Annotated in this window: 92 protein-coding genes, 6 rRNA genes, 1 other RNA gene and 1 pseudogene (1 of these 100 running past the window's edge); 46 read left to right on the forward strand and 54 right to left on the reverse strand. The window is 54.7% G+C overall.

Features of this window, described 5'->3' with window-relative positions:
- The 4 genes from dnaA to gyrB all read left to right on the forward strand — a co-directional run bounded on the left by dnaA (position 1) and on the right by gyrB (position 6,333).
- Positions 1-1,467: a chromosomal replication initiator protein DnaA gene (dnaA, locus tag ACXUPB_RS00005; protein ID WP_008959106.1), complete on the forward strand. Its 1,467-nt coding sequence runs from the start codon at positions 1-3 to the stop codon at positions 1,465-1,467.
- A 60-nt stretch (positions 1,468-1,527) separates the two neighbouring features.
- On the forward strand, positions 1,528-2,631 hold the full coding sequence (dnaN, locus tag ACXUPB_RS00010; protein ID WP_101145074.1) for a DNA polymerase III subunit beta: 1,104 nt from the start codon (positions 1,528-1,530) through the stop codon (positions 2,629-2,631).
- Between the two features lie 126 nt (positions 2,632-2,757).
- The gene (recF, locus tag ACXUPB_RS00015) at positions 2,758-3,861 is read left to right on the forward strand and encodes a DNA replication/repair protein RecF (RefSeq protein WP_472954732.1); all 1,104 of its coding nucleotides are present in this window, start codon (positions 2,758-2,760) and stop codon (positions 3,859-3,861) included.
- A 51-nt stretch (positions 3,862-3,912) separates the two neighbouring features.
- Positions 3,913-6,333 carry a DNA topoisomerase (ATP-hydrolyzing) subunit B gene (gyrB, locus tag ACXUPB_RS00020; protein WP_101145072.1) on the forward strand — a complete coding sequence of 807 codons (2,421 nt, stop codon included), beginning with the start codon at positions 3,913-3,915 and terminating at the stop codon, positions 6,331-6,333.
- A gap of 108 nt (positions 6,334-6,441) precedes the next feature.
- Here the strand turns inward: gyrB and gmhB are convergent, their stop codons facing one another.
- The 3 genes from gmhB to glyQ all read right to left on the reverse strand — a co-directional run bounded on the left by gmhB (position 6,442) and on the right by glyQ (position 10,191).
- Positions 6,442-6,999, reverse strand: a complete 558-nt coding sequence (gene gmhB / locus ACXUPB_RS00025; RefSeq protein WP_336270256.1) for a D-glycero-beta-D-manno-heptose 1,7-bisphosphate 7-phosphatase — start codon at positions 6,997-6,999, stop codon at positions 6,442-6,444.
- A 166-nt stretch (positions 7,000-7,165) separates the two neighbouring features.
- The gene (gene glyS / locus ACXUPB_RS00030; protein WP_472954735.1) at positions 7,166-9,232 is read right to left on the reverse strand and encodes a glycine--tRNA ligase subunit beta; all 2,067 of its coding nucleotides are present in this window, start codon (positions 9,230-9,232) and stop codon (positions 7,166-7,168) included.
- Positions 9,232-10,191 (reverse strand): glycine--tRNA ligase subunit alpha, encoded by a 960-nt coding sequence (glyQ, locus tag ACXUPB_RS00035; protein ID WP_472954737.1) that lies wholly within the window; start codon positions 10,189-10,191, stop codon positions 9,232-9,234. The genes glyS and glyQ overlap by 1 nt, the downstream gene beginning before the upstream one ends.
- A gap of 109 nt (positions 10,192-10,300) precedes the next feature.
- On the opposite strand from glyQ, the gene rfaD reads away from it, so the two are divergent.
- A complete protein-coding gene (gene rfaD, locus ACXUPB_RS00040; protein WP_472954739.1) occupies positions 10,301-11,257 on the forward strand; it encodes an ADP-glyceromanno-heptose 6-epimerase in 957 nt (318 codons plus the stop codon).
- Positions 11,250-12,293 carry a lipopolysaccharide heptosyltransferase II gene (gene waaF / locus ACXUPB_RS00045; RefSeq protein WP_472954740.1) on the forward strand — a complete coding sequence of 348 codons (1,044 nt, stop codon included), beginning with the start codon at positions 11,250-11,252 and terminating at the stop codon, positions 12,291-12,293. Before rfaD ends, waaF begins: the two co-directional genes overlap by 8 nt.
- On the opposite strand, the gene ACXUPB_RS00050 is transcribed toward waaF, so the two are convergent.
- From ACXUPB_RS00050 to ACXUPB_RS00075, 6 genes are all read right to left on the reverse strand, one after another.
- Entirely contained in the window at positions 12,283-13,926 is a 1,644-nt protein-coding gene (locus tag ACXUPB_RS00050; RefSeq protein WP_472954741.1) for a sulfatase-like hydrolase/transferase, read from the reverse strand. The two genes, waaF and ACXUPB_RS00050, sit on opposite strands and share 11 nt — an antisense overlap.
- 30 nt (positions 13,927-13,956) lie before the next feature.
- The gene (locus tag ACXUPB_RS00055; protein ID WP_472954742.1) at positions 13,957-14,661 is read right to left on the reverse strand and encodes a YrbL family protein; all 705 of its coding nucleotides are present in this window, start codon (positions 14,659-14,661) and stop codon (positions 13,957-13,959) included.
- Between the two features lie 90 nt (positions 14,662-14,751).
- A complete protein-coding gene (locus ACXUPB_RS00060; protein ID WP_472954743.1) occupies positions 14,752-15,738 on the reverse strand; it encodes a glycosyl transferase family 90 in 987 nt (328 codons plus the stop codon).
- On the reverse strand, positions 15,738-16,640 hold the full coding sequence (locus ACXUPB_RS00065) for a glycosyltransferase family 4 protein (RefSeq protein ID WP_336270249.1): 903 nt from the start codon (positions 16,638-16,640) through the stop codon (positions 15,738-15,740). The genes ACXUPB_RS00060 and ACXUPB_RS00065 overlap by 1 nt, the downstream gene beginning before the upstream one ends.
- 138 nt (positions 16,641-16,778) lie before the next feature.
- Positions 16,779-17,561, reverse strand: coding sequence for a glycosyltransferase family 2 protein (locus ACXUPB_RS00070; RefSeq protein WP_336270248.1), 783 nt, complete (start codon positions 17,559-17,561; stop codon positions 16,779-16,781).
- Complete coding sequence (locus ACXUPB_RS00075) at positions 17,558-18,712, reverse strand: glycosyltransferase (protein ID WP_336270246.1); 1,155 nt, start codon at positions 18,710-18,712, stop codon at positions 17,558-17,560. Before ACXUPB_RS00075 ends, ACXUPB_RS00070 begins: the two co-directional genes overlap by 4 nt.
- Before the next feature lie 563 nt (positions 18,713-19,275).
- Here ACXUPB_RS00075 and ACXUPB_RS00080 point away from each other — a divergent pair.
- Both ACXUPB_RS00080 and ACXUPB_RS00085 read left to right on the forward strand, forming a co-directional pair.
- Positions 19,276-20,592 (forward strand): O-antigen ligase family protein, encoded by a 1,317-nt coding sequence (locus ACXUPB_RS00080; RefSeq protein WP_336270245.1) that lies wholly within the window; start codon positions 19,276-19,278, stop codon positions 20,590-20,592.
- On the forward strand, positions 20,589-21,494 hold the full coding sequence (locus tag ACXUPB_RS00085) for a glycosyltransferase family 8 protein (protein WP_336270244.1): 906 nt from the start codon (positions 20,589-20,591) through the stop codon (positions 21,492-21,494). The genes ACXUPB_RS00080 and ACXUPB_RS00085 overlap by 4 nt, the downstream gene beginning before the upstream one ends.
- Before the next feature lie 44 nt (positions 21,495-21,538).
- Here ACXUPB_RS00085 and ACXUPB_RS00090 read toward each other — a convergent pair whose 3' ends face one another.
- A complete protein-coding gene (locus ACXUPB_RS00090) occupies positions 21,539-22,252 on the reverse strand; it encodes a 3-deoxy-D-manno-octulosonic acid kinase (RefSeq protein ID WP_336270243.1) in 714 nt (237 codons plus the stop codon).
- Here ACXUPB_RS00090 and ACXUPB_RS00095 point away from each other — a divergent pair.
- The 3 genes from ACXUPB_RS00095 to waaA are packed head-to-tail and all read left to right on the forward strand — an operon-like array spanning position 22,251 to position 26,060.
- Positions 22,251-23,348 carry a glycosyltransferase family 9 protein gene (locus ACXUPB_RS00095; protein ID WP_336270241.1) on the forward strand — a complete coding sequence of 366 codons (1,098 nt, stop codon included), beginning with the start codon at positions 22,251-22,253 and terminating at the stop codon, positions 23,346-23,348. The genes ACXUPB_RS00090 and ACXUPB_RS00095 overlap by 2 nt on opposite strands.
- Complete coding sequence (gene hldE, locus ACXUPB_RS00100; RefSeq protein ID WP_336270238.1) at positions 23,338-24,768, forward strand: bifunctional D-glycero-beta-D-manno-heptose-7-phosphate kinase/D-glycero-beta-D-manno-heptose 1-phosphate adenylyltransferase HldE; 1,431 nt, start codon at positions 23,338-23,340, stop codon at positions 24,766-24,768. The genes ACXUPB_RS00095 and hldE overlap by 11 nt, the downstream gene beginning before the upstream one ends.
- On the forward strand, positions 24,768-26,060 hold the full coding sequence (gene waaA, locus ACXUPB_RS00105) for a lipid IV(A) 3-deoxy-D-manno-octulosonic acid transferase (protein ID WP_336270236.1): 1,293 nt from the start codon (positions 24,768-24,770) through the stop codon (positions 26,058-26,060). Before hldE ends, waaA begins: the two co-directional genes overlap by 1 nt.
- A gap of 27 nt (positions 26,061-26,087) precedes the next feature.
- On the opposite strand, the gene rpiA is transcribed toward waaA, so the two are convergent.
- A complete protein-coding gene (rpiA, locus tag ACXUPB_RS00110; protein ID WP_472954745.1) occupies positions 26,088-26,759 on the reverse strand; it encodes a ribose-5-phosphate isomerase RpiA in 672 nt (223 codons plus the stop codon).
- Positions 26,760-26,900: 141 nt separating this feature from the next.
- On the opposite strand from rpiA, the gene ilvA reads away from it, so the two are divergent.
- Positions 26,901-28,415 carry a threonine ammonia-lyase, biosynthetic gene (gene ilvA / locus ACXUPB_RS00115; RefSeq protein WP_101145055.1) on the forward strand — a complete coding sequence of 505 codons (1,515 nt, stop codon included), beginning with the start codon at positions 26,901-26,903 and terminating at the stop codon, positions 28,413-28,415.
- Positions 28,416-28,860: 445 nt separating this feature from the next.
- Here ilvA and ACXUPB_RS00120 read toward each other — a convergent pair whose 3' ends face one another.
- The 3 genes from ACXUPB_RS00120 to ACXUPB_RS00130 all read right to left on the reverse strand — a co-directional run bounded on the left by ACXUPB_RS00120 (position 28,861) and on the right by ACXUPB_RS00130 (position 30,119).
- A complete protein-coding gene (locus ACXUPB_RS00120) occupies positions 28,861-29,475 on the reverse strand; it encodes a 5-formyltetrahydrofolate cyclo-ligase (protein WP_101145054.1) in 615 nt (204 codons plus the stop codon).
- A gap of 22 nt (positions 29,476-29,497) precedes the next feature.
- A non-coding RNA gene (gene ssrS / locus ACXUPB_RS00125) (6S RNA) lies at positions 29,498-29,680 on the reverse strand.
- Positions 29,681-29,819: 139 nt separating this feature from the next.
- A complete protein-coding gene (locus tag ACXUPB_RS00130) occupies positions 29,820-30,119 on the reverse strand; it encodes a cell division protein ZapA (RefSeq protein WP_101145053.1) in 300 nt (99 codons plus the stop codon).
- A gap of 163 nt (positions 30,120-30,282) precedes the next feature.
- Here ACXUPB_RS00130 and ACXUPB_RS00135 point away from each other — a divergent pair, with 163 nt between their 5' ends.
- From ACXUPB_RS00135 to ACXUPB_RS00150, 4 genes are all read left to right on the forward strand, one after another.
- Positions 30,283-30,861 (forward strand): UPF0149 family protein, encoded by a 579-nt coding sequence (locus tag ACXUPB_RS00135; RefSeq protein ID WP_101145052.1) that lies wholly within the window; start codon positions 30,283-30,285, stop codon positions 30,859-30,861.
- Between the two features lie 35 nt (positions 30,862-30,896).
- Positions 30,897-32,234, forward strand: a complete 1,338-nt coding sequence (pepP, locus tag ACXUPB_RS00140; protein ID WP_472956639.1) for a Xaa-Pro aminopeptidase — start codon at positions 30,897-30,899, stop codon at positions 32,232-32,234.
- Positions 32,235-32,330: 96 nt separating this feature from the next.
- Complete coding sequence (ubiH, locus tag ACXUPB_RS00145; RefSeq protein WP_101145051.1) at positions 32,331-33,572, forward strand: 2-octaprenyl-6-methoxyphenyl hydroxylase; 1,242 nt, start codon at positions 32,331-32,333, stop codon at positions 33,570-33,572.
- Positions 33,573-33,623: 51 nt separating this feature from the next.
- Positions 33,624-34,907: a UbiH/UbiF/VisC/COQ6 family ubiquinone biosynthesis hydroxylase gene (locus ACXUPB_RS00150; RefSeq protein WP_472954747.1), complete on the forward strand. Its 1,284-nt coding sequence runs from the start codon at positions 33,624-33,626 to the stop codon at positions 34,905-34,907.
- A gap of 12 nt (positions 34,908-34,919) precedes the next feature.
- Here the strand turns inward: ACXUPB_RS00150 and ACXUPB_RS00155 are convergent, their stop codons facing one another.
- From ACXUPB_RS00155 to gpmI, 3 genes are all read right to left on the reverse strand, one after another.
- Positions 34,920-36,236 (reverse strand): S41 family peptidase, encoded by a 1,317-nt coding sequence (locus tag ACXUPB_RS00155; RefSeq protein WP_472954749.1) that lies wholly within the window; start codon positions 36,234-36,236, stop codon positions 34,920-34,922.
- A gap of 120 nt (positions 36,237-36,356) precedes the next feature.
- Positions 36,357-37,499: a murein hydrolase activator EnvC family protein gene (locus ACXUPB_RS00160; protein ID WP_472954750.1), complete on the reverse strand. Its 1,143-nt coding sequence runs from the start codon at positions 37,497-37,499 to the stop codon at positions 36,357-36,359.
- The gene (gene gpmI / locus ACXUPB_RS00165; RefSeq protein WP_472954751.1) at positions 37,499-39,076 is read right to left on the reverse strand and encodes a 2,3-bisphosphoglycerate-independent phosphoglycerate mutase; all 1,578 of its coding nucleotides are present in this window, start codon (positions 39,074-39,076) and stop codon (positions 37,499-37,501) included. Before gpmI ends, ACXUPB_RS00160 begins: the two co-directional genes overlap by 1 nt.
- Positions 39,077-39,442: 366 nt before the next feature.
- Between gpmI and ACXUPB_RS00170 the strand changes: the two genes are divergently transcribed.
- The 3 genes from ACXUPB_RS00170 to ACXUPB_RS00180 are packed head-to-tail and all read left to right on the forward strand — an operon-like array spanning position 39,443 to position 41,187.
- Entirely contained in the window at positions 39,443-39,865 is a 423-nt protein-coding gene (locus ACXUPB_RS00170; RefSeq protein WP_290694138.1) for a rhodanese-like domain-containing protein, read from the forward strand.
- Positions 39,866-39,906: 41 nt separating this feature from the next.
- Positions 39,907-40,407, forward strand: a complete 501-nt coding sequence (gene secB, locus ACXUPB_RS00175) for a protein-export chaperone SecB (RefSeq protein ID WP_035556433.1) — start codon at positions 39,907-39,909, stop codon at positions 40,405-40,407.
- Between the two features lie 3 nt (positions 40,408-40,410).
- Positions 40,411-41,187 (forward strand): 16S rRNA (uracil(1498)-N(3))-methyltransferase, encoded by a 777-nt coding sequence (locus ACXUPB_RS00180; RefSeq protein ID WP_472954754.1) that lies wholly within the window; start codon positions 40,411-40,413, stop codon positions 41,185-41,187.
- A gap of 24 nt (positions 41,188-41,211) precedes the next feature.
- Here the strand turns inward: ACXUPB_RS00180 and ACXUPB_RS00185 are convergent, their stop codons facing one another.
- Positions 41,212-41,745 carry a hypothetical protein gene (locus tag ACXUPB_RS00185; protein ID WP_472954756.1) on the reverse strand — a complete coding sequence of 178 codons (534 nt, stop codon included), beginning with the start codon at positions 41,743-41,745 and terminating at the stop codon, positions 41,212-41,214.
- Positions 41,738-43,381 carry a sodium:solute symporter family protein gene (locus ACXUPB_RS00190; protein WP_472954758.1) on the reverse strand — a complete coding sequence of 548 codons (1,644 nt, stop codon included), beginning with the start codon at positions 43,379-43,381 and terminating at the stop codon, positions 41,738-41,740. The genes ACXUPB_RS00185 and ACXUPB_RS00190 overlap by 8 nt, the downstream gene beginning before the upstream one ends.
- A 173-nt stretch (positions 43,382-43,554) precedes the next feature.
- Between ACXUPB_RS00190 and ACXUPB_RS00195 the strand changes: the two genes are divergently transcribed.
- The 4 genes from ACXUPB_RS00195 (at position 43,555) to ruvX (ending at position 46,366) form a co-directional block, all read left to right on the forward strand.
- A complete protein-coding gene (locus ACXUPB_RS00195) occupies positions 43,555-44,247 on the forward strand; it encodes a CvfB family protein (protein ID WP_336274216.1) in 693 nt (230 codons plus the stop codon).
- Between the two features lie 77 nt (positions 44,248-44,324).
- Positions 44,325-45,281 carry a glutathione synthase gene (gene gshB, locus ACXUPB_RS00200; RefSeq protein WP_008959144.1) on the forward strand — a complete coding sequence of 319 codons (957 nt, stop codon included), beginning with the start codon at positions 44,325-44,327 and terminating at the stop codon, positions 45,279-45,281.
- 72 nt (positions 45,282-45,353) lie between these two features.
- Positions 45,354-45,911, forward strand: a complete 558-nt coding sequence (locus ACXUPB_RS00205; protein ID WP_133733094.1) for a YqgE/AlgH family protein — start codon at positions 45,354-45,356, stop codon at positions 45,909-45,911.
- Positions 45,911-46,366: a Holliday junction resolvase RuvX gene (gene ruvX / locus ACXUPB_RS00210; RefSeq protein ID WP_472954760.1), complete on the forward strand. Its 456-nt coding sequence runs from the start codon at positions 45,911-45,913 to the stop codon at positions 46,364-46,366. Before ACXUPB_RS00205 ends, ruvX begins: the two co-directional genes overlap by 1 nt.
- A 19-nt stretch (positions 46,367-46,385) precedes the next feature.
- On the opposite strand, the gene ACXUPB_RS00215 is transcribed toward ruvX, so the two are convergent.
- Complete coding sequence (locus tag ACXUPB_RS00215) at positions 46,386-47,411, reverse strand: aspartate carbamoyltransferase (RefSeq protein WP_472954761.1); 1,026 nt, start codon at positions 47,409-47,411, stop codon at positions 46,386-46,388.
- Positions 47,412-47,979: 568 nt separating this feature from the next.
- Between ACXUPB_RS00215 and ACXUPB_RS00220 the strand changes: the two genes are divergently transcribed.
- From ACXUPB_RS00220 to ACXUPB_RS00235, 4 genes are all read left to right on the forward strand, one after another.
- A 16S ribosomal RNA gene (locus ACXUPB_RS00220) occupies positions 47,980-49,512 on the forward strand.
- 304 nt (positions 49,513-49,816) lie between these two features.
- Positions 49,817-52,726: ribosomal RNA gene (locus ACXUPB_RS00225) — 23S ribosomal RNA — on the forward strand.
- 180 nt (positions 52,727-52,906) lie between these two features.
- A 5S ribosomal RNA gene (gene rrf / locus ACXUPB_RS00230) occupies positions 52,907-53,022 on the forward strand.
- The 16S, 23S and 5S rRNA genes sit together here, the layout of an rRNA operon.
- 80 nt (positions 53,023-53,102) lie before the next feature.
- On the forward strand, positions 53,103-54,434 hold the full coding sequence (locus ACXUPB_RS00235) for a deoxyguanosinetriphosphate triphosphohydrolase (RefSeq protein WP_472954762.1): 1,332 nt from the start codon (positions 53,103-53,105) through the stop codon (positions 54,432-54,434).
- 10 nt (positions 54,435-54,444) lie between these two features.
- Here ACXUPB_RS00235 and ACXUPB_RS00240 read toward each other — a convergent pair whose 3' ends face one another.
- Genes ACXUPB_RS00240 through ACXUPB_RS00250 form a run of 3 tightly spaced genes read right to left on the reverse strand, consistent with a single transcriptional unit; the run spans position 54,445 to position 56,487 of the window.
- Positions 54,445-55,353, reverse strand: a complete 909-nt coding sequence (locus ACXUPB_RS00240; protein ID WP_335598132.1) for a nuclease-related domain-containing protein — start codon at positions 55,351-55,353, stop codon at positions 54,445-54,447.
- 58 nt (positions 55,354-55,411) lie between these two features.
- Complete coding sequence (locus ACXUPB_RS00245; protein ID WP_335598133.1) at positions 55,412-55,786, reverse strand: translation initiation factor Sui1; 375 nt, start codon at positions 55,784-55,786, stop codon at positions 55,412-55,414.
- A gap of 2 nt (positions 55,787-55,788) precedes the next feature.
- Complete coding sequence (locus ACXUPB_RS00250; protein WP_472954763.1) at positions 55,789-56,487, reverse strand: HAD family hydrolase; 699 nt, start codon at positions 56,485-56,487, stop codon at positions 55,789-55,791.
- A 286-nt stretch (positions 56,488-56,773) separates the two neighbouring features.
- On the opposite strand from ACXUPB_RS00250, the gene ACXUPB_RS00255 reads away from it, so the two are divergent.
- Positions 56,774-57,199 carry a hypothetical protein gene (locus ACXUPB_RS00255; protein WP_335598135.1) on the forward strand — a complete coding sequence of 142 codons (426 nt, stop codon included), beginning with the start codon at positions 56,774-56,776 and terminating at the stop codon, positions 57,197-57,199.
- Positions 57,200-57,216: 17 nt separating this feature from the next.
- Here the strand turns inward: ACXUPB_RS00255 and ACXUPB_RS00260 are convergent, their stop codons facing one another.
- From ACXUPB_RS00260 to tkt, 7 genes are all read right to left on the reverse strand, one after another.
- On the reverse strand, positions 57,217-57,492 hold the full coding sequence (locus tag ACXUPB_RS00260; RefSeq protein WP_472954766.1) for a hypothetical protein: 276 nt from the start codon (positions 57,490-57,492) through the stop codon (positions 57,217-57,219).
- A gap of 238 nt (positions 57,493-57,730) precedes the next feature.
- The gene (gene fba / locus ACXUPB_RS00265; protein WP_335598136.1) at positions 57,731-58,795 is read right to left on the reverse strand and encodes a class II fructose-bisphosphate aldolase; all 1,065 of its coding nucleotides are present in this window, start codon (positions 58,793-58,795) and stop codon (positions 57,731-57,733) included.
- Positions 58,796-58,891: 96 nt separating this feature from the next.
- A complete protein-coding gene (locus ACXUPB_RS00270; RefSeq protein ID WP_472954769.1) occupies positions 58,892-60,061 on the reverse strand; it encodes a phosphoglycerate kinase in 1,170 nt (389 codons plus the stop codon).
- 63 nt (positions 60,062-60,124) lie between these two features.
- Positions 60,125-61,162: a type I glyceraldehyde-3-phosphate dehydrogenase gene (locus tag ACXUPB_RS00275; RefSeq protein ID WP_472954771.1), complete on the reverse strand. Its 1,038-nt coding sequence runs from the start codon at positions 61,160-61,162 to the stop codon at positions 60,125-60,127.
- Positions 61,163-61,267: 105 nt separating this feature from the next.
- Complete coding sequence (locus ACXUPB_RS00280) at positions 61,268-61,993, reverse strand: LrgB family protein (protein WP_472954773.1); 726 nt, start codon at positions 61,991-61,993, stop codon at positions 61,268-61,270.
- On the reverse strand, positions 61,983-62,336 hold the full coding sequence (locus ACXUPB_RS00285) for a CidA/LrgA family protein (protein ID WP_035564894.1): 354 nt from the start codon (positions 62,334-62,336) through the stop codon (positions 61,983-61,985). Before ACXUPB_RS00285 ends, ACXUPB_RS00280 begins: the two co-directional genes overlap by 11 nt.
- A 3-nt stretch (positions 62,337-62,339) precedes the next feature.
- A complete protein-coding gene (tkt, locus tag ACXUPB_RS00290) occupies positions 62,340-64,331 on the reverse strand; it encodes a transketolase (protein ID WP_472954775.1) in 1,992 nt (663 codons plus the stop codon).
- Positions 64,332-64,584: 253 nt separating this feature from the next.
- On the opposite strand from tkt, the gene metK reads away from it, so the two are divergent.
- On the forward strand, positions 64,585-65,805 hold the full coding sequence (metK, locus tag ACXUPB_RS00295) for a methionine adenosyltransferase (RefSeq protein WP_472954778.1): 1,221 nt from the start codon (positions 64,585-64,587) through the stop codon (positions 65,803-65,805).
- Between the two features lie 136 nt (positions 65,806-65,941).
- Complete coding sequence (ligB, locus tag ACXUPB_RS00300) at positions 65,942-67,630, forward strand: NAD-dependent DNA ligase LigB (protein ID WP_472954780.1); 1,689 nt, start codon at positions 65,942-65,944, stop codon at positions 67,628-67,630.
- Here the strand turns inward: ligB and ACXUPB_RS00305 are convergent.
- Positions 67,614-68,549, reverse strand: a complete 936-nt coding sequence (locus ACXUPB_RS00305; RefSeq protein WP_472954783.1) for an AEC family transporter — start codon at positions 68,547-68,549, stop codon at positions 67,614-67,616. The two genes, ligB and ACXUPB_RS00305, sit on opposite strands and share 17 nt — an antisense overlap.
- A gap of 142 nt (positions 68,550-68,691) precedes the next feature.
- On the opposite strand from ACXUPB_RS00305, the gene metF reads away from it, so the two are divergent.
- Positions 68,692-69,534, forward strand: coding sequence for a methylenetetrahydrofolate reductase [NAD(P)H] (gene metF / locus ACXUPB_RS00310; protein WP_472954784.1), 843 nt, complete (start codon positions 68,692-68,694; stop codon positions 69,532-69,534).
- Positions 69,535-69,630: 96 nt separating this feature from the next.
- Here metF and ACXUPB_RS00315 read toward each other — a convergent pair whose 3' ends face one another.
- From ACXUPB_RS00315 to prlC, 4 genes are all read right to left on the reverse strand, one after another.
- Entirely contained in the window at positions 69,631-71,832 is a 2,202-nt protein-coding gene (locus ACXUPB_RS00315; RefSeq protein WP_035564887.1) for a TRAP transporter permease, read from the reverse strand.
- A 104-nt stretch (positions 71,833-71,936) separates the two neighbouring features.
- The gene (locus ACXUPB_RS00320) at positions 71,937-72,929 is read right to left on the reverse strand and encodes a TAXI family TRAP transporter solute-binding subunit (RefSeq protein WP_472954785.1); all 993 of its coding nucleotides are present in this window, start codon (positions 72,927-72,929) and stop codon (positions 71,937-71,939) included.
- Positions 72,930-73,212: 283 nt separating this feature from the next.
- Positions 73,213-73,464 (reverse strand): YheV family putative zinc ribbon protein, encoded by a 252-nt coding sequence (locus tag ACXUPB_RS00325; protein WP_035564884.1) that lies wholly within the window; start codon positions 73,462-73,464, stop codon positions 73,213-73,215.
- Between the two features lie 59 nt (positions 73,465-73,523).
- The gene (prlC, locus tag ACXUPB_RS00330; RefSeq protein WP_472954788.1) at positions 73,524-75,572 is read right to left on the reverse strand and encodes an oligopeptidase A; all 2,049 of its coding nucleotides are present in this window, start codon (positions 75,570-75,572) and stop codon (positions 73,524-73,526) included.
- Positions 75,573-75,801: 229 nt separating this feature from the next.
- On the opposite strand from prlC, the gene ACXUPB_RS00335 reads away from it, so the two are divergent.
- The 3 genes from ACXUPB_RS00335 to ACXUPB_RS00345 all read left to right on the forward strand — a co-directional run bounded on the left by ACXUPB_RS00335 (position 75,802) and on the right by ACXUPB_RS00345 (position 78,537).
- Entirely contained in the window at positions 75,802-77,142 is a 1,341-nt protein-coding gene (locus tag ACXUPB_RS00335) for a sodium-dependent transporter (protein ID WP_472954790.1), read from the forward strand.
- Between the two features lie 51 nt (positions 77,143-77,193).
- Positions 77,194-77,739: a gamma carbonic anhydrase family protein gene (locus ACXUPB_RS00340; RefSeq protein WP_472954791.1), complete on the forward strand. Its 546-nt coding sequence runs from the start codon at positions 77,194-77,196 to the stop codon at positions 77,737-77,739.
- A 126-nt stretch (positions 77,740-77,865) separates the two neighbouring features.
- On the forward strand, positions 77,866-78,537 hold the full coding sequence (locus ACXUPB_RS00345; RefSeq protein ID WP_335598143.1) for a metal-dependent hydrolase: 672 nt from the start codon (positions 77,866-77,868) through the stop codon (positions 78,535-78,537).
- Here the strand turns inward: ACXUPB_RS00345 and ACXUPB_RS00350 are convergent.
- From ACXUPB_RS00350 to ACXUPB_RS00360, 3 genes are read right to left on the reverse strand one after another with little or no spacing between them, the layout of a single operon-like run.
- Positions 78,513-79,895: a sigma-54-dependent transcriptional regulator gene (locus ACXUPB_RS00350; protein WP_035564873.1), complete on the reverse strand. Its 1,383-nt coding sequence runs from the start codon at positions 79,893-79,895 to the stop codon at positions 78,513-78,515. The genes ACXUPB_RS00345 and ACXUPB_RS00350 overlap by 25 nt on opposite strands.
- Complete coding sequence (locus ACXUPB_RS00355; RefSeq protein WP_335598144.1) at positions 79,888-81,807, reverse strand: sensor histidine kinase; 1,920 nt, start codon at positions 81,805-81,807, stop codon at positions 79,888-79,890. Before ACXUPB_RS00355 ends, ACXUPB_RS00350 begins: the two co-directional genes overlap by 8 nt.
- Positions 81,804-82,577, reverse strand: coding sequence for a GntR family transcriptional regulator (locus tag ACXUPB_RS00360; protein WP_035564869.1), 774 nt, complete (start codon positions 82,575-82,577; stop codon positions 81,804-81,806). The genes ACXUPB_RS00355 and ACXUPB_RS00360 overlap by 4 nt, the downstream gene beginning before the upstream one ends.
- Before the next feature lie 279 nt (positions 82,578-82,856).
- Here ACXUPB_RS00360 and lldD point away from each other — a divergent pair, with 279 nt between their 5' ends.
- From lldD to rrf (ACXUPB_RS00380), 4 genes are all read left to right on the forward strand, one after another.
- Positions 82,857-84,011, forward strand: a complete 1,155-nt coding sequence (gene lldD / locus ACXUPB_RS00365; protein WP_035564867.1) for an FMN-dependent L-lactate dehydrogenase LldD — start codon at positions 82,857-82,859, stop codon at positions 84,009-84,011.
- Between the two features lie 497 nt (positions 84,012-84,508).
- Positions 84,509-86,041 (forward strand): 16S ribosomal RNA (locus ACXUPB_RS00370).
- Positions 86,042-86,287: 246 nt separating this feature from the next.
- Positions 86,288-89,197: ribosomal RNA gene (locus tag ACXUPB_RS00375) — 23S ribosomal RNA — on the forward strand.
- A 180-nt stretch (positions 89,198-89,377) separates the two neighbouring features.
- Positions 89,378-89,493: ribosomal RNA gene (gene rrf / locus ACXUPB_RS00380) — 5S ribosomal RNA — on the forward strand.
- A 159-nt stretch (positions 89,494-89,652) separates the two neighbouring features.
- Here the strand turns inward: rrf (ACXUPB_RS00380) and ACXUPB_RS00385 are convergent.
- Entirely contained in the window at positions 89,653-90,393 is a 741-nt protein-coding gene (locus tag ACXUPB_RS00385; RefSeq protein ID WP_472954794.1) for an SDR family NAD(P)-dependent oxidoreductase, read from the reverse strand.
- Positions 90,394-90,616: 223 nt separating this feature from the next.
- Positions 90,617-91,237 (reverse strand): hypothetical protein, encoded by a 621-nt coding sequence (locus ACXUPB_RS00390; RefSeq protein ID WP_035563940.1) that lies wholly within the window; start codon positions 91,235-91,237, stop codon positions 90,617-90,619.
- Between the two features lie 215 nt (positions 91,238-91,452).
- Here ACXUPB_RS00390 and ACXUPB_RS00395 point away from each other — a divergent pair, with 215 nt between their 5' ends.
- Positions 91,453-93,564, forward strand: a complete 2,112-nt coding sequence (locus ACXUPB_RS00395) for an adenosylcobalamin-dependent ribonucleoside-diphosphate reductase (RefSeq protein ID WP_472954795.1) — start codon at positions 91,453-91,455, stop codon at positions 93,562-93,564.
- A gap of 75 nt (positions 93,565-93,639) precedes the next feature.
- Positions 93,640-94,425, forward strand: coding sequence for a hypothetical protein (locus ACXUPB_RS00400; RefSeq protein ID WP_035563946.1), 786 nt, complete (start codon positions 93,640-93,642; stop codon positions 94,423-94,425).
- Positions 94,426-94,509: 84 nt separating this feature from the next.
- Here ACXUPB_RS00400 and ACXUPB_RS00405 read toward each other — a convergent pair whose 3' ends face one another.
- Positions 94,510-95,253, reverse strand: coding sequence for a Crp/Fnr family transcriptional regulator (locus tag ACXUPB_RS00405; RefSeq protein ID WP_472954796.1), 744 nt, complete (start codon positions 95,251-95,253; stop codon positions 94,510-94,512).
- 161 nt (positions 95,254-95,414) lie between these two features.
- Positions 95,415-98,261 (reverse strand): excinuclease ABC subunit UvrA, encoded by a 2,847-nt coding sequence (uvrA, locus tag ACXUPB_RS00410; protein WP_472954798.1) that lies wholly within the window; start codon positions 98,259-98,261, stop codon positions 95,415-95,417.
- A gap of 204 nt (positions 98,262-98,465) precedes the next feature.
- Between uvrA and ACXUPB_RS00415 the strand changes: the two genes are divergently transcribed.
- From ACXUPB_RS00415 to ACXUPB_RS00430, 4 genes are all read left to right on the forward strand, one after another.
- Complete coding sequence (locus ACXUPB_RS00415) at positions 98,466-99,845, forward strand: MFS transporter (RefSeq protein ID WP_176303418.1); 1,380 nt, start codon at positions 98,466-98,468, stop codon at positions 99,843-99,845.
- 73 nt (positions 99,846-99,918) lie between these two features.
- Entirely contained in the window at positions 99,919-100,548 is a 630-nt protein-coding gene (locus ACXUPB_RS00420) for a single-stranded DNA-binding protein (protein ID WP_472954799.1), read from the forward strand.
- Between the two features lie 53 nt (positions 100,549-100,601).
- Positions 100,602-101,492 (forward strand): sugar nucleotide-binding protein, encoded by an 891-nt coding sequence (locus ACXUPB_RS00425; RefSeq protein WP_472954801.1) that lies wholly within the window; start codon positions 100,602-100,604, stop codon positions 101,490-101,492.
- Positions 101,489-102,229, forward strand: a complete 741-nt coding sequence (locus ACXUPB_RS00430; protein ID WP_035563964.1) for a lysophospholipid acyltransferase family protein — start codon at positions 101,489-101,491, stop codon at positions 102,227-102,229. Before ACXUPB_RS00425 ends, ACXUPB_RS00430 begins: the two co-directional genes overlap by 4 nt.
- 91 nt (positions 102,230-102,320) lie before the next feature.
- Here ACXUPB_RS00430 and fabB read toward each other — a convergent pair whose 3' ends face one another.
- Positions 102,321-103,538 (reverse strand): beta-ketoacyl-ACP synthase I, encoded by a 1,218-nt coding sequence (gene fabB, locus ACXUPB_RS00435; protein ID WP_035563967.1) that lies wholly within the window; start codon positions 103,536-103,538, stop codon positions 102,321-102,323.
- A 13-nt stretch (positions 103,539-103,551) separates the two neighbouring features.
- Positions 103,552-104,067: a 3-hydroxyacyl-[acyl-carrier-protein] dehydratase FabA gene (gene fabA / locus ACXUPB_RS00440; RefSeq protein WP_008959204.1), complete on the reverse strand. Its 516-nt coding sequence runs from the start codon at positions 104,065-104,067 to the stop codon at positions 103,552-103,554.
- Positions 104,068-104,265: 198 nt separating this feature from the next.
- On the opposite strand from fabA, the pseudogene ACXUPB_RS00445 reads away from it, so the two are divergent.
- Positions 104,266-104,999: pseudogene (locus ACXUPB_RS00445) on the forward strand (putative bifunctional diguanylate cyclase/phosphodiesterase); the annotation flags it as partial.
- Here the strand turns inward: ACXUPB_RS00445 and ACXUPB_RS00450 are convergent.
- The 9 genes from ACXUPB_RS00450 to ACXUPB_RS00490 all read right to left on the reverse strand — a co-directional run bounded on the left by ACXUPB_RS00450 (position 104,996) and on the right by ACXUPB_RS00490 (position 113,918).
- On the reverse strand, positions 104,996-105,490 hold the full coding sequence (locus ACXUPB_RS00450; protein WP_472954804.1) for a DUF2878 domain-containing protein: 495 nt from the start codon (positions 105,488-105,490) through the stop codon (positions 104,996-104,998). The pseudogene ACXUPB_RS00445 and the gene ACXUPB_RS00450 sit on opposite strands and share 4 nt — an antisense overlap.
- Positions 105,491-106,759, reverse strand: coding sequence for a class I SAM-dependent methyltransferase (locus ACXUPB_RS00455; protein WP_472954805.1), 1,269 nt, complete (start codon positions 106,757-106,759; stop codon positions 105,491-105,493).
- Positions 106,756-107,523 carry a DUF1365 domain-containing protein gene (locus tag ACXUPB_RS00460; protein ID WP_472954807.1) on the reverse strand — a complete coding sequence of 256 codons (768 nt, stop codon included), beginning with the start codon at positions 107,521-107,523 and terminating at the stop codon, positions 106,756-106,758. Before ACXUPB_RS00460 ends, ACXUPB_RS00455 begins: the two co-directional genes overlap by 4 nt.
- Positions 107,520-108,899 carry an NAD(P)/FAD-dependent oxidoreductase gene (locus ACXUPB_RS00465; RefSeq protein WP_035563978.1) on the reverse strand — a complete coding sequence of 460 codons (1,380 nt, stop codon included), beginning with the start codon at positions 108,897-108,899 and terminating at the stop codon, positions 107,520-107,522. Before ACXUPB_RS00465 ends, ACXUPB_RS00460 begins: the two co-directional genes overlap by 4 nt.
- Positions 108,896-109,681, reverse strand: a complete 786-nt coding sequence (locus ACXUPB_RS00470; protein ID WP_472954809.1) for an SDR family NAD(P)-dependent oxidoreductase — start codon at positions 109,679-109,681, stop codon at positions 108,896-108,898. The genes ACXUPB_RS00465 and ACXUPB_RS00470 overlap by 4 nt, the downstream gene beginning before the upstream one ends.
- 36 nt (positions 109,682-109,717) lie before the next feature.
- Positions 109,718-110,149 carry a nuclear transport factor 2 family protein gene (locus tag ACXUPB_RS00475; RefSeq protein ID WP_335597985.1) on the reverse strand — a complete coding sequence of 144 codons (432 nt, stop codon included), beginning with the start codon at positions 110,147-110,149 and terminating at the stop codon, positions 109,718-109,720.
- 60 nt (positions 110,150-110,209) lie between these two features.
- Positions 110,210-111,622, reverse strand: coding sequence for a deoxyribodipyrimidine photo-lyase (gene phrB / locus ACXUPB_RS00480; protein WP_472956641.1), 1,413 nt, complete (start codon positions 111,620-111,622; stop codon positions 110,210-110,212).
- An 84-nt stretch (positions 111,623-111,706) separates the two neighbouring features.
- Entirely contained in the window at positions 111,707-112,627 is a 921-nt protein-coding gene (locus ACXUPB_RS00485) for a MerR family transcriptional regulator (protein WP_008959195.1), read from the reverse strand.
- 241 nt (positions 112,628-112,868) lie between these two features.
- Complete coding sequence (locus tag ACXUPB_RS00490) at positions 112,869-113,918, reverse strand: NAD(P)/FAD-dependent oxidoreductase (protein WP_472954811.1); 1,050 nt, start codon at positions 113,916-113,918, stop codon at positions 112,869-112,871.
- A gap of 146 nt (positions 113,919-114,064) precedes the next feature.
- Here ACXUPB_RS00490 and ACXUPB_RS00495 point away from each other — a divergent pair, with 146 nt between their 5' ends.
- On the forward strand, positions 114,065-114,967 hold the full coding sequence (locus ACXUPB_RS00495; protein ID WP_472954812.1) for a TIGR01777 family oxidoreductase: 903 nt from the start codon (positions 114,065-114,067) through the stop codon (positions 114,965-114,967).
- Between the two features lie 18 nt (positions 114,968-114,985).
- Here ACXUPB_RS00495 and rapA read toward each other — a convergent pair whose 3' ends face one another.
- Positions 114,986-115,343: the final stretch of an RNA polymerase-associated protein RapA gene (gene rapA, locus ACXUPB_RS00500; RefSeq protein WP_472954814.1), read on the reverse strand. The gene runs 2,588 nt beyond the window's last position; the window shows 358 of its 2,946 coding nt (coding positions 2,589-2,946); its start codon lies beyond the right edge, outside the window — the gene reads right to left on this strand; the stop codon is at positions 114,986-114,988.

The raw sequence follows: 115,343 nt of genomic DNA on the forward strand, positions 1-115,343 counted from the left end.
GTGTCACTGACGCTTTGGCAACAGTGCCTGGACAACCTGCAGGATGAGCTGAATTCACAGCAGTTCAATACCTGGATACGCCCGCTGCAGGCAGAAGAAGGAGAGTCCAACGAGCTGCGCTTATTGGCGCCGAATCGCTTTGTGCGCGATTGGGTGAGCGATAAGTATGCCAAGCGGATTAGTGAACTAATGCGTGAGCTCGCGCCGGCCAAGCCGCCGAAAGTGAGTTTGACGGTAGGTAGCCGCCGCCCGGCCACGCAGGCTCCTCAGCATCGCGACTTGGGCAACCCCGTATCGGCTTCTCCATCGCGTCCTTCGGCACCGGCTGTTCATACGCCTCCGCGCGGCGATATTGCGGACGAGCGTGAAATAGACAGGCTACGTGATGAAGCTCCCAGTCGGCGTAATAATGAGCGCCAAGTACAAGTAGAGGGCAGCCTGAAACATGGTAGCGGACTAAATCCTAATTTTACTTTCGATACGTTTGTTGAAGGTAAATCGAACCAGCTGGCTCGCGCTGCCTCTCGCCAGGTGTCTGAAAACCCCGGCGGCGCTTATAACCCGCTGTTTTTATATGGCGGCGTGGGCCTCGGTAAAACCCACTTGATGCACGCCGTGGGTAATGCACTGGCAACGCGGCGCGAAAATGCCCGTGTGGTCTATCTGCACTCAGAGCGTTTTGTCGCCGATATGGTCAAGGCGTTACAGCTCAATGCGATTAACGATTTCAAGCGCTTTTATCGCAGTGTTGATGCATTACTTATTGATGATATTCAGTTTTTCGCTGGCAAAGAGCGTTCCCAGGAAGAGTTTTTTCATACCTTCAATGCGTTATTAGAAGGTGGTCAGCAAATGATCCTGACCTCTGACCGCTATCCTAAAGAGATCAGTGGGGTAGAGGAGCGCCTTAAATCACGCTTTGGTTGGGGGCTCACGGTCGCGATAGAGCCGCCAGAGCTTGAAACCCGCGTAGCCATCTTGATGAAAAAGGCCGACCAAGCTAAGGTCGATTTGCCTCACGATGCAGCTTTCTTTATTGCTCAGAAAATTCGTTCCAACGTGCGCGAATTAGAAGGTGCATTGAAAAAGGTCATCGCTGATTCGCACTTCATGGGTAAAACGATTACCCAAGACTTTATTCGCGAATCGCTGAAGGATTTGTTGGCCCTTCAAGACAAGCAGGTGGGCGTCGATAATATTCAGCGCACAGTCGCGGAGTATTACAAGATCAAGGTAGCGGACTTGCTCTCCAAGCGCCGTTCACGCTCGGTTGCCCGGCCTCGTCAGGTGGCGATGGCGCTTGCCAAGGAGTTAACCAATCATAGCTTGCCGGAGATTGGCGATGCCTTTGGTGGGCGTGACCACACAACGGTGTTACACGCTTGCCGAAAAGTGAAATCATTGCAGGAAGAGAGCGCGGATATTCGTGAGGATTACAAGAATCTGCTGCGCCTGTTGACCAGTTAACCACCCTATGGGACGGGCCTGTTACGCGCAGGTCTTTCAGGATATAGAACCGGAGTATTGATGAAATTTTCGATTTCCCGAGAGGCGCTGTTACGTCCGCTGACTCTGGTCGCAGGTGTTGTCGAGCGCCGCCAAACGCTACCTGTACTTTCGAATGTACTGATTCAGGTAGAGGGCGACCAGGTGTCGCTTACCGGTACTGACTTAGAGGTTGAGCTTGTTGGGCGCACGGTGGCCAGCCAGGTTGATCAGGCGGGTGCAGCAACGGTGCCTGCTCGCAAGCTGATGGATATTTGTAAATCACTGCCTGATCAATCCGATATTCAGCTAGCCGTTGAAGAGGGTCGTGCGGTCTTACGCAGTGGCCGTTCACGCTTTACCCTGTCGACGCTTCCGGTAGCCGAGTTCCCCAATATAGAAGATGCGGACGGCAGTCAGGAAATCAGCGTACCTCGCGGTACCTTAAAGCACCTGATTGAAGCCACCTCATTTGCGATGGCGCAGCAAGATGTACGTTATTACCTCAACGGTATGCTGCTGGAAATCCAAAGCAACCTGCTGCGTACGGTCGCGACTGACGGTCACCGCTTGGCGATGTGCTCACGCCCGATTGAAGTGTCTGTTAGTCAGTCACAAAAGCTGATTGTACCCCGCAAGGGTATCCTTGAGCTGTCGCGCTTGCTGGATGACAGTGATGAGCCTGTCAGCTTGACGCTGGGCTCCAGCCATGTACGTGCTCACACGGGCGATTTCACCTTCACCTCTAAGCTCATTGACGGCAAATTCCCTGACTATGAACGCGTAGTGCCGCGCAACGGCGATAAAGTGCTGATTGCAGAACGCGCCGCGCTGCGCCAAGTGCTTTCGCGTACCGCTATTCTCTCTAATGAGAAATACCGTGGCGTCCGGCTATACCTTGAGGAAAACAACCTTAAAGTAATGGCCAACAACCCGGAGCAGGAAGAAGCCGAGGAAAATATCGCTGTTGAGTATAACGGCGGCGCGATGGAGGTCGGTTTTAACGTGGGCTATCTAGTCGATGTGCTGACGGTGCTGAACGAAGAGCGCGTGCAGATTACCCTGGCCGACCCCAATAGCAGTGCACTGCTTGAAGAGCCAGGCGGTGGTGATGCACTCTATGTCGTTATGCCGATGCGCCTGTAAAAGGTCTTTGGATCATAGCATTGCATATGCAAGCTATATTAGCGGCGCTTCTGGTAGCAGAAGCGCCGCTTCCTCATTGGGTGCAATACTCTCTATTTGCGGACTATTTTAAGTGGTGATAATAGGATGAGCCTGACACTGCTTAATTTCCATGGATTGCGTAACCTCCAGCCAGTTGAAATGACGCCCTCATCACGTATTAACGTCATTAGTGGCGCCAATGGCAGTGGTAAAACCAGCCTTCTCGAAGGCGTGCATATTCTAGGTATGGGACGCTCGTTCCGTACGCGGCAGTTGAAACACGCCATTCAAGCCGATAAGCCGCATATGACACTGTACGGACGGTTAAGCGGTGAGCCTGAGATTACCCTTGGCGTGCGCCGTTTGCGTGCCCAGAGAGAGCTAGAGCTTCGTCTGAAGGGAGATAAAAACGCCCGCTTGGCAGAGCTAGTCGAAGCGATGCCGTTGCAGCTAATCAACCCTGACGCTTTTCGACTGCTTGAAGGTTCTCCTGCTGGTCGCCGTGAGTTTCTCGATTGGGGAGTGTTTCACGTGAAACATGACTTTTTGGGAATCTGGAAGCGTACCCGGCGTGCGTTGAAACATCGGAATGCACTGCTCAGGCGTGGTAGAATACACCCTCAGGAAATGGTGGTGTGGGAGCAGGAGCTCGCCATTTGGGGTGAACAGATGGATGCGTTGCGCCGTGCGTGGTTCAGTGACTTTTTGCCAGTCTTTGAAGAGACACTTAAAGTGCTACTTCCACTACCTGGGTTGTCGATTCATTACGCGAGGGGCTGGGACAAAGAGCGGTCTCTTTCAGCAGTGTTACACGATAGTCGGCCCACTGATCAACAAATGGGCTTCACGCAGCAAGGCCCGCAGCGCGCAGATTTGCGTATCAGAGTAAACAAACAGCCTGCTATCGAAGTGCTTTCCAGAGGCCAGCAAAAGTTAGTGGTGAGCGCCTTGAAACTCGCCCAAGGGCGGTTTCTGGAAAGAACAGCACAGCGGCACTGTATTTATCTCATCGACGATTTGCCAGCAGAACTTGATGAGCAAAATCGGCATCAGTTTTGTGGATTACTTGAAGACATGCAGTGCCAAGCATTTATTACCAGCGTCGAACCTTCTGCGTTAAGTAGTACCTGGCGGCCTGATACTTTGGTGAAGATGTTTCACGTGAAACATACTGAACAAGGGCTGAGCCAGTTAGTGCTGGCTAGCTAGCGCGAAGGGTAGACGATACGGAACGAGACAGACTTCACGACGGAGTGGTCAATGAGCGAGCAGGCTTACGATTCATCAAGCATTAAGGTGCTCAAGGGGCTGGACGCAGTGCGTAAGCGTCCAGGTATGTATATTGGTGACACCGACGACGGTACCGGTCTGCACCACATGGTCTTCGAGTTGGTGGATAACTCCATCGATGAGGCCTTGGCTGGGCATTGCAGCGAAATTCGCGTTGTCATTCACCCAGATGAGTCAGTCACCGTTAGTGATAACGGCCGCGGCGTACCCACTGAACTTCACGAAGGGGAGGGGGTGTCTGCTGCTGAAGTTATAATGACGGTGCTGCACGCAGGCGGCAAATTCGACGATAACTCCTATAAAGTTTCCGGTGGGTTACATGGCGTTGGTGTTTCTGTTGTAAACGCATTGTCTGCCGAGCTGCGCTTGACCATTTGGCGCCAGGGCGAAGTGTTTGAACAGATGTACCATCACGGTGTGCCTCAAGCACCATTGAGCGTTGTAGGCAAAACCGAAAAAAGTGGTACCCGCGTTCATTTCCGCCCCTCTCCAGAAACGTTTGGCAATATCGAGTTCCATTTCGATATTCTTGCCAAGCGGTTGCGTGAACTCTCTTTCTTGAATTCCGGTGTTGCTATCCGATTGTTGGATGAGCGTAGCGGTAAAGAAGAGCTATTCCATTACGAAGGCGGCTTAAAAGCCTTTGTTGATCACCTCAATACCAATAAAAGTGTCATTAACCCGGTATTCCACTTTAACGCTATTCGTGAAGATGGCGTTGAAGTTGAGGTGGCCATGCAGTGGAGCGAAGCCTTCACTGAAAATATTTTCTGTTACACCAATAATATTCCTCAGCGAGACGGTGGCGCGCACTTGGCGGGCTTCCGAGCGGGTCTTACCCGCACGCTCAATAACTATATTGAAGCTGAAAACCTGCTCAAAAAAGCCAAGGTAAATACCACGGGTGACGACGCCCGTGAAGGCTTGACTGCGATTATTTCGGTCAAAGTACCAGATCCTAAATTTTCGTCGCAAACGAAAGATAAGCTAGTCTCCAGCGAAGTTAAGACTGCCGTTGAGCAGGAGATGAGCCGCCTCTTTTCTGAGTATCTGGTTGAAAAGCCTAACGAAGCCAAAGCGATCGTTAATAAGATGCTGGATGCGGCGCGTGCTCGTGAAGCCGCCCGCAAGGCGCGTGACATGACCCGCCGTAAAGGCGCGCTGGATATTGCTGGCTTGCCCGGTAAACTGGCGGATTGTCAGGAAAAGGATCCAAGCCAGTCTGAACTCTACCTGGTGGAGGGTGACTCGGCAGGGGGTAGTGCCAAGCAGGGCCGTGACCGGCGTACCCAGGCTATTTTGCCGCTCAAGGGTAAAATCCTGAACGTCGAAAAAGCGCGCTTTGATAAAATGCTCTCTTCAGCTGAAGTAGGCACATTGATCACTGCTCTTGGCTGTGGCATTGGCCGTGAAGAGTTCAACCCCGATAAGCTGCGCTACCACTCCGTCATTATCATGACCGATGCGGACGTGGATGGCTCGCATATTCGTACGCTCCTGCTGACGTTCTTCTTCCGGCAGATGCCGGAATTGATCGAGCGCGGCCATATCTTCATCGCCCAGCCGCCGCTGTATAAAATCAAGCGCGGTAAGCAAGAGCTCTACCTGAAAGATGAGCAGGCGATGGTGGACTACTTGACTACCACAGCCCTGGATGGCGCTGGCCTGCACGTTAATGCCAATGCACCAGGCATCTCGGGTTCTCAGTTAGAAACGCTGGTAAACCAGTACCGTAACGTCATGAAACGGATTGATCGCTTGTCACGGGTTTACCCCAATGAAGTGCTCAAGCAGATCATTCATACGTCTGCGCTTAAAGGTGAAGAAAGCCTGAAAGATCGCGTAACCATGCAGAACTGGATTGATGAAATTCAGAAGACCATGGATGACATGGTTGCCTATGAAGGTGGTCCGCGTTATCACTTCCACCTTCAAGAAGATTCTGAACGTGGACTTTTCCTACCTACCGTATCGCTGGTGGCTCACGGTGTGACCACAGAGTACACGTGGGGACTCGACTTCTTTGAAAGCGCTGATTATCGGGGCATCGCTGAGTTGGGCGAAACGCTGGATGGCTTCCTTGAAGAGGGCGCATTTATTGCCCGGGGTGAGCGTCAGAAGCCTGTATCTCACTTCTCCGAAGTGCTGGCATGGCTGATGCAAGAGGGCCAGCGTGGTCTATCGGTGCAGCGTTATAAAGGTCTGGGTGAAATGAATCCGGATCAGCTGTGGGATACGACGATGGATCCTGATAGCCGCCGTATGCTGCGTGTGACGATCGAAGATGCCGTGGGTGCTGACATGATGTTCAACACGCTGATGGGTGATGACGTTGAACCACGTCGCGACTTCATCGAAACTAATGCGCTGGTGGCTAACCTGGACGTATAAGAGACGTTTGCTACTACCGTCATGTGTTTCACGTGAAACATATGACGATCATTAACGAAAAGCGCCGCTAATCTCTCCTAGCGGCGCTTTTTTATTGCAGATCGGTATCTACTGCTTCGTGGTGATCAGCCAGTCCACAAAGTGGGCTAAATCATCGAAAGCATGTGCTTTTTCAAGCCCAATACCCTTGGCTTCTGTTTTTGCTCCTTTTCCAGTTCTAACCAGTACGGTACGACAGCCAACTGCTTCGCCTGCTTGTAAATCTCGCAGACTGTCTCCTACCATCCAGCTCCCTGCCAAGCTTGCCAGCCCCAACTGCTGCTGAATCTGATGCAGCATTCCAGGCAATGGTTTACGGCATTGGCACTTGTCGTCAGGTCCATGGGGGCAGTAGACGATGTGAGTGATGCGTCCGCCTTCCTTTTCCACCAACGCTAACAAGCGATCATGCATACTCTGGAGCGTTGCTTCATCATAATAGCCGCGGGCGATGCCTGACTGATTGGTCGCTACCACTACCGTAAATCCCGCATGACTGAGGCGAGCAATGGCGGCAATTGAAGAGGGGTAGGGAACCCATTCATCAAGGGATTTTATATAGGCATCAGAATCATGATTGATGACGCCGTCACGATCCAGAATGACAAGTTTTTCGGCACTCAGCATAGAAATCCTATTGATACGGTTGTCGGCGATACTTTCTGTCCGCTATTGTTATCGACTATCTTACCTCGGACTCGCAGCAGTGTTTCACGTGAAACATATATTCCCAGTTAACAAAAAAGCCCAACCGTTTATACGGTTGGGCTTGTAGCGACTAATTAAGCGATGACTACTGGGGAAGAAGTGAGATATCGGCCACTTCTAGGAATAGCGCTTGAAGGCTAGCGAGTAGGGCCAAGCGGTTGCGTTGAATAGCTGGGTCATCCGCCATCACCATGACCTGGTCAAAGAAAGCATCCACCGGTTCACGCAGGGTAGCAAGAGTGTCCAATGCTTGCTGATAGTTGCCTGCAGCAAACAGCGGGGCCACTTGTGTCTGGCTTCGGCTCACCGCATCGAACAAAGCGCGTTCGGCATCTTCCTGTAAAAGGTTTTGATCGACCTGGGTACTACCATTGTGCTCTTGCTTAGCCAAGATGTTAGAAACACGCTTGTTAGCGGCTGCCAACGCGGCTGCTTCATCACGCTGGGCAAAGGCCTTCACGGCGCGCAGACGGCGAGCGAAGTCGAGAGGATTGGTCACCGGGCGAGCGCGAACCGCAAGGTACATTTCAGCACTGATCCCTTCTTCCTGGCCCCAGGCGCGGAAGCGATCCAGCATGTAGGTCAGCACATCCTCAACCAGGCCATCGGCCTTGGGTAGGCTCTGGTGCTGCTCAGCGGCAACGGTGAGTAGCTCGCGCAGGTCAAGGTTCAGCTCGCCTTTGATCAGAATGTTAAGCACGCCAATCGAGGCACGACGTAACGCAAAGGGGTCCTTCGCGCCAGTGGGGCGTTGGCCAATGCCGAAGATACCTACCAGGGTGTCCAGCCGGTCAGCCAGGGCTAACGCCTTACCGGTCGCGCTCAGGGGAATGACATCAGTGGCGAATCGCGGCAGGTACTGCTCTTCAAGCGCTTGGGAAACCTCCGCGGGTTCGCCATCCTGCTCGGCGTAGTAACGGCCCATGATGCCCTGCAGTTCGGGGAATTCGAGCACCATTTCGGTCACAAGGTCACATTTGGCAAGCGCCACGGCGCGCTGGGCCTGAGCCACATCGCCGCTAATCTGCTCGGCAATAAAGGTCGCAATGGCGGTGCTGCGGCGCGCTTTGTCCGCCAAGGTGCCCAGCTGCTGCTGGAAAACAACGCTTTCTAGCTGGGGAATGCGCGAGGCCAGTGTGCGCTTGCGGTCGGTATCGTAGAAAAACGCTGCGTCGGCTAAGCGCGGGCGAATGACTTTCTCGTTACCGGCAATGACCTGATCGGGGTCGGCGCTATCGATATTGGCGATGGTAATAAACAGCGGTTTCAGCTTGCCAGCGTCATCCAGCAGGTGAAAATATTTCTGGTTGGCCTTCATCGAGGAGATCAGGCACTCAGCGGGCACTTCCAGGAAACGCTCATCAAAACTGCCGGTAAGTGCGACGGGCCATTCCACCAAGCCGCTAACTTCAACCAGAAGGTCTTCATCAATAACGGCGGTGGCTTCTTGAACTTCGGCTTCTGCCAGCACTTGCTCGCGGATACGTTCACGGCGCTGCTCGCGATCGACTAGCACATAAGCATTTTCCAGCGTAGCCACGTACTCATCGGCATGGGTCAACTGGATGGCATCAGGGGCGTGGAAGCGATGACCGTAAGTAGTGCAGCTTGCTTGCAGGCCTAGCGCTTCAGCAGCCACGACGTCGCTACCATAAAGCGCTACCAGCCAATGAACCGGGCGCGAGAATTCAACACGTGAAGCGCCCCAGCGCATATTTTTAGGCACAGGGAGGGCACTGATGGCTTTGCGAATAATCTCGGGCAGCAGCGCTTGAATAGATTCTCCCTGCTGCTGTTCACGAAAACCTAGCCAAATACCTTTATCGGTTTCTAAGTGAATCAACTCGTCTACGCTTACACCGCAAGAGCGGGCAAAGCCTTCCGCGGCTTTAGTGGGAACGCCATCCTTAAAGGCCGCCGCCAGTGCTGGCCCACGGCGCTCAACGTCACGGTCAGGCTGCTTATCGGCCAACTCACTCACTTGTACCGCTAAACGGCGCGGCGTCGCATAGGCGGTAATGCGAGAAAACGGTACATCGGCTTCTTGCAGGCCTTTCGCAATACCCGCTGCGAACGCATCAGAAAGTGCATCTAATGCAGTGGGAGGCAGTTCTTCTGCTCCGAGTTCTAATAAAAGCGTATCAACAGCCATTAATTGTCTCCCTGTTCGGCGAGTAGTTCGCGGCGAAGTGTTTCTGGCGCCATAGGGAAACCTTCTGCTTTACGTGAATCAAAGTAGGCGGTAGCTACATCACGGGCCATGGTACGAACGCGCAGAATAAAGCGCTGGCGTTCGGTGACCGAAATAGCGTGACGGGCATCCAACAGATTGAACGTGTGCGATGCTTTTAAGACTTGCTCATAGGCGGGCAGTGGTAGGCTGGCAGCGAGCAGTTTGCCACACTCTTTTTCCTGATGGTCGAATGCGGCAAACAATTGGTCCACATCAGCGTGTTCAAAGTTGTAAGCTGACTGCTCGCGTTCGTTTTGCAGATACACATCGCCATAGGTGACCTTGCTACCGTCTGGGGCAATGGCCCAAATCAGGTCATAGACGCTGTCGACGTCCTGCAGGTACATGGCGATACGCTCAAGCCCATAGGTCAGTTCGCCGGTAACCGGGTAGCACTCAATGCCACCTGCCTGCTGAAAATAGGTAAACTGGGTGACTTCCATGCCGTTTAACCAGATTTCCCAGCCCAGGCCCCAGGCACCTAGCGTTGGGGATTCCCAGTTATCTTCGACAAAGCGGATGTCATGAATCAGTGGGTCGAGACCGAGCCGCTTGAGTGAGCCCAGATAAAGATCCTGCAGGTTGCTTGGCGATGGCTTCATCACCACCTGAAACTGGTAGTAGTGCTGAAGGCGGTTAGGGTTCTCGCCATAGCGGCCATCAGTAGGGCGCCTTGAAGGCTGCACATAGGCCGCGTTCCAGGTTTCGGGGCCAATCGCCCGCAGAAAGGTGGCGGGGTGGAAGGTGCCCGCGCCGACTTCCATATCGAGCGGTTGAAGGATGACACAGCCTTGTTCTGCCCAGTACTGCTGCAGAGCAAGGATCAAGCCTTGAAAGGTCGACACATCAGGTGTCGATTGGTTTGTCGAAACACTCATCGCGGAAAGCACCGTTGGCCATGAATTCATAAGGCGTCAAGTATACAATCCTAGGCAGATGGGTTATAGGCACGTATGCCAACAAGCCGCGTTAGGTAAGGAGAACAGTATGATTGTGGTAACAGGCGGTGCCGGTTTTATCGGGGCCAACATAGTGAAAGCACTGAACGCCCGTGGCCGAAACGATGTAATGGTGGTCGATGATCTGCGCGATGGCACCAAATTCGTCAACCTGGCCGACTGCACGCTGGCGGATTATCTGGATAAAGATGATTTCCTTGCCAGGATAAAAGCTGCCCTGAAAGGGGAGAGCGTCGACTTGCCTATCATTGATGCCATTTTCCACGAAGGCGCCTGCTCGGATACCACCGAGTGGGATGGTCACTACATGATGGAAAATAATTTCGAGTACTCCAAAGTGCTGCTTAACTACTGCGAGCAGCAAGGGATTCCCTTCCTGTACGCCTCATCGGCGGCGACCTATGGCGGCAGCGAGGTTTTCAAAGAGGTACCGGAGTGCGAAAAGCCACTCAACGTTTACGGCTATTCCAAACTGCTGTTCGATCAGCACGTGCGTGCGCGGTGGAGCGAGTTGACCACACAAGTGGTGGGCTTTCGTTACTTCAATGTCTACGGCCCCCGGGAACAGCACAAAGGCAAAATGGCCAGCGTGGCGTACCATAATCATCTGCAAATCCGTAACGGCGAAACCCTGAAATTGTTCGGCGCCTATGGCGGTTATGAGGCGGGTATGCAGAGCCGCGACTTCGTTTATGTGGGCGATGTGGTCGATGTGAATCTCTGGTTTCTGGATCATCCAGACCAGTCGGGCATCTTCAATCTTGGTACTGGTCGTGCAGAGCCTTTCAAAGCGATTGGTGAAGCCGTTATCGACTTCTATGGCAAAGGCGAGATCGATTACATTGCCTTCCCTGAAGAGTTGAAAGGGCGCTATCAGAGCTATACCCGGGCTGACATTAACCAGTTACGCGCTAGTGGCTGCGATGTGGAGTTTAAAACCGTTGCTCAAGGGGTTAAGGCCTACTTGGGGTGGCTAAATGGCTAACTCGGCTCAGCGCTTGCTGGTAATTGGCCCTTCGTGGGTCGGTGATATGGTCATGGCACAAAGCCTGTTTATGACTTTAAAAGCCCGCCAGCCAGGCGCTACGATAGGGGTGGTCGCGCCCGCGTGGTCGCAGCCTATTTTAGAACGCATGCCCGAGGTAGATGAGGTGTTGCCGCTGGCAGTTGGTCATGGCGAATTTGGCTTGGCTAGCCGCCGCGAACTCGCCAGCCGCCTAAGGGGGCGATTCGATCGCGCGATTGTATTGCCGCGTTCGTGGAAGGCCGCGCTGGTGCCTTTTATGGCACGCATTCCCGAGCGTGTCGGGTTTATGGGCGAGCATCGCTACGGTCTTCTCAAGGAGCGCCGTAAGCTCGACAAGCAGGTGCTGGATCAAACGGTAAAGCGCTTTGTTTCGCTAGGGCTGCCCCTTGAAGAAGCGACCAGCGGCGACTTTGTATTGCCCAAGCCGCGGCTGCAGATTGATCGCGATAATCTGGTTAATTTACGCCTGACGCATTCGCTTTCATCACGCACGGCGATTGGCATGATGCCGGGCGCTGAATACGGCCCCGCCAAGCAGTGGCCGATCAGTTACTTTCACACGTTAGCAAAACGCTTGGTAGAAGAAGGTTTTGAAGTACGGGTGTTGGGCGGCGCCAAAGATCACCCAGCGGGCGAGGAAATAACGCAGGGGCTTGCCCATGCCCATAACCTGTGCGGCAAAACACAGTTGGCCGATGCCGTTGACTTGCTGGCGGACTGTCGGCAAGTGGTCACCAATGACTCGGGATTAATGCATGTGGCCGCAGCAGTAGGCGTTCGCATCCATGCGCTATATGGCTCTTCATCGCCCGCCTACACGCCGCCGTTGACCGATAATGCAGTGATTCACTACCTGGCGCTCTCTTGCTCTCCCTGCTTTCAGCGCACGTGCCCATTGGGGCATACCAACTGCCTTAACCAACTGAGCGTTGACCAGGTCTACGAACAGATTCACGCGGCTCATCAACGGGAGAGCGTGATAGCTAATGGATAAGCTCCACTTCATCGGCTCGGTCAGCGGGTGTCTCTACGGTTTGCTCTTGAGAAGAGGACGCGTCGAGCTCACGGCGCTGGGGTGAGATACCTTCCCAGAGGCGGTGCTGCAGCGCTGTCTCTTCCTGTAGGCGCTCATTGAGCACTTCAATACCATGTGCTTCCACCAGCGTACGCTGATCACTAAATAATGACGTGCCCAGCCCCGCACGCTGGCCTTCCAAGCGAAAGCCCAGCGCATCCAACACGGTGGGGAAGACATCCAGCATGGTGGCATCACGGCGAATACGCTGTGGCTGAATATCATCACCCAGCATGATAAGCGTGTTGTCGCGGTCTAAAGCGGTCAACTGATCCCACACCGACACCCGCATGGTCAGGTGGTCGCTGAGAACCACGACCAATGTGTTGTCGAGAAGCCCCTCTGACTCCAAACGCTCAATTAAATCTCGGGCCAGCCACGTTGAGCACTCTACGGAGTAAAGAATATCCTGCCCGTCAAATTCGCCCTGTTGTTCTACACAGGATTGAGAGGGGTAACCATTGGGCGCATGACCTGCTAAATTAAGAGTTACCACGCCCCAGGGGCCTTTATTCTCTTTGTCGAGACGCCGTATTTCGTCGGCGGTAATGTCATAAAGCGTGTCGTCATAAAGCCCCCAACTGTTTACATATTCGGGATCTGTCAGCTGTGGCTCTAACTCTTCACGCCCTTTTACGGTGTTGAACTGGTGGCCGCGATAGAAAATCCCCTTGCCTGCAAACTGAGTGCTGGCACCACCCAAGTAGCTGAGCTGGTAGCCCTGCGCCGCGAGTATATCGCCAAGGCAATCGACGCCGGGAACGACCTTAGAGAGAGGGTCAAACTGACTGTCGTGAAGGAGGCCCGCAGGCATTAAAGGCACGCCACATTGGCTGGCAATCATTCCCGCCATTGTCCAACCGGTGTTATCCATTTGGCGGACACCTTCAAAGACCGCGCCTCGCTCACCCAGTGTGTTGAGATTGGCATAGGCATCCTCGAATATATCGTTGGCGTAGGTGCGCTCAATGCTTTCTAGATACAAAAGGAGTAAGTTCGGGGCGTCACTAAGCGCTTCAGCGGGGGGCGGCTTATAGCGACGATCAAGCCAAGCACCATCGTCGGTAACAATAGCTGCGCTGCGTTGGCCCAGACCAAAAAGCAGCGGGTTGCTTGCCAATAACAAAATAGCGAAAAAGCGCTCGGCTAACCGCCAGCGCTGGTCATGACGGGACAACCACGTGACGGATGCCAGCACGCCAATCATGATCAGCGTATAAAGCACCGCGGTAAGCATTTTACCGGCGCCGCCGTGCTCGGCCATGCCTGCCTGGAGATGAAAAAACACCGCGCCCAGGTCGACAATGCCGAAGCTATCTGCCAAGTAGACGTAAACGCCCCACAAGCTAAGCGGCAACAGCGACCAGGGCCACATTTTGCGATAACGGGCATTGGTGGGTTGGCCCCAGCGCAGCTTTAAGCCCACACCAATCCATACGGCCGCCACAAAAAATAGCGTCCACCAAGGCAGGCGGGTTAGTACCGTGACGGTATAGCCCAGACAAAGGCCGATAGTGATGATTGCTATTTTTCGAATAGCACGAGGATTCATATGCAACCTACTTTTTCAGGCAAATTCATTTCATTGATTAGCTTTGAGACCATCACTGTTTGAGGTATCACTCAGAGGCATGGCTGCGGCAAAATTATAATCACCAGCATAAACTTTTTGTGCACAGTAGGTGAATTTATCTTTTATTAATCTCCATTTACGTTTGGCGTAAAGGTTTGCTAATACACGGCTGTTGAGAAGTAAGTATGCTTTAAAATTTGTTTTTTTGGGTGAGAACCCATCAACCATAACAATTCTATATTCATCATGAGTGCCGTCTAGAATGAAATTATCAATATTAAAATCTGATGCCGGAACTCCAAAAGTAGAGAAAATCTGGATCGTTTCTTCCACTAATTCTATCGCTTTTTTAACGGTGAGCTCTCTTTTAAATAAAATCTTCCTTAACGTTCGCGATTCACCTTTATCATCGCTAATTCGATCTACCAACAAGCCAGGTCCTTTATCCGTCTTTATCCAATTATAACAAAGGCTTATTGGACATTCTCCTTTTGCTGATTTAATTTTTTCTGATACATACCATTCTGTTAGGCTTTGCTTATGGCCTTCTTTCCAATGTTTTAGATCGCGAGAAACTTTAATTAGTTTTGAAGGTTTTTTTGCGTGGTAGTAGCAAATACGTTTATTGCCATAAGATAAAATATTAGCATCCTTTAAAATTAGCTTTTCGCTGCATTCAATTTTCTTGACTATACTTTTGTATGAAAAATACATGCATTATCCTTTGCGTGTGATTTTTTGTCACTAGCTTAAATGTCCAAAAAATTAAGTGACGTAATTGTCTACAGAATGACAACAGAGGTGTTAGTTAAAACGACAACTACTGAAAGACTGTCGGGTATACTCAAAATATTTCTGCATAACCAATAGGCTGATTAAGCGTTCCCGTTCTGTATCCATGAATTGAGAAAAGTAGCAGTTCGCATTGGCAATGATCCTTTTGGCGGCGTCGGGGTTTTCTTGGTAATAGGTGACTTTCTCCTCAAGATCCGAGTAGTCCTCCTTGAGCTCAACATAGTGATAGCCGGGTAACAGAGTGCCCTCCATGAACCATGTCTCAAAGCGAGGCCGTCTCATCAAGCAGAGGGAATTAGAGGCCATTATCCATTTAAGGTTTGTGGCAACATCCTTTCCTTCGATACTGAGTACGAATTTATACTTCAGCTGCTCCTGCACCGACATGAATTGACGATGCCAAGGCTGACCCAGAGCATTTTTGTGAACATCACCCACGTTGCATAAAGGGTGATCATGAAAATCCCGCACGAATTGGCGTCGATGATCTTGGTGGCAAGCTCCCCGCCACACGACAAGATCAAGCTTGTCATCATAGGGAATAGGGTCTTTGACCGTATAGTAGTGACGTACGCGATTTAACTTAAGTAATACCGAGTTTTGATTATGCTTATTAATAGGGCGACTTTTTACCAAGGTAGCCACGCTTGGTACCGTTGTTACATCGCCGAAGAGATAGCAGAACTTCAGCTCGGGCGAAAAGTAACGCAATAGGCCCAGCAGGTCCAAGTAGTAGGTTCCGCTTTTTTCACGTTTAAAATTAGATAAGCTTATTGCCTGATCAGGTAGTTCAGTGCAGTTATCGAGACTATTACAGTAATTAACGCGATAAAGTATTTTTTTCTGCTCTTCTTTCGATAAGCGCTTTAGTGAGCGTAACAAGCGTTTCCGCTGCCACTGTAATAAAGCAGTGGGGATCAGGCGATGAGCAGTATGTTGAACATAAAAAACCAGCTTGTGAAGGTTCTTATGCGCTTTCGCAACAAGCATAGCCATTAACTCACGATTGCTTGATAGAGATGCCAATATGATGCTGTCATTGACTGAGGACTGTATTGATCTAAACGCTCAGTGGCTCTATGAACCAACCGCTGCTGAAGAGCGGCGTCGTCTCTTAATCGCATAATACTGTTGGCTAATGCATTTGCATCATTGTTTGGTATGAGTAACCCCGTCTGCTCATGCTGAACGATATCGGGTATACCACCAACGTCAGTAGCGATGACAGGAATACCTAACTGCATTACATCCAACAAAACGGAGCCCAAGCCTTCATTGCGTGAAGGAAATGCAAACACATCCAGGCCAGCTAGATAGTCGGCAATATTGCTTTTAAATCCTAGCCAGGAAACATTGCTAAGTGACGAGGATTCTGCTTTTAGCGTTTTTGCATCTTCGCCGTCACCTAAAAAAATAAACTGTATATCAGGCGCTTGTCGCTCAAGTTTCTGCGCCGCCTGCAGTAATAACCGCTGCCCTTTATGGCGATCAACCACGGCCCCTGCGTGGCCTACCAAAAATTTATTGGCAAAATCCTCGCGAAAAATACGTGTGGCGTCAGGTGAAGGGGCTAGCCGAGCGTAAGCACTTGCTATTAATTTAACGTCGCCCCACTGATTTGCTTCCAGAAGACGCTTTATAACATGGGAAAGAGCAACTCGTGCGGAGGCATGAGAATAACATTGCTGGTTAAACCACTTACGTTTGACAGGCGAATCAACGCGTCGAGTAATTAAATAGGGTGTGCCTGTTAGGCGATAGTGTAAGTAAGCCCAATGAACACCTTTTGCATCATGAGCGTGAACAAGCTGGGTATCACCTAATCGATAGTGTCCAGCCAATTGATGATTGGCTGATTGAAAACGGAGCCCCTTTACGTCGAGCAGGTGCTGACGCATGGGAGAGTCCTGTCGGCAAACCAGTGTCTGTGTAACGTGATTCGAAGGCTGCGCTGCCAGCGTCTCAATTAATAGCTCAGTCTGGCGCTCGCCACCGCGAAAACCTCGTGCCAGATTTACATGAGTAATGTGCATGAATCACCAAATCTTATTAAAGTCTTCTGCTTCAAGCACTTTAGGGTCACGCTGGTATTCGAGTAGCTTGGCGTACTTCAAGTAGCTATTGAGTCCTGCGCTGATTGCTACGGTCATTCCATCGACCCCGCCCATAAAGCCTCGCTGAAATATATATTTGCGTACAAAGGCATTCAGGCCATGTACAAACGGTGAAAATGCATTGGCGCGCTTTCCTTTCTGGAACATGATCTTCGCTGCACGACCACTGAAATTGCGTCCTGGCTTCGCAAATAACTGCCCCAGGTTTTCGAACGAGTGGTGCACAATATCGGCGTTGATTCTTTTGGGATTCGCGGCTACTACGCTAGCGTGCTGCTTAACGTCCGCAAAGCGTGCATGCTGTCGGTTGTAGAGACGAATACAGTAATCGGGATACCAGCCACAGACCCTGATCCAGCGCGAACCGATCATGTTTCGCCGACGAAAGGCAAACGCATCATGCTCGGTGGCCGCAAGGTCAAGCTGACGAATGGCTGCGACCATTTCTGTTGTTAAACGTTCATCGGCGTCCAGGCTGAGCACCCAGTCGTGCTCCACATGCTCAAGTGCAATATTTTTTTGGATGCCATCACCGAGATAGGCCTGTTGAACCACCCTGGCGCCTAGCTCGCGAGCAATGGTAGTGGTTTGATCCTGGCTTCCTGAATCTACCACCACGATGTCGCCACATACTTGGCGAACTGACGCAATGCAGTCGGCAATATTGGCTTCTTCGTTAAAGGTAATAATATTGGCCGAAATCATGAAGCAGGCATCTCTTGCAAAAAGGCAGAAGTAATTTGTGCTGGGGAAAAGCGTTCCAGCCAACGCTCATCAATCGCGTAGCCGTCAGCTACAAGAACAGCATCGACACGGGCTGCTAAAGCCTCTGGTGTCATTTCACACAGATAAGCCTCCAGCTCGCCGGTCATAATATCACGTACCCCACCTGGGCAATCGACCGATACAATTGGCGTTTGGCAGGCCAGCGCTTCCAGCAGCACGATGCCCAAGCCTTCATGCGCAGAACTCAAGATAAATAGTCGTGCATGATGCATCCAAGGGTAGGGGTTTAATTGGCGGCCGACAAACGTAACGCGTTCAGCAATACCCAGCTCAGCGACTAGCGCCTCCAGCTCGCTGCGTAATGGCCCCTCACCGACAATGACCAGTGGTAGATGAGTTTGCATTTTGGCATATGCCCGCAGCAGCAGGTGGTGGTTCTTCTGCGGCACCAAGCGCGCGACGTTAAGTAAATAAGGGGTGGTGGGCCGTTCGGGTGTGTCTTCGTGCATTGCGCTTTGGATAGCCGCTATGGGGCATGGATTGGTGATCGTACGCAGCGATAGCGGCTGCACCGTCAGCGCTTGCATAGCCGTGGCAATCTGCTTTTCGACGCCGTGCGAGACGGTTATCAAGTGTTTGTCATGAAACAAGCAACGTGCCTTGAGTCGCTCCAGCCAGGGAGTATGTCCAGGAGAGGTTTTAACTATATTTTCCAGGACGTAACAGGCGCGGGGATCTTTGAAGGACCATACCGTTTCAAAGGTGCCAATGCCGCGAAAAATAATGCGGTCAAAAGTGCCATATTGGCGCTCTAGCCTGCGTATCTCACGACGAAAAAGCTTTCCGCCCCACCAGCCTGACAGTAGAAAATAGCTTTTTCGTACCACGCTATTCAGCAGGCGTGCGGCAATCTCGATCATGCCCCCTACCCCTGACATCCACATGGCCTGAGAAAGAGCGAAGTGGTGAATGTTTACCTGTTCGTTACCTGGTTCAAGTTGAGGAGGGCGCGGCTTGAAGTACATTAGGTGGCTTTCATGGCCGTGCTCGGCAAAGGCATCCGCAAGGTTTACCGCGACTCGCTCCATGCCGCCAATTTTTAAAGTACGCACGACAATTAATACCTTCATGTAGGCGAGTCCTTTTGGTGTGGCGGAAGTTGCATGACAGGGTTGTTTAGTCGCGCTGGCGCCGATTATTAAACCAGGATAGCGCATGCTTCAGGCGCTATGACAGGATGACTTAGGAGATGTGAATAATTTCATGACATTATTGAGTGAAAGTGCCCATACAAGTAATAGGCAAGTGAGAGAAGGCTATCGACGTGCCATGGTTTTCGTTAGCGAAGGAGCCCAGATTATTTCTAAAACAGGTCTGAAAGAGAAAGGTCATAGAAAGAGTCTAAACAATAATATCTATCTTAATCAATAAATTACACCATTATTTTGATTCAAAAAACAGCTCAAGATGCCCAAGACCTTATCCACCTAGCCATCTGTTTGCAATCGCATCTGCTGATGCCCTGCTAAGATTTCGCAGCAGGTTATCCCTATATGAATTAGGCTAGCACCAGTGTGGTTTCTGGTATCCTAATGCCTTTGAAAGAATCAAATGATAACACTTGGTGAGCAACGAGCGACTCGCTGGGTATTTCGAGGCAGGCGGAGAACTCACAACAGGAGTAGGCTGATAGATGGAACGGGTTAGAGAAAGGCCGCAATGCGGTTGGAAGACAAAAAATAATGCTGTTGGTTGGATCGCATTATCTATTTATGCTTTTTCGTGGCTTATCAATTTTGACGTCTCACGTGCGGCGGAGTCAGTATTCCTTTTATGCTTTGTCATTGCTTGGTTCAGAGAGCCTGACCCAACGGTTAAGTGGAATAAAGTTTTTCTACTTTTAATCGCTTTTGTTGCACTTCAGGTCGGAGTGCATTTCTTTGCGATAGAACGCTTTCCAGATGTAGCTGATGGGCAGATCAAAGCTGCACGGCATATGACCAAACTCTTCCTTTGTATCGCAGTGGCCTGGTGGCTGAGAGGCTCTATAAATGCCGCTAAGTATTTATTGTTTATCTTTTTAGCTGGAATCGTCACTTCTTTAGTTATTAATTCAAACACTGAAACTTGGATGGCGGGGCTATCAGGCGTTCGAGTCGATTTTGGGTACACTAATGCCCAACATACAGCCTTTTACTTGGGTCTACTGCTGATCATGGGAGGGGGCTGGTTTGTCAGCTGTCTTCGCTGCGGCGCTAATAAACCCGAATGGGGTCTGGCATTGGTCTTGACGCTACTTGGTTTGGTGGGCGTCGTTGTGACCCAAACTCGGGCGGTCTGGTTAGCCCTGACCGTGATATTACTAAGCTTAATTGTCATTAACTTATTTCGTTTCGTTAAGCAAAGAAAGCGACGTTGGTTGCGCCCCAAACTAGTGTTTCCAGCTGTTGCCCTAGTAGGTGTGTTCACACTTATAATGATCACGATGGTGCCGGTCATTGAAAAGCGGCTGTTAGATGAGCAGGATGTGATCGAAACTATCGGACAAGGCAATCTAGATGACATCCCTCTCAGTAGTATTGGGATTCGTATTCATACCTGGGTGTATGGATGGGGAAAAGTTAAGGAAAGGCCCCTGACGGGATGGGGACCTAAAAGCCGAAACTCGCTGATTGATGAAGGGCCTTTTCCCGAGTGGATAAAAGAAATGTTTGGACATTTCCATAACGTCTACCTGGAAATCCTATTGGCGTATGGTGTCTTAGGGCTGGCAGCGCTGACTGCGCTGACGGTGATGGTGCTCCGAGGAACAATTATATTACTTGGGGGGGGGCACCAATATTTGGGGATGGGAATGCTCGCATCGTGGGCCTTTTTCTTCATCATAAACTTATTTGAGTCCTACCTGATTTTCAGTTCCGGTATGTATTTTTTCATCATTTTCGGTGGGATCGGGATGTCTTTCTATCTGTTCGGTGAAAAACGCCTGACCAATACAGAGGCACAATGAATATTGTTCTGTGTGCAGATGATTCCTATGCTCGGTATGGTTCTGTGGTTATGGCTTCGATTATTGCCAATGCCATTAATATTGAACAGATCCGCTTTTTCATGCTGACGCCTGGCGTGAGCGAGGAAACTAAAAATAGCCTACGCGAATCCGTTGAGCGATCCGACGCTGCCCTTGATATCATCGACGTCGACGTGGCGGCGTTGCAAGGACTCAAGGCGGGTCGCTTTGGTCTCGCGGCGCTGCTTCGCCTGCTGATGCATCGTTATCTGCCTGCCGATTGTAAACGCATCATCTACCTTGACTGTGATGTGTTAGTTCGAAGCGACCTCTCCGAGTTATGGTCTATGCCGCTCCATGGTTATATCGCTGCGGCTACCATTAACCTATATAGCTCTTCCAGCGGGGGGGCTCGAAAGTTACCAGATGGCTACTTCAACTCAGGGGTAATGCTGATCGATCTGATGTCTTGGCGTGAAAAGCGTGTGGGTGAAAGGGCTCTGGAGTGTCTTGAGAGAGAGGGCGACAACTTTCGGTATCCAGACCAGGATGCCCTGAATCGGATACTGGAAGGGGATTGGTGCTCGCTACCGGTTGAGTGGAATTTTCAACCGACGGCCTATGCGGCTGTAGAGAAGCGCTACCCGCATCTGGTTCCCCATATGGCCTCTCTGGAAACGGCTATTCGCCATCCGCGTATCGTGCACTTCATTGGGTCGATTAAGCCATGGCATGCCAAATGTGTGCATCCTTTCCAGGAAGACTTTATTGCCTATTCTCGCCATACTGCTTGGCCTATTGATAGCAAGGCATTGGCGTCCTCGCTATCGTGGAGGGAACGCATCCGTATAGCACTCAAGCAGCCTAAGATTCGCCGTCGTCGTCGATTAACCCAGGCCTAGTCCTCATAATTCAAAAACTGTAACCGAGTTCAATAAAGCGTAGGTCAGCTTGTTGCTCTATATCCTTGAATGATAGGGGAGGTTGGCGTAGCAGGTTTAAATTTGTGTATAGACCTCTCCAGTCTCTCTAAATTCGTTTTCCTCCACTTCCCTGGAGAGCGCAGCCTGCAGCGGTCAAAATCAATCAGCCAAGGCTCACCACTGGGGTCGATCAAAATATTACGCGCGTTCAGGTCGACATGATCTAGCCCTGCTTGGTGAAAGCGTCGAATTATCCCGCCGACGCGGTGTAACAGCGCTTCATCAGCTTGATCGTTGACCAACAGCTCGGCCAGCGCTTTTGCACCGGCAATACGCACGGTAATCAACGCGGCCTCATAAGTAAGCCCATAGCGGATAACACAGCCTGCTACAGGACGGGGCACTGGCAGGCCTTGCTCGAAAAGCGCAGCAGTCAATCGTAGCTCGCGAAATGCTCGAGTGCGCTCAGCGCCGGTCCATAAGTAGCGTTTTTCACTGAGCTTGGCTGCAATGCCGCCTCGGCAATAGGGCCTTAACACCCACTGTTCGGTCGGAGTTACCTGTAAAAACAGGCTGCTGCCCCGGCCTGGGGCTTCACCCACTATTAATCCCTGTTCACGCCAGTATTCATCAGTGAACAGAGCAGGATCCATTTGGTGTGTTCCCGGCGCGTCACATAAACTGTCTACATCATGTAAAATCAGCCCATTTTTCTGCCGGAGTGCCGCTAAGCGCATGAAGCCCTCTCTGCCTGTTCAGCCTAACCACATTGCCATTTTGCGCCTCTCCGCTCTAGGAGACGTGTGCAATCTCGTGCCCACGGTACGGGCGTTGCAGCGCCAGTGGCCCGATGCGCGCATTACCTGGATTATCGGCAAGGGGGAGCACAGTCTACTGGCGGGGCTTTCCGGGGTCGAGTTCGTTGTTTACGACAAAGCGACCGGTATTGCCGGAATGCGTGCGCTTTGGCGACAGCTTGCCGATACGCGCTTCGATGTACTGCTGCATATGCAACAGGCCATCCGTGCCAGCGTGCTGTCCCTTGGGCTTAAAGCCAAGGTACGCGTGGGCTATGACAAGGCGCGCGCCAAAGATGCTCAGCACTGGTTCACCCAGCACCAGCTTGCGCCGCACCCCAATGCCCATGTACTGGAGTCATTCATGGACTTCGCCCGGGTGCTGGGGGTAGAGGATGAACGGTTAGAGTGGAATCTGCCGGTTACCGACACCGCGCGCAACGAAGCGCAGGTTATCAGTGGTGAGGCGCCTTACCTAGTGATCAACCCTTGCAGCAACGTGCGCCTGCGCAACTTTCGCAATTGGTCAGTGGAGGGCTATGCCAGCGTCATTGAGCATGCCTGGGTGCAGTATGGTCTCAAAAGCGTGCTGACCGGTGGCGGCAGCGCCCTGGAGCGGGAAATCGGCGATCAAATCGAAGCGCTTTGCCAGCCCGGTAGTGTGATTAACGCCATTGGCGGCACCTCCCTGAAAGGGGTGTTGGCCCTGATTGATCACGCTCAAGCGGTGATCGCGCCGGATACCGGGCCTATTCATATGGCCAATGCGATGGGAACCCCAGCACTGGGCCTGTACGCGTCGACCAATCCCCAGCGGGCCGCCCCCTATTTGTGGCGCGACTTTGCGGTTAATGCTTACCCTCAGGCGGTACGCACCTATCTACATAAGTCAGTAGACGAAGTGAATTGGGGTCAACGGGTGCGCCACCCAAGCGCCATGATGCTGATAAAAGCCGATGACGTTATCGCTAAACTGGATACACTGCTGACCCATACTGCTTTGACTGCCAGCGCAGGGAGCACCGATGAAGATTGATTTAACCGCGTTAGAACATGCCCGTGTACTGGTGGTCGGCGATGTGATGCTGGATCGCTACTGGCATGGCGGTACCTCACGCATATCTCCGGAAGCGCCCGTACCGGTGGTACGCGTGGAAGATGTTGAAGACCGCCCGGGCGGCGCGGCCAATGTGGCGTTGAACATTACCTCGCTAGGTGGCCACGCAGTGTTGGCGGGTGTAGTCGGTGATGATGAAAATGCAAAACTGCTCGAAGCCAGCTTGACTGCTTCCGATGTAAGCACTTACTTCCAGCGCAGCGCTGAAATACCAACGATCACCAAGCTGCGCGTGATGAGTCGCAACCAGCAACTGTTGCGTCTGGATTTCGAGCAGCGCCTGGACAGCGTCGATACCAGTGAACTATTGGCCCAGGTAGAAAAGGCGCTCCCCGACTGCGACGTAGTGATTCTCTCCGACTACGGCAAAGGCACGCTGAACCGAGTAGAGAACCTGATAGCCAATGCAAGGGCCCAGGGCAAGCGGGTTCTGGTCGACCCGAAAGGGCAAGATTTCAGCAAGTACCGCGGGGCGAGTTTAATTACACCCAACCTGACGGAGTTTGAAGCGGTGGTCGGTGCCTGCGCAACCGATGCGGAACTATCCACGAGAGGCGAAGCGCTACGTGCCGAGCTTGAGCTGGAAGCGCTGCTGATTACGCGCAGCGAAAAAGGCATGACGCTGATTCGCGAAGGGCACGCGCCGCTGCATTTGCCGACCCGGGCTCAAGAAGTCTTCGATGTGACAGGGGCAGGGGATACGGTGATTGGCTTGATGGGACTGGCATTAGCGGCAGGGCATGCCTTTCCTGAAGCGATGATGCTGGCCAATTTGGGGGCAGGGCTGGTAGTGGCCAAACCGGGCACAGCCACGCTCTCGATCGCCGAGCTCTACACCGCGCTACACGGCGATAAGCTGGCTGAATTTGGCGTGATTGAGCCTACCGTGCTGGTTGAGGCCGTGCGCGCCGCTCAGCTGCGTGGTGAGCAGGTGGTGATGACTAACGGCTGTTTCGATATTCTACACGCGGGCCATGTGGCTTATCTGGAGCAGGCCAAACGCCTGGGTGACCGTTTGATCGTTGCGGTTAACGACGACGCCTCCATCGGCCGCCTGAAAGGGCCAAAACGTCCGATTAATCCGCTTAACCGGCGCATGCAAGTGTTGGCGGGGCTGGGCGCTGTCGACTGGGTGGTGCCCTTTAGTGACGACACCCCTCAGGCGCTGATCGAAGCGGTGTTGCCGGATATTCTGGTCAAGGGGGGCGATTACCGGCCAGAAGATATCGCCGGGGGCGCGGCAGTTATCGCTAATGGCGGAGAGGTCAAGGTACTGGGCTTTGAAGATGGTGTTTCGACCTCGGCGATGATTAGTTCCATTTTAGACCGCGAGCGCTAATGGCTTCATCCACCTGGCCTCGGCTTGCCTACACAGCGGCCCTGTATGCGCTCTCACCGCTGATTGGCTGGCGTATCTGGCGTGAGCAAGTACCCACTTACTCCCGCCTTCAGCGGCTGGGGTTGCAGCTTGGGCCGCTGCCTCCCGCGCCACGTATTTGGCTGCACTGTGCCTCGGTGGGAGAAGTGCGCGCCGCTCGACCGCTGATTGAGGGGCTATTAGTGCGTTATCCCGCACATAGCCTGCTACTCTCCACCATGACCGCGACCGGTGCTCAGCAAGCCCAAGCAATCATTGGCGAACAAACCGCAGCCGACCAAGAAAGGCTTGCTCATCGCTTCCTATCGTTGGATTTTCCCGGTGCTGCCAGACGCTTTGTGCGCAGCGTTCAGCCCGAACTTGCGATCCTGTTTGAAACCGAGCTGTGGCCCAACCTGATTCACGCCTGTCGCCAGCAGGCAGTGCCCGTGGCGATAGTGAATGGTCGCTTATCGCCCCGCGCTTTCAAACGCTACCAACGCCTGCGCCCATTGATGACCAGCATGCTTGCCGACATTAGCTGGCTCGCCGCCAAATCCCCGGCAGATGCCGAACGCTTTAATGCCCTCGGCTGTAACGCTGAAATCACTCGCATTGTTGGCTCGCTGAAGTTTGAGTTAGTCAGCCAAGATAGCAGTACTAAAGAGGGTGAGCGCTTACACCAGGAGTGGGGTGGGCGGCCGGTCTGGGTGGCGGGCTCGACTCGTGACGGCGAAGAAGCACTGCTGCTTGGGGCCCACCGCCAAGTGCTTGCGCGCTACCCCGACGCGCTGCTGGTGCTGGTACCGCGTCATCCCCAGCGCTTTGATGAGGTGGCCAAGCTTTGCAAAACCGAAGGCTGGACAGTGAGCCGCCGCAGCCAACAGCAGCCCGTGACAGCGCAAACCCAGGTCTACCTGGGGGATACGCTCGGTGAGCTGGCGATGCTTTATGCTGCAGGCAGTGTGGCCTTTGTAGGGGGCAGCCTAGTGCCGCTGGGCGGGCACAATGTGCTTGAACCGGCGGCGTTAGGCAGGCCGGTGCTTAGCGGCCCCTCGATTGAGAACTTTGCCGACGTGGCTGAGCCGCTTCAAGCAGCAGGGGCACTAACGCTGGTCGATAGCCCGGATACGTTAGCAGACGCCTTGGCGGGCTACTTTGCTAACCCTGAGCGCGCCCAGCAGGCTGGGCGTGCTGGCTGCGCGGCGATTGAAACACAAAAAGGCGCATTGGCCCGGACGCTGTCTGGATTAGAAGCGCTGTTGCCCCGATAACGCAGTGCCTTTATTGACGCATTTTGATTAACGCGCCATTCGCTCTACGCCATCCGCTGTACCCAGCAGTAGAACATCGGCGCCACGGGCGGCAAACAGGCCATTGGTGACCACTCCAACGATGGCATTGATACGCGCTTCCATGGCCACCGGGTCTGCGATCATGAAATCAAAGCAGTCGATAATCTGGTTGCCGTTGTCGGTCACCACTCCCTGGCGGTAGACCGGTTCTGCCCCTAGTGCGACAAGCTCGCGAGCGACATAAGAGCGTGCCATCGGTATGACTTCTACGGGTAGCGGAAAGTTGCCTAATTGAGGCACGTACTTAGAGCCATCAGCAATGCAGATAAAACGCTCGGCGCAGGCCGCCACGATTTTTTCGCGGGTGAGCGCTGCACCACCGCCTTTGATCATATGTAAGTTAGCATTTACTTCGTCTGCACCATCTATATAGAAAGGGACAGTGCCGACGCTATTGAGCTCAAATACTTCAATGCCCAAGGCTTCAAGGCGTTTGGCGCTCGCTTCTGAGCTAGCCACCGCGCCTTTAAAAAGATGGCGCAGCGGCCCAAGGCGATCAATAAACAGATTGGCCGTTGAGCCAGTACCGATACCTAAGATGGTATCCTTTTCCAGCTTAGGTTTAATTTCTGCAATGGCTGCATCCGCCACGGCGGCCTTCAGTTCATCCTGGTTCATAAAGAGTAAGCCTAGTGAGTCAGTCTAGTGTGAGTCAGTAAAGAGTTAATGGCGCTAGTATAGCGACCTAGACGCGACTAGGCGTAATCTGCTACCAATAAAAGCTTTTGTCCGTTCACGTTCTTCCCTTGGGATACCCGCATGCTCGAAGCAACCGTCAAAAAGATCCTCCAGGCCCGCGTTTATGAAGCCGCTTGTGAGACCCCGATTACCCCTGCACCCTTTTTGTCGCGTCGTTTCAACAACCAGATTTTGATTAAGCGCGAAGATCTACAGCCGGTGTTTTCATTCAAGATCCGCGGCGCTTATAACAAAATGGCGCAGCTCACCCAGGCGCAAAAAGATAAAGGCGTGATAGCCGCCTCCGCCGGTAACCATGCCCAAGGGCTGGCTATGGCCGCCAAGTTGATGGGCGTCAAAGCCGTCATTGTGATGCCGCGGATTACCCCGGATATTAAAGTCCAGGCGGTACGCGCCCGGGGTGCCAAGGTCATCCTAAAAGGGGATGCCTTTGCGGCGGCGGCCGAGCATGCGCAAGAACTCATCAAAGAGCACGGCTATACCTATATTCCGCCATTTGACGATATTGACGTGGTGGCTGGACAAGGCACCATCGGGGTGGAAATCTTGCGCCAGCATGCGGGGCGGCTGGATGCCATCTTCGTACCGGTGGGCGGTGGTGGATTGATTGCGGGGGTGGCGGCTTACGTCAAGTACCTGCGTCCGGATATCAAAGTGATTGGTGTCGAAGCCGAAGACAGCGCCTGCCTTAAAGCTGCATTAGAGGCGGGTGAGCGTGTGATACTCGACCAAGTAGGCGTGTTTGCCGAAGGCGTCGCGGTTGCGCAGATCGGCGAAGTACCGTTTTCACTGATCCAAGGCCTGATTGATGGTGTTATTACTGTCAATACCGATGAAATGTGCGCGGCGGTGAAAGATATTTTTGAGGATACCCGTGCCGTGGCTGAAACCTCCGGCGCGCTCTCGCTGGCGGGGCTGAAAAAATATATCCAGCAGACCGGTGCCGAAGGCGAGACGCTGCTGTGTATCAATTCGGGGGCCAATACCAACTTTGATCGTCTGCAGCACATCGCCGAGCGCACGGAGCTGGGTGAGCAACGTGAGGCAATTCTGGCGGTAACCATTGCCGAGAAGCCCGGCAGCTTTAAAAAGTTTTGCCGTACCCTGGGCAAGCGCATGGTGACTGAGTTCAGCTACCGTTATGCCGATAGCAGTGAAGCGCATATCTATGTCGGTGTTCAGGTCAAGCCCGGTGGCGAAGATCGCCAGGCGGTGATTGATAAGCTGCGTGAAGGCGGCTACCAGGTGGAAGACCTGACCGATAACGAGTTGGCGAAGCTGCATATTCGCCATTTGAGCGGCGGTCGACCCAGCGAGCGCTTCGAAGAGGAGGTGTATCGCTTTGAGTTCCCTGAACGCCCTGGCGCATTGATGAACTTTTTGACCCAACTGCCCCACGATTGGAATATTTCGCTGTTTCATTATCGCAACCATGGTGCGGCGTATGGCCGAGTATTGGTGGGCATGCAAGTGCCTAATGGCGACCGAACCCATGTGGCAGAGTACTTAGACGCTATCGGTTACCGCTATTGGCGCGAGAGCGATAATCCGGCTTATCGGCTGTTCATGGCCTAGTGCTGGTCAGTAATGAGCAAAACGATGTGTGTAAGTGGTTGCTTACCCTAGATGCCAGAGCAGCCAGTAACATAACGTTACTAAAATGTTTGAAATAAGGCTGGAAAACATCATTCAAGCTGTTGTCAGTGGTGACCATATCGCCCTATAGTCGTGAGCGAAATTAAGCAAGTTTGCCACCCTGTTGGCGACAGTAAAGGGTGGCAGATTTCACACATTCGGTAACGACAAAGGTGTTGGAGAAGCGGCATGCGGCGTAAGAAGCCTGATATGGTAATGGCGTTGATGGTGGTGTTTGCATTAGGGGTGCTCGCGACCGGTTATGCACAGGCGTTGTCAGGTAGTTAATCCCTGACAACTGCGGCAGCTCCACTGTTAATCCGGGTAACAGATATCAGATGAGAAAGGCTGATCCTTGATGGGGTCAGCCTTTTTTGTGGGCGGCTTATTGGCGGCGGACGCCGCCTTGATCGCTGACCACGGCTTGTAAAGGCACGTCCCATGGCTCCACAGGCAGAGATGCCACCTGCTGGCAGGCATGGGCGACGCCGATCAGGGTAGGCGACGGCCCAGGGCGATGCATGAACGCCAAGCTACGGTCGTAAAATCCGCCCCCCATGCCCATGCGGTTAGCATTACCATCAAAGCCAACCAGCGGCACAATCAGCGTATCTAGCGCCCAGGCCGGTAGCCGGTTGCGCTGCTGAGCGCTAAAGCGTAAATCGGGCTCCCAAATACCAAAGCGGTTTTTTACCATTGGGGTATCGGGCCGGTAGGCGACGAACCAGAGGGTATTCGTGCTGAAAGGACGTAAAACAGGTAAATAAACCTCGACGTTACGTTTGCGCAGCCAGGGAAGCAGCGGCATTGGGTCAATTTCACCGTTGACGGGCAGGTACAGGCTTATACGCCGTGCGCGGCGGATTTCAGGCAGGGTTTTCAGGTGCTGACACAAGCGCTGGGCCGCAAGGCGCTGCTCATGCTGAGAAAGGGCTTGGCGTTGGCGACGTAAAAAGCGGCGAAGTGCGCGCTTATCCTCGTCGTGATGGAGGCTTTCCATGCATAGGTTCTCTCTTGCAGGGGTGTTCTCCAGAGTGCCGCTGTCGTTCTGGCCCTGAACCTACTGGTTCAGGTGGGTGGCCGCAGCCAAACCGTCAGGCTTTCCGACGCACGGACATGCACACGGGTCTGGCTAGCATTTGGCCCCCTGGGTATTACGCATAGGCTCGAGGGACTATAACGACTGGCGCACACCCCAGAGAACCCCGCCATCCTAACAGAGCGATGGCTAATGCCAAAGGGCTGGGTGAAACGTTCGCTGAGTTTTTAGGCCGTTTGTAGCGCTTTTAAACAATGTCCAGGGGAAACAACGTATGGGTAAACAACGCCTGAGGTAAACAATGACTAGGGCTGGCGTGTTTTGGCCAACGCCCGTTCAAGGCGATCATTTAACCGATTCAGGTTCGCCTCACCGGCGCGGTGTTCGTCCATGGCTTCAAGCAGCTCATGGGTGATATTGAGGGCCGCCATGATAGCAATTCGCTCACTACCCAGTACGCTGCTTTGGGCATTGATACCCTGCATAGCGCGATCAAGATAGCGCGCGGCGCGGTCAAGTTTGGCTTCTTCGCCCGTGTCGCAGGCAATGATATAGCCGCGCCCTAACAGGGTTATTTCTTTGGTTGGCCGCTTGGCATTACTCATCAAAGACTCCAGCACGGGCCAGCAGGGGGCCCAATGCGTTAACATCACAGCACAGGAAGATAGGTGCCACTCACTATAAGAGAGGCGCTTGTGCGCGGTCAACGCGCAAGCCCTATCACCCATACTCCCAGTGCCACAAATGAATACGAGGTTATCAAATACTATGTCATTGATTGATGAGCGTCAGGACTTTTCTGACGTCGCGGATGTTTTTCTACTGCATGGCAGCATGCAATCTCCGGCTTTCTTGGATGGCCGTTTGTGCGCGCTGCTGGCGCTGCGCGATGTGAGTGCTGAGGACTGGTTGGACGAAGTCTGCCAGAGCTTAGGCGTTGAACAGCCACGCGATCAGCCAAGTGCCGAGCGGCTATTAGGCTGGCGGCGGCAAACCGTAGAGGCGCTCAGCGCCAGCGACCTGGACTATACGCCGCTGCTGCCGGATGAACTGTTCTCACTGGCCGAGCAGGCGCAGGGCCTGAAAGAGTGGACGCTAGGCTTTATCGAGGTGGTCGACGAGGTAGCTGACAGTGAATTGCGTGAGCGTTGGTCACAGGCGCTGCGCGAGGCACTGAGTGACCTGGAAGGGTTAGGCCGCATCGATACCGATATTGATGACAGCCCCGAGAACGAAAATGACCTGTTTGCGCTGACTGAGCATGCTCGTATGGCCGCCATGCTGCTGTATACCGAGCAGCACCCCGGCATGCCGCAAGTAGAGCAAACCGACGCCCCCGTTCATTAATCACTTAGCCTGGAGCCTTTATGCTGTCAGAGACCGTGCTGCCCGAGATGTTACCTCGCCCCCCCGCCATTAGCGTAGCGGAGTATCGCCAGCGCCGTGATGCCTTGATGGCGCAGCTACCGGATAACGCCGCGGTAGTGCTTCCCGGCGCTGGGCTGATGACCCGCTCACGGGACAGTGAATTCGCCTTCCGTCAGAACAGTGATTTTTACTACCTGACCGGCATTCGCGAACCGGACGCGCTGCTGGTGCTGCTGCCGGGGCGAGCAGAAGGCGAAAGCGTGGTGTTCTGCCAGGACCGAGACCCCACCATGGAAGCGTGGACAGGGCGTCGGCTGGGAGCCGCTGGCGTGGTGGCCGAGCATGGGATTGACCAGGCATTCGAAAACGCGGATCGCGATGAGCAGCTGGTCGAGCTGCTGACGGGGCGCGAATTGCTCTATCTACCCCTTGATAATGGTGAGGCAGTCGCCGTGGCTGAAGAGGCCCTACACAGTGCTCAGGCAGGGCTTAGGCGCGGGCGGCCAGCGTTGAAGGGCTGGTTGGACATTAGTCCATTGATCCACGCCATGCGGCTGATCAAGAGTGAGGCCGAGATTGCCCTGCTCAAGCATGCGGCGATGATATCCGCACGGGCTCATCGGCGTGCCATGCAAGTATGTCGCCCTGGGCTCAGCGAATTCCAGCTCCAGGCCGAACTAGAGCATGAGTTTGTCTGGCAAGGCGCCAGTGGCCCGGCCTACAGCACGATTGTCGGCAGCGGTGCCAACGCCTGTGTCCTGCACTATATTGAAAACAGCGCGCCGCTGTGTGATGACGGTCTGGTATTGATTGATGCGGGCGCCGAATTTGAGCTGTACGCCGGCGATATCACCCGTACGTTTCCGGTCACTGGGCGGTTCAGCGATGCTCAGCGGGCGCTGTATCAGGTTGTACTCGACGCCCAGGTGCGCGCCGTTAGCGCTGTCCAGCCGGGTGCCACACTGGCGGATATTCATCAGGGCGTGGTGCATGACTTAACCGCTGGGCTGATTGAACTTGGCCTGCTGGAAGGTGACGTTCAGGCGCGCATTGATGATGAGAGCTATCGACGCTTTTATCTGCACTCGACGTCACACTGGTTGGGGCTGGACGTACACGATGTTGGTACCTATCGCCTGGACGAGCAAACGCCGCGCCCCCTTGCTCCAGGCATGGTACTCACCGTAGAGCCCGGCCTCTATATTCCCAGCGATGACGATATTCCTGATGCCTATCACGGTATTGGCATTCGTATTGAAGACAATGTGGTTGTGACGAAGGATGGGCATGCTGTGCTGACGGCGGACGTGCCCAAGCAGGTGGCTGATATTGAGGCCTTAATGGCTAAATAATAACCAGTATTTAGAGCATTAATTGTACGTTATGTAAATTACGTTACGAATTATTAGTTGCCTCTAGAGTGCGGCGGTATGGCGAGGGAGAAGCCGATGCAACGGGCTAAACAGATGACTGATCATGACACTGCTCAAGCGCTGACCCATGACATTGTGATTGTGGGCGGTGGGTTAGTGGGGGCGAGCCTAGGCTGTGCTCTTGCGCCGCTGATTGAGCGCTACGGCTGGCGGGTAGCCGTGATTGAATCGGCACCGTTAACGGCGCAGTCGCTGGAAAGCGCCTGGCAACCCAGCTTTGATGCACGGGCCAGCGCGATCGCCGAAGGCTCTGCTCAGCGCTTCGAGCAGTTGGGTGTGTGGGAAGCGATGCGTCATGAGGCGACACCGATCAAGCGTATTCATATCAGTGAGCGTGGACGCCTGGGGGCGACACGGCTGAGTGCTGACGAGCTGGGCGTCGCGGCACTGGGCCACGTGATTCCCAACGCCTGGATGGGGCGTGTACTGCATCGGCATCTAGCCGAGCTACCGCTGGAGTGGCACTGCCCCGCGAAGGTGGAGCAGCTAACCCCCGTAGCGGGCGGGCATCATCTCAAGCTCTCGGATGGTAGCCAGCTTACTGCTGGCTTGACGGTATTGGCAGATGGGGGGCGGTCTGGGCTTAAAGAGCAATTGGGTATTGGCAGCCGCCGAGAGCCTTACCAGCAGACAGCTTTGATCGCGCATGTGGGCGTTAGCCAGCCTCATGAGGGGGTCGCTTACGAACGCTTTACCGCCCAAGGGCCAATGGCCCTGCTGCCACTGCCGGGTCAAGCCATGGAGTTGATATGGACGCATCCTAGCGGTAGCGAAAAAGCGCGTATGGCACTGCCGGAGCGTGAATTTCTGCTTCAGCTACAGCAGGCGTTTGGTGATCGAGTGGGCCGGTTTACGCAGCTGGGTGCCCGACATGCTTATCCGCTCTCACTGGTAACCGCCGAGGAACCGGTACGGCCGGGGCTGGCGGTATTGGGCAACGCTGCCCACGCTCTGCATCCGGTCGCGGGGCAAGGGTTTAACCTAGCACTGCGCGGGGTGATGGATCTGGTCGATGCCTTGGAGCAGGGGGAACTGGCGAAGCGACCGCTGGGGGATATGGTCACACTGCAGGCCTTCGAGAAGCAGCGCTCACGGGATCGCGCCAATGTGATTCGCTTTAGCGACGGCCTGGTGCGGCTGTTCGGGCTCTCCTTTCCGCTGTTGCCCCATGCTCGTGCGGCTGGCTTGATTGGCCTGAACCTGGTGGGGCCGTTAAGACGAGGACTGGCCAGACGTGCCATGGGCCTGGAACGCTAGGCTATCTACAATCAATAGCTGCGCTCGCTGGCGCTAGTTAAAAGGATATCTATGCAGACTGACTCAGCTACTGCAAAGCCGCCGGTTGAGCGCTTTGAGGCCATCATTGTCGGCGGCGGCATGGTCGGTACCGCGCTCTGTGCGCTGTTGGCACAGGCGGGGATGAAAGTCGCGTTGGTCGAGGCAAGGCCTGCGCCAATAGGTCTTGATAAGGCCACTGGCCCGCTACCTGCTCCGCGCGTTAGCGCATTAACGCCGGTTTCCCAGCGCTTGCTGGCGCATGTGGGCGCTTGGCCCGCCATGCAGGCAACCCGTGTAACGCCCTACCGCGGCATGCAGGTGTGGGATGCCGAAGGCAGTGGCGAAATCGCTTTTTCCGCTGATGAGGCGGGCGTGGCGGTGCTTGGCCATATCGTTGAGAACACGGTCACGCTGGCCGCACTCAATCGTCAAGTGCTAGACCATCCCAACGTCACGACGTTTTTTGGTGCTAGCCCGCAAGCGCTGCAGCGTGCCAATAGCCATGCTGCCAATGGCAATCGTGCTAGCGGGGACTGGCTGATACTTGACGATGGGCGCCAGCTACACGCGCCGCTTATCGTGGCCGCCGACGGTGCTCACTCGGTGCTGCGTGAGATGGCGGGTATTGAGGTAGCCAGCGACGATATGCAACAGCACGCTGTCGTGACCACGGTGCAGTGCGCCAAGCCTCATGGCGGCACGGCGCGGCAAGCATTTATTGATGGCCGGCCGCTGGCATTCCTGCCTTTAACCGTGGAAGGCAATGAGCATTACTGCTCTATCGTCTGGTCAACCACCCCAGAGCACGCCGATGAATTGAGCGCGCTGTCTCGTGGCGCACTGGGGGAGGCGCTTGGGGAAGCGTTTGGTCATCGTCTAGGAGGCGTTACTGCCTGCGACAAGGCCCACCGTTTTCCGTTAGTGCAGCGCCATGCCCGGCACTATGTGCAGCCGCATTTTGCGCTGGTGGGGGATGCGGCCCACAGTATTCATCCGCTGGCAGGCCAGGGGGTGAATCTGGGGCTGATGGATGCGGCGGTACTGGCCGAAGAGGTGGTACACGCATGGCAGCGTGGCGCTCCTTGGGGAGAACTGAGTACGCTAAGGCGCTATGAGCGGCGTCGGCGCTTTGATAATAGCGCCATGCTGGGGTTGATGAAGGGCTTTAAGGTACTGTTTGGCAGTCACGATCCGGCGTTGACGCTGATGCGCAACCTGGGCATGAGCGGCATGAACCAGTTGGTGCCACTGAAGCGTGTATTGATGCGGCAGGCGACCGGAGAGCGTGGCCGCCTGCCGCTCACGTGCCGTTAAATTAGGCTGTCGTTAACGCCGCTGGCGATCCACCACATTAAGTGCCTTGAGTAGGTTGAGTGCTTCGCTGAGCTGGTAATCGTCAAGTAGCCGCTCGGCCATCTCCTGTCGATCACGGGGCGCCTGCTGGGCGCTTAGGTGGCCTTCAAGGTCGGCTTCGCGAATTTCACGGCGGCTTTCGGCGACTTCCAGGCGACCGCGGACCACTTCTACATCGGGTTCAATACCCTGGGCCTGGATAGAGCGCCCGTTGGGGGTGTAGTAGAGCGCTGTCGTCAGCTTCAAGCCTTCGCCATTGCCTAGCGGCATGATCTGCTGCACTGACCCCTTGCCAAAGCTATCGGTGCCCATGATGACGCCGCGTCGTTGATCCTGCAGCGCACCGGCGACAATTTCTGCCGCTGACGCACTGCCGCCGTTGATCAGCACCACCAGCGGCACATCACTAGCCGGCGTGGTGGGGGAGGCAGAGAACGACATTTCGGTATCCGAGAGGCGACCCTCGGTATAGACGATCAGCCCTTCGTCCAGGAACAGGTCGGTAATGCCAACGGCGGCCTGCAGCACACCGCCGGGATTATTACGTAAATCGAGTATCAACCCTTCCAGTGGCTGATCCTGTGCCATGCGCTCCAGCGCTTCGCGGGCCTGATCAGGCGTGCGCGATTGGAATTGGCTGATGCGTAGGTAACCGTAACCCGGTTCAAGCAGCTCGTGCTTAACGCTCTCGCTGCGAATAATTTCGCGGGTTAGGGTGAACTCGCGCGGCGTGTCTTCCCCTGAACGCAGCACGCTAATGCGAATCTCTGTGTCGGGTTCGCCGCGCATCAGGGTTACCGCTTCCTGCAGCGACATGCTGTCGGTAGGCGTACCGTCGATGGCCACGATAATGTCGCGGGACTGTAAACCGGCGCGTGAGGCCGGGGTGTCATCGATAGGCGTGATGACCATCAATTGGCCGTTCTCTGTGCCCACTTCGATACCAATGCCGCCAAATTCGCCCTGGGTCGACTCTCGCAGGCTTTGGTACTCCTCCTCGTCCAGGTAGGCGGAGTGGGGGTCAAGCTCGCTCAGCATGCCGCGCATGGCATTGCGCAGCAGCGTGCGATCGTCGACCTCTTCAACGTAAGCACGTTTGATGCGTTCAAACACCTCGGCGAAGGTCTGGATATCTTCAAGGGGGAGTTCGTTAGAGACAGGCTCATCCACCACGCTGCTACTGGCTGGTTGAGCAAGTAACGGTAGCGGGGCCGACAGTAAAACAATCGGCAGCAGGGTAGCCAAGAAGCGCTTGGCGGGGGTGGATACCCCGGTAACAGATAGCGTCATGCAGACTCCGCAGGGCGATAGGTGGCGTCGTGGTGCGTCACCTTGAAATAGTAGCTGGAATAACATTAACAACTGAGTCATTTATAAACTGAGATATTTATAATAGTGCAGCTTATCCCGTCAGCGGCGCGCAATCCAACGCTGCGGATTAATGGGTTCACCGCCTCGGCGCACTTCAAAGTAAAGCGCGGCGCGGTTCTGGCCACCGCTGACCCCCACACGGCCGATTTCATCGCCGCGGCTGACCTGCTGTCCAGGTCTAACGCTGAACTGCTGCAGGTGTGCGTGCAGCGTCATGATTTGGTCGCCATGATCGATAATGAGCAGGTTGCCAAACCCCCGCATCCAGTCGGCAAACACTACGCGGCCGGTATGAACAGCGGTCACCGGCGTGTCTGCGTTGGCTTGAATGACAATGCCGTTGTAGTGCACACCATCGCGATGGTGGAAATTGCTACTGATGGAGCCCTGTACTGGCCAAGGTAAATCACCTTGGGTACTGACAATATGCGTAGTGGGCGATGGTTCGGCAAGTTTTGCCATCTCGGCTTGGATATTGCGCAGCACCCGTTCGGCTTCTTCGCGGCTTTGATTGAGATCGGTTAGCCGCTCTTCTTCGCTGCCGTAACGGTCATCCAGGTTAGAAACAACGCCACGCCGTTCGGTCGTGCGCTCGGCAAGCAGCGCGCTTTGTTCTTCAAGCTCCTCGGCCAAGTCATCAAGACGCGCTTGCCGCTCGGCTAATTCACGCTGGGTATCGGCCAGGGCAGAATCGAGGCGGGCAATATCACTCAAACGGCGATTGCGAGCGTCCGTTAGCCGGTTTAAGTACGCCTGCATGCGATCAAGCTCAGCCGGATCGCCTTGGTTAAGCAGTAGTTTGAGCTGCGGGGTTGGGCCTAGTCGGTAAAGCGCTGAAAGCTGCTGGCTTAACGCGGCATACTGGTCATCGCGTTCACTCTCAAGCCGGTCGCGGTGCTGGCGTAGCTGAGTCGTTTCATCATTTAGCTGGCGGCGTTCAGCTTGCAAGGCGTCTAAGCGCTGATGCGTCTCGGCAAGTTCGGTTTCGACCTGCTGGAGCTCGCGTTCTGCGTCATCGCGGGCCTGCCCGGTGGCACTGAGGCGCTGGGCGACGGATTCGATCTCCTGGCCAATCGCATCCAGCTGCTGGCGCGCCGCGCCTTCATCCTGTTGGGCGATGCCTGCCGGCGCATAAATAAGCGCCAGCAGGAGTACCCCTGCCACATGCCAGCAAGTGCGCATTATTTAAAGTGAATCAATGATTTTCCAGTCATCGCCTCGGGCTGTTGCTGATCCATCATGGCTAACAGGGTGGGCGCTAGGTCGCATAGTTTGCCCTCCTCAAGCGTGGCAGGGCGTTCACCGGCGTAAATCAGCGGCACTACAAAGGTCGTGTGGGCGGTTTGGGGAGCGCCCGTTTCGGGGTGCACCATTTGCTCGGCATTGCCGTGGTCGGCAGTAATCAAGCAGGCGCCGCCAGCGCGCTCAATCGCTTCAACGACACGGCCCACACAGGTATCAACGGTTTCAATGGCCTTTACCGCGGCGTTGAAATCACCGGTGTGGCCGACCATGTCACCGTTGGCGTAGTTGCAAACGATCAGGTCGAAGCGGCCGTCATCAATGGCCTCTACCAGTTTGTCGGTGATCTCAAAGGCACTCATTTCAGGCTTTTCATCGTAAGTTCGCACATCACGTGGCGAGGGCACCAGGATGCGCTCTTCGCCTTCGTATTCGGCTTCATTACCGCCCGAAAAGAAGAACGTCACGTGCGGATACTTCTCGGTTTCGGCGATACGCAGCTGTTTCAAGCCGCGCTTGGCGACGACTTGCCCTAGGGTGTCGTTGAGATCCGACGGCGGGAAAGCGGCAGGGGCAGGGATATCAGCGGCGTACTGGGTCATCATCACCAGCCCCTTGCCCGCAAGCTTAGGGCATACACGCCGCTCGAAGCCCTTGAAATCCGGTTCGGCAAAGGCGCGGGTCAATTCTCGGGCGCGGTCGGAGCGGAAATTAAGGAAAATAGCGGCATCACCATCTTGTAGGGTAACCGCATGCGCTTTGCTGCCGTCTTTCTGCGGTACGCTGCTCGCCGTCACGAATTCGTCGGTTTCACCGCGCTGGTAGGCGTCGCGTAGCGCAGTTTCGGCACTGGTGGCGTAGTGCTCCGCCTGGCCATCGGTGAGCAGGCGATAGGCTTGCTCTACTCGTTCCCAGCGGTTGTCTCGATCCATGGCATAAAAGCGGCCAATAATTGACGCTACAAAGCCGTTATCAGCGCCTACCAGCTCTGCTAGCCGAGCATTGGCACGCTCTATTGAGGATAGCGCGCTTTGCGGTGGCATATCGCGACCATCGAGAAAGGCGTGAATGAAAATACGCTGAGCACCGCGGCGTGCGGCCAATTCGGCCATGGCAATAAAGTGCTCTTCATGGCTGTGGACGCCACCGGGGGAGAGCAGGCCAATCAGGTGTACCGGCTTGCCGTTGGCGACGGCTTCGTCGATCGGTTGGGTAAGGTTTTCATTAACATCCAGGTCGCCGTCTTCAATCGCCTTGCTGATGCGAGTGAAGTCCTGATACACGATACGCCCGGCACCAATATTCATATGCCCGACTTCCGAGTTACCCATTTGGCCTTCGGGGAGCCCCACGTTAAGACCATCGGTATGAACGAAGGTGTGCGGGCGGTTTTCCCACAATTTATCCATCACCGGTTTATGGGCAGCAGCGACGGCATTGTGGTCACTATCGGGGTTGTGGCCGTAGCCATCGAGAATAATCAGCGCCACTGGGCGCGGGGTACGTGACGTATCCATAAAAACCTCGTAAAGATTGGCAAACCGAGCGACGCGAAAATTCGGGGTCGCGACGGGCGCACGCTTGGGGCATCATAACGCAGGCAACTGCCAGGCGTCATGAGTTAGGAGCCTGCCCGGCTTAACACTGATCTACTGCGAATCCCGGTATTTTGGCCAACTTTAGTCGATCAATTTCGTTAAATAGCGCGCTATTCGCCTCAATTGATCGATAAATTTGGCTCAAAATCCGTGCTTCTCGCGACGATCGGCTAATCCGGACAGGCTCCTAGGCCTGCGCGGGAAGCTATCTGACGTGTATACTTGTCGCGTTTTGGCAGCGGTTAGGCCGCTTTTTTCTGCATTGACCAAGAGATTGTGTTCGCGATGATCGATCAGGTGTTCGAATTCGTACAGAACCACCCCCTGCTAGTCGGGGCATTTTTGCTGGTGCTAATCGCGTGGATCATTTATGAAACGCGTAGCGCCTCTACAAATGCACTGACTGCTTCGCAGGCCACTCAGCTCATCAACCGCGAAGACGCGGTGGTGCTGGACATCCGTGAAAGCAAAGACTTCAAAGCCGGGCATATCGCGGGAGCACGCAATATTCCCCAGAGCAACCTCGATAGCCGCATGAACGAACTGGAAAAAGTAAAAGCCCAGCCGATCATCGTGGTATGCAAGCACGGCCAGAGTTCTGGTGCCGCACAGGCCAAACTCGCCAAAGCAGGCTTTGAGCGCGCTTACAAGTTAAGAGGCGGTATGGCGCAGTGGCAAGGCGATGGTCTGCCGGTGGTTAAGAAGTAAGCGACGTTACTTTTATTTAATGAACAATCAGGAGTTTTATCATGGCGGAAGATAACAATACCCCACAGGCCGGTGCCGCAACGGATGAAAAGCCGCAGCTGAAGTTTTCGCTGCAGCGCATTTACGTAAAAGATATTTCGTTTGAAGCGCCGAATTCCCCGTCGGTATTTAAGCAGGCGTTCAAACCCAAGGTGAACCTGGATCTGAATACCACCAGCACCAAGATTGCTGACGATCAGTACGAAGTCGTGGTCAAGGTGACCGCTCAGGTGAACGACAACGAAACGGGCACAACGTCTTTTCTGGCCGAAGTTGAGCAGGCCGGCCTGTTCCGCATTGCCGGTATCGAAGGCGCACAGCTGGATCAAACGTTGGGTGCTTTCTGCCCTAACTTGCTGTTCCCCTATGCCCGCGAGTGCGTCGATAATCTGGTCAACCGTGGTGGCTTCCCGCCGCTGATGCTGGCGCCGGTTAACTTCGAAGCGATGTACGCCCAGCGCAAGCAGCGCGAAGCCAAACAAGCTGAAGAGAACACCCACTAAGCGATGTCAAACGCCTTGTCAGCAACCCACGCCGCTGATTGGTATGCCCAACACGGCAAAATGCCACGCCTCTATGTGCCTGCTGCTTTGGTAGCAGGGAGTGAGCTGGCACTGCCGGAAGGGCCTGCTCGTCATGTCACCCGGGTATTGCGCATGGGGGAAGGCGCGCCGCTGGTGCTATTTGACGGCCAAGGCCTTGAGGCCGGGGTGCGCTTGGTGGACGTTAGCCGCAAGCAGACGCTTGCGCGAGTCGAGGCAGTGTGGCCGGGCAGTGGTGAGTCGCCGCTGTCTGTCCATTTAGGACAAGCCATCTCCAAAGGCGATCGAATGGATTACGCCATTCAAAAAGCCGTTGAGTTGGGGGTGGCAGCCATTACCCCGCTTTATACCGAGCGCGGCGAAGTGCGATTGAAAGGCGACCGTGAAGATAAAAAGCTGGCGCACTGGCAAGCGGTGGCTGCCAGCGCCTGCGAGCAGAGCGGTCGAGCGGTGGTGCCGCCAGTGCATCCGCCTATGGCGCTTCAAGCATGGCTTGCAGAGCGCCAGGAGCCGCTGCGCTTGATGCTGCATCTAGCGACCGGCAATGCGTTTGATCGCCAAGACCGACCGGCTGCGGTGGCGCTATTGATTGGTCCAGAAGGCGGTTTGAGCGAAAGCGATATCGCTGCCGCTCAAGTCGCTACCTTTACGCCGCTAACGCTCGGTCCCCGGGTATTGCGAACAGAAACAGCACCAATAGTGGCGCTTTCCCTGCTACAACACTACTTTGGCGATTTGTAAGCACTTACTATCAGCAAAACTCTATCAAACTGCCTTTTCCCTTCGCGCTTTTGTCGCTGATTCCTGACCATTACGATAGGCCTGTTGAAGCCCCTTAAGCACGATGGGCTTAAGCATCGGTAGCGTTTCTCCCGATAGCCCACTGATCACCGTTAAACGGAGTTGTCGGCCACGTGCGTAGCCCAGCCAGCAGGGCAGCCATATCGGTACGGGCGTGCTATCCAGCATCTGGATTCGCCAGTGGCGCGGGGTGGCTATGCGTTCCCATAGCCACAGTCGGTCCAGCGCTTTTGGCGTTGGCGGTGAACCGCTATCAATTTTAACGCCTGCACTGAGTTCTTCTTTTTGAGCGGGTAGTTCGGCCCCCACCAATAGTAGTGCGCGGCGCATTTCATGAGCAGAGAGTAACCACGCCCCTGGCTTGCCATCAGCCACTCCCAAGCCTGCGGCCCACAGGCGAACCCAGGCCGGTTCGCAAGCATTGGCCCCAAGACGCTGTAGCCGCTTTTGAGCCGCTGTCGTATCAATACGCCGGGCTAGCGTTAAGCACTCAACCATTCGCCCACCACTCATTCGCCCAACCCTGTAGCAGCGCTAACATGCCCAGCATGATGCAAAACCAAATAAATAAGCCGATACAGCGTCGGCGCGTCAGGCGGGCCTCTTTGCCAATCACCTGGGCGTTATCAGCTCTGGATGCCAGCACGGCCTGCATGTCTGGCGCGGCTTCTGCCATCATCACATCGCTTAACTGTTCTTGGCTGGGGGCTGGCGCTGTCAGGCTAACGAGATAGCCAACGGTCATCGACACCGCTACGCCGACCGTGTTGTTGTACAGCCAGGAGATATCGAGTAGCGCAGAGACTGCCCATACGGCAAACATGCCGGTAATGAGCCCAGCCATTGCGCCGCGAGCATTGGAACGGTGACTGAAAATAGCCAGCAAAAAGGTACCGAGCAGTGCCCCATAGAACCAGGAGCCAATCTGGTTGACCGCCTCGATCACGGGCCCTAGGTTACCTGCAAAAAAAGCAAACAGCGTGGCATAGAGCCCCCAGAAAATAGTGGCTAGCCGTGAGGCTTTTAAGTAATGGGCATCGCTGGCATTGGGTTTGAGATAGCGGCTATAAAAATCCCGTACGGTCACCGCCGACAGCGAGTTGAGCGCCGAGTCGAGGCTCGACATGGCCGCAGCAAACACCCCGGCAATCACCAGCCCGGCCATGCCTGAAGGGAACGCGTTGACGACATAGCGGGGCAACAGCTCATTGAGGTCATCAGGGGGCGTTAGCCCATGCTGCTGGTAATAGGTCGCCAAAATGACGCCAATAAATAGAAATAGCAGCATCTGTGGAATCAGTAGATAACCGCCAATCAGCAACGAGCGCTGGGCATCGAGCACCGAAGGGCTGGATAAGACACGCTGTATCTGGCTCTGATCGGTGCCGAAGTAAGCCACATGCAGGAAAAACCCACCGAACAGCCCCGCCCATAGCGAGTAGGTCACGCTGGGGTCGAAGGACAAATCAATGGCGTTGAACATGCCGCTGGCCGCACCAAAGCTGAACACATCTCCCCAGCCGCCGGGAAGGCTGGTTACCAAAAAGAAGATGCTTAATAGTGCGCCAAACCAGAGCACGAACATTTGCAAAACATCCGTCCAGATGACGGCGCTGATGCCGCCCATGACGGTATAGCTGATGGCCAGTACCGCCATGATGATAATAGTAAGGTTGACGCTCCAGCCGGTTACCACCGCCAGCACTAACGCTGGCGCATAAAGCACCACGCCAGTGGCGAGGCCGCGGGCAATAAGAAACAGCAGGGCGGTAAGGGTACGCGTGGCCGGGCCAAAGCGACGTTCCAACAGTTCGTAGATGCTATAGATGCCCGCGCGGTGAAAAATAGGCACCAACACCAAAATCAACACGATCATGGCCAAAGGTACATTGATAAACGTCACCAAGCGTTCAAGGCCGCCCTCGAAGCCCCAGCCAGGTGCTCCGATAAAGGTGATGGCACTGGCTTGAGTCGCCATCACCGAAAGGCCAATCGCCCAGCCCGGTATTTTGCGGCCGCCTAGAAAGTAGTCCTCAGGATTGTGCTGGTCTTTGCCAAAACGCGAACCAATCCAGGCAATAAGGCCGATATAACCGATCAGCACTACCGTATCAAAAAGCGTGAACCCTTCCATGTTCGCTCCCCTACGCCTAATTTTGTCTAGTGTTTTGATAGTAGCAGGTTGTGAGGTGATTGCTTTTTCAGGTGCCACAAGCGTTTTCGACCACTAAAAAATCGACAACTCGCTTTGCCCTGTGTGTGCCAGACACCATAATGTTGTTCTATATTCCTTGAAGGACGTTCCCCATGGTCCGTGAGTCACACTCATCCCCCCGATCCGCCAGCGATGCATCTGCCCAGTTGGGCGAAGTGGCGTATCTAACGGTCACGGCCGTCAATAACATTGGCGCATTTTTGCAATGGGGCCAGCCGAAAGACGTGTTGCTGCCCTTTAGCGAGCAACATTTTCGCCCTGATCCCGGCAAGCGCGTGCTGGTAATGCTGTATAGCGATGACCAGGGGCGGCCAGTGGCCACGATGAAGCTGGATCGCTTTCTGGCGGATGACGCCTGGGCCCTGGAAAAAGGCGATGAGGTGGCCGTCGTGGTTGCTGAGCGTACCGATTTGGGGATGAAAGTAGTGGTCAATCACCGCTACTGGGGACTCATTTATCAAGATGACGTTACTCAACCGCTACGCCGCGGCCAATCAGTTAAGGGCTATGTGAAGCAGCGCCGTGACGACGGTCGCTTAAATATCTCGCTACTACCGCCAGGCGCTGCCCGGCTCGATGTGGTCGGCGACAAGATCCTGCAGGCGCTGCGTGAAAGTGGTGGCTATTTGGCGCTGGGTGATAAAAGCCCTGCCCATGAAGTTAAAGCACGCTTAGGCGTGAGTAAAAGTGCCTATAAACAGGCCATTGGGCGGCTTTACAAGCAGCAGTTGATCACCCTCGAGCCTGACGCTATTCGCTTAGTGCCCGGCGCGCTGAGTGAGTAGTGAGCTGGGGCAGTTGGAGCCTAGCGGGCAGTGCGGCATACTGGGCCTCTATTGTTCATGTTTGGATAGTGCCCCCGATGAGCCAATCAAATCTGCATCTCGGCGTTGTGATGGATCCCATCAGCGACATCGCTTACAAGAAAGACACCACCATGGCCATGCTATGGGCCGCCCAGGAACGAGGCTATACCCTGCACTATATGGAGCAGGAAGATCTTTTCTTGAATGCGGGGCAAGCCTACGCGCGCATGCGGCCGTTAACGGTGCACCGTGATCCCAACCACTGGTACGATTTGGGCGAACCTTCTGCGCGCCCATTGGTTGAGCTGGACGTAGTGTTGATGCGTAAAGACCCGCCCGTCGATGCTGATTTTACTAACGCCGTACATCTTTTGGGCTTTGCCGAACGTGAAGGGGTGCTGGTGGTTAATCCCACGGCGGCGCTGCTGCAGTGTAATGAAAAGCTGTTTGCCCAGCAGTTCCCTCAGTGCTGTGCACCCACGATAGTCGCAAGCCGCGATGATGTACTGCGCGCCTTCCACGCCGAGCACGGCGATGTGATCTTCAAACCGCTGGATGGCATGGGCGGTACCGGTATTTTTCATATTGGGCCGGATGGTCGCAATATCGGCGCAGTGATTGAGCAGCTTACCTTTCGCGGCCAACGCCAAATCATGGCGCAGCGTTATCTTCCCGAAATTAAGGATGGCGATACGCGCATTCTCTTGGTCGATGGTGAACCCGTACCCTTTGGCCTGGCGCGCATTCCGTCAGCGGGCGAAACCCGTGGCAACTTGGCTGCTGGTGGGCGGGGCGTCAGTCGTGAACTCACCGAACGTGACCATTGGCTTATTCAACAGGTGCAGCCAATGATTCGTGACAAGGGCTTAATGTTCGTTGGTCTCGATGTGATCGGTGACTATATTACTGAAATCAACGTCACCAGCCCCACCTGCGTACGTGAAATAGATGACCAGCGGGGAACGAATATCGCCGGTTTGCTGCTGGATGCCATTGAGCGCCGCTTAGCCTAAGCGCGGCTTCACTCTTATAATGACACTTATTACGTTATGCCTGTTGGAGTACCAACAGGCAGTGGGAGACGCATGCAAAGTTTGAAACATCACTTTTTAATGGCCATGCCACATTTAGAAGACCCTAATTTTGCCGGTAGTCTGATCTATCTTTGCGATCACGATAACAATGGCTGCATGGGGGTGATTACTAACCGACCGTTAGAGATCACCCTTGAAGCCCTGTTTGATCAACTGGAACTGGGTGGTGAGGCAAGCCCGCACCGTAATGCGCCGGTTTATTACGGCGGGCCGATGCATAAAGACCGTGGCTTTATTCTGCATGTCGGCGATAGCCAGCAGTGGGACTCGAGTATCCAGGTGGAGGATGGCATTGCGCTGACCACCTCGCTGGATATTCTCCAGGCCTTTGCTGCTGGCGAGGGACCCGAGCACTTTTTAGTCTGCTTAGGCTGCGCGGGCTGGGAAGTGGGGCAGTTGGAAGAAGAGTTGAAGGAGAACAGCTGGCTAACGGTAGAAGCCGAGAGCAGCGTACTCTTCAATACCCCGCCCGTTGAGCGCTTAACCGCGGCGGCAGGTTTGCTGGGTATTGATCTTAACCTAATGACCCGAGACGCGGGGCACGCCTGATGGCCGAAGCGGGGCAGCGCTTAATCCTGGCCTTTGACTACGGCACTCGGCGTATCGGTGTGGCGGTGGGCAACGAGTTACTGCGCAGTGCGCGCGAGCTCACTCCGCTGACGGCGCGGGATGGGATTCCCGATTGGAATGTCGTGTCACGGCTGCTTAACGAGTGGCAGCCGGATCTGTTAGTGGTGGGATTGCCTCTGAATATGGACGGTAGCGAATCAGATATGAGCACCCGTGCGCGCAAGTTCGGTAACCGTTTGCATGGCCGTTTTGGTAAACCGTGTGCAATGGTCGACGAGCGTGGCACCACGCGAGAAGCGAAAATGATAGCTCGCGAGGCGGGGCATAAAGGCAACTATCGGCAAGATAGTGTCGATGGCATTGCCGCTATTCTTATTCTTGAGGGCTGGTTTGCCCACCAGGAAGGTTTACCCGGCGGGCGTCTTTCGCTGTAACGCCTATAAATCCCTTCTTTTAGCGATCTAGCGTGCCTGTTTGAGTCGGTACGTACCAACGAACCGCCCGTAACTCCTGCTCAATTAGTTCGTCGACCTTTAGTAATGTTGCGAAAATCGCCATCCGCATGGGAATGCCGTTATCGGTTTGGCGGAAAATCGCCAGGCGCGGGTCGCCGTTAAGATCCACGCTTAAATCATTCGCACCGGGGCGGCTATCCCTAGGCAGCGGATGCATCACTATCGTGCTTTGGCTGCAGCGCTGGTCCAGAAAATCGCGGTTGACCATAAAGTCATCGGAAAGCCCCTGGAAACTCTCATTCATCTCGTCGGTAAAGCGCTCTTTCTGAATACGCGTTGTATACACCACATCCAAATCTGCAAAGTCATTGGCTAATGAGTCGCGCTGCTCAATGCGATGGCCGCGCGATGCCACTAGATCAATCAGTTTTGAGGGCATTTCAAGACCTGGCGGTGATACCAGCGTAATGCGCAGCGGATCATAGAGTGATAAGAGCTTGATCAGTGAATGGACGGTGCGGCCATATTTTAAATCGCCGGTGAGTAAGATATGTGCACCGGTCAGCGATTTACCCAAGCGCTGAAACTCTTTATCAATCGTATAAAGATCAAGCAGCGCTTGGCTGGGGTGCTCGCCAGGGCCGTCGCCGCCATTAATCACTGGTACATTAGTAGCTGCAGCAAATTCAGCCACTGAACCCTGATCGGGGTGGCGCATTACAATGGCGTCACAGTAGCCACTCATTACCCGGCTGGTGTCGTAGAGTGACTCGCCCTTCGCCATAGAGGAGAAGGTAAAGCCAGTGGTATCGCACACGCTGCCGCCCAAACGGCAAAAGGCTGCATTAAAGCTGACCCGTGTTCGTGTGCTGGCTTCAAAAAATAGATTGCCGAGTACGGCCCCTTCCAACACACGCGTCACTTGACGTCGTTGAGCGATTGGCTCCATGCGCGCAGCAACACGCAGTAAATGATCAACGCTTTCACGGTTTAATGAGTCGACAGTTAGCAGGTGGTGGCTCATGGCGGACCTCAGCAATGTGGTAGATGAGGCTAGTGTAACCGCCAACGAGGGTGGCACCGAAGGGGTTTAATCCACTAACAGCGGCTAATCTGTAATTTTTCTACAAAAGCCCTTGCCAACGCGGCCACGAAACCGTAAAGTACGCATCCGCTGCCGGGGACGCCAAGCGTTTCCAGCGGTGAATGAAGGTGAAAACCTTCGGTTTGTCAGGAGGTTAGAGCAGGTTGTAGCGTTCGCCTCACTCGCTAAAAAAACAGCGATTGACAAACATCAGGAACTGCGTAGAATACGCCTTCCTCGCTGCGGCAAGCCAGTTCAACGGCCCGCCGGGTTGCTTTCACAGTAACCAGTACAGCGAAACAGCTCTTTAACAATTTGATCAGGTAATTCATGTGGGCGCTTGCTGATGTTGGTGACAAATCACCGAATATCAAGGCAAGCGACTCAAGCAATAAGGTTTTAAAGGATTCGTCCTTTGGGATCTGTTTTGAATGAATTCGTTTGAACCTTGAGCCAAGTTTGGTTCGCTTCTGTTGCTTCGGTGACAGGCAAGAACCGCATAGATCTTAAACTGAAGAGTTTGATCATGGCTCAGATTGAACGCTGGCGGCAGGCCTAACACATGCAAGTCGAGCGGTAACAGATCTAGCTTGCTAGATGCTGACGAGCGGCGGACGGGTGAGTAATGCATAGGAATCTGCCCGATAGTGGGGGATAACCTGGGGAAACCCAGGCTAATACCGCATACGTCCTACGGGAGAAAGGGGGCTTCGGCTCCCGCTATTGGATGAGCCTATGTCGGATTAGCTAGTTGGTAAGGTAATGGCTTACCAAGGCAACGATCCGTAGCTGGTCTGAGAGGATGATCAGCCACATCGGGACTGAGACACGGCCCGAACTCCTACGGGAGGCAGCAGTGGGGAATATTGGACAATGGGGGCAACCCTGATCCAGCCATGCCGCGTGTGTGAAGAAGGCCCTCGGGTTGTAAAGCACTTTCAGCGAGGAAGAACGCCTATCGGTTAATACCCGGTAGGAAAGACATCACTCGCAGAAGAAGCACCGGCTAACTCCGTGCCAGCAGCCGCGGTAATACGGAGGGTGCAAGCGTTAATCGGAATTACTGGGCGTAAAGCGCGCGTAGGTGGCTTGATAAGCCGGTTGTGAAAGCCCCGGGCTCAACCTGGGAACGGCATCCGGAACTGTCAGGCTAGAGTGCAGGAGAGGAAGGTAGAATTCCCGGTGTAGCGGTGAAATGCGTAGAGATCGGGAGGAATACCAGTGGCGAAGGCGGCCTTCTGGACTGACACTGACACTGAGGTGCGAAAGCGTGGGTAGCAAACAGGATTAGATACCCTGGTAGTCCACGCCGTAAACGATGTCGACCAGCCGTTGGGTGCCTAGAGCACTTTGTGGCGAAGTTAACGCGATAAGTCGACCGCCTGGGGAGTACGGCCGCAAGGTTAAAACTCAAATGAATTGACGGGGGCCCGCACAAGCGGTGGAGCATGTGGTTTAATTCGATGCAACGCGAAGAACCTTACCTACCCTTGACATCTACAGAAGCCGGAAGAGATTCTGGTGTGCCTTCGGGAACTGTAAGACAGGTGCTGCATGGCTGTCGTCAGCTCGTGTTGTGAAATGTTGGGTTAAGTCCCGTAACGAGCGCAACCCTTGTCCTTATTTGCCAGCACGTAATGGTGGGAACTCTAAGGAGACTGCCGGTGACAAACCGGAGGAAGGTGGGGACGACGTCAAGTCATCATGGCCCTTACGGGTAGGGCTACACACGTGCTACAATGGCCGGTACAAAGGGCTGCGAGCTCGCGAGAGTCAGCGAATCCCTTAAAGCCGGTCTCAGTCCGGATCGGAGTCTGCAACTCGACTCCGTGAAGTCGGAATCGCTAGTAATCGTGAATCAGAATGTCACGGTGAATACGTTCCCGGGCCTTGTACACACCGCCCGTCACACCATGGGAGTGGACTGCACCAGAAGTGGTTAGCCTAACGCAAGAGGGCGATCACCACGGTGTGGTTCATGACTGGGGTGAAGTCGTAACAAGGTAGCCGTAGGGGAACCTGCGGCTGGATCACCTCCTTAAACGATGCGTCACAGTTGGTAAGCGTCCACAATGAATTACCTGATCAGAATGCTGTTGATGCGCAGTGATAAGTGACTCTTTTTTCACGTTAAAAAGAAAAAATAGCTTTTAAAGCTTAAAGGTCTTTTTCTTTTTTAATAGGAAAGAACGCTTATCACTGCTTATAGCAGTCGCTCTTTAACAATGTATATCATGCTGACAAGAACACTTCGTAAGAAGTGCTTCTTAAATTGTGATACGCGTCAGCGTATCCGGCAAAATGAAACGTGATCATTGCGACATCCAGACTCCTTCGGGTTATAGGGTCAAGCAATGAAGCGCACACGGTGGATGCCTAGGCAGCCAGAGGCGATGAAAGACGTGGTAGCCTGCGATAAGGCTCGGTGAGGTGGCAACAACCTGTGACCCGGGCATTTCTGAATGGGGAAACCCACTCATCATAAGATGAGTATCGTGCACTGAATACATAGGTGTACGAGGCGAACCAGGGGAACTGAAACATCTAAGTACCCTGAGGAAAAGAAATCAACCGAGATTCCCCTAGTAGCGGCGAGCGAACGGGGACCAGCCCTTAAGCATGTGACTGATTAGGCGAACAGATTGGGAAGTCTGGCCGTAGCGGGTGATAGCCCCGTAGTCGAAAATCTGATCATGTGAAATCGAGTAGGTCGGGGCACGAGAAACCTTGACTGAAGACGGGGGGACCATCCTCCAAGGCTAAATACTCCTGGCTGACCGATAGTGAACCAGTACCGTGAGGGAAAGGCGAAAAGAACCCCGGAGAGGGGAGTGAAATAGATCCTGAAACCGTGTGCGTACAAGCAGTCGGAGCCCACTTGTTGGGTGACGGCGTACCTTTTGTATAATGGGTCAGCGACTTATATTCAGTGGCGAGGTTAACCGTATAGGGGAGCCGTAGGGAAACCGAGTCTTAACTGGGCGACACAGTCGCTGGATATAGACCCGAAACCGAGCGATCTATCCATGAGCAGGGTGAAGGTTGAGTAACATCAACTGGAGGCCCGAACCAGGATCTGTTGAAAAAGATTTGGATGACTTGTGGATCGGAGTGAAAGGCTAATCAAGCTCGGAGATAGCTGGTTCTCCTCGAAAGCTATTTAGGTAGCGCCTCACGTAGTACCGCCGGGGGTAGAGCACTGTTTCGGCTAGGGGGTCATCCCGACTTACCAACCCGAGGCAAACTCCGAATACCGGTGAGTAACGCGTGGGAGACACACGGCGGGTGCTAACGTCCGTCGTGAAAAGGGAAACAACCCAGACCGTCAGCTAAGGTCCCGAAATCCTGGTTAAGTGGGAAACGATGTGGGAAGGCTCAGACAGCTAGGAGGTTGGCTTAGAAGCAGCCATCCTTTAAAGAAAGCGTAATAGCTCACTAGTCGAGTCGGCCTGCGCGGAAGATGTAACGGGGCTAAACCAGGTACCGAAGCTACGGGTGAGTTTCTATTTCGATAGGAATTCGCGGTAGAGGAGCGTCGTGTACGCCAATGAAGGTGGATTGAGAAGTCTGCTGGAGGTATCACGAGTGCGAATGCTGACATGAGTAACGATAAAGGGTGTGAAAAACACCCTCGCCGGAAGACCAAGGGTTTCTGTTCGACGCTAATCGGAGCAGAGTGAGTCGGCCCCTAAGGCGAGGCCGAAAGGCGTAGTCGATGGGAAACGGGTCAATATTCCCGTACCGGACATGGTTGCGATGGGGGGACGAAGAAGGCTAGGTGAGCCAGGCGTTGGTTGTCCTGGTGAAAGTGAGTAGGCTGAGGGTTTAGGTAAATCCGGACCCTTAAGGCCGAGACACGAGATGAACTGACCACGGTCAGGAAGTCACTGATGCCACGCTTCCAGGAAAAGCCTCTAAGCTTCAGATCATGTGCGACCGTACCCCAAACCGACACAGGTGGTCAGGGAGAGAATCCCAAGGCGCTTGAGAGAACTCGGGTGAAGGAACTAGGCAAAATGGTGCCGTAACTTCGGGAGAAGGCACGCCGGCGTAGGGTGATGAGACTTGCTCTCTAAGCCCGAACCGGTCGAAGATACCAGGTGGCTGCAACTGTTTATTAAAAACACAGCACTCTGCTAACGCGCAAGCGGACGTATAGGGTGTGACGCCTGCCCGGTGCCGGAAGGTTAAATGATGGTGTTAGCCCCTCTCTTGTAGAGGGCGCGAAGCTCTTGATTGAAGCCCCGGTAAACGGCGGCCGTAACTATAACGGTCCTAAGGTAGCGAAATTCCTTGTCGGGTAAGTTCCGACCTGCACGAATGGCGTAATGATGGCCACGCTGTCTCCACCCGAGACTCAGTGAAATTGAAATCGCCGTGAAGATGCGGTGTACCCGCGGCTAGACGGAAAGACCCCGTGAACCTTTACTATAGCTTCACACTGGACGCTGATGTTGCCTGTGTAGGATAGCTGGGAGGCTTTGAACTCTGGACGCCAGTTCGGAGGGAGCCAACCTTGAAATACCAGCCTGGCATCATTGGCGTTCTCACTCAGGTCCGTTATCCGGATCGAGGACAGTGTGTGGTGGGTAGTTTGACTGGGGCGGTCTCCTCCTAAAGAGTAACGGAGGAGCACGAAGGTACCCTCAGCACGGTCGGACATCGTGCATTGAGTGCAAGAGCATAAGGGTGCTTGACTGCGAGACAGACACGTCGAGCAGGTGCGAAAGCAGGTTCTAGTGATCCGGTGGTTCTGTATGGAAGGGCCATCGCTCAACGGATAAAAGGTACTCCGGGGATAACAGGCTGATACCGCCCAAGAGTTCACATCGACGGCGGTGTTTGGCACCTCGATGTCGGCTCATCACATCCTGGGGCTGAAGTCGGTCCCAAGGGTATGGCTGTTCGCCATTTAAAGTGGTACGCGAGCTGGGTTTAGAACGTCGTGAGACAGTTCGGTCCCTATCTGCCGTGGGCGTTGGATGTTTGAGAAGGGCTGCTCCTAGTACGAGAGGACCGGAGTGGACGACCCTCTGGTGTTCCGGTTGTCACGCCAGTGGCATTGCCGGGTAGCTATGGTCGGACGGGATAACCGCTGAAAGCATCTAAGCGGGAAGCCCCCTTCAAGATGAGACATCCCTGAGGCCTAGAGCCTCCTGAAGGGCCCAGCGAGACCAGCTGGTTGATAGGCACGGTGTGGAAGCACTGCAAGGTGTTGAGCTAACGTGTACTAATGGCCCGTGAGGCTTGACCCTATAACACCCAAGGGGTCTGGTCGTGATGATGACGTTAAGGTTGAGAGATCAACAGAAAGCCGGATATGCAGCGTGTGGCCCAAGCAACAGAATGCCAGGGCGGCAGGCAGTAAGACGCTCACAAATGAGTGAATAACGATCTCGTTATTAACGAGTCAGCATGATATACCGCCAGTTACGCCTGACGACCATAGCACGCGTGAACCACCTGATCCCTTGCCGAACTCAGCAGTGAAACCGCTTAGCGCCGATGGTAGTGTGGGGTCTCCCCATGCGAGAGTAGGTCATCGTCAGGCACCTATACCAAAAAACCCCCAGGGCTAACGCCTTGGGGGTTTTTTTTATGGCAAAATGCACTCCTCAAGGAGGATTGCCCATGACTCAGATGCACTGGGAACAGCTACTTTCCCCACGTCGTCTTCACGACCAACGCTCGACAAGTACTCGTGAAATCGGTCGTAGCCCGTTTCATAAAGACCATGACCGGATTGTTTTTTCAGGCTCATTCAGGCGACTTGGCCGTAAGACACAGGTGCACCCACTAACAGAAAACGATCATATCCATACTCGCCTAACTCACTCACTAGAAGTCGGCTGTGTCGGCCGTTCTCTGGGTATGATTGTCGGAGAGTTACTGCGTGATCGCTTGCCAGAATGGATAACGCCCGCTGATCTTGGCGTCATTGTGCAGACAGCGTGCCTGGGGCATGATATTGGGAATCCCCCTTTTGGTCATGCCGGTGAGTATGCTATTCGCGACTGGTTTCAGCGTGCTCAAAGCAGTGGGCTATTAGAAGGCCTTTCAGACGCTGAACGCGAGGACCTTTTGACCTACGAAGGTAACGCTCAAGGTTTTCGGGTAATTACTCAGATCGAATATAACCAGTTTAATGGTGGCATGCGGCTGTCAGCGGCCACCCTGGGTGCGCTACTTAAATATCCTTGGACGGTTCGTTACAGCGGACGCGCGGGAAAATTCGGCGCTTACCAGTCAGAGCAGGCGCTACTCAAAGAAGTGGCTGAAGCGGTAGGTTTGTTGCCGCAAGGCGAGCAGCGCTGGTGTCGCCACCCGCTGGCTTGGCTTGTCGAAGCCGCCGATGATATCTGTTACGCCCTGTTAGACCTGGAAGATGGCTTAGAAATGGGGATTCTGCGCTATGAAGAAGTCGTCGAAATACTGCGCCAAATTGCCGGAGAATTCCCGCCTGAGTATGCCGATATGCAAGCCCGTAATGTCTCCCAACGGCGGCGTATCGCGTTACTCCGTGGCGCCGCTATGGAACGTGCCGTCAATGATGTCGGCGCGGTGTTTGTACAGCATGAGCAGGCTCTGCTAAGCGGCACCCTCAGTGACGACCTATTAGAGCTGTGTCACCCCGACCTTGGGTGGGGTGTTCAGGCGGCGAAGCAGCTTGCCCGAGAGCGTATTTTCCAAAATGAGCGTAAAGCAAAATTAGAGATTGGTGCCTATACGACGCTAGGTATTCTCTTGGAAGCTTTTATTGGTGCTGCCCACGAGCTTCATTACACCGGGCATTCATCGTTTAAACATCAGCGTGTGTTGGCCCTGATTGGCGAAAACACGCCGTTGCCTTCTTGGCCCCTTTACGATAGCTACCGTCGAATGCTGGACTTTATCGGTGGGATGACGGACCACTATGCAGTCGATCTTGCCCAAGAGATGGGTGGGCGGTTACGCGGCGACTAAGCCGTACATATTATACGGACGGCTGGCGGAGATGTTTGAGTTCCATTAGCCGTGCCCGCTCCAGCAAGATATGGATGACCTTATCGTGAATGGCATCGCTCATCTTTCCCGGTGTTATCTCGGTGAGCTGTTGGGCAAGTTGCTCGCCACTTACCACTAAGATATCCGGCGAGGCCTCGCTGGTATCAATCTCCCAGCCGGGCAGCACTAATACTCCTTTAACCGGTACCGGCACACTGCAGCGACGCTCTAACCATTGGCTGAGCCAGCTAACGCCCTGACGCGTTTTATGCAGTGGTCGGCGCTCTTGCCAATGTGGAAAGCGTAGCCGCTCGCGCTCTACTGCCACTGTGTTGAGTTCGTTGCCATCAGTGCCGATAGCGAGTGTTCTTGCCCTTGTTTCCACCACAAAAACACCATGAGGTGTTACCACCACGTGATCAATCGTGAAGCTATCGGTGGGGACATCATGAAATACGTAATAGGGGTGGGCCTCAGGGCGGACTAAACGCTCAAGCTCTTGGCCAACGGCAAGCTCGCAAGCGAGGCCTAATTTTAGTCGCCGAATACGTTGATAGTCACGCACCAGCAGCAGTGAAAACGTAAGTACCAGCAGCGTGCTGAGTAGCCCATATAAAGCCCATTCGACCCAATCTTGTTGATCCACAAATAGCATGCGGCCCATGCCATACACCAGAGGGGCCAAGCTAATGATGGGCCCTAACGCCCCGTTTAGAAATAGGCTGGAAAAAGCTTGGTCAAGGCGATGGCGCAGCGCTTGGCCCGGTTCATGAAGGGGAGCTTTGAAGGGCGAATGGACACGCGCATCGTGTAGGTTGCGCAGCGCCAGGACAATACTGGCCATTGCCGCCATGGGGAATAAAAAAATGAGGGGTAGCAAGTATTCCAGCCAAGCCATTGCAGTGCCTTGCCCTATAGCGACTTACTTGACGGTAAGTCTTGGTGGTGTAGAGGCTTTAACCCCCTGCGAGTTTAACCTGATAGCCGAGTGTACTGAGCTCCTGGCACAGAACATCACGATGGTCGCCTTGTATTTCAATAATACCGTCTTTAACAGCTCCGCCCGTCCCACAACGTTTTTTAAGCGTTTTTGCTAACGTTTTAAGTTCATCACCAGTCAAAGGGATGCCGCTAACAGTAGTAACCCCTTTACCTTTACGGCCGCTGGTTTCGCGTCGAATACGCACAATGCCATCTAGGGCGGCTAAGCGCTGTTGTTCGCTTAGATCATCACAGTGACAGGCTTCAAGTGCTTCCCGGCAGGTGGGGCAGGTTTTACCATGTTCGGTGGAGTAAACCAGCCCACCCAATTGGTCACGTAAAGAGGCCATTATCATCCTCCGATAGAGTGTTGAGGCACGGGTGTCTGCCAATATTCACGTGTGAGACGCTCCACTACGGCGGGTAACTGATACATATTACTGATCATAATGGCAGTTTCAGGCGTCTCTTCGGCATCCGGGAAACGATTTAAATGAATCACCGTCATCCCCGCTTTCAGTGCTGCGCGAACACCTACTAAGGCATCGTCTATAGCGATACAGTCACGCGCTGCATAGCCCATGATACTGGCTGCGTGTAAATGTAAACAGGGTTCAGGCTTCCAGCAATTGGCGGTATAGCCACTGAAAAAGCGTTTTCCAAAATAGTGGTTGAGTCCTGTGGCTTTTAACGCCGTAAGAATTTTGCTTTCAGGCCCATTAGAAACTACTGCACTCGGATAAGCGTCCAATATATCCAACGCTTCACGGGCGCCGGGTATGGCCGTCAACTCCTGAGCAAGCCGCGTCGCGAGATTGGCTCGCATAATGATTTCCATGCGCTCAAGCTGATCAGGATCAACTTCACCATAGCGCTGTTGAAGTTCAGCAACGATACGCCGAAAGCGCGCTCCACGAAATTCACCGAGGTAATCGGTAGTAGCAAACGGCAGCCCTACTGAATTAAGCCCAACGGCCATCTCTTCGGCCAGTAGCGGCTCGCTATCGACGAGTGTGCCATCACAGTCAAACAGCAAAAGTGGGAGCGGCATTACGGTTCCTTGCAGCGGCTTTAGCGCTGCCAGTGTTAGTTGAAGCCATCTATACTGCTATTGAACGGGATTTTACGTCATTTGTGAACACTGTTTTGTTATTTTTTGCTTGCCTAGACGCTACTTTTGAGACAGCTTAAACGGCTACGCTCATTTTGGTGGCCGCTGTTGTCTGTCATCTAGCTTCAGGAAACGCTGTAGCGCTAGCCTTGGAAACGGCCAAGCTGCGCTGAAGAGATAGTAGGGATACACTATTTTGTCATAACCACAACATGGAGAACGTCCGATGCGATTCACCCCTTGGATCCTACCCTTAGCCCTCAGCGCTGCTTTGCTAACGACGACTGGCTATGTGTTTGCTGATAATCATGAAACGGAAAGCGAACAGCACGAACCTCTCAATGATGAAGCGCTTGAAAAGGAATACGGTATTAAAGCGGGCTCGGTAAAACGTGACGAAGTGGCGTCATCTAGCGATGCCGAGGACACCAATGAGCAGACCCGTGTGCGTGAAGAAGAAGAGGAGGAAGAGAAGCACGAAGAAGTAGCCACCAGCGCAGGCGAGGATGACGTAGAGTTAGAGACTGGCAAGAGTGAAGAGCGAAACCCAGAGGCTGGCACAGGCGGTACTGGCAGTCCGGATGATGCTATTCATAGCAGCGAAGAAGAAAATAGCGAAGATGACGAGGGAGACACTGACGATAACGAGTAACGCCAGTGCCAGAAGCACTATTTAGCTAGTCGGCGTGAGTTCGCGCTGCTGCGCTGATGGTAAGGTTTCATTGCGCGCTGGCTGGTAACCCACCACGGGGCTGATTGTCCGTTAATTGAATTAAACAGCGCTTTCTGCATTTCGAGGCCAGCTTCCATGCTGGCCTCGAGTTTTTCGGTGACCATTTTTTGATTTTCTTTCATCATATTAGGGCTGAAAAAGGGCTGTGTTTGCCATAAATGATTGCGCATAGTGATGGTCGACAGAGACGTAGTCCAGAGTTCAAATGCCATTAGGCCCGCCTTCCAAATATCGAACATTGCGAGCGGAGTGATAGGCATAAGCGGCGTCGTTGTGGTGCTTTTCATGAGTATTGGCCTCTCGATTGGAGCACGAAACCTCGTGGTCACATCAACAGTGTTAGTGTATCAATGCTGCAATGCAACATGTATTTTGTCGAGCATAACGTGTGTTAGCTAAAAAAAGACGACCGGTTGGTCGTCTTTTCGTTAAGCAATTGTACTAACAGGATTACTTGATTTTAGGTGCCATTTCGCCGCGCTCGTAGCGCAGGGACATCGCTTCAAGGCTAATCGGTTTGATCTTGCTGGCGTTGCCTGCAGTACCAAAGGCCTCATAGCGCGCAATACACAGATCGCGCATCGCCGTAACGGTTTCTTTAAGGAATTTACGAGGGTCGAATTCAGCAGGGTTTTGTGCCATAAAACGACGTACAGCGCCTGTAGATGCTAGGCGTAGGTCAGTATCGATATTCACCTTACGCACGCCGTGCTTAATCCCTTCAACGATCTCTTCCACCGGAACACCGTAGGTTTCTGAAATTTGGCCGCCGTACTGGTTTATTACTTCCAGCCACTCTTGCGGCACGGATGAAGAGCCGTGCATAACGAGGTGGGTGTCCGGAATCCGCGCATGGATCTCTTTGATGCGCTGGATAGAGAGCGTGTCACCAGTAGGCGGCTTAGTGAATTTATAAGCGCCGTGGCTGGTGCCAATGGCAATGGCCAAGGCGTCTACGTGCGTCGCTTTGACGAATTCGGCCGCTTCTTCAGGGTCGGTCAGCAGCTGTTCCATATCCAGCTTGCCTTCAGCACCAATGCCGTCTTCTTCACCGGCCATGCCTGTTTCCAGACTGCCCAGGCAGCCCAGCTCGCCTTCAACCGACACACCGCAGGCGTGGGCCATTTCGACTGCACGACGGGTAACGTTAACGTTGTAGTTGTAATCGGTGGGTGTTTTGCCGTCTTCGCCCAGTGAGCCATCCATCATTACCGAGGAAAAGCCAAGCTGGATAGAGCGCTGGCAAATTGCAGGGCTAGTGCCGTGATCTTGATGCATGACCACTGGGATATGGGGAAACTCTTCTACGGCCGCTAAAATAAGGTGGCGTAGAAACGGGGCTCCCGCATATTTACGAGCGCCAGCAGAGGCTTGCACGATTACCGGTGAATCGGTGGCATCAGCAGCTTCCATAATGGCGCGCATCTGCTCAAGATTATTAACGTTAAATGCCGGGATGCCGTAGCCATATTCGGCGGCATGGTCGAGCATTTGGCGCATGCTGATCAGAGCCATTAAATCACCTTATCTAAGTTTTAAAAAAAGCATGTTGTCATAATGAGGCTATTAACGCCGCGGCTTTATTGCACGGGTGGTTTAAGTCGCCCCATATTAACCGCGTTTGGCAGCAGCTTCGAGCGCTGCTACGGCGGGCAGCTGCTTGCCTTCGACATACTCAAGGAAAGCACCGCCGCCGGTGGAGATATAGGAGACACGATCAGCAATGGCATATTTATCAATGGCTGCTAACGTATCACCGCCGCCAGCAATCGAGAAACCTGCGCTATCGGCGATAGCCTGGGCGATAACCTGGGTGCCTTTGCCAAACTGATCGATTTCAAATACCCCGACTGGGCCATTCCACAATATGGTGCCAGCATCTTTGAGCATACTGGCCAAGTGAGCGGCGGTATCGGGGCCAATATCTAAAATCATCTCGTTGTCAGCTACTTGATCGACCGGTTTGACGATAGCCTCTGCCGATTCAGAAAACTCAGTGGCCACCACAACATCGGTAGGTAACGGAATCGACACCTTCTCCATCAGGGCTTTTGCCTGACCAATCAAATCGGCTTCATAGAGTGATTTGCCGACATTATAGCCCGCAGCGGCGATAAAGGTGTTGGCGATGCCGCCGCCCACGATCAACTGGTCGCATTTGTCGGCTAGCGCAGTAAGCACGTCAAGTTTGGTAGAGACTTTTGAGCCACCCACAATCGCCGCCATGGGACGTGCCGGATTCGCCAGGGCTTTCTCTAAGGCATCCAATTCTTGGGCAAGTAGTGGTCCTGCGCAGGCGCTGGGGGCAAAGCGCGCCACACCATGGGTAGAGGCTTGCGCACGGTGGGCGGTGCCGAAGGCATCCATGACAAAGATATCGCACAGCGCGGCGTACTGCTGCGCCAGCTGTTCGTCATCTTTTTTCTCGCCGCTATTGAAACGCACGTTCTCTAGTAGAACGACATCGCCGTTGGCGATTTCTATCGTCTCACCAAGATACGCTTTGATTAGCGGCACGGGGCGACCTAACAGCTCCCCCAAATGCTCAGCCACCGGCGCGAGCGAGAATTCATCGGCGGGTTCGCCTTCGGTAGGGCGACCTAAATGGCTCATCAACATCACCTTCGCGCCAGCCTTTACAGCGGCTTGAATGGTCGGCAGTGCGGCACGCAGGCGGGCGTCGCTGGAGACGCTGCCATGTTTGATAGGCACATTCAAATCTTCACGAATCAGCACGCGTTGTCCTTCCAGGGGAAGGTCAGTCATCTTTTTTACATTCATGGAAGCGGTTTCCTCGTGTGTAGGCCGTGGAACTAAATATAAACAACAACTAATGGCAACAGGCTACGTCTCTGCCGAAAGTGTGGCCAGCCGCTGACTAATATCGAGCATCCGGTTGGCGAACCCCCACTCGTTATCGAACCAGCACAGCAGTTTGATAAGACGCTTGCCCGCCACCCGGGTTTGCGTGGCGTCCAGAATGCCTGAGCGCGGATCGTGGTTGAAATCAACGGATGCCATCGGCGCTTCAGTATAGCCAAGAACGCCCTTTAAGCGCTGCTGGCTGGCGGTCAAAAGTAGCGCATTGACGTCATCACGTTGAGTATCGCGGCTGACCGTCAGCGCTACATCCATGGCAGATACATTGATGGTTGGAACACGTACGTGCAGGCACTCAAAGCGGCCCGCCAGATGGGGCATCAGGCGGCTAATACCCAGTGCCAAGCCGGTATCGACCGGCACGATAGAGTGCATTGCCGAGCGAGTAAGGCGCAGATCGGTTTGATGATAGGCATCAATGACCGGTTGATCATTCATCGCCGAGTGAATGGTAGTGGTGACGCCGTGCTCAAGGCCGAGCGCTTCATCCAGAATGGTTAACAGCGGTACAAGACAGTTGGTAGTGCACGAGGCGGCAGAGAGAATTCGCTGAGATAACGTCAACTCACTCTCGTTGATGCCCCAGACGATGGTGGTATCGACGTCATTTTCAGCAGGCTGAGAAAACAGCAGGCGTTTAGCGCCAGCCTCTAGATGCTGTTCGGCGGTGGCGCGATCTTTAAAGCTCCCAGAGCACTCTAAAACCAGATCCACATCAAGCGCCTTCCAGGGCAGCTTGCGTGGGTCTCGTTCGCACAACACCTGAATGCGCTGACCGTTGACCATAAGGCACTGACCATCATGGTCGACATCGCCTGGAAAGCGGCCATGGGTAGTGTCGTAGCGTGTCAGGTAGGTAATGGTGGCAAGATCAGAGAGCTCATTTATGGCGACCACTTCAAGCTCGGGGTGATGCCGCTCAACGATGGCCCGCAGCACGCATTGGCCAATGCGTCCGTAACCGTTAATGGCGATGCGATATCTGGGAGCAGAATTAGCCATGCAGAAGGGTGGCTCTTAAAAGTGAGTCAATGAACAAAATGGAGTCGAAACCTACGGGATGATAACGCATTTCAGCCAGCGATTCTTACCGGCGGCGTTTCCCCATCAGCTCCCCATGCCTATCAATCGCCAAGCGAGCGGTAGCAGCATGGCAGTGAAAATGCCGGTTAGGCTCATCCCTAGTGATGCAAAAGCCCCGGCGGTTGGGCTAATCTCAAATGCTCTGACAGTGCCAATGGCATGTCCGTTAAGTCCAAGCGCAAAACCGATTAATCGCTCGTCATCAATGCGCAAAAACCGCGCGGTAAGGCTGACGCAGGGTATCGTCGCCACGCCGGTAATCAATAATGCCCCCATGAGAAGCGCCACCGTACCGCCCAACTGCTCGGTAATACCGATAGCGATAGGGGCAGTCACCGATTTAGCGGCAAGAGAGGCGAGTATGGTGTCAGAGCTACCCAGTAGCCAAGCAATCGCCAGCGAGTAGAACGCTGCCAGCGTAGCGGCAATGGGCAGGCAAATAGCCAGCGGCCGCCATAGCTCAACGATACGCGGCAACTGCTGGTAAAGCGGCATACCTAACGCCACGGTAGCAGGCCCCAGCAGCACAGTGAGCCAAGTGGCACCCTGATGATAAGTAGCGTAAGGCAGCCCCATCAGCGCTAATGCCCCGGCCAGTAGCAGCGCCGCAATTAAGATGGCGGGCAGCCAGGAGGGGCGTTTTAGGCGCTGAAAAACCCCGTTCCCGATGAGATAAGCAGTCAGCGTTAACCCTACTGCAAACAGCGGGGTAGTCGTTAACAGGGTGAGTAGCGATGTATCAGCGGACATGGGTAGGTTTGATCAGCCGTTTGAGCAACCAAAGCGTTGTCACCACGCTGAGAAGCGTGCCCAGTAATAACGCGATGAGAATCGCGCTCCATTGCCCGGCCAGCTCGCCGATGATGAAAAACACCCCAACAACACCGGGCATTATCAGCATAGCGAGAAGGGCAATTAGCGGCTGGGCGGCGGCAGCAATACTGCTAGGAACGCGACCACGCATGGCGAGCGTAACGCAAAGTAGCAGCATGCCAATAACGCCTGACGAGATCGGCAAAGCGGTGAAATAGATCACCACTTCACCGATCAGCCAGTAGCTAATCAGCCATAGAAAGCCACTGAGCGCGGGCATGGCTTAGCCGAGTAGTTCGTTGGCTTGCTTGACCACATTCTCGACGGTAAAGCCGAAGTGTTTGAACAGATCCCCCGCCGGGGCGGATTCGCCGTAGGTGGTCATGCCGATCACACGGCCTTCCAGACCTACATACTTGTACCAGTAGTCGGCGTGAGCGGCTTCAATAGCGATACGCTTGGTGACCGCTTTAGGCAGTACGCTCTCACGGTACTCGGCGTCTTGACCGTTGAAGCGATAGGCCGACGGCATGGAGACCACGCGTACGGCTTTGCCCTGCTGCTCAAGCTCGGCGGCGGCGTCCATCGCCAACGACACTTCTGAGCCGGTGGCAATCAGAATCAACTCCGGCGTTCCTTCGCTATCCTTGAGAACGTACGCACCGTTTTGAATGGCTGCCAACTGCGCTTTCGTGCGCTGCTGGTGGGGTAGGTTCTGGCGTGACAGTACTAGCGCCGTGGGGCCGGAGTGGCGCTTGATGGCGGCATCCCAAGAGGCGGCGGTTTCCACTGCATCACAGGGGCGCCAAGTATTGAGGTTCGGCGTGGTGCGCAGGTTGGTGAGCTGCTCAATCGGTTGGTGGGTCGGGCCATCCTCACCCAGGCCGATGGAGTCATGGGTGAACACGTAAATCACCTGCTGGCCCATCAGCGACGCCATGCGGATCGAGTTACGCATGTACTCCATAAAGATTAGGAAGGTTGCTCCGTAAGGTACCAAGCCGCCGTGCAGAGCGATGCCGTTCATGACCGCCCCCATGCCGAACTCACGAACACCGTAGTGCAGGTAGTTACCGCTGGCGTCTTCCGGGGTGATCGCTTTGGCGCCTTTCCAGAAAGTCAGGTTGGAGGGTGCCAAATCGGCACTGCCACCCAGCAGTTCTGGCATTTGCGGGCCAATCGTATTCAACACTTCAAAGGAGGCTTTGCGAGACGCGATGGTCTCGCCGCGTTCTTGGGCCTGCTCAATCAGTGCTTCCGTGGCAAGCTCTGCGGGGAGCTGGCGCTTCATCCGGCGCTTAAACTCGCGCGCTTCCGTGGGGAAGGCTTCGGCGTAGCGAGTGAAGCGCTCATCCCAAGCCTGTTGGACAGCTTTACCTGCGTCGCGAGCATCCCAGGCTGAGTAGATAGGCTCAGGGATATGGAACGGGGCGTGAGGCCAATCTAGCTGGGTGCGGGCCAGGGCGACTTCTTCATCGCCGAGCGGGGCGCCGTGAGCGTCCTCCTTGCCCTGCTTGTTGGGAGCACCAAAGCCAATGATGGTTTTGCAGATAATCAGGCTTGGCTTATCGTCATGGCTCTTGGCCAGCTCAATAGCGGCTTTGATCTCTTCAGGCTTATGTCCATCAACGTTGGGTACTACATGCCAGCCGTAAGCTTCAAAACGCTTGGCGGTATCATCGGTAAACCAGCCTTCCACTTCACCATCAATGGAGATGCCGTTGTCGTCGTAGACCGTGATCAGCTTGCCCAACTGCTGGGTGCCTGCTAAAGAGGCTGCTTCATGGGAGATGCCCTCCATCAAGCAGCCATCACCCACGAAGCACCACGTGTGGTGGTCAACAATCGTGTGCCCTGGGCGGTTGAACTGTGCCGCCAAGGTTTTTTCAGCAATCGCGAAACCTACCGCGTTGGCAAAGCCCTGACCCAGCGGGCCAGTGGTGGTTTCAATGCCAGGCGCGTAACCGAATTCCGGGTGGCCCGCGGTGGGTGAATGAAGCTGGCGGAAATTCTGCAGTTGTTCCAGGCTTAACTCATAGCCGCTTAAATGCAGCAGAGAGTAAAGCAGCATGGAGCCGTGACCATTGGAAAGCACGAACCGGTCACGATCGGCCCACTTGGGGTCTTCGGGGTTGTGCTTGAGGTAGTCATTCCATAGCACCTCGGCGATATCAGCCATACCCATGGGGGCGCCAGGATGGCCGGATTTGGCCTTCTGAACGGCATCCATGGAAAGCGCGCGAATGGCATTGGCTAGCTCAAAACGGGATGGCATGGGGGTGCTCCTCGCCTGGAAACAGAAATTATAAAGCCGCTATTGTCGCTGACTTCCCATGTTGCGGCAAATATGACGGCAAATTCTGGTAAGCGCGTTCTGGGAAGCATCGCCGGCAGCGTGTAGACTCTGCCCCCCGAAGTGGTGGAGAAAGTGGTGCTGCCGCTTCTCTTACGGGCAGGAGTTACCTGCCATGATTTCCTGCTGATGCTGTGCATTAGAGACAGCCATCATACAGAGGGTCGAGTGCGCGATGAGCGAATATTCCCTGTTTACCTCCGAGTCCGTCTCCGAAGGGCATCCCGATAAGATTGCCGATCAGATCTCTGACGCGGTGTTAGATGCCATCATCGCCCGTGATAAACAGGCCCGCGTTGCCTGTGAAACCATGGTGAAAACCGGGGTGGCGATCATTGCCGGCGAAATTACCACCTCCGCTTGGGTTGATTTAGAAACCCTCGTGCGCGATGTGATTATCAGCATCGGCTATAACTCGTCTGATGTTGGCTTTGATGGCGCGACTTGTGGCGTGGTTAACCTGATCGGTAAGCAGAGTGTCGATATTGCCCAGGGCGTCGATCGCACCAAGCCGGAAGATCAGGGCGCAGGCGACCAGGGCTTGATGTTTGGCTACGCGACTAACGAAACGGATTCGTTTATGCCAGCGCCGATCCACTACTCGCACCGTTTAGTCGAGCGTCAGGCCGAACTGCGTAAAAATGGCCTGTTACCTTGGCTGCGCCCGGATGCCAAGAGCCAGGTAACCTTCCGCTATAACGCTGAAGGTCAGCCCTGCGGTGTTGATGCCATCGTGCTCTCTACCCAACACGACCCAGATATTGATCAGGAAGACCTGCGCAAAATGATCAAGCGCGAGGTCATTGAGCAAGTCATCCCCGCCGAGTGGTTGGATAACAGCACCCAGTACCATATCAACCCGACCGGCAAATTTGTGATTGGCGGCCCGGTAGGCGACTGTGGGCTGACTGGCCGCAAAATTATCGTCGACACCTACGGCGGCATGGCGCGCCACGGTGGTGGCGCCTTCTCGGGCAAAGACCCCTCTAAAGTGGATCGCAGCGCCGCCTATGCAGGCCGCTATGTAGCTAAGAACGTAGTGGCCTCGGGGCTGGCTGACAAGTGTGAGATTCAGGTCTCCTACGCGATTGGCGTTGCCGAGCCGACGTCGGTCTCCATCGATACCTTCGGCACCGGTAAAATTGACGATGCCAAGATTGTTGCGCTAGTTCGCGAGCACTTTGACCTGCGCCCCTACGCGATCACCAAAATGCTTGACCTGCTGCACCCGATGTATCAGCTCACCGCCGCTTACGGCCACTTTGGCCGGGCACCGTTCGAGCACAGCTACACCTGGAGCGACGATAAAGGCCAAGTGCATACCGAAACCTTTACCGCCTTCCCGTGGGAAAAGGTTGATAAGGCCGATGCACTGCGTAAGGCCGCCGGTTTGTAAGAGATTTGCTACACCGTTTGTAAGCAATGTATTAAATCGCCCCTTTGGCTTCGGCCGGGGGCTTTTTTTATGCGCTATTTCAAAACCCTGCGCTAGGCTAAGTCTAAAGGCTGATGTGTTAACGCGGGGGTAAGTAATGTTGTTGGGTGTACGGACTTGGCTGTTGGGTGGCCTGATCTGGCTTGTCACTTTTTCCGCACACGCTGCCCAATGCCCAGATTGGCCGGAGGAACGCTTAAGCCGCGAAAGCAAAGCTCTGGCCGAGCAGGTTCAGCGCTGGGACACTGCCTACCATGACGAGGGCGTCGCGCTGATCGACGATGCCCTTTACGACCAAGCGTTAGAGCGCCTAGCCACCTGGCAGCGTTGCCTGGGCAATGTACCTGCCCATCGCCCGCTTACGCGCGTTAAACGCAGCAGCGGCACACTTGAGCACCCTGCGGCGCAGCGTGGGCTTGATAAAGCTGATGACGATGGCGTCAGACGTTTTACCAGCCGCCGCGAAGACCTGTGGATCCAGCCCAAAGTGGACGGCGTGGCGATTACGTTGCGCTATGAAAATGGCGAACTAGTCGAAGCCGTTAGCCGTGGCGATGGCGAGCGGGGCCAGGATTGGACGGCCCGTGCCCGACAGCTCCCTGCCATTCCGAATACGCTACCTGAGTCTATTTCTGCAGTACTCCAAGGCGAGCTGTATTGGCGGTTAACCCAACACGTGCAGTCGCGTTCACCCGCATCGGGTGCCCGGGGTGCCGTGGCGGGAGCAATGGCGCAATCCTCCCCTGAAACCGCCACCCTTGAACGTATTGGCCTGTTTGTTTGGGATTGGCCCGATGGGCCTAGCGCAATGCAGGAACGTTTAGCTCGGCTAAGTGAGCTAGGCTTTGATAGCGCTGACTATACTCATCCACTGGATGATCGCCGTGATGCCGCTTACTGGCGTGATAGCTGGTTTAACGGCCCTCTGCCGTTTGCCACCGACGGCGTAGTCATCAAACAGGCAGAGCGCCCCGGCGTGCGCCGCTGGTCATCTTCGCCCCCGGAGTGGGCTATTGCCTGGAAATACCCCGCCCAGCAGGCGCTAGCGGAAGTGCGCGGCATTGAGTTTCGTGTTGGGCGCACCGGGCGCGTGACGCCACTGGTGTGGCTTAATCCGGTACAGCTGGAGGGACGACGCATTAGTCGCGTCTCACTGGGCTCGCTGGAGCGCTGGGAATCACTGGATGTTCGCCCCGGTGACCAGGTGGCGATTACGCTTGCGGGGTTAACGATTCCCCAGTTAAGCGAGGTGGTGTGGCACACCCAGGAGCGCTCACCGCTGACGCCGCCTTTACCCCAGCGTTACCACCTGCTGAGCTGTTTTGAGTTACCCTCAGGCTGCGAAAGCCAGCTGCTGGCGCGGCTCACTTACCTCGGCGAGCAGTTAGGTATGCAGGGGATCGGTGAAGGTACCTGGCAAGCGCTATTAGAAGCGGGTGTCGTTACTCAGTTACTGGACTGGCTGGTGGTTGAGCCAAGCCAGCTGGAACAGGCTTACGGCATTGGCGAGGCCACCGCCGCCACGCTTACCGAGCAATTTCATGTCGCCCGCAGTCAGCCGTTTGCGGCATGGCTGAGTGCGCTGGGCGCGCCACCAGGTAGTGAGACAGCGCGGGGAGACTGGCAGCGCTTGGCGGGCTACCAGCGTGACGATTGGCAATCAATCCCCGGCATTGGTCCGGTTCGCGCTGACGCGCTGGTAGCATTTTTCAGCCACCCAGAAGTACAGCGCATGGCTTGGCAACTGCAGCAGGCGGGCGTTGCAGGTTTTAGCCCAGCCCGGTGAGGCGCAGCATTAAACCAAGGTAAAGCGGAATCAGCAGTGGCGCGAGCAGTGTGGTGACCAGCACGGCTAACGCGCCTTTTTGCGGCTGAATACCCAGCTCCATCGCCACCACCACCACGTTAGCCGCCATCGGCACCACGCCCATCAACAACAGCGCTAACGCTAGCTCTGTGGAAAGTGGCGCGATCCACTGCAGTATTAACACGGCCACGAGCATGACCACTGGCCACATCAGGTAGCGCAATCCTACGCAGGCGACGACAAATCGCGTATCCCAGGCGGAAAGCGTCACTTGGCTAAGCGTCATACCAATAATCATCATGCCCAGCAGCGTGTAGGTGGCAGGAAACACTTGCAGCGAATTCATGACCGCGGCGGGAATGGTTACCTCAAGACAGCTTAGCAGTAACGCTAATAGGAAGGCGTAGATAAGCGGCAGGCGCGAAATTTTGATTAGGCTCTCGCGTACTGAAAAGCGACCGCGAGCACTTAGGTAAAAGCCCACGGTAAATTCGTAAATATTAATCCCCAGCATACAGAACAGGTAAAGGGTAACGCCTTCAGGGGGTAGCAAAATCAGCGCAATCGGCAGGCCAAAATAGCCGGTATTACCCGTTCCTGAGGAGAACGCCAGCAGGGCCGCTTCCTGCTCACCAAAACGGTGGCGGGTAATACGCTGTACCACCAGTGCCATCAGGCTTGCCAGAATGAATAGCGCTAATGTGAGTAAAAGATAGTCAGGTGTTGGGCCGCCGTTCATCAGCGCGCGAAAAATCGTAAAAGGCGCTATCAGGTAAACCAGCAGCGTCGCAATCGGGCGAGGGTCTAGCTTGAGTCGTTGGGCGGCGAGCCAGCCGAGCCCCACGTAGCTGAGTAGCATAAGTAACGGCCCAACGAGCGCCCCAGGTGCAAGATCCATTTATCCTCCCGTTGTAGGTGTGGTGACTGACGAACATGAGCCGAATTAAAGGCCGAGCGTGAAATCTTTCATTAGCCCCAGCGCAATGGAACAGCGAGAATACCCCAAAATATCATCACTATTGATCTAAAAAGGAAATCCCATGAGCAGCCACGAGCATCCGTTAGGTATCAGCTTTGAATTCTTTCCGCCCAGTACCGATGCTGGGCGCGACAAGCTGATCCACGTTCGCGATGAACTGGCCGCCCGCAAACCGCGTTTTTTTTCGGTAACCTATGGCGCCGGTGGGTCAACGCAGGCGCGTACCCGCGAAGTAGTGCGTGCAGTCGGCGAGAGTGGTATCACCACTGCGCCGCACCTTTCTTGTATTGGTAGTGAGAAAGCCCAGCTTCGCGACCTGCTGGCACAGTACCGGGAAGAGGGCGTGGATAGCCTGGTCGCGCTGCGTGGTGACATGCCCTCCGGTATGGGGAGCATTGGTGAGCTACGTTATGCCAACGAACTGGTTGAGTTTATTCGCGCGGAAACCGGCGACCATTTCGATATCGCTGTAGCCGCTTATCCTGAATCTCATCCACAGGCGCCTAATCTTGATAAGGATGTGGAAAACTTTGCGCGTAAAATGAAGGCGGGCGCCAATATGGCTATCACCCAGTACTTCTTCACCGCCGATGCCTATTTCAATTTCGTTGATAAAGCCCGCGCGCTGGGCGTTGAGCAGCCGATTATTCCCGGCATTATGCCGATTACCAACTACACCAAGCTGGCGCGTTTCTCTGACGCCTGCGGCGCCGAGATCCCGCGCTGGATTCGCAAGCAGTTGGAATCATATGGTGACGACAGCGAAGCGATTGCCGCTTTTGGCACCGATGTGGTGAGCCGTCTTTGTCAACGATTGCTGGATGGTGGCGCGCCAGGCCTGCATTTTTATACCCTTAACCAAGCCGCGCCGGTACTGAAAGTCGTCGACAACCTGACTGACTAATCTCTCTTTATTTCTACTGGTTGGCGCTTACGAAAAACCCCGCTCAACGTCGTTTAGCGGGGTTTTTTACGCTTAGTATTTAGTGGCTTAGGCCACTCAGCCAGCTTGCGCTGTTTTATTACCACCGCCGTGTAGCTTGCGCTGCATGACGAATAGCACGATACCAATCGCGAGGCCGAGGACGTCGGTATAGATACCGCCGTAGATCATAAACATCGCCCCCACTAGCATGACAACGCGCTGCCAAGCATTAACCGGTCCAAAGAACCACGCTTGTACCATGCCCGACAGCAGAACAATCCCCAGCGTTGCAGTCACCCCAACGCGAAGGATCTGCATCGGCGAACCTTCCATCAGCATGGCGGGGCTGTAGAAGAACATAAACGGCACAATGAACGCGGCCAAGCCAATCTTGAACGAGGCCACCGACGTGCCCATGGGATTGTCGCCAGAAATGCCAGCCGCTGCATAGGAAGCCAAGGCAACTGGCGGGGTGATCGCCGACACGACTGCAAAATAGAACACGAAGAAGTGCGCGATCAGTGGCTCAATACCGATATTGATTAGGCCCGGCGCAACGACTGACGCAGCCACCGCATAGGCGGCGGTGGTCGGCATGCCCATCCCCAGCAAAATGCTGATCAACATAGCAAACACAAGCGCTAGCAGTTGGCTGACACCCGCTAAACCAAGCAGCAGTGACGAGAAGCGTGCACCGACACCCGTCAGTGAAATCACCCCGACGATTAAGCCCGCGCAGGCGCATACGGCGATAATCTGAATCGACATGGTGCCTGCAATCTGCAGGGCTTTAAGGATTGCGCGAAGGCCCATTTTGTTGGGTGAAATCCAGCTCACGACGGCGGCTGAAGCGGTTGCCAGGGTACCGGCGCGGATGACCGAGTAACCCATAAACAGCGCGACAATCAGGATAATAATGGGTGCAAACAGATAAACCTGTTTTACCAGCTTCGAGAACAGCGGGATCTCATCCTTGCGCATACCGCGCATGCCTTTACGGGCGGCTTCAAAGTCGACCATAAAGTAGATAGAGGCAAAATAGAGGATGGCAGGAATGATCGCCGCAATGGCAATTTCGGTGTACGGAATACCGGTCACTTCAGCCATGATGAACGCGCCAGCACCCATGATCGGCGGCATGATCTGCCCACCGGTTGAGGCGGCGGCTTCGATGGCACCCGCACTACGCGCGGGGTAACCGACTTTTTTCATCAAGGGAATGGTCAAGGAGCCGGTAGAAACGACGTTACCCGCCGATGTGCCATTGATCATGCCCATCAGGCCAGAGGCGAAAATAGCCACTTTAGCGGGGCCACCACGGGCACGACCCGCTGCGGCAAAAGCAAAGTTGACGAAGTAGTCGCCGACTTTCGAAGCCTGAAGAAATGCGGCAAAAATGATGAATAGAATAATATAGGTCGACGAGACTGCCGTGGTGGGCCCGAGGATACCGGCGTCGGTGTAGACCTGGCTGAAGAAGCGCTGCAGTGACAGGCCCGGATAGCCCAAAAAGCCCGGCAAATAAGGACCGGCGAAAACGTAGGTCAAAAAGACCGCGGAAATCACGACGAGGGCTAAACCCGCCACCCGGCGAGTAAGTTCTAGAATCAGCAGAGAACCTGCGATGGCCGCCCAGGAAATGCCTGACGGCGCAAATGACGTACCCGTCGACATACGGATATTGGTGTTATAAGCCACCAGCAAATAGCCTGCGCTCGCCATCGCGCAAACCATCAGCACCAAATCGGCAGGGTTGAAGCGGTGCCGAGCTTGACGGTAAAACCATGACAGCACAATCGCACCCGCCGTCGTCGCCATGAGCGGATAGCCGTAGTGCCAGTTTTCGACACTTGGGTCGATGCGCATGGCACTACCGCTGAGCGTTTGATACATCACGAAAACTTGCGCCAAGGTATAGGCAGCGGGAATCAGTAGCGCATAGCTAACCCACTTAATCCAGGCGCCTGACGCCTGATGATCGTCCTCGGCAAAGCGGGCACCGGCAAATAGCCCGTAACCCAGAATAAGTGCACCGGCAATGTGTACGATACGAAACGACCAGGTTTCCATCGGATACACGTTGAGTGAAATCAGATGGAAACTTGAGTAAGCGATCGCTAATGCCGCAAATAGCAAGAATTGCCAGCCCGTAAACAGGCGGCGATTGGGTTCAACAACGTCGTCATCGACACCATCAGCAATAGACTCGGGTATCGCAGAAGCCGCGTGGGCATCATCCTTGAGGCCAGTGGGTTCTTGGTCGGTTTTGTGACTCATTAGAGTTCACCCTCACAGCAAAAGCAGACAAAGGGGGGTAGCAGCGAAAGCTGCCCCGCCCGGCGAAACCGGAAACGGGGCAGTTAGAACGGTTTGAAGGTTGCTTAGTTGATCATATCATCAGCAATTTCATAGCCGTTCTCTTCATACCAGCGAGCAGCACCGGGGTGGAACGGCAGCACGGTGTTGTGCTTGATGTTTTCTGGAATGCTGGTTTCAGCACTGCGGTGCACTGAGCGCATGCGGTCGTTGTTTTCCATGGTGGCCTTGGTGACTTCATAAACGAAATCTTCCGGCAGATCACAGCCAGCGATAGCGAAGTTCCACATGGAAACCGCACGGGCATCTTCTTCCAGCGTGGTGTAGGTGTTGGCCGGAATCATAAACTCAGCAACGGGGAAGTTTTCCAACACCGTGGCCAGCTCTTCTTCGTTAAATTCGATGATGTTGACGTCAGTTTGCACTTCCAACTGGCTAACGGCGGGAATCGGGATGCCCGCAGCGAAGGCGACAACGTCAAGCAGACCATCCTGCAACTGACCGCCCAGGTCTGACCAGCCGCCGTTACGGCGCTCGAAGTCAACGCCCAAGGTTTCTAAAATGGCCGGGAAGTAAGTGTCAGACGTTGAGGCAGCCGGACCAAAACCGATACGTGCGCCATCTGGAATGTCGGAGATTGACTCAATGCCGCTGTCAGAAAGCGCGGTAATGGAGAATGGCGTTTCGTACATGGGGAACATGGCGCATACATTGTCCATCTTCATACCAGGCGCCAGCGGGCTTTCGCCTTTAACGGCATCAGAAGCGGGACCCATGGTGGTTAAGCCAAATGCCATGTCGCCCGTGTGCACGAGTGCCAGGTTTTGAGTCGGGCCACCGGTGACTTCACCGCCACCCGATACACCCAGCTCATCAGCAATAAAGTTTGCCCAGCCTGAACCGTAAACGAAGTAAGTGCCGCCTTGGCTTGCGGTACCCACAGTGAAGTTGTCAGGCCAATCGGAACGGTCTGCTTGAGCTTGAGCACTGCTGGCAGCCGCCACAAGCAGGGCGCTGCTGGCGAGAAGAGTGAACGTTTTAGGCATTTGATTGCGCATGGCGAAAGTTCCTAGCTGTTATTGGGGTTATAGTCTGATGATTCCGAGTAATATCGCTCATCGAACGGCATTAATCAGGCTATGCAGCAGTTATAACAGCGATAGTTGTGCCAGCTTATCTTTATGATTTTAAAATCAAATGCTTATGATTTTTTTATTCAACTTTGGTGGAAAGGGCTTTTCGCTATTGTGTCCGGTTGTTCGCACGGCAGCGGCTTTTTAGTGTGCGGATAACCGCACGCTTGCTGCGCTCTTTTGATACGAACAGGGCGAGAGGAGGGTATTAGCGAGAAGATTTGCCTGGATCCATAATGCGTACGGGTTGCACATCCTGCTGTTTCTGATCATCGCGGAGCTGGTTAACCCGGGTGGTCATTTCGGTAAGCGCATCTTCTTCTATAGGCAGTTGCTCAAAAAAATCGCAGCTGACGCACTCGCGGTAGCGGATGCCATTTTGTTCCCAGGCGCGGATACGATCCATCGCCGCACAGCGCGGGCAGGTAACACCGGCGATAAAGCGTTTAACAGTCGACATTCGAAACTCCAAACGCGTGGCACTCAAGGTGCCACGCATGGGAAATGGTTTAAAAAAGCTTAAGCAGCGCGAATGCCGCAGTGGCGCAGCAGCGGTTCGACGCTGGGTTCACGGCCACGAAAGGCGACAAACAGGTCCGCCGCGTCTCGGGCACCGCCCTGTTCGAGGATTTCGCAACGAAAGCGCTGTCCTGTTTCAGGGTCGAAGATACCGGCCTCTTCAAAGGCGCTCCAGGCATCCGCCGAGAGTACTTCCGCCCACTTGTAGCTGTAGTAACCGGCAGCGTAGCCCCCGGCGAATACGTGGCCAAAGCTATTCTGAAAGCGGTTGTACGATACTTTCGGTAACACTGATACGGCATCGCGCACTTCATCTAACAAATTTTGCACGTCGCTGGCGCTGGGAGCGGTTAACTCATGATGCAGTCGCAAATCAAACAGCGAGAACTCAATTTGACGCATCATGCCCATAGCGGATTGGAAATTCTTAGCCGCTTGCAGGCGCTCAAGCAGCTCTGCAGGTAGCGCTTCTCCGCTATCCACGTGCTTGGCGAGCAAGTCTAGCCCTTCGCGCTCCCAGCAGTAGTTTTCCATAAACTGGCTGGGCAGTTCGACGGCATCCCAGGCAACGCCATTAATGCCGGAAATATCGGCTATGTGCTGTTTGGTCAGCATATGGTGAAGACCGTGACCAAACTCATGGAACAGCGTGGTGACTTCATCGTGGGTGAGCAGCGCAGGTCGACCGCCTACCGGGGCCGTGAAGTTGCAGGTTAAAAAGGCGACCGGCAATTGCAGGCCCTGCTCTGTTTGACGCCGCACGCGGCAATCCGCCATCCAAGCGCCGCCCCGCTTCCCTTCACGGGCGTAGAGATCCAGATAAAAACCGGCAATCGGCTGGCCGTTTTCGGTAATGCGGAAATAGCGTACGTCAGGGTGGTAGCGAGGCGCTTCGGTATCCTCTTCAAAGCGCACGCCATAAAGACGCTCGACCACCTGAAACAAGCCATCGACCACCCGTGGCGCGGGAAAGTAAGGGCGTAGCTGCTCTTGAGAAATAGCATGGCGCGCTTCACGCAATTTTTCACTGGCGTAGGCAATATCCCACGGTTCTAGAGTCTCCAGGCCAAGCTCGTTTTGGGCATAGGTGCTCAGCTCAGCAAACTCTTCTTGCGCCTGGGGAAGCGCTCGGCGGGCTAAGTCGTTGAGAAAGTCGAGTACCTGCTCGGGGGACTCTGCCATTTTGGTAGTCAGCGAATAATCAGCGTAGGTGTCAAAGCCGAGTAGTTGGGCAATTTCGCTACGTAGCGCCAGTATCTCTTCCATGATCGCGGCATTATCAAACTTACCCGCGTCAGGGCCCTGGTCTGAGGCGCGGGTAACGAAGGCGGTATATACTTCGCGACGCAGCTCGCGGTTGTCAGCGTAGCTAACCACCGGGAAAAAGCTGGGGAAATCCAGGGTAATACGGTAGCCCGCCACGCCTTTCGCTTCGGCGGTCGCTTTTAATGTTTCAAGGGCGCTTTCGGGTACACCCGCTAAGGCTTCTTGGCTGTCGATATCTTTGTGCCATGCTTGAGTGGCATCCAGCACGTTATTCGAGAACTGGTTTGACAGCATGGAGAGTCGCGACTGAATCTCGCCGTAGCGGGCTTTTTTGTCTGCGGGAAGGTCAACACCGGCCAGACGAAAATCGCGCAGCGCATTCTCAACAGTACGCCGCTGTGCGGTATCCAGGGTTGCCCAGGCCGGGCCCTCTTTTAGCGCTTGCCAGCCATGGAACAGCCCTTCGTGTTGGCCAACCCAGGTGCCAAAAGCGGAGAGTTTTTCAAGGCATGCCTGATATGCTTCGCGCAATTCTGGAGAGTTCATGGTGCCGTTAAGGTGCGAGACCGGTGACCATGCTTTGGTAAGCCGATCATTAACCGCTTCCAGCGGCACCGCAAAATTCTCCCAGCTTGGCGGGGCGGCGGCTGCCTGTTCGGCGAGGTGGTCAATAGCTTCGCGGCTCTCGCTAAGCAGTGTTTCCACAGCGGGCTCCACATGCTCGGCGCGAATCTCAGCAAAGGGGGGTAGCTCGTGCGTTTCAAGCAGCGGGTTGGTGGACATAAGCACCTCAAGTGGCATCGTTTTTAAAACCGTATAGGAAGCGCAAAACGCGCAATAATAATGACACAGTGCGGGCGGTGGGGCTGCGTTTCAATGTTAGCTTCAACAACTATAACAACGATGTTTAATGTCAGGGTTTAATATCAGGATTTACGCTTAGGGTTTGGCCTGCACGCAAGCGCCTGCTAGTCTTGCCGCCTTTTATTGCCACCAACGGCAGGAGCATGTGATGAGCGAGACGCTGGAGCGCTGGGGGTCGAAGCGGGCCTTTATCTTGGCGGTGACAGGTGCTGCGGTGGGGTTAGGCAACATCTGGCGCTTCCCTTATGTGGCGGGGGAGAACGGTGGCGCGGCCTTTTTGCTGATTTACGTGGCGTTCGTGCTACTGCTGGGTATCCCAGTGATGATGGCGGAGATACTGATTGGCCGTGCCGGTCGGCGTGGGCCGATGCAGGCGTTGGGGGCCTTGGCGGCCGAGGCGGGGGCTTCCCCTCACTGGCGCTGGCTAGGGCTGTTCGGGGCGTTCACTGTGTTCTGCATTTTATCGTTCTACTCGGTGGTATCCGGCTGGTCGATTGAGTTTCTGGTGGCCTCCGTTAACGGCAATTTTAATGGCGCGAGTGCCGCTGAGATCGGTGCCAGCTTTGAATCTTTTTTAGCCAATCCGAGGCTGCTGATTTTTAATCACTCGCTGTTTCTGTTTATGACCATGACCGTGGTAGCGGCGGGCGTTGCCAAGGGACTGGAGCGGCTGAACAACCTGCTGATGCCGCTGCTGTATCTGTTGTTGCTGCTACTGGCGGGCTATGCCGCGACGACCGATGGTTTTGGTACGGCGCTGGCGTGGTTATTCTTACCCTCTTTCGAGGCGCTGACACCATCGGTAGTGGTGCATGCCATGGGCCATGCCTTCTTCACGTTGGCGGTGGGGGCCTGTGCATTAATGGCCTATGGCGCTTATATGCCGGAAGAACAAAGCCTGCCCAAGGCAGCGGTTGCGGTCGCAGTGCTCGATATCAGCGTGGCATTACTGGCGGGGATCGCTATTTTCTCAGTGGTATTCGCTCAGGGCATGGACCCTGCCGACGGCCCGGGCTTGATGTTTGTGACGTTGCCTATCGCCTTTTCTGAGCTGCCATGGGGCTCGGTATGGCTAAGCGTGTTCTTTTTACTGTTGTTATTGGCCACCTGGACATCGGCGATTAATCTAGCGGAGCCGATGGTCGCCACGCTGCAAGGGCTGGGGCTGCGTCGGAGTATCTCGACGGCGATCGTAGCGCTCAGTGTCTGGTTGATCGGGCTATTATCAGCTTTCTCCTTCTCCTCCCTGGCTGAGTTTCGGCCGCTGTTCGGGCGCAACGTTTTTGAGCTTGTTAGCAGTATACCGCCGGATGTTTTCCTGCCTTTGGGCGGCTTGTTGATTGCGGTTTTTGCGGCTTGGATCATGCCACGTGAAAGGGTGGTCAGCGCGTTAGGCGTGGGTGAACGCGGCTATTTAGTGTGGCGTAATATCATCCGCTGGGTGTCGATTCCGCTTACCTTTATTGTTCTATTGGCCGGGTTGCTATAGTGGGGTGATCGAGTTCTCTACTTTTTCCATCCAAAATCTCAGGAGCGAGTGATGAGCAGTGCGCTAAGAGGCTATCAAGGTATCGAACCCCAATTGGGTGAGCGTGTTTATATTGATCCGGCCAGCGTGGTCATTGGCGATGTGGTGCTGGGTGACGACTGCTCCGTGTGGCCAATGACGGTGATTCGCGGCGATATGCACCGAATTCGTATCGGCGCACGAACGAGCGTGCAGGATGGTAGCGTGCTGCATATAACCCACGCCAGTGACTTCAGCCCCGACGGCTTTCCGCTCACCATTGGGGACGACGTGACGATCGGCCATAAAGCGATTCTGCATGGCTGCACGCTGGGCAGCCGGATACTGGTAGGGATGGGCGCGATTGTGATGGATGGCGCGGTCGTCGAGGACGAGGTCATCATCGCTGCGGGTGCTGTCGTCACGCCGGGGAAGCATTTGGAAAGTGGTTATGTATATGCTGGTAATCCGGCCAAAGCGATGCGGCCGCTGAAAGATAAAGAGCGCGCTTTCTTCTCCTATACCGCCGGTAACTACGTCAAATTAAAAGACCGTTTCTTGGCAGAAGCGTCTCTTTAATCATTTTCTTAGAGAAGCCTAAGCAGTTGCTCAGCCAACCTTTTTTCTAAATAAGTCATGTCGCGGCCGCAATAAATCTGTTAATTTATACAGTTTTCTGTTGTGCAGACTCTGGGATGCCGCGTCATGGCTAATTTTCGCACGCATATTACGGTAGCAGCGGCGGGCGGCATGCTAGTAGCTTACGCAGGCTGGAAAGGCCAATGGTGGCCGCCTTCACAAGCGGTAGTGATGATTGCGCTGGTCACTTTTGGGGGCATTCTGCCCGATATTGATGCCGACCGCTCTCATTCCATCCGTTTGATATTTAACTTACTTTCAGTGCCTGCTTTGGTGCTGGGGGCACTGTTGCTCCAGCCCTGGCTAACGCCTGGTGCGCTGTTAGTTGCCTGTGGTGGGATCTACTTCTGTGTTCGCTATTTGGCAGGCGTACTATTTTCGCGGCTAACCGTTCACCGCGGTATTTGGCATTCTCTGCTGGCGGGTGGGCTATGTAGCCTACTGGCCGCCACGTTTAGTTTTAACTTACTTGGCCAGCCAGCTTGGTTGGCCTGGTCCCACGGGGCTGCCACGTTGGTTGGTTTTTTGATTCATCTGAGTTTGGATGAAATATATAGCGTTGACCTTGAGGGTGCCCGGCTAAAGCGTTCGTTTGGAACAGCGCTAAAGTTAGGCGATAGCCGTCGGCCGATGTCCAATCTGTTGATGCTGATTGCGACGTTTACGCTAATTCCCTGGGTGCCGCCCTGGTCGGTATTGGGCGAGTTGCTGCATCAAGGCTCGCTGCTGTGGCGGTAGTCGTCGGCGTTGAGTCCGTGTTTTTTAAGCTTGTCGTAAAAGGTTTTACGCGGAATGCCTAAGTGGCGACAGACATCGGTTACCCGGCCGTGGTAGCGCGCCAATGATTGGCTGATCAGGCTCTTTTCAAACAGCTCAACCTGGCGCGGTAAAGTAGGCTCTTCGGTGTCGGCGTTGACCCCTTCCAGCAGCGCATCCAGGCGATAGTCAAAGGCGGCGCCCAGCAGCACGTAGCGCTCGGCAAGGTTGCGCAGCTCGCGCACGTTCCCGGGCCAGTCATGAGCCAGCAGGGCGGCAATGGCGGGGCTGTCGAGGGTCGGTGCTTCCAGGCCGCTGCGGTTGGCAGCTACCACGGCAAAGTGCTGGAACAGCAAGGGAATATCTTCACGCCGCTCACGCAGTGCGGGCAGTGGCAGGGTAACCACGTTTAGCCGGTAGTAAAGATCTTCGCGAAAATTTCCCTCTTCGGAGGCGGTTTTGAGATCGACCTTGGTGGCCGCAATCACGCGGATATTAAGCGGAACGGTTTCATTGGCGCCTAGCCGTTCGACGCTGCGCTCTTGCAGTACCCGCAGCAGTTTGACCTGCAGCGCCATGGGCATCGATTCAATTTCATCTAAAAATACCGTGCCGCCATTAGCGTGTTCAAACTTGCCGATGCGACGCTCTACGGCGCCGGTAAAGGCGCCCTTTTCATGACCAAATAGCTCGGACTCAATCGTGTTTTCAGGCACCGCACCGCAGTTAATGGCCATAAACGGGCTGTTACGCCGGGCGCTGCGTTCGTGAATAGCGCGAGCGACGAGGTCTTTGCCGGTCCCCGTCTCACCAAACAGTAGTACATCGGCTTCTACTTGGCTGATGCGCTGAATCATCGCCGCGAGCCGGGAAATGATGGCGGTACGACCCACCAGACGCGGCCCTAAAGCGGCTTGTTGCACTTCCAGTTCAGCTTTTAGGCGATGGTTTTCCAAGCTCAACTGGCGCTTCTCGATGCCGCGGCGTACCACATCCAGCAGTTGATCACCGGCAAAGGGCTTCTCAAGAAAATCCCAGGCGCCTGCGCGCATCGCTTCTACCGCGGTAGAAATATCGCCGTGGCCGGTGATTAAAATAATCGGCAGGGTGGCATCGCGGCTGTGTAGCTCATGCAGTAACGCCATGCCATCCATCCCCGGCATGCGGATATCGCTCACAATCACGCCAGGGAAGTCCGGCGTTAATGCCGCCAGCGCTTGTTCTGCTGATTCAAAGCAGTAGGGCGTGTAGCCCGCAAGTTCGAGGGTTTGGCTGGCAGTGATCCGCAGATGTGGTTCGTCGTCGATCACCATGACCGGCAGCGTCGACGGCTCATGCATAGTGAGTGCGCTCCTGGGGGTGCATAAATGTTGAGTGGGGCAGGGTAATGGTGAAACAGGCGCCCCCTTCGGGTTGGTTAGCAGCCTGCAGCTTGCCGCCTAGATCGTCCATGATACGTGAAGAGATCGAAAGCCCCAGGCCCAAGCCACTCCCTGGCGCCTTGGTGGTAAAAAAGGGTTCAAAAATATGCCCTAAGTGCTCCTCGGGGATGCCAGGGCCGTTATCGGTAACACTGATAACGACTTGCTGCTGGTGGGTATGCGCCCCTAAGGTCAGTTGTGGGGCCGGCACGCCTTTCATAGCCTGCAGTGCATTGCCGATTAAGTTGACCAGCACCTGTTCCAGTCGCACCAGGTCGCCTTTTACCCAAAGCGTTTCATCGGGCCAATCCTGAATAATGCTGATATTGCCTTCGCGCAGGCGGCTCTGAAACAGGCGTAAGGCGTAGTCGATACAGGCTTGTACCGATATCGTCTCCTGGCGCTCGCTGCTTTTGCGCGAAAACTGCCGCAGCTGGGCGCTGATATCCGCCATGCGTTCGGTCAGCTCGACAATTTGTTCCAGGTTGGCATCCGCCTTGTCGTGGCGGGCTAATGCGATAAAGCGACGGGCGTTTTCTGCGTAGGCGCGAATAGCCGCCAGCGGTTGATTGAGTTCATGGTTGATGCCCGCGGCGAGTTGCCCTAAGACAGCCAGCTTGGCGGCTTGAATAAGCTCATCCTGGGTTTGACGCAAGTTGGCTTCAGCGCGGCGACGTTCTTCAATTTCATCGGAAAGGCGTTGGTTGCTCGCCACCAGGTCACGAGTGCGGCGTTCAACGCTGACTTCCAGTTCGTCACGCACGCGGGCCAAAGTGTTGCGCTCGCGTTGGGCAAATGCTTCCCGCTCACGACGCAGCCTTAGACGCTGCCAGCCAATGCCCACACCAAGCGTTACCACGCCATAAAGGCCGCCTGCCATGAGGGCGGCAATCCATTGGGCGCTAATCACCGGTGTTAACGGCTTTAAAATATGCATTTGCCAGCCAAACTCAGGAATATGCCGGGTCAGGCTAAGGTAATCGCCGTTGCTTAGCGGGCCCTGGGAGAAACTGACCAGCTGACTGCCCTGGCGGTAAGGCGCATCGACTTCTATACCCGAAGGCGACAACGGCTCCATGGCGTAGCGGCGAGTGTCGTGCAGTGTTTGGCGCTGTTCATCGCTGAGCGGGTAAAGTGCGTTCATGCGCAGTTCTGGGTGGCTGGCCATGAAAATGATGTCGTCGCTGTCGGTGACAAACAGCTCGGCATCCTGTTCCGCCCAGCTCTCTTCAACGTCATCCAGGAGAACTTTTACCACTAACACCCCGTCTGGCTGGGAATCTGGCGAAGTGTCGTCTAGCCACACGGGCGATGAAAAGTAGTAGCCCCGCTCAAGAGACTTGATGCCCAAACCAAAAAACCGGCCCTGGCCGCCTGCAATGGCATCGGTGTAGTAGGAACGAAACGCATAGTTCTGACCAATAAAGGTGTTGGGGCGGTGCCAGTTGCTGGCGGCGATCGTGTCACCATCGCGGTTGAGCAGATAGACGTCCGACACGCCCGCTGTGAAGCGGAAACGATCCAGTAGCATATTCAATGGCATCGGGTCTTGACTGTCGGGAGAGGCCAGAAAGCGCTGCACGCCTTCCCGGGTAGCAAGCATTTGCGGCAGGTAGTCGTAGCGCAGCAAATAGCCGTTCAAGTTGGCGGCAGACAGCCGCAGCTCGTTTTCAGCATCATCCTGCAAATTGGAAAGAGCTTGCTCACGCGCCAAGTGAGCGGCCTGCCAAACGCATAGCAGCAAGCCGAGCGAAATGACCAGTAGCCACAGGCGCCGCCAACGTAGCGGTAAAGGAGCCGGGGCTTGATTGGTCATGGCAGCGCTGTTCATGCCGGTGTTTTGCTATTGCCCTGGGCGCGGCGAAGAGCGCGCTGGGCGCGTGTCTCTGCCCGGGCCATTTCCAACAACCCTTCTTCTACAAACACTAGATGTTCGTGGGCGCGAGTACGCGCATCTTCCGCGCGCCCTTCTAAAATGGCATTGAGCAGAGCGCGGTGCTGTTGCATTAATTGGCTGCGCGAGCCTTCCTTGGCAAACAAGTGGGCGAGATTATTAACAATGCTTTTCTCCAGCAGATGGAAAATGCCGCGAATGGTATGCAGCAGCAAAACATTGTGGGCGGCCTCGGCAATTGCAAGGTGGAACGCTGCATCCAGTTTCGCTTCTTGAATAGGGTCGGCACCGGCAAAACCGCCATCGAGCTCTTCGAAGCGCTGAATTAAGACGGCTTTGTCGGCGGGGGTTGAGCGCAGCGCAGCGTAGTAAGCGGATATACCTTCCATGGCGTCGCGGAATTCAAGTAAGTCCAGGTTAAATTCGCCGTGACGGGAGAGCATCTCCAGCAAGGGGTCTGTATAACCATTGCTGAGGTCGTCGTTCACAAAAGTGCCGCCGCCTTGGCGGCTGGTCAGTAAACCACGAGCGGCTAGTTTCTGGATGGCTTCCCGTAAAGAGGGGCGCGAAACGCCAAATCGTTCTGCTAACTCACGTTCGGGAGGTAAGCGCTGGCCTGGTTTTAGGCTGCCTTCCAGCATCATAGCTTCAAGGCGCTCAGTAATTACATCGGCCAAGCGCTGCTGGCGGAGCGGTGGGTAGCTCATGCTGGTTGGCTCCTTTAATTGGTAAGACCAATATTAAGGGCTTTGAAGCCTTAGCTCAAGAGTCTGTAGGGTAGGGAGTGGTGTGTCAGGCCTCATGAATAGCGGCTTTAAACTAAAGTATAGCGCAGTGGGGTGCTATAAAGCGGCATCATCGTTTGACACGCTTAAGGCGTCTCACTAATGTTGGTGTTACTTTTTTGTCAATTGGTAAAACCAATTCTAACAATGGGCGTCGGTGTAAAGCGCATCCATTGCATAGGCTATTGCACAGGGCTATCCATGATCATTTCAGCTTCCACTGACTATCGCCAAGCGGCCAAGCGTCGTATCCCGCCCTTTTTGTTTCATTACGCGGACGGCGGGTCTTATACTGAGCATACGCTGCGGCGTAATGTCGAGGATCTTGCCGGTATCGCGTTACGTCAGCGCGTGCTGAAGGATATGTCTTCATTGTCACTGGAAACCGAGCTGTTCGGAGAGAACCTCGCCATGCCGATTGCTTTAGCGCCGGTGGGGTTGGCAGGCATGTATGCAAGACGTGGTGAAGTGCAGGCGGCGCGGGCAGCTACTAATAAAGGCATACCGTTTACGCTGTCGACAGTATCGGTGTGCCCAATCGATGAAGTAGCCTCGGCAGTCGATCGGCCTATCTGGTTTCAGCTCTATGTGCTGAAAGACCGTGGCTTTATGAAGCATGCATTGGAGAAAGCCAAGGCCGCTGGCGTCAAAACGCTGGTTTTTACCGTCGATATGCCGGTGCCTGGGGCGCGTTATCGCGATGCGCACTCTGGCATGAGCGGCAAGTATGGGTCAGTCCGACGAATGGCTCAGGCCGCAATGCATCCTTTCTGGGCATGGGATGTGGGCATTCATGGCCGCCCACATGATCTAGGTAATGTGTCTGATTATCGCGGTAAGCCAACGGAGCTTGAAGATTATATTGCCTGGCTTGGTGACAACTTCGATCCGGCTATTTCCTGGAAAGACCTGGAGTGGATTCGGGAGTTCTGGGATGGACCGATGATCATCAAGGGCATACTCGACCCCGAAGACGCTCGTGAGGCGGTTCGCTTTGGTGCGGATGGCATTGTTGTTTCTAATCATGGCGGACGCCAGCTTGATGGGGTGCTTTCTACCGCGCGTGCTTTGCCTGCCATCGCCGATGCGGTTAAAGGGGACATAGCGATACTGGCTGATTCTGGTATACGCAGCGGACTTGATGTCGTGCGGATGATTGCTATGGGTGCTGACACGGTATTGCTTGGGCGTGCCTACATCTATGCTCTTGCCACTGCCGGCGAGGCTGGCGTTACCCATTTGCTTGAGTTATTCGAAAAGGAAATGCGGGTAGCAATGACACTCACCGGGGCGCATAGCATCGCCGACCTCGGGTCTGATTCTTTGGTTCCAACTTCGCTTCGCGATGTCTATTAAGCGTCGCGTGCGCCTTGCTAATATCAATATTAAAAAAGCCCTTGCCAACGCGGCCACGAAACCGTAAAGTACGCATCCGCTGCCGGGGACGCCAAGCGTTTCCAGCGGTGAATGAAGGTGAAAACCTTCGGTTTGTCAGGAGGTTAGAGCAGGTTGTAGCGTTCGCCTCACTCGCTAAAAAAACAGCGATTGACAAACATCAGGAACTGCGTAGAATACGCCTTCCTCGCTGCGGCAAGCCAGTTCAACGGCCCGCCGGGTTGCTTTCACAGTAACCAGTACAGCGAAACAGCTCTTTAACAATTTGATCAGGTAATTCATGTGGGCGCTTGCTGATGTTGGTGACAAATCACCGAATATCAAGGCAAGCGACTCAAGCAATAAGGTTTTAAAGGATTCGTCCTTTGGGATCTGTTTTGAATGAATTCGTTTGAACCTTGAGCCAAGTTTGGTTCGCTTCTGTTGCTTCGGTGACAGGCAAGAACCGCATAGATCTTAAACTGAAGAGTTTGATCATGGCTCAGATTGAACGCTGGCGGCAGGCCTAACACATGCAAGTCGAGCGGTAACAGATCTAGCTTGCTAGATGCTGACGAGCGGCGGACGGGTGAGTAATGCATAGGAATCTGCCCGATAGTGGGGGATAACCTGGGGAAACCCAGGCTAATACCGCATACGTCCTACGGGAGAAAGGGGGCTTCGGCTCCCGCTATTGGATGAGCCTATGTCGGATTAGCTAGTTGGTAAGGTAATGGCTTACCAAGGCAACGATCCGTAGCTGGTCTGAGAGGATGATCAGCCACATCGGGACTGAGACACGGCCCGAACTCCTACGGGAGGCAGCAGTGGGGAATATTGGACAATGGGGGCAACCCTGATCCAGCCATGCCGCGTGTGTGAAGAAGGCCCTCGGGTTGTAAAGCACTTTCAGCGAGGAAGAACGCCTATCGGTTAATACCCGGTAGGAAAGACATCACTCGCAGAAGAAGCACCGGCTAACTCCGTGCCAGCAGCCGCGGTAATACGGAGGGTGCAAGCGTTAATCGGAATTACTGGGCGTAAAGCGCGCGTAGGTGGCTTGATAAGCCGGTTGTGAAAGCCCCGGGCTCAACCTGGGAACGGCATCCGGAACTGTCAGGCTAGAGTGCAGGAGAGGAAGGTAGAATTCCCGGTGTAGCGGTGAAATGCGTAGAGATCGGGAGGAATACCAGTGGCGAAGGCGGCCTTCTGGACTGACACTGACACTGAGGTGCGAAAGCGTGGGTAGCAAACAGGATTAGATACCCTGGTAGTCCACGCCGTAAACGATGTCGACCAGCCGTTGGGTGCCTAGAGCACTTTGTGGCGAAGTTAACGCGATAAGTCGACCGCCTGGGGAGTACGGCCGCAAGGTTAAAACTCAAATGAATTGACGGGGGCCCGCACAAGCGGTGGAGCATGTGGTTTAATTCGATGCAACGCGAAGAACCTTACCTACCCTTGACATCTACAGAAGCCGGAAGAGATTCTGGTGTGCCTTCGGGAACTGTAAGACAGGTGCTGCATGGCTGTCGTCAGCTCGTGTTGTGAAATGTTGGGTTAAGTCCCGTAACGAGCGCAACCCTTGTCCTTATTTGCCAGCACGTAATGGTGGGAACTCTAAGGAGACTGCCGGTGACAAACCGGAGGAAGGTGGGGACGACGTCAAGTCATCATGGCCCTTACGGGTAGGGCTACACACGTGCTACAATGGCCGGTACAAAGGGCTGCGAGCTCGCGAGAGTCAGCGAATCCCTTAAAGCCGGTCTCAGTCCGGATCGGAGTCTGCAACTCGACTCCGTGAAGTCGGAATCGCTAGTAATCGTGAATCAGAATGTCACGGTGAATACGTTCCCGGGCCTTGTACACACCGCCCGTCACACCATGGGAGTGGACTGCACCAGAAGTGGTTAGCCTAACGCAAGAGGGCGATCACCACGGTGTGGTTCATGACTGGGGTGAAGTCGTAACAAGGTAGCCGTAGGGGAACCTGCGGCTGGATCACCTCCTTAAACGATGCGTCACAGTTGGTAAGCGTCCACAATGAATTACCTGATCAGAATGCTGTTGATGCGCAGTGATAAGCCAACCGCCTCCGGCGGTGTCTTATCACTGCGTATAGCAGTCGCTCTTTAACAATGTATATCATGCTGACAAGAACACTTCGCAAGAAGTGCTTCTTAAATTGTGATACGCGTCAGCGTATCCGGCAAAATGAAACGTGATCATTGCGACATCCAGACTCCTTCGGGTTATAGGGTCAAGCAATGAAGCGCACACGGTGGATGCCTAGGCAGCCAGAGGCGATGAAAGACGTGGTAGCCTGCGATAAGGCTCGGTGAGGTGGCAACAACCTGTGACCCGGGCATTTCTGAATGGGGAAACCCACTCATCATAAGATGAGTATCGTGCACTGAATACATAGGTGTACGAGGCGAACCAGGGGAACTGAAACATCTAAGTACCCTGAGGAAAAGAAATCAACCGAGATTCCCCTAGTAGCGGCGAGCGAACGGGGACCAGCCCTTAAGCATGTGACTGATTAGGCGAACAGATTGGGAAGTCTGGCCGTAGCGGGTGATAGCCCCGTAGTCGAAAATCTGATCATGTGAAATCGAGTAGGTCGGGGCACGAGAAACCTTGACTGAAGACGGGGGGACCATCCTCCAAGGCTAAATACTCCTGGCTGACCGATAGTGAACCAGTACCGTGAGGGAAAGGCGAAAAGAACCCCGGAGAGGGGAGTGAAATAGATCCTGAAACCGTGTGCGTACAAGCAGTCGGAGCCCACTTGTTGGGTGACGGCGTACCTTTTGTATAATGGGTCAGCGACTTATATTCAGTGGCGAGGTTAACCGTATAGGGGAGCCGTAGGGAAACCGAGTCTTAACTGGGCGACACAGTCGCTGGATATAGACCCGAAACCGAGCGATCTATCCATGAGCAGGGTGAAGGTTGAGTAACATCAACTGGAGGCCCGAACCAGGATCTGTTGAAAAAGATTTGGATGACTTGTGGATCGGAGTGAAAGGCTAATCAAGCTCGGAGATAGCTGGTTCTCCTCGAAAGCTATTTAGGTAGCGCCTCACGTAGTACCGCCGGGGGTAGAGCACTGTTTCGGCTAGGGGGTCATCCCGACTTACCAACCCGAGGCAAACTCCGAATACCGGTGAGTAACGCGTGGGAGACACACGGCGGGTGCTAACGTCCGTCGTGAAAAGGGAAACAACCCAGACCGTCAGCTAAGGTCCCGAAATCCTGGTTAAGTGGGAAACGATGTGGGAAGGCTCAGACAGCTAGGAGGTTGGCTTAGAAGCAGCCATCCTTTAAAGAAAGCGTAATAGCTCACTAGTCGAGTCGGCCTGCGCGGAAGATGTAACGGGGCTAAACCAGGTACCGAAGCTACGGGTGAGTTTCTATTTCGATAGGAATTCGCGGTAGAGGAGCGTCGTGTACGCCAATGAAGGTGGATTGAGAAGTCTGCTGGAGGTATCACGAGTGCGAATGCTGACATGAGTAACGATAAAGGGTGTGAAAAACACCCTCGCCGGAAGACCAAGGGTTTCTGTTCGACGCTAATCGGAGCAGAGTGAGTCGGCCCCTAAGGCGAGGCCGAAAGGCGTAGTCGATGGGAAACGGGTCAATATTCCCGTACCGGACATGGTTGCGATGGGGGGACGAAGAAGGCTAGGTGAGCCAGGCGTTGGTTGTCCTGGTGAAAGTGAGTAGGCTGAGGGTTTAGGTAAATCCGGACCCTTAAGGCCGAGACACGAGATGAACTGACCACGGTCAGGAAGTCACTGATGCCACGCTTCCAGGAAAAGCCTCTAAGCTTCAGATCATGTGCGACCGTACCCCAAACCGACACAGGTGGTCAGGGAGAGAATCCCAAGGCGCTTGAGAGAACTCGGGTGAAGGAACTAGGCAAAATGGTGCCGTAACTTCGGGAGAAGGCACGCCGGCGTAGGGTGATGAGACTTGCTCTCTAAGCCCGAACCGGTCGAAGATACCAGGTGGCTGCAACTGTTTATTAAAAACACAGCACTCTGCTAACGCGCAAGCGGACGTATAGGGTGTGACGCCTGCCCGGTGCCGGAAGGTTAAATGATGGTGTTAGCCCCTCTCTTGTAGAGGGCGCGAAGCTCTTGATTGAAGCCCCGGTAAACGGCGGCCGTAACTATAACGGTCCTAAGGTAGCGAAATTCCTTGTCGGGTAAGTTCCGACCTGCACGAATGGCGTAATGATGGCCACGCTGTCTCCACCCGAGACTCAGTGAAATTGAAATCGCCGTGAAGATGCGGTGTACCCGCGGCTAGACGGAAAGACCCCGTGAACCTTTACTATAGCTTCACACTGGACGCTGATGTTGCCTGTGTAGGATAGCTGGGAGGCTTTGAACTCTGGACGCCAGTTCGGAGGGAGCCAACCTTGAAATACCAGCCTGGCATCATTGGCGTTCTCACTCAGGTCCGTTATCCGGATCGAGGACAGTGTGTGGTGGGTAGTTTGACTGGGGCGGTCTCCTCCTAAAGAGTAACGGAGGAGCACGAAGGTACCCTCAGCACGGTCGGACATCGTGCATTGAGTGCAAGAGCATAAGGGTGCTTGACTGCGAGACAGACACGTCGAGCAGGTGCGAAAGCAGGTTCTAGTGATCCGGTGGTTCTGTATGGAAGGGCCATCGCTCAACGGATAAAAGGTACTCCGGGGATAACAGGCTGATACCGCCCAAGAGTTCACATCGACGGCGGTGTTTGGCACCTCGATGTCGGCTCATCACATCCTGGGGCTGAAGTCGGTCCCAAGGGTATGGCTGTTCGCCATTTAAAGTGGTACGCGAGCTGGGTTTAGAACGTCGTGAGACAGTTCGGTCCCTATCTGCCGTGGGCGTTGGATGTTTGAGAAGGGCTGCTCCTAGTACGAGAGGACCGGAGTGGACGACCCTCTGGTGTTCCGGTTGTCACGCCAGTGGCATTGCCGGGTAGCTATGGTCGGACGGGATAACCGCTGAAAGCATCTAAGCGGGAAGCCCCCTTCAAGATGAGACATCCCTGAGGCCTAGAGCCTCCTGAAGGGCCCAGCGAGACCAGCTGGTTGATAGGCACGGTGTGGAAGCACTGCAAGGTGTTGAGCTAACGTGTACTAATGGCCCGTGAGGCTTGACCCTATAACACCCAAGGGGTCTGGTCGTGATGATGACGTTAAGGTTGAGAGATCAACAGAAAGCCGGATATGCAGCGTGTGGCCCAAGCAACAGAATGCCAGGGCGGCAGGCAGTAAGACGCTCACAAATGAGTGAATAACGATCTCGTTATTAACGAGTCAGCATGATATACCGCCAGTTACGCCTGACGACCATAGCACGCGTGAACCACCTGATCCCTTGCCGAACTCAGCAGTGAAACCGCTTAGCGCCGATGGTAGTGTGGGGTCTCCCCATGCGAGAGTAGGTCATCGTCAGGCACCTATACCGCAGAAAACCCAGCCATCCGGCTGGGTTTTTTGTTTGCCTGGAAGAAAAACACGGCCATGCCTCCGGCCTCTGTCATGGCGAGGAGTGCAGCAACGCGGCCATCTCGGTGTTCGGTGGTACTTTGAAAGTGCCGATATTGAAAAGCAAAACTACCAATCGATCGGTTGACCGTTCCAATCCCAAAAGGTACCGCTATCATCAGGCGTTCGCTGAGCGATGACTGCTAGCAACTTCTCTGCTACAAATGCAGACGTGAAGAGCTTCTCGTTAGGCACCCTTGCTTGAAAAGGTTTAGAGAGCGCTGTATCGGTGGTGCCAGGGTGCAGGCATAAAACGGTGCATTGTTTGTTAAGCCGCTTGAGCTCTATTGATGCCGTCTTAAGCAGCATGTTATGGGCTGCTTTGCTGGCACGATAGCTGTACCAGCCGCCTAGCCGATTGTCCTCGATAGAGCCTACTCGCGCCGAAAGGCTGGCGATCACTGAAGGGTGTACACCTTTGAAAGAGTCTTGTAGTGCCGCTAGAAGTAATATCGGCGTAAATGCATTGATGTTCATTGTCTGTGTCAAATTTTCAACACTAAGCTGATCTAGGCGCTTTTCAGGCAGCAGCTGTTGCGCTTTATTATGAAGAATGCCGATGGCATTGAAAAAGAAGTGGATAGGCTGGGCAGCCAGCTCTTTCTTAAGCGCATACCTACCCTGTTCTTGGGAAACATCAAGCATTAGGTAAGTAAGGCGGGGATCGACAATTCGTGGTTGTTGGCGGCTTACCGCGATAATGTGGCCGACCTGAGAGGAAGAGAGTAACTGCTTAATGATGGCAGCGCCGATTCCTCCCGATGCACCGACCACCAGCGCTGTATAATGATGAGGCAGTAAGTTGAACATAAGAGGCCATTGCTATCATGCAAGTAAAGGCTTTCATTGAAGCGTTATCTAGAAAGCTTGTCGAGAGATTAGATTATTAGCCGAGGACTCCTCATTTTCCTGAGCTTCTTCCCTAGGCTTGATTTGCAATGCTCAATATTTTGGGGCTGCGGGTTTCTCTTTACCTCTTAAGACATATATTTACCCCGTTACTGAAAGATGATGTGCTGCCAGATAGAGAATATTAGTGCGTAGTATATTCGGCGCCTTTACATTCAGCCAGCATCCGGTTAATTGCCGCGTCGGCGCCTTGCAGGCTAAAGGTCATATACCAAGGCTCGCGCTCTTCCTGGTCAAAACCGAGAAACAACTGCTCGCCCTGGCGCATGTCGTCCATCAGCGCCGCCAAGTCGCTTAAGTAAAAGTGGGCATAAAAACCGTCGTCGCCGCGTTCGGTAATAAATTCCGCCATGGTATCAATCACGGGCTGCTCATCAATGCGTAGCCTGGCGGGTACTAAGTTCACCGCACGGCTCTCACCTTGCTGCTGCTCAAGCGTCACGCGCATCTCCAGCCAGGGTAAATCACAAACGCCTGCGGTGGCGTTCAGGCTTAGGGTGGCATCAGAATAGCTGTGAGTTTCTATCGCCCGGTAGTGTCGTTCACCCCCCAATGACAGTGTCATCGACTGCCAGTGTTCGTGGGTGGCCACGTCGTCGGTATTAAATGTTGCTGCGCTAGCCATGGATGTTGCGACCATCAATGAGATGACCATTGCCGCCATAACGAACATAGGGGCTAACATAGCGATTAGTGTTGACGAGTGGAAACGCAGGGCGACCGTCGCCGTGATGATGTGAGCCATGTAACCAAAATCCCTAGACGAGTAACCGGAAAAAACAGTCTATAGCGTGTTTGATATTGTCAAAAGAGTAACGCGCTGATTTTTCTATATATGGTAGAGAATAGTTAAAAAAGTGCCTCATATGGTGGAAAGTCAAGTCTATACTTCACTCCGATGCCACGTATAATCGCCCATTTGAGCGCTATATTCACCCCGTTGTGAAGGAGTTTTGCGACATGAGCACCGCTGCTAAGGCTATCAAGACCTCTAATGACGTCCCGATGCAGGCCCCCTCGCGGGAGATCTGGGATGCCAAGTACCGCCTCAAGGATCGTCATAGCCAGCCCGTCGACCAAGATGTCGGTGCTACATTTGAGCGTGTTGCACGCGCCCTTGCAGCGGTGGAAGGAGACAAGGCAGAAGAGTGGTTGCCGAAATTCCGCTGGGCGCTGGAACATGGAGCTATCCCTGCCGGTCGCATCCTTTCTAATGCGGGCGCAGAGGCTTACAAGCCAGCGGTAAGCCTGATCAACTGCACCGTCTCACGCACCATTCGTGACTCCATGCGCGATATTCTCGATTCCGTCGTGGATGCGGGCATGACGCTAAAGTCAGGGGCGGGTATCGGCTACGACTTCTCGACACTGCGCTACAAAGGCGCATTTGTGTTTGGTGCTGGCGCAGGCACCAATGGTCCGCTGGCGTTTATGGATATCTACGACAAGATGTGTTTCACCGTGGCTTCTGCCGGTGGCCGCCGTGGCGCCCAGATGGGTACCTTCGATGTAGGCCACCCGGATGTGCGCGAATTTATCCAGGCGAAGCGCGAAGCGGGGCGCTTGCGTCAGTTTAATCTTAGCTTGCTGATCACTGATGAGTTTATGGAAGCGGTCAAAAACAATACCGATTGGCCGCTCGCCTTTCCGCTGCATCCCGGTGAGAAAGAGGACGTTAAAGCGGAAGACCTGCTCTATCGTGACTGGCCGGTAGTGGAAGAGGGCTACACGGTGGATGCCGAAGGCCGTGTCGCCTGCCGTATTGTGGAAGTGATCAAAGCGCGCGAATTATGGGACACCATCATGTCCTCCACCTATGACTACGCCGAGCCAGGTTTCATACTGATCGACCAAGTCAACCGCATGAACAATAACTGGTTCTGTGAGGATATCCGCGCCACCAACCCCTGTGGCGAGCAGCCGCTGCCGCCAGAGGGTGCCTGCCTGCTGGGCTCCGTCAATCTGACTAAGTTCGTGATCGATCCCTTCGGCGCCGAACCGCGCTTTGACTGGGAGCGTTACCGTAAGGTCGTCGCCATCTTTACCCGCATGCTCGATAACGTGGTGGAAATTGCTGGTCTGCCGCTGCCGCAGCAGCAGCGTGAAATTGAGGCCAAGCGCCGCCACGGCATGGGCTTTTTGGGCCTGGGGTCGACGCTTACTATGCTCAAAATCCCTTATGGCTCGAAGCAGTCACTGGTATTCACCGATGAAGTGAGCCGTCACTTGGCGATTGAGGGCTGGAAGCAGGCGCTGGAACTCTCTAAAGAGAAAGGCATGGCGCCGGTGCTTGAGCAGGAGCACACCATTACCCCCAAGATGCTGCGCGAGCGCCCACAACTGGCCAAAGATGGTTATGAAGTGGGCGATCAAGTACCGGGGCGTATTCTGCATGCCCGTTACAGCCAGTACATGGCCCAAGTGGCCGAGCTTGAGCCCGAACTGGTCGCACAGCTGGCCGAGTATGGCGCACGCTTTACTCACCACAGTTCGATCGCGCCGACCGGCACGATCAGCCTGTCGATGGGTAACAACGCCTCCAACGGTATCGAGCCTTCCTTCTCGCACCGCTATTTCCGCAATATTATCCAATCGGGTAAGAAGACCAAAGAGCAGGTCGAAGTAGTCTCCTTTGAGCTTGCCGCCTACCGTCACTTTATCGCCGCCGACGCGGTAGATAGCGACCTGCCTGACTACTTTGTGACCGCCGATGCGATCTCACCCGAGCAGCACGTCGCCGTTCAGGCCGCCGCCCAGCACTGGGTGGATTCAGCGATCTCGAAAACGGTTAATGTGCCTACTGAGTTCCCGTTTGAGCAGTTCCAAAACCTCTATTTGCAGGCCTATGAAAGCCGCTTAAAAGGCTGCACAACCTTCCGTTTTAACCCAGAAGCCTTCCAGGGCGTGCTGGTGCGTGAGGATGATCTTAAAAACACAACTTACGTATTTGAGCTGGAAAATGGCGAAACCCTCGAACTGACCGGGGATGAAAAGGTGGTTTACGACGGCGAAGAACATAACGCTGCCAACCTGTTTGATGGCTTAAAAGAGGGCACCTACGGCAAATGGTAGCGGCGGGGGCTGCGCCCTTGCTAGCAGCGTCCATGTAAAGAACCGCCCGATTACCTTTGCTAAGTGGAGAACACCATGGCTGTAGAAATTACCTCAAAAATCGTTGGTTACCGGATCAAGCAGCAGGAGCAGGCCGCGCCCGTTCCTGAGCTACAGGATGAAAGCCCGCTGACGGTGCGGATTCCGTCACGCCCGGAAGGCACCCTAGAAGCCGTATCAGAGAAGATTTCGTACGTGGGCGCGGAAGGTCGCAAGAAAGTCTATCTGCTGGTGTCGTTTATGCCGGTGGAAGGCGTGATTGGCGGTAAACGCGTGGTGATTGAGCGCCCGGTAGAGTTCTTTTTCCCGTCGGGCCAGCTCTCCAGCGAGCACCAGTGGATCACCGCCACCATGCGCAGCCTCTCGCTGGCGGCCCGCGGTGGTTACGTGACTCAGGCAGTGGCGGATTTGCGCAAAGTGGCATGGGACAAAGGCTTAGTGCGCTGCGGTATGAACCGCTGGAAAAAGCCGATGTTTCACGATTCAGAGGTCGCTGCGATTGCTTGGTCGATACAGCAGATTCTTTATCGTCGCGGTTTCCTGGATCGGGATGGCAATCAAGTCCCGGCTGAACAGCTGGTTGAGCGCTATGCCCACCGCATGACCCATGGCCATGCTTGGCAGCCGGATGAGGAGGCGGGCGATGCGCCCGTTGAAGCGGGTGCGGTAGAGCCGATCGGTGAAAAGGCTACTGCGGGAAAAAAGCCTGAAGGCAGCGCCCCGGCCATAGTGGGTAACTGCCCTGAGTGCCGCGGCGAGCTCATCATGATGGATGGTTGCCCAACCTGCTATGCGGGGTGTGGCTGGTCCAAATGCGGTTAATGTGCTGTCGCCTCAGCGGCTGACGGCGTAACAACACTACCGCGTGCTTTATAGCACGCGGTTTTTTTGTGCTGATCGCCTAATTTATGCAGTATCACCGAATAGGGGGCGGACGTTGTCGGTGAGATAACAGTCATCAAATTGGCCTTCGGCGCATAACGCCGCTAAATCCGGAATGGTGAGGTGGTGACGATCACGGAATACCAACTCGCTTTCACTGAGTGCGGTAAACGTTCGGCTCACGTGAACGGGGCTAAGGCCAAGTACATCGGCCAACTGTTCTTGAGAGAGAGGCAGGCGAAACTGATTGCTAATATCGGGATTAGTTTGGCGTAGCCGCAAATACATCTCGTAGAGAAAATGCGCCATTTTCTGGCGGGCACTGCGTCTTGCCAAAGTGACCAGCCGCTCTGTCATCAGCGCCTGTTGGCGACTACCAATAGCAAACATCACCGATGTAAGGGGAAGCGACTGACGGAAAATATCCAGCATACGTTTATGCGGGAAGTGGCAAACCACGCCATCATCAATCATGCGCACATTCTCTAGGCGCTCGGAGAACGCAAACTCGCGCAGACCAATAATGTCACCCGGTAAAAACACTTCCAGAATCTGCCGATCACCATTTTCTAAGTGGCGGTAGGAGAAGGCCCAGCCGCTCTTGAGCGTGCAGAACTCATTGGCCGCATCGCCCATTTCCCATAGGATCGTGCCGGATTTTATATTGGTTGGACTCTCTTCAAGCGAGAGAAGCAACGTTTTTTCTTCCTTCGTCAACGAGCAATAGTGACTGAAGTGCTTGATAATACAGCTTTTTTCTTCGTTCATGGCCTGTCCCTCTAAGAGAGGTTTACTTAATATAACTAACTATTAGCTGCTCGTCACAATACACAATAGGGCTGCGTACTGCGTTGTTCAATGCGTGAGGTAGCGGGCTTCTTTAGTTAGGGGCGCGTGCGCGCGCCCACCTTCGAAAAAAGACCTAAAGGTTAGCGCTTGGTTGCTCGTTTACCACGCGCTAGCAGTGGTGCTAAGAAATGCCCGGTATGTGAGACTTTCTGTTTTGCGAGCTGTTCCGGTGTCCCTTCAGCAATAATCTGCCCGCCACCTGAGCCCCCTTCGGGCCCGAGATCGACAATCCAATCGGCCGTTTTGATCACATCCAGATTGTGCTCAATCACTACGATAGTATTGCCATGATCACGCAGGCGATGCAGCACCGTCAGCAGTTGACGAATATCTTCAAAATGCAGGCCGGTGGTTGGCTCATCGAGAATATACAGCGTTTTGCCGGTATCGCGCTTGGCTAACTCACGGGCGAGTTTCACCCGCTGCGCTTCGCCACCCGACAGGGTAGTAGCACTCTGCCCCAGGCGGATGTAGGAAAGTCCCACGTCGAGCAAGGTTTGCAAGCGACGGGCAATAGCGGGCACCGGGCTAAAGAATTCCAGTGCGTCTTCCACGGTCATGGTCAGCACTTCGTGGATCGTTTTGCCTTTGTAGTGAATATCCAGCGTTTCACGGTTATAGCGCTTGCCCTTACAGACGTCGCAGGGCACGTAGATATCCGGCAGAAAGTGCATCTCCACCTTGATCATGCCTTCCCCCTGGCACGCCTCGCAGCGCCCGCCTTTCACGTTAAAGCTGAAACGGCCGGGCTTGTAGCCCCGCGAACGCGCTTCCTGGGTGCCCGCAAACAGCTCGCGGATCGGTGTGAAAATACCGGTATAGGTAGCCGGGTTGGAGCGCGGCGTTCGCCCAATGGGACTCTGATCAATATCGATCACTTTATCGAGCTGATCGAGCCCTTCGATTTTTTCATAAGGCGCGGCGGTCAGCGTGGTCGCGCGGTTTAGCTCGCGAGCCGCAATCGGCATTAGCGTGCCGTTTATCAACGTCGATTTACCCGAGCCGGAAACGCCGGTAATGGCGATAAACAGTCCCAGCGGCAACGTTAGCGTCACGTCCTGCAGGTTATTGCCGGTGGCGCCGCGTAGCACTAATTGCTTTTCTGGGTTGCCGGGAATGCGGTAGGGCGGTACAGCGATTTCCCGTGTGCCGGAAAGATACTGGCCGGTCAGCGAATTGGCGTTATCCATTATGTCCTGGGGCGTGCCCTGAGCGACGATTTCACCGCCATGCACGCCTGCACCGGGGCCGATATCCAGCACGTGGTCGGCGGCACGAATAGCATCTTCATCGTGCTCTACCACAATCACGGTATTGCCCAAATCGCGCAGCCGCTCAAGGGTTTTCAACAGCCGGTCATTATCGCGCTGGTGCAAGCCAATCGACGGCTCATCAAGAATGTACATGACCCCAACCAGGCCTGCGCCTATCTGGCTGGCCAGGCGAATACGCTGGGCCTCGCCGCCAGAAAGCGTATCGGCGCTGCGCTCCAGGTTGAGGTAATCCAGCCCCACATTGACCAGGAACTCTAGTCGGGCGTGAATTTCATGAACGATTTTATCGGCAATTTCGCCTTTACGGCCGGGTAAGGTTAGATCGGCAAAGTAGCGCCACGCCTCGCCAATCGGGAAACGGACGATGTCGGCGATATTGTGGTCATCCACATAAACATGGCGCGACTCTTTGCGCAGCCGCGAGCCATTACAGGTGGCGCAGGGCTGTACCGCGATGTATTTGACCAGGTCATCGCGCACCATGTTGGATTCGGTTTCCCGATAGCGGCGTTGCATATTAGGCAGCACGCCCTCAAAGGCGTGTTCGCGGGTTACTTTACGGCCGCGGTCGCCCACGTAGACAAACGGAATCTGCTCGTCGCCGCTGCCGTTTAAGATAACCTCTCGTTCATGGCGGGCAAGCTCTTGCCAAGGTGTTTCCAACTCAAAGCGGTAGTGCTTGGCCAGCGCCTGGAGCTGGGTAAAGTAGTAAATATTGCGTCGATCCCAGCCTTTGATGACGCCTTCGGCAAGCGAAAGCTCTGGGTGGCTGATCAGCTTGTCCGGGTCGAAGTACTGCTGAACGCCCAGCCCATCGCAGGTGGGGCAGGCGCCCGCCGGGTTGTTGAACGAGAACATGCGTGGCTCAAGTTCTGCCAGCGAGTAGCCACATACCGGGCAGGCAAAGCGTGACGAAAAAGCAATATCGTCGCGCTCACCGTCCATAAAGTGAATCATGGCGGTGCCGTCGGCGAGGTTCAGCGCGGTTTCAAAGGACTCCGCCAAACGTTGGGCGAGATCATCGCGTACCTTAAAGCGGTCAACGACGACGCTGATATCGTGTTTTTTGCGCTTATCCAGCGGTGCGATGTCGTCCAGCTCCAGCACCTGACCATCGACCAGTGCGCGTACGAAACCCTGGGCACGCAGTTCTGCTATTAACTGTAGGTGCTCGCCTTTGCGGCCTTTGACCACCGGTGCCAACAGCATCAGCTTGGTGCCTTCGGCAAGATTCATGACCTGATCGACCATCTGCGAGACCGTCTGAGCTTCAAGGTCTTCGCCGTGCTCGGGGCAGCGGGGCGTGCCTGCGCGGGCGAATAGCAGGCGCAGGTAGTCGTAAATTTCGGTGATGGTGCCCACGGTCGAGCGTGGGTTGTGGGAGGTGGACTTCTGCTCAATGGAGATCGCAGGTGACAGCCCTTCGATGTGATCTACATCGGGCTTTTCCATCATCGACAGGAACTGGCGCGCATAAGTGGAGAGCGATTCCACGTAGCGGCGCTGCCCCTCGGCGTACAGGGTGTCGAACGCTAAAGACGATTTACCCGAGCCGGAGAGGCCGGTAATCACAATCAGCTTGTTACGGGGCAGTTCCACATCGATCTGCTTGAGGTTGTGGGTGCGGGCACCCCTGACCAGAATGCTGTCCATCAACACCTCGAATCGCGCGGCAAAAGCGTGATTATACGTTTGTCTGACCCCTCCCGGCAAAACCGCTTTGATAACCTGCGTCAACTCGCGACGTTTCCAGCGACCGCCCAAACCGCTAGAATAGGGGTTTATCGCAAGCCGTTACGCTTACTCATCACATGCTTATCCACCAGATAGTTATTTTTCATCACACACAAGGGCATTATGCGCAAGGTTTCCGCACTGTTGCTGGCCTCTGAACGTCGTGCGATCAGTGGTTTGGCCGGGCTCTACGCATCGCGCATGCTGGGCCTATTTATGGTGCTGCCCGTGCTGGCGCTCTATGCCGATACGTTGGCGGGGGCGACGCCTCTGCTGGTGGGCGTCGCACTGGGCATCTATGGGTTGACCCAGGCGACGCTGCAAATTCCGTTTGGCCTACTCTCTGATCGCATTGGCCGCAAGCGAGTGATTGCCATGGGGCTGGTCATTTTTGCACTCGGCAGCGTAGTCGCGGCGCTCTCCGATAGCATTGCCGGTGTAATCGCCGGGCGAGCGTTGCAGGGTGGAGGTGCCGTGGCTGCGGCGATTATGGCGCTGCTGGCGGATCAAACCCGTGAGGAGATTCGCACCGCCGCTATGGCCACCATTGGGCTTTCGATTGGCGTGTCGTTTGCCATCGCCATGGTATTGGGTCCATGGCTTGCCGCTTGGGCGGGGCTGGCTGGCGTGTTCTGGTTTACTGCCTTACTGACGCTGGTAGGGTTGCTGGTACTGTGGCGTTGGGTGCCTGCCGCGCCACGACGGCGGCGCCACCGTGATGTAGGCATGGATCGCCAGCAGTTTAAAAGCGTGATCACCCGCCCCGATCTATGGCGGCTGGATTTATCGATTTTTGCTCTGCATCTAGTGCTGATGGCGATATTTGTGGCGGTCCCGTTTCGCTTGCTAAATGCTGGCGTGGCGATTGAGTATCACGGGCTGGCGTATCTTGGCATTATGGCGTTATCGTTTGTGGCGATGGTGCCGCTGATTATTGTGGCCGAGAAGCAACAGCGCATGCGTTTGATGTGCCTGGGGGCGATCGGCGCTATTGTGGTTAGCTTAGCGGGGTTAGGGTTGCCATTATCGCCAGGTTATTGGCTATTTGTCTGGCTGTTTGTGTTCTTCACGGGCTTTAACTTGCTGGAAGCGACGCTACCTTCCATGCTCAGTAAGCTGGCCCCGGCGGGCGCGAAAGGGACTGCCATGGGCGTGTATTCCACTAGTCAATTTTTAGGTGCTTTTTTAGGCGGTACACTAGGCGGTTTACTGGCGCATTATGGCGGCCTCAACGCGGTCTTTATTGGCTGTGCTGGGCTTGCGCTATGCTGGTGGATCGCCATGTGGCGGATGCCTTCACCACCACCGCTCTCCAGCGAAGTGGTGGCGCTGCACGAAACCCAGGCAGACGCGCTCGACCTGTTGATGGAACATTTAGCCGATGTGGTCGGCGTAGAAGACGTCATGGTGGTGCCGGAAGAGCGTTTGGTCTATTTAAAGGTGAATCGTCAGCAGCTTGATCAGGCAGCGTTAACTCGGCTGATGGCGCCACCCAAATCTTAATCCAGTCCGGCCGATAAAAGCGTGACGGCGGTTGGCAATAAACTCTACATGACAGCTATTAAAGGAGCGCCTTATGGCTCGCGGCATTAACAAGGTCATTTTGATTGGCAACCTCGGGCAGGATCCAGAGGTGCGTTTCACCCCCAGCGGCACCGCCGTGGCCAATTTAAACCTGGCCACCACCGATACCTGGATGGATCGCCAGAGCGGTCAGCGCCAGGAGCGTACCGAATGGCACCGCGTGGTAATGTTCAATAAAACCGCCGAAATTGCCCAGCAGTACCTGAAAAAAGGCTCCAAAGTCTATATTGAAGGGCGTCTGCAAACCCGCAAATGGCAGGATCAGAACGGTCAGGATCGCTATTCGACAGAGATTGTCGCCAACGATATGCAGATGCTTGATGGTCGCAGCGGTGATTTCCAAGGCGCTGGCGCTGGGCAAAACAGCTATCCCCAGAACGCTCCTCAGAATGCGCCCCAAAACGCGCCGGCCCCCAATAGCCAAGGTGGCGGTTACCCACAGCAGGGTGGCGCACCTCAGGGCGGAAACTACCCTGACGGGCAGAACCCACAACAGCCTCGCCCCGTGCAGCCAGCGTCGCAGCAGGGCAACCAAGCACCGCCGCCCAACCAGCAGAACAGCAGCTACGGTGCGCCTGACCCGGGTAATTTCGACGACTTTGACGATGAGATACCCTTTTAAGTGCACTATTCACCCAATAGTGTAGTGCTGAGCGTGAGTAAGGGGAAAGCGTCTTGAAATTGCTAATATTGGATGCCGGACACTGCTTAAGCTTGGCACTGGCCCGGGAAGCAAGTCGTCGCGCCGATACAGAATTAGTTATTGAACAAGGGACGACCATTACACCGTCGCGCCTTGCAGCGATTGCGCCTGACGCTGTGGTTATTCCACCGTTGGCACATCCCTTAAATATGGCGCCAGCAGATGTCACTGCTCATGCGGATGCAGTCGATATCTGCTTAGATGCTTGCCTATCTGAAAATGTAGCGTTGGTATGGTGTGTGTCTGATCAGCTCTACGAGGATGGCCTGGAAGTCCCTATTGATGAGCATGTAGTGCCTGCACCACGAGACGACAGCCTGCGCCGTCTGGTACAAACCGGCGACCGTATACGGGCGGAGTATCAGCGGCATCTGATTGTGCGTCTAGGCCCGCTGTTTGCTTTGGAAGGTAGTCATGCGTGGCTCAATGACATCATCGGTAACTTAGTACTCGGGAAGCCAGTGCGGGCAGCAGAAGACGTGATCTTTTGCCCGACATCGGCAGATGCCGTCGCCATGGCGCTGATTGGCATGCTGCAGCAGCAGGCCAGCGGAGCGGGTGCGTGGGGCGCCTATCATCTCGCTGGCACCGAGCCGGTCAGCGCTTTTACCTTTACCTCCATGGTGCGGACCCAGCTGTTAACCCATCTTGAAGGCCGCGGTGAGCAGATTACTCTCGGTGAGGTGCAGCCGCTTAAACACCATCATGATGCCAAGCTTCGGCGCGTCTTAAATTGTCGCCGTGTGTTAGATGTCTTTGGTGTCCATCAAAAGCCATGGCGGTTAGAGGCTGGGCGTATGTTGGATACGTGGTGTTTAATCCGTGAGAATAATCGTGTCAGCGATACAGGAGCATCGGCTTGATAAATGTGGTTCGCAGCCTGGTATTTTATGCCGGCTATTTTTTTGCCATGCTGATGATTGGCATTCTGTTTTTACCCATTGCGCCGTTTCTTCCTCTCTCTGGCCGCTACCGCTTACTCAATCTGTACAACTACTTTTTGATGGTGTGGTTTCGTATCGCTTGTGGCGTCCGCTATGACATTCAAGGGCGTGAAAATCTACCCAGCGGCCCCTGTGTCATTCAAGCCAATCACCAGTGTGAGTGGGAAACGGTATTTCTGCAGGTGATGAAGCCGCCTGTGTGTACCGTACTGAAGCGAGAGTTACTGCGCCTGCCCATCTTCGGTTGGGGATTACGTTTGCTACGCCCGATCAGCTTGGACCGCTCTAAACCGGCGCGGGCGATGAAGCAAGTGCTTACGCAAGGCGTAGAACGCCTTGGTACCGGCTTGTCGGTACTGATTTTTCCAGAAGGAACGCGGGTGGACCCAGGCGTTCGCAAACGCTATAACAAAAGCGGCAGCGTAGTGGCGTGTCGTGCGGGGGTGCCGGTATTGCCGGTAGCTCACAACGCTGGCGAGCGTTGGCCAGGGCGCCACTGGGTTAAGCGGCCAGGCGTACTGCGGGTGCGTATTGGTAAGCCTATTGAGACGGCAGGGCGCATGCCCGATGAAGTGCTCGCAGAAGTGGAAGTGTGGATCGAAGCGCAGTTACAGGAAATTTCTGATGTGCCGCGGCCTACCACTCGTCAAAGCTGACGCTATATACCGAGCTAGTTAGACTATTAAGCAACAATGGCGCCCACTGGGCGCCATTGTTGTCTTTAGCATGCCTGTTGTCTTATCAGCGTTAATCGTTAAAGCGTTGGAAGACTAAACATGCATTAGTGCCGCCAAAGCCGAAGCTATTAGACAAGGCTCGCTCTATTGTCACGTTATCTCGACGTTTAGTGACAATATCAAAGCCGTCGGCCTGCTCATCCAAGTTGGCGATATTCGCCGATGCAGCGACAAAGTTATGTTGCATCATCAGCAGCGAATAGATCGCTTCCTGTACACCGGTAGCGCCCAGGGAGTGACCGGTCAGCGATTTGGTTGAGCTCATCGCGGGTGTCGTATTACCAAACACTTTACGTATTGCTTTTAGCTCGGCCACATCACCCACCGGGGTAGAGGTACCGTGAGTATTAATGTAATCGATCTTACCCTCTACGGTAGCCATTGCCTGATGCATGCAGCGCATAGCGCCTTCGCCTGAAGGCGCCACCATATCGTAGCCGTCAGAGGTGGCGCCGTAGCCAACTAACTCGCCGTAGATCTTGGCACCACGCGCTTTAGCGTGCTCAAGCTCTTCCAACACCAGCATGCCGCCACCGCCTGCAATCACGAAACCGTCGCGGGCGTTGTCATAAGGGCGCGAGGCTTGCTCTGGCGTATCGTTATAGTGCGTTGAGAGCGCGCCCATGGCATCAAACAGGCAGGAGAGTGTCCAGTGCTCCTCTTCTCCACCACCAGCAAACACTACATCCTGCTTATTAAGCTGAATTTGCTCCATCGCGCTACCAATGCAGTGCGCTGAGGTAGCACAAGCAGAGGAGATGGAGTAATTCACACCCTTAATTTTAAAGGGTGTCGCCAAACAGGCGGAAACAGTACTGCCCATTGTCCGCGTCACACGATAAGGGCCAACGCGACGCAGGCCTTTTTCACGCAGTACGTCGGCAGCTTCAACTTGGTTAGCGCTTGAAGCACCGCCGGAGCCAGCAATAAGCCCTGTTCTCTCGTTGGAGACCTGCTCCTCAGAGAGCCCCGCGTCTTCAATGGCCTGGGCCATTGAAACATAGGCGTAGGCAGCTGCATCGCCCATAAAGCGGCGCAGTTTGCGGTCGATGAGTGCGTCAAGATCGATATCGACGCTGCCAGCCACATGGCTACGGAAGCCACGCTCGGCGTACTCTTCCTTAAAACGAATACCGCTACGCCCAGTTTTGAGCGCGTCCAGGACCTGTCGTTGGTCGTTGCCAAGGCACGATACGATGCCAAGGCCGGTGACTACCACTCGTCGCATGGGAGCCTCCTGTTCAGAAATTCGCAGTGGAGGTAAATAGGCCAACACGCAGATCATTAGCCTGATAAATGTCGCGTCCGTCGACGGATACTGTGCCATCGGCGATACCCAAGATGAGTCGTCGGGTAATAATACGCTTAATATTAATACTATAGGTCACTTTTTGTGCATCCGGCAGGATCTGCCCGCTGAACTTGACCTCGCCACAGCCGAGTGCACGTCCGCGCCCCGGGTGGCCTAGCCAGCCCAAATAGAAGCCGACTAGCTGCCACATGGCATCTAGACCTAAACACCCAGGCATAACAGGGTCTCCAGGGAAGTGGCAGTCAAAGAACCACAAGTTAGAGCTGATATCCAGCTCGGCGATCAATTCGCCCTTGCCATGCTCTCCGCCTTCTTCATGAATGTGCTTAATGCGATCAAGCATCAGCATATTAGGCGCTGGGAGCTGTGCATTACCGGGGCCGAATAGCTCGCCGCGTGAGCAGGCCAGCAGTTCTTCGCGATCAAAGGAGTGTTGCTTGGTCACTGAATCGTTCCGAATATCAAAATGGTTGTTTGGCTAGTCTACTTCCCGAAACCGCTGAATGCACGTAACTGGCTATTTATCGCTTATATCTGAAGATTTTAGCGGTTTGGCTGATAGCACAATAGTAGAAAACTTTATTCAAAAGCTGTCGTTCATGCACAATAAATGTCGCATTACCGTAATATAGAGTATCCAAGTAGTGATTTACGCGCCGCGCTTATTTCCGGTGACCAGTTGGAACTGCATTATCAAACCCAGCATGAGCCCGCTAGCGGCGAGCTGGTGGGTATGGAAGCACTGCTGCGCTGGCGCCATCTCAAGGCTGGCATGATTTCCCCCGGCGACTTTATTCCGTTGGCCGAGCGGCACGGTCTAATAAGCCAGCTGGGCACCTGGGTGATCGAAAAAGCCGACGATATGGGTCAATATTTCGGCCCTGCAGCTCTTTCAAGACGACCTGGAAAGCCAGTTGACGACTTGCCTAAAGCGTTATCAGTTGAAACCATCGCAAATTGGTTTAGAGCTGACTGAGTCGGTGCTGCTTGACGAACGTGCTGGCGATATGGGGCCACGCCTTCAGGCGCTGCGCGACCAAGGCTTTGCGATTGCCATCGATGACTTTGGGACAGGCTATTCGTCGCTCGGTTATTTGAAGCGCTTGCCGGTAGACAAAATTAAACTCGACCGGGCGTTTATTAAGGAGTTGCCACATGATCAAGCGGATGCCTCGATCGTGAAGGCGGTCTTAGCAATGGCGGAAGGCATGGGGCTAGGAGTGATAGCAGAAGGCGTAGAAACCAAAGAGCAGGGTCAGTTTTGGCGGATCCGGGTGTACGTCCATACAAGGTTTCTACTTTGCCAGACCGCTAACCGCTGCGGAATTGGAAATGCGTTTGGTGCCTGAGCCAGCCATTGCCTCTGCTGTTTCTTAATGCTTATAAAAACGGCTGATGCCCACACATAGGGCCGCCCATATCAGCCCCTGGGCTGGCAGTAGCCAAGGGGCAAGCGTCACCTCCGCGAGTAGCGCGCCGCCGTAATAGGAGAGTGGGCCGCTGACAGCGCCACACAGCGCGGCTAGTAGCGGATAACGCCACAGCCACGCCAGCGAGTGATAGACTAGGGTGGCAAACAGCGGCCATAGCATCCACAGCCAGAGTGGCAAGAGCCCCAGCACTAGCGCTTGATCGTTAAACTCAAAGCCGCCCAGCCGCTGCAAGCCACCATCAATCACCAGCCCGAGCAGCGCAAACCCGGCGATAAAGCGCCACTCTCCAGGCAGGGCGCAGCGCCATAGGTGCCAGGCTAGCAAGCCTCCGCCCGCCAGCGCGGCAACGCTTGAACCACCTACTACGCATAGCAGCCAGCCAGCTTCAAAACGCAGGGCATTGAACAGCAGCGCCTGCCACTTGCGTGATGCCATTTAGAGCGCGCCGGTGAGCGGTATGGGTTTCGCCGCTGGTTTCGCCAGCAGTAGATGGCAGGTACCGATAGAGCGCTCGATGAAGCCGCCTTCGCAGTAGCATAAATAGTAGCGCCACATACGGATAAAGCGCTCGTCATACCCTAGCGTGCGTACCTGCTCCAAGCTTGCTTCAAAGCGGTGGCGCCACTCACGCAGAGTGCGGGCATAATGCGGGCCTATTTCATCCAGCGCGACCACGTTCAGCGATGTTTTGCGCATTACGCTGCTTAACATGGCATGGTGCGAGGGTAGAAAGCCGCCAGGAAAGATGTAGCGCTTGATAAAATCCATATCGCGTTTAGCGTCTTCAAAGCGCTGGTCGCGGATGGTGATGGCTTGCAGCATGGCCTGCCCATCGTCAGTTAACAGGCTATCCAGCTTGTTGAGGTAGGTATCGAGATACTGGTGCCCCACGGCCTCGATCATCTCGACCGAAATAAGCCGGTCGTAGCGGCCGGTTAATTCACGGTAATCCTGCTTGAGCAGGGTAATTCTGTCTTCCAGCCCCTCTGCTTTGATGCGCTGAGCAGTATGAGCGTGCTGTTCATCGGAAATGGTCGTGGTGGTGACACGGCAACCACGAGTTTTCGCCGCATGAAGCGCCAGACCACCCCAGCCGGTGCCAATCTCTAACAGGTGATGTTCTGGCCGGACATCAAGCTTTTCAAGCATCAAATCCAGTTTGTAGGTTGAGGCCTCTTCCAGACTAGCTTCTGGGTAGGGGAAAACGGCGCTGGAGTACATCCAGTGGTGGCGATCCAAAAACGTCGAAAACAGGTCGTTACCAATATCGTAGTGGGCGGCAATGTTGCGCTTAGAGCCGCTTAGGCTGTTGCGCTGAAAGCGGTAGGCGGCACCCAATAGCCAACGGGCCAAGCGGGCACTGCCGTTCTCCATTTTGGTATTAACCTGTTCCAGGTTGGCGGCAAACAGACGGACCAGGGCGACCAAGTCGTCGGCATCCCAGTCACCGTCCATATAAGATTCGGCAGCGCCGACGGTACCGCCGAAGGCCAGCCGCTTCCAGGCGCGCGAGTGGCGGATTACTACGGTTACCTGCAGCGGTCCTCCCTGGCCTAAGTGGTGGCACTGGTCGCCTTCAATGAGGGTAATACGACCACCGCGAAAGGTATCCAATTGGGCCACTAGGCGCGGTTTAAGCCACTTGGTTAAGCGGTCTTGGGCAACAGGTTGAATATTTGGCGGCGTAGAACGCAGGGTCGTCACTTTGAAGTCTCCTTGCGCTGCTTGGGGTGGTTATAAACGGGGACGCGCTTCAGCCACAGGCGTAGCGCTTCAAAATGAATGCCCGCGATGGTTTTCAGGCTCATCCATGGCTGGCGAGCCAAGGTTGTTAGCAATACACCGCGGGTGGCGGGTGAGGCATCAAGGGTTAATGTGGCATCAAAGTGGCATTGCTGATCCTGCCAATTTTCCATATGCAAAAAGAGCGTTTCGCCGGGGGCGTTAAATTTCCAGCGATAGGTCATTTCCATGGGGTTGAAAGGCGAAACGTGGAGGTCTTTGTCGAAACGGGCTTGGTGGCTGTGACGTGAAGGGTCCACCGCGCTGGCGTAACGGGTACGCTCACGCCAAGGCATATTGGTGACTTCGCTCAATACGGCTGCCAATCTACCCAAATGGTCGTAGGCGTAGTAAACGGAGATAGGATTAAACATGCAGCCCAGCGTGCGCAGTTGGGTGAGCACACAAATCCGCCCCGTGGGGGCGCTGCCTAATTGACGAACAAGCTCTTCGCGCACGGCGGTTTTTAGCGGGCGATCCACCGGGCCTAGGTAATCCTCCCGCCGAAAACGCGCCAGGGCAGGCCTGCGGGCGCTAAAGCCGGGCACCTTGTCGAACAGATCGGGCAGCTCGTCCAGATCCAGCCACGCCATCCATACCTGATAGCTGAATGTGTGGGGCTTGGGCGTGAAGCGGCGGTGGCGCAGGGTGCCACGGTAGATACGCGAACGTGGTGCGGAAATCATCCCAGTCCCTCGACACCTTGCGGTGTCAGCAGCTCATGAGCCGGCAGCGCCAGCGGTTCCGCGGGAGGCGTGGCAGCCTCGTCACAGCCCAAGGCCTGGGCGACGCGCAGGGCGCTCCACACCCCGTCTTCGTGGAAACCGTTGCGCCAATAGGCACCGCAAAAATGCGTACGATGCGCTATCGACGATATCTCTGCGTGGCGCGCCTGCGCCGCCTGGCCCGCCAAGGTGAACTGAGGGTGCGCGTAGGTATAACGCCCCAGCACTTTATTGGGGTCGATGCTGTCGCTGTCGTTCAGGGTCACGCAAAACGTAGTGTCACTCTCTATCCGTTGAAGGATATTCATGTCGTAAGTAACCGAGACTCGTGCCTCGCTATCTCGCTGATCCAGGCGGTAATTCCAGCTCGCCCAGGCACGTTTGCGCCGCGGCAGCAGCGAGGTGTCGGTATGCAGCACCACCTCGTTATCCTGATACGGCATGGCGCCGAGCACTGCTTTCTCGTCTGCACTGGCGTCACCTAGCATCGCCAAGGCTTGGTCGGCGTGGCAGGCGAGCACCACCTGGTCAAAGTGCTGGCTGCCAGCCGGTGTGGTAATCGTAACGCCAGCACGCTCTCCAGCACGTTCGCGGGTAATCTTGGTGACCGGCGTATTGAGGTGAATGCGCGACGCGTAGGGGGCCGTTAGGTTAGGGATATAGCTTTTCGAACCGCCCATCAGGGTGTACCACTGGGGGCGGTGATTAACTGATAGCAGGCCGTGATTGCGGAAAAAACGCACAAAAAACGCCAGCGGAAAGGCGCGTAAATCGTTGATGCTGGCCGACCAAATGGCGGCTCCCATGGGCAGTAAGTAACGCTGCTGGAAATCGCGGTTGTAGTGGTGGCGGTCTAGGTATTCCCCTAGGGTCATCTGTTCGGGTAGTTCGTTGCGGTCAAGCGCTTTAGTGGCCTGCTTGTTAAAACGCAGGATATCGCGGAGCAGACGATAAAAAGAGGGATTAAATAAATTGCGTCGTTGGGCAAACAGTGACCCTAACGTGTGCCCGTTGTACTCAAAGTCCCTTGCCGTTTCATGCACCGAGAAACTCATCTCGGTGGCTTGTGAGGCAACGCTCAGGGTCGCCATCAAGCGCTGAAAGTGCGGATAGGTCCAGTCGTTAAAGACAATAAAGCCGGTGTCGATCGCATACGTCTGCCCTTTTACGTCCACATCCATCGTGGCGGTATGGCCACCCAGCCGCGAATCCGACTCGAACAATGTGACTTCATGCTGAGCGGAAAGGTACCAGCCAGCGGCCATGCCGCTAATACCGCTGCCGACAATGGCAATACGCTGAGATGCCCCAGCACTATTTGATACCACGGTACTCATGACGATTCCTTTTGGGCGCGGGTCATGCGCAGGCCAATCTGACGGCGCAAGGCAGGAGGCAAAATGCCCAGCAATTTGACCAGATAGGTGAACCGGCGTGGGAAATGGATATCCAGCCGACCCTTTACCAAGCCTGCGATAATGGCATCGGCCGCTTGCTCAGCGGTGACCTGCATGGGCATCGGAAAGTCGTTTCGCTCGGTGAGTGGCGTTTTCACAAAGCCGGGGTGGATAAGGCTGACATCAATGCCTTCCTGATCAAGGTCTAAGCGCAGCGATTCCAGGAAGTAGCTGACGGCGGCTTTAGAAGCGCCATAGGCTTCTGCGCGGGGTAGCGGTAAATAGGCCGACGCGCTGGAGGTGGCCGCTAGCCGGGCGGGCAAACCCTGCTGCCGTGCTGCCCGTAGCAGCGGCAGAGCGGCTTCGACACCGTACAAAGTGCCAAATAAGTTGGGCTTAAAAACGCGCTCGACTAAATCCATATCGAACTGCTGGGCGTTCAGGTATTCGCAAGTGCCAGCATTGAATAACGCTAAATCTAATGCCCCCAGGCGCTCGGCAATGGCCTCGCCAGCGTTAAGCACGGCTTGGCGGTCACTAACATCTAGCGGGAGCGGATGGGCATTGGGGTGGCCTTGGCACAGCGCTTCAAGGGTCTCAGCGTTGCGGGCGCTGAGTACTACCTGGTGGCCTTGGGCGATAAATTTACGGGCAAGCGTTTCACCAATGCCGGACGTGGCACCGGTTAACCAAATACGTTGGGGCGTTTCCCATGTGCTCATTAAGCCTCCTCGTACGCCCCGCCGTGATGTTACTGCTTAGGCAAGACGTTTTTTTAACCAGCGAATGGCGCTTCCCATCAGCGGTAAATGTTCGTAAAGCATGGCGCCAGCATCAAAATAATCGCGATGACGCTCAACGCGCCCATCGGCGGCGAAGGTGAGTGCGCTACAGCCTTCGACCTTGACAGCCTGGCCACCTGCCAATCTGGGATGAATAAACGTCATGGTCCAGGTTACAAACGCTTGCTGACCCTGTAACTGCCGAGTGTGGTAAGTGAAGTGGCACTGCTCGACATTTTCATACATGGCTGAAAAATAGCGCGCTAATGCTTCGCGACCTTCAATATGGTGCAGCGGGTCACTAAAAATTATATTTTCAGTATATACCTCGTATAGCTTTTCTGTACAGGTATTGTCTAGTTTGTTGAAAAAGGCGCAGAACGCCTCCAGCGCCGCAGGCTCAGCCATAACGGTCTCCTTGATTAGCTTTGCAACTATAATGGCTTAAGGAAACGGGGACAGAAGCGATTATTTAGTGAGTGATTTAAACGTGTCCAGTGCACGTTGACGTGCCGCTTTGTGATCAACGATCGGCGCTGGGTATTGCACATCGGTGAGTAGGTCTTGAGGCGGCGCATGGCGCGCTTTGGCAGGCAGATCAGCAAGCTCAGGCAGCCAGTGAGCAATAAACTCACCGTCAGCATCAAAGCGGGTCGACTGAGTGGTAGGGTTAAAGATGCGAAAGTAAGGCGCGGCATCGGTACCCGTAGAAGCAGCCCACTGCCAGCCACCGTTGTTGGCGCAAAATTCGCCGTCCACCAAATGGCGCATAAAAAAGGCTTCACCGCGCCGCCAATCAATCAGCAGATGCTTACTTAAAAACATTGCTGTCACCATGCGCAGCCGATTATGCATCCAACCGGTGGCGACTAACTGGCGCATGGCAGCATCGACAATAGGGTAGCCAGTACGCCCTTCGCACCAAGCTTGAAAGCCTTCATCATCATCGCGCCACTTCAATTGCTTAGTGTGTTCCTGGAAGGGTTGATAGCGGCACACTTCGGGAAATCCTACCGCTACGTGCTGATAAAATTCGCGCCAGACCAGTTCGTTGACCCAGGTAGTAAGACCGATATCGCCATCGGCTAAGTGACCGCCGTTTTCGCTTATCACGGCTTGTAAACATTGGCGATGGGAGATCATGCCTAACGCTAAGTAGGGGGATAGCTCGCTGGTACCACGTACCTTGGGAAGATCACGCTGGTCTTTATAGTGGCGGCCACGAAAACGCAGGAAACGCGCCAAGTTATCCGCCGCGGGCCGTTCACCGGCAGGCCACAGGCGCTCTTCAATCGGGGTGCTGCCAAGAGTCGGTAGCGCAGGCAACGGATCACTTTTAATATCCAGTTCTGTTTGCACCGGTGGTGACTCGCGCAGCGCTAACTGGTCGGCGGTGACCTGCTTGTGCCACGCCTTGGAGAACGGCGTAAATACCCCGTAGTAGTCGCCCTTGCCGGTTAGCAGGCTGCCGGGGGCAAACGCTATGGCATCGTGGCAGCCATGGGCGGCAATACCGGCCTGCTTAAAGGCGTCTTGCACAGCCTGGTCGCGGTGGCGCTCATTGAGGGCGTACTCGTAATTGAAGTGCAACTGCTCAATATTGTACTCACGAGCGATATCGAGCAGTGCCTCGGGGGCCTGATCATAGCGGCCAATATCACGATGCAGCAGCGGAATATTCAATCCGTTAAGGGCTGTTTTAACGGCGGCGACACCGCGCGCCCAAAAATCCAGCTTATTGGCACCATGGCCGTGCTCTTGCCACTGGGGAGTACTGCGCAAAAAAACCGCGATGACAGGCCCTTTGGCCGCTGCGGCAGCCAGGGCAGTGTTGTCATCAATACGCAAGTCGCTGCGCAGCCAAACCAATTGACGTTTCATAGGCTTTTCTGTCATAGGGGCTCCTGCGGCACAAAAAAATGGCCGGTCGCCAGAGGGCGAACGGCCAGGGTAAGAGCGTGTTGGTTACAGTACGCCTGACTCGCGTAAGAGAGGACGCAAGCGAGCAATCGCCTGGGGGAGGTCATCGCCTAGCATGTGAACCGGGCTATCGCGCAGATCGGCTTCGCGCAGGCGCGCCACTTCACCACACACGCCGATGGGCACATTAAGCGTCTCGGCGGCTTTAGGCAGCGCTTGGCGAATATAGCTGTCACTTTCGCGCTGGCCGCTAGAAAGCAGTACCATCGACGAGTGTAGCCGCGCGACTGCCTGAGGGAGATCCTCCAGTGGCAGCGAGTGGTCAAGCATCTGTACTCGGTAGCCTTGCTCGCTGGCCATCAATGCCGACATCAACACCCAGAGCGGGCCAGGGTCATCGGGCATGGCATTGAGCAAAATCAGCGGGCCCCGGGTAGCCTGGTTAGCATAATGCAAGCGGATGCCCACTTGGCTGCGCAAAAATGCTTCCAAGGTGCGGCGTACTAACTGGTCTGCCTGAATGGCCCATTTCGCCTCTAAGCTTAAAACAACCGGCTGCCAAAGCTCGTTAATCGCAATACTCAGCGGATAGAGCGCTAAGCTCTGGTAATAAAAAGCCTCTAGCTTGGGCAGGTCTAACGCTTCGATGATGGCTTGCAGCTGCAGGCGTTGGCTAGCCCAATCGCCGGCATCAGGGGTAGGCGTCTCAATTGTTTCTGGCTGGTCAAGCAAGTCGGCGACTTGACTGACCGGCACACCACGATTGAGCCACTGCAAGATGCGTTCGATGCGTGTGATGTCGTCTTGAGCGTAAAGGCGATGCCCTTTGGGGGTGCGCTGGGGGCGAATCAGCCCGTAGCGTCGTTCCCAAGCGCGAAGTGTGACCGAGTTTACGCCCGTCAAGCGAGACACTTCGCGTATCGGATAGAGCGGCGTATCGGGGGGATGGGTCGCCTTAAGACTCATGAGCGCCAGTACCTCTTTGTTAACTGCAACGTAGTTAACCACATGCTAGTTAACTGCAGCGCCGCGCTGTAAGGGCCGGACATTATTCGCCGCGGCGAAGGTGAAGCGTGTTCCATGTAGAGACTGCCTAATCAAAAGATCTGAACATTAGTACGTTACTGTATGCTCATTTGTACAACTTGTCGCTACTGGGTACAACCTTTATAAGAATTCCTCTTAGCCCGTATAATATTTTATATAATTAGACCGACCGGCCTATTAGCGCTTTCCCCAAGCGGTGGCCTGATAGCCAGGCATCTTCTACGCGGCCATCGCGAAAGTGATCGCCGCACAAGGCCAAACCGTTTCCACTGTATAAGTATGTGTGTTCACAAGCGGCCGCTGGTTGTGCATAGCGCCACCGGTGCGCGCCTGTTTCAATCAGGTCGGGTAGCGTTGCTGAGACGGGAAAAAGACTTTTTAGAGCAGTAAGAAGTTGGTTAGCCACCTCACTGGCAGGCTGCTCCAAATGTGCTTCGCTCCAGTCGAGTTGAGCCAGCAGGCTAAGGCTTTCAGATTGAGCTGCGCGTCCTGGTTTAGTTTGGTTACGTGACACAATATGCAGGGCAGGATGGGCAACCCGCGCCATCTGCCAGTCTAGGTCAACACCGGGTATGGCGGGAAGCGGTCCGTCAAAAATCGCCCATCCCGCCCAGCAGGCGCGCTGCTTTCGTGTTTGGCACGCGGTGGCCAAATCGTCGTCCCACGCTGCCAGCAGTGCATGGGCCTGGGGCGGTGGTGCGCTGACCACTACCTGATCATAAGGCCCATGGGTAATGCCGCCAGCCGCTACCAACAGCCACCCTTTTTGCGTGCGTTTGAGTGACGTGATGGAAGTGCCTGTATGCAGTGCAGCCTGAGGTAGCGCCGTTAGCGAGTCGGCCAAATGACGCGTCAAGGCACTCATTCGAGGAGCACCGGTGTAGCGCTTTTGCCCATCGTTATGCGCCTGCCAGCCATTTGGACTAGCCTGATAGGTAGCGGTGGGCCAAGAAGCGATGCAGCCAATGGATAGCCATGTATCAACCGCGCGCTGAAAGTCTGCGTTGTGTACGCTGAAAGCCTGGGCGCCTAGATCTAGCGTCGCGCTGGGTCTGCGCTTACTCGACAGGCGCCCGCCAGGGCCGCGGGCTTTATCAAACAGCGTAACGCTAGCGCCGCTATTGGCGAGTACCAGCCCACAGGCAAGCCCTGCGATGCCTGCACCAATGATGGCGACCGATTGATGAGCACTCAGAGGCAGTATCGCCATGGTTCCTCGCAGCGTTGTTTAGGTGTCGTATGAATAGCGCTGAAAGCTTAATGTAGCAGTTGTGTATAGATGTCGTACAATTTGGTCGTCGATTGATTCATTTCGCCAAGCTGACAACGAACGGTGGCACCAACAGGAGTAATTCCATGCGCGTATTAGTGACCGGAGGCAGTGGGTTTGTCGGCCAGCGGCTATGCCAAAAACTGATAGAGCAAGGCCACGAGGTGCAGGTGGTTTCCCGTCACCCCCATCAAGTACGCGATCGCTTGCCCAATAGCTGTGACATTCGTGACAGCGCCCAGGCGTTTATTGAGTCGCCACCGGACGCGTTAATTAACCTGGCTGGAGAGTCTATTGCCGGTAAGCGCTGGAGCGATGAGCAGAAAGCCAAGCTGATAAATTCTCGTGTAGCGTCAACTGAGCAATTGGTCGCGTTGTGTGAACAGTTAAAGGCTAATGGTCAGCCATTGCCGAAGGTAATGGTATCGGGTTCAGCGATGGGCTATTACGGCGATCAGGGCAAGCGCGTTGTGACCGAAGAGACAATCCCTAACGATGAGTTTGCCCATCGTCTGTGCAAACAGTGGGAGGCAGCCGCCCAGCCGATTGAGGCGATGGGGGTGCGTTTAGCGATTTTGCGTACGGGGTTGGTGCTAGATGCAGGCGGCGGTAGCCTGCAGAAAATGCTGCCGCCGTTTAAGCTAGGACTAGGTGGCCGCTTTGGCAGCGGTGAGCAATTTATGCCGTGGATCCACCGCGATGATTTAGTCGCGGCGATCCTGTTTCTCATCAATCACGAAACCTTGAGCGGCGCCTTTAACGGCAGCGCGCCGCACCCGGTCACCAACGCCACCTTTACCAAAACCCTGGCCAAGCATCTCAATCGACCGGCCATTTTTCCCGTACCCGCGTTTGTCTTGAAGGCGGGGTTGGGGGAGATGTCTCGGCTATTGCTGACCGGGGCGGATATGCGCCCCGCGCGCCTTGAAGCGGCAGGGTTTACCTTTCAATATCCCACGCTGGACAAGGCGCTTGAGGCGATCCTTTAGGAAACATTCGCTTGGCGATTAACGATCGGCGTCAACGGTGATGATTACCCGTACTGAATCCAGCCGCAGGCGGGTATTTTCAATCGCTTCACTGAGCGCCTTGCGCTCATCTTTCAGCGCGTCAATTTCAGCGCTGCGTACCGCCGGGTTGTGCTCGGCCAGCGCGGTCAAACGGGCAATCTCGGCATCCAACTGTGCACGCATGCGCGCTTCAGCATTTTCGACAATGCTGGGCAGCTGGCGCTCGGCTTCGCCTTCCCCCTGAGTCAGCAGCTCGCGCAACTGATCGTGACGGCTCTTGATCAAATCCCTCGCCAGCGACTTGTTGACCTTCTGTAAGTTTTTGCCCAAACCGGTGAAGGAGATCTTGCTGGTC

The organism is Vreelandella sp. DA03-1M (genome assembly GCF_055725665.1).

Bases quoted from the DNA above. Each gene is read 5' to 3' on its own strand.
- dnaN (WP_101145074.1), top strand. From the start codon at position 1,528: ATGAAATTTTCGATTTCCCGAGAGGCGCTGTTACGTCCGCTGACTCTG.
- recF (WP_472954732.1), top strand. From the start codon at position 2,758: ATGAGCCTGACACTGCTTAATTTCCATGGATTGCGTAACCTCCAGCCA.
- gyrB (WP_101145072.1), top strand. From the start codon at position 3,913: ATGAGCGAGCAGGCTTACGATTCATCAAGCATTAAGGTGCTCAAGGGG.
- gmhB (WP_336270256.1), bottom strand. From the start codon at position 6,999: ATGCTGAGTGCCGAAAAACTTGTCATTCTGGATCGTGACGGCGTCATC.
- glyS (WP_472954735.1), bottom strand. From the start codon at position 9,232: ATGGCTGTTGATACGCTTTTATTAGAACTCGGAGCAGAAGAACTGCCT.
- glyQ (WP_472954737.1), bottom strand. From the start codon at position 10,191: ATGAGTGTTTCGACAAACCAATCGACACCTGATGTGTCGACCTTTCAA.
- rfaD (WP_472954739.1), top strand. From the start codon at position 10,301: ATGATTGTGGTAACAGGCGGTGCCGGTTTTATCGGGGCCAACATAGTG.
- waaF (WP_472954740.1), top strand. From the start codon at position 11,250: ATGGCTAACTCGGCTCAGCGCTTGCTGGTAATTGGCCCTTCGTGGGTC.
- ACXUPB_RS00050 (WP_472954741.1), bottom strand. From the start codon at position 13,926: ATGAATCCTCGTGCTATTCGAAAAATAGCAATCATCACTATCGGCCTT.
- ACXUPB_RS00055 (WP_472954742.1), bottom strand. From the start codon at position 14,661: ATGTATTTTTCATACAAAAGTATAGTCAAGAAAATTGAATGCAGCGAA.
- ACXUPB_RS00060 (WP_472954743.1), bottom strand. From the start codon at position 15,738: ATGGCTATGCTTGTTGCGAAAGCGCATAAGAACCTTCACAAGCTGGTT.
- ACXUPB_RS00065 (WP_336270249.1), bottom strand. From the start codon at position 16,640: ATGCGTCAGCACCTGCTCGACGTAAAGGGGCTCCGTTTTCAATCAGCC.
- ACXUPB_RS00070 (WP_336270248.1), bottom strand. From the start codon at position 17,561: ATGATTTCGGCCAATATTATTACCTTTAACGAAGAAGCCAATATTGCC.
- ACXUPB_RS00075 (WP_336270246.1), bottom strand. From the start codon at position 18,712: ATGAAGGTATTAATTGTCGTGCGTACTTTAAAAATTGGCGGCATGGAG.
- ACXUPB_RS00080 (WP_336270245.1), top strand. From the start codon at position 19,276: ATGGAACGGGTTAGAGAAAGGCCGCAATGCGGTTGGAAGACAAAAAAT.
- ACXUPB_RS00085 (WP_336270244.1), top strand. From the start codon at position 20,589: ATGAATATTGTTCTGTGTGCAGATGATTCCTATGCTCGGTATGGTTCT.
- ACXUPB_RS00095 (WP_336270241.1), top strand. From the start codon at position 22,251: ATGAAGCCCTCTCTGCCTGTTCAGCCTAACCACATTGCCATTTTGCGC.
- ACXUPB_RS00090 (WP_336270243.1), bottom strand. From the start codon at position 22,252: ATGCGCTTAGCGGCACTCCGGCAGAAAAATGGGCTGATTTTACATGAT.
- hldE (WP_336270238.1), top strand. From the start codon at position 23,338: ATGAAGATTGATTTAACCGCGTTAGAACATGCCCGTGTACTGGTGGTC.
- waaA (WP_336270236.1), top strand. From the start codon at position 24,768: ATGGCTTCATCCACCTGGCCTCGGCTTGCCTACACAGCGGCCCTGTAT.
- rpiA (WP_472954745.1), bottom strand. From the start codon at position 26,759: ATGAACCAGGATGAACTGAAGGCCGCCGTGGCGGATGCAGCCATTGCA.
- ilvA (WP_101145055.1), top strand. From the start codon at position 26,901: ATGCTCGAAGCAACCGTCAAAAAGATCCTCCAGGCCCGCGTTTATGAA.
- ACXUPB_RS00120 (WP_101145054.1), bottom strand. From the start codon at position 29,475: ATGGAAAGCCTCCATCACGACGAGGATAAGCGCGCACTTCGCCGCTTT.
- ACXUPB_RS00130 (WP_101145053.1), bottom strand. From the start codon at position 30,119: ATGAGTAATGCCAAGCGGCCAACCAAAGAAATAACCCTGTTAGGGCGC.
- ACXUPB_RS00135 (WP_101145052.1), top strand. From the start codon at position 30,283: ATGTCATTGATTGATGAGCGTCAGGACTTTTCTGACGTCGCGGATGTT.
- ubiH (WP_101145051.1), top strand. From the start codon at position 32,331: ATGCAACGGGCTAAACAGATGACTGATCATGACACTGCTCAAGCGCTG.
- ACXUPB_RS00150 (WP_472954747.1), top strand. From the start codon at position 33,624: ATGCAGACTGACTCAGCTACTGCAAAGCCGCCGGTTGAGCGCTTTGAG.
- ACXUPB_RS00155 (WP_472954749.1), bottom strand. From the start codon at position 36,236: ATGACGCTATCTGTTACCGGGGTATCCACCCCCGCCAAGCGCTTCTTG.
- ACXUPB_RS00160 (WP_472954750.1), bottom strand. From the start codon at position 37,499: ATGCGCACTTGCTGGCATGTGGCAGGGGTACTCCTGCTGGCGCTTATT.
- gpmI (WP_472954751.1), bottom strand. From the start codon at position 39,076: ATGGATACGTCACGTACCCCGCGCCCAGTGGCGCTGATTATTCTCGAT.
- ACXUPB_RS00170 (WP_290694138.1), top strand. From the start codon at position 39,443: ATGATCGATCAGGTGTTCGAATTCGTACAGAACCACCCCCTGCTAGTC.
- secB (WP_035556433.1), top strand. From the start codon at position 39,907: ATGGCGGAAGATAACAATACCCCACAGGCCGGTGCCGCAACGGATGAA.
- ACXUPB_RS00180 (WP_472954754.1), top strand. From the start codon at position 40,411: ATGTCAAACGCCTTGTCAGCAACCCACGCCGCTGATTGGTATGCCCAA.
- ACXUPB_RS00185 (WP_472954756.1), bottom strand. From the start codon at position 41,745: ATGGTTGAGTGCTTAACGCTAGCCCGGCGTATTGATACGACAGCGGCT.
- ACXUPB_RS00190 (WP_472954758.1), bottom strand. From the start codon at position 43,381: ATGGAAGGGTTCACGCTTTTTGATACGGTAGTGCTGATCGGTTATATC.
- ACXUPB_RS00195 (WP_336274216.1), top strand. From the start codon at position 43,555: ATGGTCCGTGAGTCACACTCATCCCCCCGATCCGCCAGCGATGCATCT.
- gshB (WP_008959144.1), top strand. From the start codon at position 44,325: ATGAGCCAATCAAATCTGCATCTCGGCGTTGTGATGGATCCCATCAGC.
- ACXUPB_RS00205 (WP_133733094.1), top strand. From the start codon at position 45,354: ATGCAAAGTTTGAAACATCACTTTTTAATGGCCATGCCACATTTAGAA.
- ruvX (WP_472954760.1), top strand. From the start codon at position 45,911: ATGGCCGAAGCGGGGCAGCGCTTAATCCTGGCCTTTGACTACGGCACT.
- ACXUPB_RS00215 (WP_472954761.1), bottom strand. From the start codon at position 47,411: ATGAGCCACCACCTGCTAACTGTCGACTCATTAAACCGTGAAAGCGTT.
- ACXUPB_RS00235 (WP_472954762.1), top strand. From the start codon at position 53,103: ATGACTCAGATGCACTGGGAACAGCTACTTTCCCCACGTCGTCTTCAC.
- ACXUPB_RS00240 (WP_335598132.1), bottom strand. From the start codon at position 55,353: ATGGCTTGGCTGGAATACTTGCTACCCCTCATTTTTTTATTCCCCATG.
- ACXUPB_RS00245 (WP_335598133.1), bottom strand. From the start codon at position 55,786: ATGGCCTCTTTACGTGACCAATTGGGTGGGCTGGTTTACTCCACCGAA.
- ACXUPB_RS00250 (WP_472954763.1), bottom strand. From the start codon at position 56,487: ATGCCGCTCCCACTTTTGCTGTTTGACTGTGATGGCACACTCGTCGAT.
- ACXUPB_RS00255 (WP_335598135.1), top strand. From the start codon at position 56,774: ATGCGATTCACCCCTTGGATCCTACCCTTAGCCCTCAGCGCTGCTTTG.
- ACXUPB_RS00260 (WP_472954766.1), bottom strand. From the start codon at position 57,492: ATGGCATTTGAACTCTGGACTACGTCTCTGTCGACCATCACTATGCGC.
- fba (WP_335598136.1), bottom strand. From the start codon at position 58,795: ATGGCTCTGATCAGCATGCGCCAAATGCTCGACCATGCCGCCGAATAT.
- ACXUPB_RS00270 (WP_472954769.1), bottom strand. From the start codon at position 60,061: ATGAATGTAAAAAAGATGACTGACCTTCCCCTGGAAGGACAACGCGTG.
- ACXUPB_RS00275 (WP_472954771.1), bottom strand. From the start codon at position 61,162: ATGGCTAATTCTGCTCCCAGATATCGCATCGCCATTAACGGTTACGGA.
- ACXUPB_RS00280 (WP_472954773.1), bottom strand. From the start codon at position 61,993: ATGTCCGCTGATACATCGCTACTCACCCTGTTAACGACTACCCCGCTG.
- ACXUPB_RS00285 (WP_035564894.1), bottom strand. From the start codon at position 62,336: ATGCCCGCGCTCAGTGGCTTTCTATGGCTGATTAGCTACTGGCTGATC.
- tkt (WP_472954775.1), bottom strand. From the start codon at position 64,331: ATGCCATCCCGTTTTGAGCTAGCCAATGCCATTCGCGCGCTTTCCATG.
- metK (WP_472954778.1), top strand. From the start codon at position 64,585: ATGAGCGAATATTCCCTGTTTACCTCCGAGTCCGTCTCCGAAGGGCAT.
- ligB (WP_472954780.1), top strand. From the start codon at position 65,942: ATGTTGTTGGGTGTACGGACTTGGCTGTTGGGTGGCCTGATCTGGCTT.
- ACXUPB_RS00305 (WP_472954783.1), bottom strand. From the start codon at position 68,549: ATGGATCTTGCACCTGGGGCGCTCGTTGGGCCGTTACTTATGCTACTC.
- metF (WP_472954784.1), top strand. From the start codon at position 68,692: ATGAGCAGCCACGAGCATCCGTTAGGTATCAGCTTTGAATTCTTTCCG.
- ACXUPB_RS00315 (WP_035564887.1), bottom strand. From the start codon at position 71,832: ATGAGTCACAAAACCGACCAAGAACCCACTGGCCTCAAGGATGATGCC.
- ACXUPB_RS00320 (WP_472954785.1), bottom strand. From the start codon at position 72,929: ATGCGCAATCAAATGCCTAAAACGTTCACTCTTCTCGCCAGCAGCGCC.
- ACXUPB_RS00325 (WP_035564884.1), bottom strand. From the start codon at position 73,464: ATGTCGACTGTTAAACGCTTTATCGCCGGTGTTACCTGCCCGCGCTGT.
- prlC (WP_472954788.1), bottom strand. From the start codon at position 75,572: ATGTCCACCAACCCGCTGCTTGAAACGCACGAGCTACCCCCCTTTGCT.
- ACXUPB_RS00335 (WP_472954790.1), top strand. From the start codon at position 75,802: ATGAGCGAGACGCTGGAGCGCTGGGGGTCGAAGCGGGCCTTTATCTTG.
- ACXUPB_RS00340 (WP_472954791.1), top strand. From the start codon at position 77,194: ATGAGCAGTGCGCTAAGAGGCTATCAAGGTATCGAACCCCAATTGGGT.
- ACXUPB_RS00345 (WP_335598143.1), top strand. From the start codon at position 77,866: ATGGCTAATTTTCGCACGCATATTACGGTAGCAGCGGCGGGCGGCATG.
- ACXUPB_RS00350 (WP_035564873.1), bottom strand. From the start codon at position 79,895: ATGCATGAGCCGTCGACGCTGCCGGTCATGGTGATCGACGACGAACCA.
- ACXUPB_RS00355 (WP_335598144.1), bottom strand. From the start codon at position 81,807: ATGAACAGCGCTGCCATGACCAATCAAGCCCCGGCTCCTTTACCGCTA.
- ACXUPB_RS00360 (WP_035564869.1), bottom strand. From the start codon at position 82,577: ATGAGCTACCCACCGCTCCGCCAGCAGCGCTTGGCCGATGTAATTACT.
- lldD (WP_035564867.1), top strand. From the start codon at position 82,857: ATGATCATTTCAGCTTCCACTGACTATCGCCAAGCGGCCAAGCGTCGT.
- ACXUPB_RS00385 (WP_472954794.1), bottom strand. From the start codon at position 90,393: ATGTTCAACTTACTGCCTCATCATTATACAGCGCTGGTGGTCGGTGCA.
- ACXUPB_RS00390 (WP_035563940.1), bottom strand. From the start codon at position 91,237: ATGGCTCACATCATCACGGCGACGGTCGCCCTGCGTTTCCACTCGTCA.
- ACXUPB_RS00395 (WP_472954795.1), top strand. From the start codon at position 91,453: ATGAGCACCGCTGCTAAGGCTATCAAGACCTCTAATGACGTCCCGATG.
- ACXUPB_RS00400 (WP_035563946.1), top strand. From the start codon at position 93,640: ATGGCTGTAGAAATTACCTCAAAAATCGTTGGTTACCGGATCAAGCAG.
- ACXUPB_RS00405 (WP_472954796.1), bottom strand. From the start codon at position 95,253: ATGAACGAAGAAAAAAGCTGTATTATCAAGCACTTCAGTCACTATTGC.
- uvrA (WP_472954798.1), bottom strand. From the start codon at position 98,261: ATGGACAGCATTCTGGTCAGGGGTGCCCGCACCCACAACCTCAAGCAG.
- ACXUPB_RS00415 (WP_176303418.1), top strand. From the start codon at position 98,466: ATGCGCAAGGTTTCCGCACTGTTGCTGGCCTCTGAACGTCGTGCGATC.
- ACXUPB_RS00420 (WP_472954799.1), top strand. From the start codon at position 99,919: ATGGCTCGCGGCATTAACAAGGTCATTTTGATTGGCAACCTCGGGCAG.
- fabB (WP_035563967.1), bottom strand. From the start codon at position 103,538: ATGCGACGAGTGGTAGTCACCGGCCTTGGCATCGTATCGTGCCTTGGC.
- ACXUPB_RS00450 (WP_472954804.1), bottom strand. From the start codon at position 105,490: ATGGCATCACGCAAGTGGCAGGCGCTGCTGTTCAATGCCCTGCGTTTT.
- ACXUPB_RS00460 (WP_472954807.1), bottom strand. From the start codon at position 107,523: ATGATTTCCGCACCACGTTCGCGTATCTACCGTGGCACCCTGCGCCAC.
- ACXUPB_RS00465 (WP_035563978.1), bottom strand. From the start codon at position 108,899: ATGAGTACCGTGGTATCAAATAGTGCTGGGGCATCTCAGCGTATTGCC.
- ACXUPB_RS00470 (WP_472954809.1), bottom strand. From the start codon at position 109,681: ATGAGCACATGGGAAACGCCCCAACGTATTTGGTTAACCGGTGCCACG.
- ACXUPB_RS00475 (WP_335597985.1), bottom strand. From the start codon at position 110,149: ATGGCTGAGCCTGCGGCGCTGGAGGCGTTCTGCGCCTTTTTCAACAAA.
- phrB (WP_472956641.1), bottom strand. From the start codon at position 111,622: ATGAAACGTCAATTGGTTTGGCTGCGCAGCGACTTGCGTATTGATGAC.
- ACXUPB_RS00485 (WP_008959195.1), bottom strand. From the start codon at position 112,627: ATGAGTCTTAAGGCGACCCATCCCCCCGATACGCCGCTCTATCCGATA.
- ACXUPB_RS00490 (WP_472954811.1), bottom strand. From the start codon at position 113,918: ATGGCGATACTGCCTCTGAGTGCTCATCAATCGGTCGCCATCATTGGT.
- ACXUPB_RS00495 (WP_472954812.1), top strand. From the start codon at position 114,065: ATGCGCGTATTAGTGACCGGAGGCAGTGGGTTTGTCGGCCAGCGGCTA.